At 71.0% G+C, this 111,865-nt stretch carries 101 protein-coding genes, 1 tRNA gene and 8 pseudogenes (2 of these 110 only partly in view); 68 read left to right on the forward strand and 42 right to left on the reverse strand.

Annotated features, from left to right (window positions below):
• Positions 1-343, forward strand: partial view of a GatB/YqeY domain-containing protein gene (locus ACFWZH_RS10605; RefSeq protein ID WP_384427844.1) — the 3' portion only. The gene continues 122 nt to the left of window position 1, outside the view; 343 of the gene's 465 nt are visible here — the last part of the coding sequence; its start codon lies beyond the left edge, outside the window; the stop codon is at positions 341-343.
• A gap of 194 nt (positions 344-537) precedes the next feature.
• Here the strand turns inward: ACFWZH_RS10605 and ACFWZH_RS10610 are convergent, their stop codons facing one another.
• On the reverse strand, positions 538-2,739 hold the full coding sequence (locus ACFWZH_RS10610) for a transglycosylase domain-containing protein (protein WP_384427846.1): 2,202 nt from the start codon (positions 2,737-2,739) through the stop codon (positions 538-540).
• Between the two features lie 382 nt (positions 2,740-3,121).
• Between ACFWZH_RS10610 and ACFWZH_RS10615 the strand changes: the two genes are divergently transcribed.
• Positions 3,122-3,463: a WhiB family transcriptional regulator gene (locus ACFWZH_RS10615; protein WP_384427848.1), complete on the forward strand. Its 342-nt coding sequence runs from the start codon at positions 3,122-3,124 to the stop codon at positions 3,461-3,463.
• 281 nt (positions 3,464-3,744) lie between these two features.
• On the opposite strand, the gene ACFWZH_RS10620 is transcribed toward ACFWZH_RS10615, so the two are convergent.
• Together ACFWZH_RS10620 and ACFWZH_RS10625 are read right to left on the reverse strand one after the other, a co-directional pair.
• Positions 3,745-5,088, reverse strand: a complete 1,344-nt coding sequence (locus ACFWZH_RS10620; RefSeq protein WP_384427850.1) for an ArsA family ATPase — start codon at positions 5,086-5,088, stop codon at positions 3,745-3,747.
• The gene (locus ACFWZH_RS10625; protein ID WP_384427852.1) at positions 5,085-6,143 is read right to left on the reverse strand and encodes an ArsA-related P-loop ATPase; all 1,059 of its coding nucleotides are present in this window, start codon (positions 6,141-6,143) and stop codon (positions 5,085-5,087) included. The genes ACFWZH_RS10620 and ACFWZH_RS10625 overlap by 4 nt, the downstream gene beginning before the upstream one ends.
• Before the next feature lie 209 nt (positions 6,144-6,352).
• Between ACFWZH_RS10625 and ACFWZH_RS10630 the strand changes: the two genes are divergently transcribed.
• The 4 genes from ACFWZH_RS10630 to ACFWZH_RS10645 all read left to right on the forward strand — a co-directional run bounded on the left by ACFWZH_RS10630 (position 6,353) and on the right by ACFWZH_RS10645 (position 9,016).
• A complete protein-coding gene (locus ACFWZH_RS10630) occupies positions 6,353-6,514 on the forward strand; it encodes a DUF4177 domain-containing protein (protein WP_003975360.1) in 162 nt (53 codons plus the stop codon).
• Positions 6,511-6,975 carry a RidA family protein gene (locus ACFWZH_RS10635; RefSeq protein ID WP_384427855.1) on the forward strand — a complete coding sequence of 155 codons (465 nt, stop codon included), beginning with the start codon at positions 6,511-6,513 and terminating at the stop codon, positions 6,973-6,975. The genes ACFWZH_RS10630 and ACFWZH_RS10635 overlap by 4 nt, the downstream gene beginning before the upstream one ends.
• 191 nt (positions 6,976-7,166) lie before the next feature.
• Positions 7,167-8,183 carry an NUDIX hydrolase gene (locus tag ACFWZH_RS10640; protein WP_384427857.1) on the forward strand — a complete coding sequence of 339 codons (1,017 nt, stop codon included), beginning with the start codon at positions 7,167-7,169 and terminating at the stop codon, positions 8,181-8,183.
• On the forward strand, positions 8,180-9,016 hold the full coding sequence (locus ACFWZH_RS10645; protein ID WP_384427859.1) for an MBL fold metallo-hydrolase: 837 nt from the start codon (positions 8,180-8,182) through the stop codon (positions 9,014-9,016). The genes ACFWZH_RS10640 and ACFWZH_RS10645 overlap by 4 nt, the downstream gene beginning before the upstream one ends.
• A gap of 50 nt (positions 9,017-9,066) precedes the next feature.
• On the opposite strand, the gene ACFWZH_RS10650 is transcribed toward ACFWZH_RS10645, so the two are convergent.
• Complete coding sequence (locus ACFWZH_RS10650; protein WP_384427861.1) at positions 9,067-9,876, reverse strand: nucleotidyltransferase domain-containing protein; 810 nt, start codon at positions 9,874-9,876, stop codon at positions 9,067-9,069.
• A gap of 94 nt (positions 9,877-9,970) precedes the next feature.
• Positions 9,971-10,645, reverse strand: a complete 675-nt coding sequence (locus ACFWZH_RS10655; protein WP_006604164.1) for a Crp/Fnr family transcriptional regulator — start codon at positions 10,643-10,645, stop codon at positions 9,971-9,973.
• 458 nt (positions 10,646-11,103) lie between these two features.
• Between ACFWZH_RS10655 and nth the strand changes: the two genes are divergently transcribed.
• From nth to ACFWZH_RS10670, 3 genes are all read left to right on the forward strand, one after another.
• Positions 11,104-12,210 carry an endonuclease III gene (gene nth / locus ACFWZH_RS10660; protein WP_384427863.1) on the forward strand — a complete coding sequence of 369 codons (1,107 nt, stop codon included), beginning with the start codon at positions 11,104-11,106 and terminating at the stop codon, positions 12,208-12,210.
• A 96-nt stretch (positions 12,211-12,306) separates the two neighbouring features.
• Positions 12,307-13,044: an NUDIX hydrolase gene (locus ACFWZH_RS10665; RefSeq protein WP_384427865.1), complete on the forward strand. Its 738-nt coding sequence runs from the start codon at positions 12,307-12,309 to the stop codon at positions 13,042-13,044.
• Between the two features lie 13 nt (positions 13,045-13,057).
• A complete protein-coding gene (locus ACFWZH_RS10670) occupies positions 13,058-14,257 on the forward strand; it encodes a MarP family serine protease (RefSeq protein ID WP_384427867.1) in 1,200 nt (399 codons plus the stop codon).
• A gap of 78 nt (positions 14,258-14,335) precedes the next feature.
• On the opposite strand, the gene ACFWZH_RS10675 is transcribed toward ACFWZH_RS10670, so the two are convergent.
• The 7 genes from ACFWZH_RS10675 to ACFWZH_RS10705 all read right to left on the reverse strand — a co-directional run bounded on the left by ACFWZH_RS10675 (position 14,336) and on the right by ACFWZH_RS10705 (position 23,719).
• Positions 14,336-14,530, reverse strand: coding sequence for a hypothetical protein (locus tag ACFWZH_RS10675; protein WP_384427869.1), 195 nt, complete (start codon positions 14,528-14,530; stop codon positions 14,336-14,338).
• Between the two features lie 186 nt (positions 14,531-14,716).
• On the reverse strand, positions 14,717-15,655 hold the full coding sequence (locus tag ACFWZH_RS10680) for an alpha/beta fold hydrolase (RefSeq protein WP_384427871.1): 939 nt from the start codon (positions 15,653-15,655) through the stop codon (positions 14,717-14,719).
• Positions 15,652-16,110 carry a phage holin family protein gene (locus tag ACFWZH_RS10685; protein WP_384427873.1) on the reverse strand — a complete coding sequence of 153 codons (459 nt, stop codon included), beginning with the start codon at positions 16,108-16,110 and terminating at the stop codon, positions 15,652-15,654. The genes ACFWZH_RS10680 and ACFWZH_RS10685 overlap by 4 nt, the downstream gene beginning before the upstream one ends.
• 44 nt (positions 16,111-16,154) lie before the next feature.
• Positions 16,155-17,507, reverse strand: coding sequence for a Na+/H+ antiporter NhaA (gene nhaA, locus ACFWZH_RS10690; protein ID WP_384428184.1), 1,353 nt, complete (start codon positions 17,505-17,507; stop codon positions 16,155-16,157).
• 312 nt (positions 17,508-17,819) lie between these two features.
• Entirely contained in the window at positions 17,820-19,784 is a 1,965-nt protein-coding gene (acs, locus tag ACFWZH_RS10695; RefSeq protein WP_384427875.1) for an acetate--CoA ligase, read from the reverse strand.
• A gap of 148 nt (positions 19,785-19,932) precedes the next feature.
• The gene (locus ACFWZH_RS10700) at positions 19,933-22,266 is read right to left on the reverse strand and encodes a SulP family inorganic anion transporter (protein WP_384427877.1); all 2,334 of its coding nucleotides are present in this window, start codon (positions 22,264-22,266) and stop codon (positions 19,933-19,935) included.
• Between the two features lie 466 nt (positions 22,267-22,732).
• On the reverse strand, positions 22,733-23,719 hold the full coding sequence (locus ACFWZH_RS10705; RefSeq protein WP_384427879.1) for an ATP-binding protein: 987 nt from the start codon (positions 23,717-23,719) through the stop codon (positions 22,733-22,735).
• A gap of 101 nt (positions 23,720-23,820) precedes the next feature.
• Between ACFWZH_RS10705 and ACFWZH_RS10710 the strand changes: the two genes are divergently transcribed.
• A complete protein-coding gene (locus tag ACFWZH_RS10710; protein WP_384427881.1) occupies positions 23,821-24,678 on the forward strand; it encodes an oxidoreductase in 858 nt (285 codons plus the stop codon).
• A gap of 376 nt (positions 24,679-25,054) precedes the next feature.
• Here ACFWZH_RS10710 and ACFWZH_RS10715 read toward each other — a convergent pair whose 3' ends face one another.
• A complete protein-coding gene (locus ACFWZH_RS10715) occupies positions 25,055-25,948 on the reverse strand; it encodes an HAD family hydrolase (protein WP_384427883.1) in 894 nt (297 codons plus the stop codon).
• A gap of 493 nt (positions 25,949-26,441) precedes the next feature.
• On the opposite strand from ACFWZH_RS10715, the pseudogene ssd reads away from it, so the two are divergent.
• The 7 genes and pseudogenes from ssd to ACFWZH_RS10750 form a co-directional block, all read left to right on the forward strand.
• Positions 26,442-27,542 (forward strand): annotated as a pseudogene (gene ssd, locus ACFWZH_RS10720) (septum site-determining protein Ssd); the annotation flags it as partial.
• A gap of 302 nt (positions 27,543-27,844) precedes the next feature.
• Entirely contained in the window at positions 27,845-29,017 is a 1,173-nt protein-coding gene (locus ACFWZH_RS10725) for a TadA family conjugal transfer-associated ATPase (protein WP_384427885.1), read from the forward strand.
• Positions 29,014-29,954: pseudogene (locus ACFWZH_RS10730) on the forward strand (type II secretion system F family protein). Before ACFWZH_RS10725 ends, ACFWZH_RS10730 begins: the two are co-directional and overlap by 4 nt.
• Before the next feature lie 311 nt (positions 29,955-30,265).
• Positions 30,266-30,778: a type II secretion system F family protein gene (locus ACFWZH_RS10735; protein WP_384427886.1), complete on the forward strand. Its 513-nt coding sequence runs from the start codon at positions 30,266-30,268 to the stop codon at positions 30,776-30,778.
• 127 nt (positions 30,779-30,905) lie between these two features.
• Entirely contained in the window at positions 30,906-31,097 is a 192-nt protein-coding gene (locus tag ACFWZH_RS10740) for a DUF4244 domain-containing protein (protein WP_384427888.1), read from the forward strand.
• Positions 31,084-31,479, forward strand: coding sequence for a TadE family type IV pilus minor pilin (locus tag ACFWZH_RS10745; protein WP_384427890.1), 396 nt, complete (start codon positions 31,084-31,086; stop codon positions 31,477-31,479). Before ACFWZH_RS10740 ends, ACFWZH_RS10745 begins: the two co-directional genes overlap by 14 nt.
• Positions 31,457-31,729, forward strand: a pseudogene (locus tag ACFWZH_RS10750) (Rv3654c family TadE-like protein); the annotation flags it as partial. The gene ACFWZH_RS10745 and the pseudogene ACFWZH_RS10750, both read left to right, overlap by 23 nt.
• 201 nt (positions 31,730-31,930) lie before the next feature.
• Here the strand turns inward: ACFWZH_RS10750 and ACFWZH_RS10755 are convergent.
• The gene (locus ACFWZH_RS10755) at positions 31,931-34,306 is read right to left on the reverse strand and encodes a DEAD/DEAH box helicase (protein ID WP_384427892.1); all 2,376 of its coding nucleotides are present in this window, start codon (positions 34,304-34,306) and stop codon (positions 31,931-31,933) included.
• A gap of 162 nt (positions 34,307-34,468) precedes the next feature.
• Here ACFWZH_RS10755 and bldG point away from each other — a divergent pair, with 162 nt between their 5' ends.
• The 7 genes from bldG to ACFWZH_RS10790 all read left to right on the forward strand — a co-directional run bounded on the left by bldG (position 34,469) and on the right by ACFWZH_RS10790 (position 42,068).
• Complete coding sequence (gene bldG / locus ACFWZH_RS10760; RefSeq protein WP_004571875.1) at positions 34,469-34,810, forward strand: anti-sigma factor antagonist BldG; 342 nt, start codon at positions 34,469-34,471, stop codon at positions 34,808-34,810.
• A 109-nt stretch (positions 34,811-34,919) separates the two neighbouring features.
• The gene (locus ACFWZH_RS10765; protein ID WP_384427894.1) at positions 34,920-35,363 is read left to right on the forward strand and encodes an ATP-binding protein; all 444 of its coding nucleotides are present in this window, start codon (positions 34,920-34,922) and stop codon (positions 35,361-35,363) included.
• Positions 35,364-36,138: 775 nt separating this feature from the next.
• Entirely contained in the window at positions 36,139-38,541 is a 2,403-nt protein-coding gene (locus ACFWZH_RS10770) for a sodium-translocating pyrophosphatase (protein WP_384427896.1), read from the forward strand.
• A gap of 219 nt (positions 38,542-38,760) precedes the next feature.
• Positions 38,761-39,336 carry a small secreted protein gene (locus ACFWZH_RS10775; protein WP_384427898.1) on the forward strand — a complete coding sequence of 192 codons (576 nt, stop codon included), beginning with the start codon at positions 38,761-38,763 and terminating at the stop codon, positions 39,334-39,336.
• Positions 39,337-39,468: 132 nt separating this feature from the next.
• Positions 39,469-41,028, forward strand: a complete 1,560-nt coding sequence (locus tag ACFWZH_RS10780; protein ID WP_384427899.1) for a methyltransferase — start codon at positions 39,469-39,471, stop codon at positions 41,026-41,028.
• A 142-nt stretch (positions 41,029-41,170) separates the two neighbouring features.
• Positions 41,171-41,368, forward strand: coding sequence for a hypothetical protein (locus ACFWZH_RS10785; protein ID WP_384427901.1), 198 nt, complete (start codon positions 41,171-41,173; stop codon positions 41,366-41,368).
• A 295-nt stretch (positions 41,369-41,663) separates the two neighbouring features.
• Complete coding sequence (locus tag ACFWZH_RS10790; protein ID WP_384427903.1) at positions 41,664-42,068, forward strand: hypothetical protein; 405 nt, start codon at positions 41,664-41,666, stop codon at positions 42,066-42,068.
• Between the two features lie 77 nt (positions 42,069-42,145).
• Here ACFWZH_RS10790 and ACFWZH_RS10795 read toward each other — a convergent pair whose 3' ends face one another.
• Both ACFWZH_RS10795 and ACFWZH_RS10800 read right to left on the reverse strand, forming a co-directional pair.
• Positions 42,146-42,571: a DUF2752 domain-containing protein gene (locus ACFWZH_RS10795; RefSeq protein WP_384427904.1), complete on the reverse strand. Its 426-nt coding sequence runs from the start codon at positions 42,569-42,571 to the stop codon at positions 42,146-42,148.
• Positions 42,568-43,149 (reverse strand): hypothetical protein, encoded by a 582-nt coding sequence (locus ACFWZH_RS10800; protein ID WP_384427906.1) that lies wholly within the window; start codon positions 43,147-43,149, stop codon positions 42,568-42,570. Before ACFWZH_RS10800 ends, ACFWZH_RS10795 begins: the two co-directional genes overlap by 4 nt.
• A gap of 522 nt (positions 43,150-43,671) precedes the next feature.
• On the opposite strand from ACFWZH_RS10800, the gene topA reads away from it, so the two are divergent.
• The 5 genes from topA (at position 43,672) to ACFWZH_RS10825 (ending at position 53,518) form a co-directional block, all read left to right on the forward strand.
• Entirely contained in the window at positions 43,672-46,515 is a 2,844-nt protein-coding gene (gene topA / locus ACFWZH_RS10805) for a type I DNA topoisomerase (RefSeq protein WP_384427908.1), read from the forward strand.
• 121 nt (positions 46,516-46,636) lie between these two features.
• Entirely contained in the window at positions 46,637-49,948 is a 3,312-nt protein-coding gene (tmk, locus tag ACFWZH_RS10810) for a dTMP kinase (protein WP_384427910.1), read from the forward strand.
• Between the two features lie 203 nt (positions 49,949-50,151).
• Positions 50,152-51,399: a DNA polymerase III subunit delta' gene (locus ACFWZH_RS10815; RefSeq protein WP_384427912.1), complete on the forward strand. Its 1,248-nt coding sequence runs from the start codon at positions 50,152-50,154 to the stop codon at positions 51,397-51,399.
• Positions 51,400-51,764: 365 nt separating this feature from the next.
• A complete protein-coding gene (locus tag ACFWZH_RS10820) occupies positions 51,765-53,351 on the forward strand; it encodes an alpha/beta hydrolase (protein ID WP_384427914.1) in 1,587 nt (528 codons plus the stop codon).
• A 93-nt stretch (positions 53,352-53,444) separates the two neighbouring features.
• A tRNA-Thr gene (locus ACFWZH_RS10825) sits at positions 53,445-53,518 on the forward strand.
• Here ACFWZH_RS10825 and ACFWZH_RS10830 read toward each other — a convergent pair.
• A complete protein-coding gene (locus tag ACFWZH_RS10830; protein WP_384427915.1) occupies positions 53,518-54,297 on the reverse strand; it encodes a hypothetical protein in 780 nt (259 codons plus the stop codon). The genes ACFWZH_RS10825 and ACFWZH_RS10830 overlap by 1 nt on opposite strands.
• A gap of 198 nt (positions 54,298-54,495) precedes the next feature.
• On the opposite strand from ACFWZH_RS10830, the gene ACFWZH_RS10835 reads away from it, so the two are divergent.
• A complete protein-coding gene (locus ACFWZH_RS10835; protein WP_384427917.1) occupies positions 54,496-55,467 on the forward strand; it encodes a GNAT family N-acetyltransferase in 972 nt (323 codons plus the stop codon).
• Positions 55,468-55,742: 275 nt separating this feature from the next.
• Here the strand turns inward: ACFWZH_RS10835 and ACFWZH_RS10840 are convergent, their stop codons facing one another.
• Positions 55,743-56,123: a response regulator transcription factor gene (locus tag ACFWZH_RS10840; protein ID WP_384427919.1), complete on the reverse strand. Its 381-nt coding sequence runs from the start codon at positions 56,121-56,123 to the stop codon at positions 55,743-55,745.
• A gap of 190 nt (positions 56,124-56,313) precedes the next feature.
• A pseudogene (locus tag ACFWZH_RS10845) lies at positions 56,314-56,730 on the reverse strand (transposase); the annotation flags it as partial.
• Positions 56,731-57,674: 944 nt separating this feature from the next.
• Between ACFWZH_RS10845 and ACFWZH_RS10850 the strand changes: the two are divergent.
• The 7 genes from ACFWZH_RS10850 (at position 57,675) to ACFWZH_RS10880 (ending at position 64,141) form a co-directional block, all read left to right on the forward strand.
• Positions 57,675-58,994 (forward strand): aromatic ring-hydroxylating dioxygenase subunit alpha, encoded by a 1,320-nt coding sequence (locus tag ACFWZH_RS10850; RefSeq protein WP_384427921.1) that lies wholly within the window; start codon positions 57,675-57,677, stop codon positions 58,992-58,994.
• The gene (locus tag ACFWZH_RS10855) at positions 58,991-59,503 is read left to right on the forward strand and encodes an aromatic-ring-hydroxylating dioxygenase subunit beta (protein WP_384427923.1); all 513 of its coding nucleotides are present in this window, start codon (positions 58,991-58,993) and stop codon (positions 59,501-59,503) included. Before ACFWZH_RS10850 ends, ACFWZH_RS10855 begins: the two co-directional genes overlap by 4 nt.
• Positions 59,504-59,669: 166 nt before the next feature.
• Positions 59,670-60,062, forward strand: a complete 393-nt coding sequence (locus ACFWZH_RS10860; protein WP_384427925.1) for a carboxymuconolactone decarboxylase family protein — start codon at positions 59,670-59,672, stop codon at positions 60,060-60,062.
• Complete coding sequence (locus tag ACFWZH_RS10865; protein WP_384427926.1) at positions 60,052-60,558, forward strand: hypothetical protein; 507 nt, start codon at positions 60,052-60,054, stop codon at positions 60,556-60,558. The genes ACFWZH_RS10860 and ACFWZH_RS10865 overlap by 11 nt, the downstream gene beginning before the upstream one ends.
• Before the next feature lie 197 nt (positions 60,559-60,755).
• A complete protein-coding gene (locus tag ACFWZH_RS10870) occupies positions 60,756-61,790 on the forward strand; it encodes a hypothetical protein (RefSeq protein ID WP_384427928.1) in 1,035 nt (344 codons plus the stop codon).
• A 587-nt stretch (positions 61,791-62,377) separates the two neighbouring features.
• Positions 62,378-62,707 (forward strand): hypothetical protein, encoded by a 330-nt coding sequence (locus ACFWZH_RS10875; protein WP_384427930.1) that lies wholly within the window; start codon positions 62,378-62,380, stop codon positions 62,705-62,707.
• A gap of 288 nt (positions 62,708-62,995) precedes the next feature.
• Entirely contained in the window at positions 62,996-64,141 is a 1,146-nt protein-coding gene (locus ACFWZH_RS10880) for a 3-deoxy-7-phosphoheptulonate synthase (protein WP_384428186.1), read from the forward strand.
• A 1,563-nt stretch (positions 64,142-65,704) separates the two neighbouring features.
• Here ACFWZH_RS10880 and ACFWZH_RS10885 read toward each other — a convergent pair.
• Positions 65,705-65,998, reverse strand: coding sequence for a DUF1330 domain-containing protein (locus ACFWZH_RS10885; RefSeq protein WP_384427932.1), 294 nt, complete (start codon positions 65,996-65,998; stop codon positions 65,705-65,707).
• Positions 65,999-66,301: 303 nt separating this feature from the next.
• On the opposite strand from ACFWZH_RS10885, the gene ACFWZH_RS10890 reads away from it, so the two are divergent.
• Positions 66,302-66,670: a winged helix-turn-helix transcriptional regulator gene (locus tag ACFWZH_RS10890; protein ID WP_384427934.1), complete on the forward strand. Its 369-nt coding sequence runs from the start codon at positions 66,302-66,304 to the stop codon at positions 66,668-66,670.
• 372 nt (positions 66,671-67,042) lie between these two features.
• Here ACFWZH_RS10890 and ACFWZH_RS10895 read toward each other — a convergent pair whose 3' ends face one another.
• Complete coding sequence (locus ACFWZH_RS10895; RefSeq protein WP_384427936.1) at positions 67,043-68,164, reverse strand: alkene reductase; 1,122 nt, start codon at positions 68,162-68,164, stop codon at positions 67,043-67,045.
• 32 nt (positions 68,165-68,196) lie between these two features.
• Between ACFWZH_RS10895 and ACFWZH_RS10900 the strand changes: the two genes are divergently transcribed.
• Complete coding sequence (locus tag ACFWZH_RS10900; RefSeq protein ID WP_384427938.1) at positions 68,197-68,478, forward strand: hypothetical protein; 282 nt, start codon at positions 68,197-68,199, stop codon at positions 68,476-68,478.
• Here the strand turns inward: ACFWZH_RS10900 and asnB are convergent.
• The 3 genes from asnB to ACFWZH_RS10915 form a co-directional block, all read right to left on the reverse strand.
• Positions 68,468-70,330 (reverse strand): asparagine synthase (glutamine-hydrolyzing), encoded by a 1,863-nt coding sequence (gene asnB / locus ACFWZH_RS10905; RefSeq protein WP_384427940.1) that lies wholly within the window; start codon positions 70,328-70,330, stop codon positions 68,468-68,470. The genes ACFWZH_RS10900 and asnB overlap by 11 nt on opposite strands.
• Before the next feature lie 878 nt (positions 70,331-71,208).
• The gene (locus ACFWZH_RS10910) at positions 71,209-71,649 is read right to left on the reverse strand and encodes a nuclear transport factor 2 family protein (protein ID WP_384427942.1); all 441 of its coding nucleotides are present in this window, start codon (positions 71,647-71,649) and stop codon (positions 71,209-71,211) included.
• Positions 71,650-71,952: 303 nt separating this feature from the next.
• Positions 71,953-73,416 carry an MFS transporter gene (locus tag ACFWZH_RS10915; protein ID WP_384427944.1) on the reverse strand — a complete coding sequence of 488 codons (1,464 nt, stop codon included), beginning with the start codon at positions 73,414-73,416 and terminating at the stop codon, positions 71,953-71,955.
• A 111-nt stretch (positions 73,417-73,527) separates the two neighbouring features.
• Between ACFWZH_RS10915 and ACFWZH_RS10920 the strand changes: the two genes are divergently transcribed.
• Positions 73,528-74,472 carry a helix-turn-helix transcriptional regulator gene (locus ACFWZH_RS10920; RefSeq protein ID WP_384427946.1) on the forward strand — a complete coding sequence of 315 codons (945 nt, stop codon included), beginning with the start codon at positions 73,528-73,530 and terminating at the stop codon, positions 74,470-74,472.
• A 127-nt stretch (positions 74,473-74,599) separates the two neighbouring features.
• Here the strand turns inward: ACFWZH_RS10920 and ACFWZH_RS10925 are convergent.
• Positions 74,600-74,740 (reverse strand): annotated as a pseudogene (locus ACFWZH_RS10925) (very short patch repair endonuclease); the annotation flags it as partial.
• Between the two features lie 102 nt (positions 74,741-74,842).
• Here ACFWZH_RS10925 and ACFWZH_RS10930 point away from each other — a divergent pair.
• The gene (locus ACFWZH_RS10930; RefSeq protein ID WP_384427947.1) at positions 74,843-75,655 is read left to right on the forward strand and encodes a hypothetical protein; all 813 of its coding nucleotides are present in this window, start codon (positions 74,843-74,845) and stop codon (positions 75,653-75,655) included.
• A 130-nt stretch (positions 75,656-75,785) separates the two neighbouring features.
• Positions 75,786-75,971, forward strand: a complete 186-nt coding sequence (locus ACFWZH_RS10935; RefSeq protein ID WP_384427949.1) for a hypothetical protein — start codon at positions 75,786-75,788, stop codon at positions 75,969-75,971.
• Between the two features lie 32 nt (positions 75,972-76,003).
• Here the strand turns inward: ACFWZH_RS10935 and ACFWZH_RS10940 are convergent, their stop codons facing one another.
• Positions 76,004-77,221 carry a Cmx/CmrA family chloramphenicol efflux MFS transporter gene (locus ACFWZH_RS10940; RefSeq protein WP_384427951.1) on the reverse strand — a complete coding sequence of 406 codons (1,218 nt, stop codon included), beginning with the start codon at positions 77,219-77,221 and terminating at the stop codon, positions 76,004-76,006.
• 767 nt (positions 77,222-77,988) lie between these two features.
• On the opposite strand from ACFWZH_RS10940, the gene ACFWZH_RS10945 reads away from it, so the two are divergent.
• The 5 genes from ACFWZH_RS10945 (at position 77,989) to ACFWZH_RS10965 (ending at position 83,803) form a co-directional block, all read left to right on the forward strand.
• Positions 77,989-78,624 carry a hypothetical protein gene (locus ACFWZH_RS10945; protein WP_384427953.1) on the forward strand — a complete coding sequence of 212 codons (636 nt, stop codon included), beginning with the start codon at positions 77,989-77,991 and terminating at the stop codon, positions 78,622-78,624.
• 130 nt (positions 78,625-78,754) lie between these two features.
• The gene (locus tag ACFWZH_RS10950; protein WP_384427955.1) at positions 78,755-79,102 is read left to right on the forward strand and encodes a hypothetical protein; all 348 of its coding nucleotides are present in this window, start codon (positions 78,755-78,757) and stop codon (positions 79,100-79,102) included.
• Between the two features lie 349 nt (positions 79,103-79,451).
• The gene (locus tag ACFWZH_RS10955) at positions 79,452-81,995 is read left to right on the forward strand and encodes a hypothetical protein (RefSeq protein ID WP_384427957.1); all 2,544 of its coding nucleotides are present in this window, start codon (positions 79,452-79,454) and stop codon (positions 81,993-81,995) included.
• On the forward strand, positions 81,995-82,720 hold the full coding sequence (locus ACFWZH_RS10960; protein ID WP_384427959.1) for a hypothetical protein: 726 nt from the start codon (positions 81,995-81,997) through the stop codon (positions 82,718-82,720). Before ACFWZH_RS10955 ends, ACFWZH_RS10960 begins: the two co-directional genes overlap by 1 nt.
• 96 nt (positions 82,721-82,816) lie before the next feature.
• Complete coding sequence (locus ACFWZH_RS10965; RefSeq protein WP_384427961.1) at positions 82,817-83,803, forward strand: urea transporter; 987 nt, start codon at positions 82,817-82,819, stop codon at positions 83,801-83,803.
• A gap of 79 nt (positions 83,804-83,882) precedes the next feature.
• On the opposite strand, the gene ACFWZH_RS10970 is transcribed toward ACFWZH_RS10965, so the two are convergent.
• Positions 83,883-84,167, reverse strand: a complete 285-nt coding sequence (locus ACFWZH_RS10970) for a hypothetical protein (RefSeq protein ID WP_384427963.1) — start codon at positions 84,165-84,167, stop codon at positions 83,883-83,885.
• 390 nt (positions 84,168-84,557) lie between these two features.
• Here ACFWZH_RS10970 and ACFWZH_RS10975 point away from each other — a divergent pair, with 390 nt between their 5' ends.
• The 6 genes and pseudogenes from ACFWZH_RS10975 (at position 84,558) to ACFWZH_RS11000 (ending at position 89,099) form a co-directional block, all read left to right on the forward strand.
• On the forward strand, positions 84,558-84,740 hold the full coding sequence (locus ACFWZH_RS10975; protein ID WP_384427965.1) for a hypothetical protein: 183 nt from the start codon (positions 84,558-84,560) through the stop codon (positions 84,738-84,740).
• Positions 84,741-85,080: 340 nt separating this feature from the next.
• Positions 85,081-85,308, forward strand: a pseudogene (locus ACFWZH_RS10980) (chaplin); the annotation flags it as partial.
• Positions 85,309-86,040: 732 nt separating this feature from the next.
• Positions 86,041-86,535: a hypothetical protein gene (locus tag ACFWZH_RS10985; protein WP_384427967.1), complete on the forward strand. Its 495-nt coding sequence runs from the start codon at positions 86,041-86,043 to the stop codon at positions 86,533-86,535.
• Positions 86,536-86,791: 256 nt separating this feature from the next.
• Positions 86,792-87,073, forward strand: a complete 282-nt coding sequence (locus tag ACFWZH_RS10990; protein WP_384427968.1) for a hypothetical protein — start codon at positions 86,792-86,794, stop codon at positions 87,071-87,073.
• A gap of 477 nt (positions 87,074-87,550) precedes the next feature.
• Positions 87,551-88,414, forward strand: coding sequence for a hypothetical protein (locus ACFWZH_RS10995; RefSeq protein ID WP_384427970.1), 864 nt, complete (start codon positions 87,551-87,553; stop codon positions 88,412-88,414).
• Positions 88,415-88,820: 406 nt separating this feature from the next.
• Positions 88,821-89,099, forward strand: coding sequence for a hypothetical protein (locus ACFWZH_RS11000; RefSeq protein ID WP_384427972.1), 279 nt, complete (start codon positions 88,821-88,823; stop codon positions 89,097-89,099).
• 104 nt (positions 89,100-89,203) lie between these two features.
• Here ACFWZH_RS11000 and ACFWZH_RS11005 read toward each other — a convergent pair whose 3' ends face one another.
• The 11 genes from ACFWZH_RS11005 to ACFWZH_RS11055 form a co-directional block, all read right to left on the reverse strand.
• Positions 89,204-89,533: a hypothetical protein gene (locus tag ACFWZH_RS11005; RefSeq protein WP_384427974.1), complete on the reverse strand. Its 330-nt coding sequence runs from the start codon at positions 89,531-89,533 to the stop codon at positions 89,204-89,206.
• A 131-nt stretch (positions 89,534-89,664) separates the two neighbouring features.
• On the reverse strand, positions 89,665-89,943 hold the full coding sequence (locus ACFWZH_RS11010; RefSeq protein WP_384427975.1) for a hypothetical protein: 279 nt from the start codon (positions 89,941-89,943) through the stop codon (positions 89,665-89,667).
• Between the two features lie 233 nt (positions 89,944-90,176).
• Complete coding sequence (locus ACFWZH_RS11015; RefSeq protein WP_384427977.1) at positions 90,177-90,425, reverse strand: hypothetical protein; 249 nt, start codon at positions 90,423-90,425, stop codon at positions 90,177-90,179.
• A 301-nt stretch (positions 90,426-90,726) separates the two neighbouring features.
• Positions 90,727-91,227: a hypothetical protein gene (locus ACFWZH_RS11020; RefSeq protein ID WP_384427979.1), complete on the reverse strand. Its 501-nt coding sequence runs from the start codon at positions 91,225-91,227 to the stop codon at positions 90,727-90,729.
• 188 nt (positions 91,228-91,415) lie between these two features.
• Positions 91,416-91,835 carry a hypothetical protein gene (locus tag ACFWZH_RS11025; protein WP_384427981.1) on the reverse strand — a complete coding sequence of 140 codons (420 nt, stop codon included), beginning with the start codon at positions 91,833-91,835 and terminating at the stop codon, positions 91,416-91,418.
• Positions 91,836-91,912: 77 nt separating this feature from the next.
• Complete coding sequence (locus ACFWZH_RS11030) at positions 91,913-93,139, reverse strand: sensor histidine kinase (protein WP_384427983.1); 1,227 nt, start codon at positions 93,137-93,139, stop codon at positions 91,913-91,915.
• Between the two features lie 45 nt (positions 93,140-93,184).
• Positions 93,185-93,850: a response regulator gene (locus ACFWZH_RS11035; RefSeq protein ID WP_384427985.1), complete on the reverse strand. Its 666-nt coding sequence runs from the start codon at positions 93,848-93,850 to the stop codon at positions 93,185-93,187.
• 72 nt (positions 93,851-93,922) lie between these two features.
• Positions 93,923-94,819 (reverse strand): carbohydrate ABC transporter permease, encoded by an 897-nt coding sequence (locus ACFWZH_RS11040; protein WP_384427987.1) that lies wholly within the window; start codon positions 94,817-94,819, stop codon positions 93,923-93,925.
• Positions 94,816-95,727 carry a carbohydrate ABC transporter permease gene (locus ACFWZH_RS11045; RefSeq protein ID WP_384427989.1) on the reverse strand — a complete coding sequence of 304 codons (912 nt, stop codon included), beginning with the start codon at positions 95,725-95,727 and terminating at the stop codon, positions 94,816-94,818. Before ACFWZH_RS11045 ends, ACFWZH_RS11040 begins: the two co-directional genes overlap by 4 nt.
• A gap of 23 nt (positions 95,728-95,750) precedes the next feature.
• Positions 95,751-97,121 (reverse strand): extracellular solute-binding protein, encoded by a 1,371-nt coding sequence (locus tag ACFWZH_RS11050; protein WP_384427991.1) that lies wholly within the window; start codon positions 97,119-97,121, stop codon positions 95,751-95,753.
• On the reverse strand, positions 97,118-98,098 hold the full coding sequence (locus tag ACFWZH_RS11055) for a GNAT family N-acetyltransferase (RefSeq protein ID WP_384427992.1): 981 nt from the start codon (positions 98,096-98,098) through the stop codon (positions 97,118-97,120). The genes ACFWZH_RS11050 and ACFWZH_RS11055 overlap by 4 nt, the downstream gene beginning before the upstream one ends.
• A gap of 142 nt (positions 98,099-98,240) precedes the next feature.
• Between ACFWZH_RS11055 and ACFWZH_RS11060 the strand changes: the two genes are divergently transcribed.
• Positions 98,241-99,125 (forward strand): glycerophosphodiester phosphodiesterase, encoded by an 885-nt coding sequence (locus ACFWZH_RS11060; protein ID WP_384427994.1) that lies wholly within the window; start codon positions 98,241-98,243, stop codon positions 99,123-99,125.
• A 360-nt stretch (positions 99,126-99,485) separates the two neighbouring features.
• Positions 99,486-100,676: an acyltransferase family protein gene (locus ACFWZH_RS11065; protein ID WP_384428188.1), complete on the forward strand. Its 1,191-nt coding sequence runs from the start codon at positions 99,486-99,488 to the stop codon at positions 100,674-100,676.
• A gap of 130 nt (positions 100,677-100,806) precedes the next feature.
• Here ACFWZH_RS11065 and ACFWZH_RS11070 read toward each other — a convergent pair whose 3' ends face one another.
• The gene (locus ACFWZH_RS11070) at positions 100,807-101,247 is read right to left on the reverse strand and encodes a RidA family protein (protein ID WP_384427996.1); all 441 of its coding nucleotides are present in this window, start codon (positions 101,245-101,247) and stop codon (positions 100,807-100,809) included.
• A 228-nt stretch (positions 101,248-101,475) separates the two neighbouring features.
• Positions 101,476-102,186 (reverse strand): spheroidene monooxygenase, encoded by a 711-nt coding sequence (locus ACFWZH_RS11075; RefSeq protein ID WP_384427998.1) that lies wholly within the window; start codon positions 102,184-102,186, stop codon positions 101,476-101,478.
• Between the two features lie 147 nt (positions 102,187-102,333).
• Between ACFWZH_RS11075 and ACFWZH_RS11080 the strand changes: the two genes are divergently transcribed.
• Positions 102,334-102,957, forward strand: coding sequence for a TetR/AcrR family transcriptional regulator (locus tag ACFWZH_RS11080; RefSeq protein ID WP_384427999.1), 624 nt, complete (start codon positions 102,334-102,336; stop codon positions 102,955-102,957).
• Positions 102,958-103,005: 48 nt separating this feature from the next.
• Here the strand turns inward: ACFWZH_RS11080 and ACFWZH_RS11085 are convergent, their stop codons facing one another.
• Positions 103,006-104,688 carry a bifunctional 3'-5' exonuclease/DNA polymerase gene (locus ACFWZH_RS11085; protein ID WP_384428001.1) on the reverse strand — a complete coding sequence of 561 codons (1,683 nt, stop codon included), beginning with the start codon at positions 104,686-104,688 and terminating at the stop codon, positions 103,006-103,008.
• A gap of 234 nt (positions 104,689-104,922) precedes the next feature.
• On the opposite strand from ACFWZH_RS11085, the gene ACFWZH_RS11090 reads away from it, so the two are divergent.
• The 7 genes from ACFWZH_RS11090 (at position 104,923) to ACFWZH_RS11120 (ending at position 110,010) form a co-directional block, all read left to right on the forward strand.
• Positions 104,923-105,345 carry a rodlin gene (locus tag ACFWZH_RS11090; RefSeq protein ID WP_384428003.1) on the forward strand — a complete coding sequence of 141 codons (423 nt, stop codon included), beginning with the start codon at positions 104,923-104,925 and terminating at the stop codon, positions 105,343-105,345.
• A gap of 361 nt (positions 105,346-105,706) precedes the next feature.
• Complete coding sequence (locus tag ACFWZH_RS11095; RefSeq protein WP_384428190.1) at positions 105,707-105,952, forward strand: chaplin; 246 nt, start codon at positions 105,707-105,709, stop codon at positions 105,950-105,952.
• A 293-nt stretch (positions 105,953-106,245) separates the two neighbouring features.
• Positions 106,246-106,554 (forward strand): hypothetical protein, encoded by a 309-nt coding sequence (locus ACFWZH_RS11100; protein ID WP_384428005.1) that lies wholly within the window; start codon positions 106,246-106,248, stop codon positions 106,552-106,554.
• Between the two features lie 264 nt (positions 106,555-106,818).
• Entirely contained in the window at positions 106,819-107,268 is a 450-nt protein-coding gene (locus tag ACFWZH_RS11105) for a rodlin (protein WP_384428007.1), read from the forward strand.
• Between the two features lie 372 nt (positions 107,269-107,640).
• Positions 107,641-108,060 carry a rodlin gene (locus ACFWZH_RS11110; protein WP_384428009.1) on the forward strand — a complete coding sequence of 140 codons (420 nt, stop codon included), beginning with the start codon at positions 107,641-107,643 and terminating at the stop codon, positions 108,058-108,060.
• Positions 108,061-108,202: 142 nt separating this feature from the next.
• Entirely contained in the window at positions 108,203-108,727 is a 525-nt protein-coding gene (locus tag ACFWZH_RS11115; protein WP_384428011.1) for a chaplin, read from the forward strand.
• Between the two features lie 437 nt (positions 108,728-109,164).
• The gene (locus tag ACFWZH_RS11120) at positions 109,165-110,010 is read left to right on the forward strand and encodes a nitrilase-related carbon-nitrogen hydrolase (RefSeq protein ID WP_384428013.1); all 846 of its coding nucleotides are present in this window, start codon (positions 109,165-109,167) and stop codon (positions 110,008-110,010) included.
• Between the two features lie 18 nt (positions 110,011-110,028).
• Here ACFWZH_RS11120 and tatA read toward each other — a convergent pair whose 3' ends face one another.
• Complete coding sequence (tatA, locus tag ACFWZH_RS11125; RefSeq protein ID WP_384428015.1) at positions 110,029-110,226, reverse strand: Sec-independent protein translocase subunit TatA; 198 nt, start codon at positions 110,224-110,226, stop codon at positions 110,029-110,031.
• On the opposite strand from tatA, the gene ACFWZH_RS11130 reads away from it, so the two are divergent.
• The 5 genes and pseudogenes from ACFWZH_RS11130 to ACFWZH_RS11150 all read left to right on the forward strand — a co-directional run.
• Complete coding sequence (locus tag ACFWZH_RS11130; protein ID WP_384428017.1) at positions 110,225-110,527, forward strand: type B 50S ribosomal protein L31; 303 nt, start codon at positions 110,225-110,227, stop codon at positions 110,525-110,527. The two genes, tatA and ACFWZH_RS11130, sit on opposite strands and share 2 nt — an antisense overlap.
• A gap of 91 nt (positions 110,528-110,618) precedes the next feature.
• Positions 110,619-111,057: pseudogene (locus ACFWZH_RS11135) on the forward strand (cobalamin biosynthesis protein CobW); the annotation flags it as partial.
• 59 nt (positions 111,058-111,116) lie between these two features.
• On the forward strand, positions 111,117-111,353 hold the full coding sequence (rpsR, locus tag ACFWZH_RS11140; RefSeq protein ID WP_384428019.1) for a 30S ribosomal protein S18: 237 nt from the start codon (positions 111,117-111,119) through the stop codon (positions 111,351-111,353).
• Positions 111,354-111,401: 48 nt separating this feature from the next.
• Positions 111,402-111,509: pseudogene (locus tag ACFWZH_RS11145) on the forward strand (SRPBCC domain-containing protein); the annotation flags it as partial.
• 154 nt (positions 111,510-111,663) lie between these two features.
• On the forward strand, positions 111,664-111,865 hold the 5' portion of the coding sequence (locus tag ACFWZH_RS11150; protein WP_384428021.1) for a DUF397 domain-containing protein. 38 nt of this gene lie beyond the right edge of the window; the window shows 202 of its 240 coding nt (coding positions 1-202); it begins with the start codon at positions 111,664-111,666; the stop codon falls past the right edge of the window.

Genomic DNA, 111,865 nt, shown 5'->3' on the forward strand with positions numbered 1-111,865 from the left:
CACGGAGGCACGTGAGCTGTCCGACGGCGAGGTCGAGAAGATCATCGCGCGGGAGGCGAAGAAGCGCCGGGAGGCCGCGGACGCCTTCGACAAGGGCGGCCGCGGCGAGTCGGCCGAGCGGGAGCGCGCCGAGGGCGAGGTGCTCGCGGAGTATCTGCCCAAGCAGCTGACCGACGACGAGCTGGAGCAGCTGGTCGCGGCGGCGGTGGCGGAGGCCAAGGGGGCCGGCGCCGAGGGGCCGAAGGCGATGGGCGCCGTCATGAAGATCGTCAACCCGCAGGTGGCGGGTCGTGCGGAGGGCGGCCGGGTGGCCGCGGTGGTGAAGAAGCTGCTGGCCGGCTGAGCGGCCCAGGGAAGTCTGGAGGGAGGACCGAAGGGCGTCCTGAGGACAGGACGGGCCGGAGGGAATCCTGAGGAAGGTGAGGGGGCGCCCCGTTGTGGGGGCGCCCCCTCATCGCGCTCGCCGTCCGGCTCCAGGGCCGGGCACTCGGCCCCATGGGCGGGCCCCCGTGGGGGCTGCCGCCGCCAACCGGCCCCCTACCAGCCGCCGTTGCCGCCGCCCAGGATGTCGGGCCAGTCGGGAAGGTCCCAGCCGCCGCCCGGCTTGTCGTCGCCGCCGTGGCCCGGGCGGGGCTTGTGCTTGCCGCGGCCCTTGTCGTCGTCGCCCCGGTCCTTGTCCCGGTCGGGGTTGCCGATCGGGACGGTGGGCAGGGCCGGCGCGGGCCGGCCGGCCAGGGCGCCGGCCATCGCGTCGCGCCAGATGGGGCCGGGGGTGTCGGCGCCGTAGACCTTCTCGTGCGGGACACCGCCGATGGTGATGTCGTACATCTTGCGCTTGTGCTGCGGGTCGCCGACCCAGACGGCGCCCGCCGCGTTCGGGGTGTAGCCGACGAACCATGCGGCGTACCGGCTGTCGCTGGTGCCGGTCTTGCCGGCGCTGTCGCGGCCCTGGAGGCCGGCCTCCTTGCCGGTGCCGTCCTCGACGACGCCCTTGAGGAGGGTGTTGATCGTGTCCGCGGTCCGCTTGGACATCGCGCTGCGGCAGCTGGTCCGCGGGACCTCCAGCGCCCGGCCCCGCGCGTCGGTGATCGATTCGATGGCGACCGGGGAGCAGTACTCCCCGCCGTTGGCGAAGGCGGCGTAGCCGGAGGCCATCGTCAGCGGCGACATCTCCTGGACGCCGAGCGTCATCGACGGCACCTGCTGCAGGGGCTTGCCGTCCGCCCGCTCGATGCCCATCTTCTGGGCCATCTTGACCGCCGGGCAGATGCCCATATCGCTGATCAGCTGCACGAAGTAGGTGTTGACCGACTTCGCGGTCGCCTCCTTCATGCCGTACGGGCCGACCTCGCGCTTGTTCTCGTTCTGGGTGGTGTCGGCGGGGCTGCCCTGCCACTGGCCCTCGCAGGTCTGCACCGGACTCGGATACGGCATCCGGTAGGGCGAGGAGTACTCCTGCTCGGGGCTGGTCCCCTGCTCCAGCGCGGCCGCCGCGATCACCGGCTTGAAGGTCGAGCCGGGCTGGTAGCCGGCGCCGCCGCCCATGGCGTCGTCCACCGAGAGGTTGAGCACGGTCTGGTTCTCACCGAAGCCGTACGGGCGCGACTGGCCCATGCCGAGGATCTTGCCGGTGCCCGGTTCGACGATGGTGGCGGCGGTGGCGACCGGGTCGTCCTCGTAGACGTGGTCGCTTATGGACGCCTGGATCGCCTTCTGGGTCTGCGGATCGAGGGTGGTGCGGATGGTCAGGCCGCCCCTGTCCCAGCGCTTCAGCCGGTCCTTGCGGGTCTTGCCGAAGGCCTTGTCGGTGAGGAAGACCTTGCGGATGTAGTCGCAGAAGAAGCCGGCGCCGTCCGTGGCGGTGATGCAGCCGTTCTTCGGGCGGCTGACCGCGAGCTTGATCGGCTTCTTGGCGGCCGCTTCGGCCTGCGCCCGGGTGATGTTCTTGAGGTCGGCCATCCGCTGCAGAACGGTGTTGCGCCGTCGGGTGGCCTCCTGCGGGGCGGTGACCGGGTCGTAGCGGCTCGGCGACTGGACGATGCCGGCCAGCAGCGCCGACTCCTCAAGGCTCAGGTCCTTGGCGTGCTTGCTGAAGTACCGCTGGGCGGCCGCCTCGATGCCGTACGCCTGCTGCCCGAAGAAGGTGATGTTGAGGTAGTTCTGCAGGATCTTGCGCTTGCCGAGTTCCTTCTCGACCTGGATCGCGTACTTGAGTTCCTTGACCTTGCGGCCGATCGTCTGCTGGGTGGCCTGCGCGACCTTGTCCGCGTCGTTCCCCGCCTCCTCGATGAAGACGTTCTTCACGTACTGCTGGGTCAGCGTCGAGGCGCCCTGGGAGACACCGCCCGACTGGGCGTTCTTGTTGACCGCGCGCAGGATGCCCTTCATGTCGATGGCGCCGTGCTGATAGAAGCGCGCGTCCTCGATCGCGACGATCGCCTGCCTGATGTACGGCGACATGTCCTTGAGGTCCACGACCGTGCGGTCACGGGAGTAGACCTTGGCGATCTCGCCGCCCTTGGCGTCCAGGATGGTGGTCCGCTGGCTGAGCGGCGGCGTCTTGAGGTTCGCCGGGATGTCGTCGAAGCCCTCGACGGATCCCTTGGCCGTGAGGCCCAGTGCTCCGGCCGCCGGAAGCGCGAGACCGGCGAGCACCGCTCCGGCCAGGACGCTCACACCGAGGAACTTGGCGGCTTGCTGCGTCGTGGACAGTCCTCCGCCATCGCGCTTCTTAGGCATGGGGGCAGCCTACGTTCTGAATCGCCGGACAGGGGCGCACCTGTTCGTTTAGCCTGTCCTCAGTTGCCGCAGCGGAATGGTTACGCCTCGGTTCGTCAACCCCTACTCTCCCGCGGACCGCACGCCACGAGTCCCCATGAGTCGCCAGAAATCCCGCGCCAGGACGACGGACTGTCCCGTCTTGTGAGCAAAGTTACGTATGCCGTTCGGTCACTCCGTTGGGTGATCTGCCGCGTACGCATAGTCCGTTCGGGCCATTCAAGATTGGGCCCGAAGGGGGTGTTGCACCCTGTCTGCCTTCCGTAACGTCCTCAACTGGCAACGGTGAATATGCCGATTGCCGCCGTGGGGGAGCCTCGATTCGGGAGAGGACGGCGCCAGCATGGGCTGGGTAACCGACTGGAGTACGCAGGCAGCTTGCCGCACTACCGATCCGGATGAATTGTTCGTTCAAGGGGCGGCGCAGAACCGCGCCAAGGCGGTGTGCACCGGATGTCCGGTACGCACGGAATGCCTGGCCGATGCCCTGGACAACCGGGTGGAGTTCGGCGTGTGGGGCGGGATGACCGAGCGCGAGCGGAGGGCGCTGCTGCGCCGCCGCCCGACCGTGACGTCATGGCGTCGCCTGCTGGAGACAGCACGTACGGAATACGAGCGCAGCACGGGCATTCTGCCGGTGGACTGCGAGGACGAGACCTTCGACGAGTACGCCGCGGTCGGATAGCGGCCGGCCGATCGGCCGGACGAGCGCGGGCTCGGTCGGTGGCACGCCCGGTGTCGCGGGCGCGCACCGTCAAGTGATCTTGGTGTGCCCGGAGATTGGGCACCGCCGGTGTGCGCGTCGAGCGCCTTGGTGCGCCCGCATGTGATGCGCACGACAGCGATACGTAGGGCAGTGGTGCGCACGACAGTGGTGTGCGCTTGTACCTGATGCGTGTGTGGGTGGTGCTGTGTGCGTACGGGCGGGGTGAATGCCGCCCGTAGGGGCCGCATCGCTGGTACGGCTCAGATGTCGGAGTCCGTATCCATGCCGCTCTGCGCGCCGTTGAGCGCCAGGCGGTCGCCGATCGCGCGCAGGCCCGCGAGGTCGTGGACGTCGCCGGGCAGCGCGGCGACCTCCGTCACCGGGACCTCGGGATGCAGCGCGGTGAAGCGGTCCCGCGTGCGCCGTTCGCGCGCGAGAACCTGCATGCGTTCCGCGTGCAGTCGCAGCAGCCCGGCGGCCAGTTGCGCCGCCGAGGCCGAAGGGGGTGCCACATGCTCCGCCGCGGCAGCGGGGGAGAGGCCGCCGGCGGTACGTGATCCAGCCTTCCCGTCGTCGAGATCCACAATGCCGGTTGCTTCAAGATTATTTTCGGCGCGGTCCGCTTCGGTGTCGTCCTCCGCGGCCGCGTCCGTCAGGGCTTCCGCGGCGGCGAGCGCGCGCTCGGCGCTCAGTTGGGCGGCGCCGCTGCCGTGTACCCGGTTCAGCACCAGGCCGGCCAGTGGCATCTGCTCGGCGGCCAGCCGCTCGACGAAGTACGCCGCCTCGCGCAGCGCGTCCCGCTCCGGCGCGGCCACCACGAGGAACGCCGTACCGGGCGCCTGCAGGAGGCGGTACGTGGCGTCCGCGCGGGTGCGGAAGCCGCCGAACATGGTGTCCATGGCGGCCACGAACGTCTGCACGTCGCACAGCAGTTGACCGCCCATGAGCTTGCTGAGCGTGCCGGTCATCATCGACATGCCGACATTGAGGAACTTCATGCCGGCCCGGCCGCCGACCTTCGCCGGCGCCATCAGCACCCGGATGAACTTGCCGTCCAGGAAGGAGCCGAGGCGCTTGGGCGCGTCCAGGAAGTCCAGGGCGGACCGGCTCGGTGGCGTGTCGACGACGATCAGGTCCCACTCGTCGCTCGCGCGGAGCTGGCCGAGCTTCTCCATGGCCATGTACTCCTGCGTGCCCGCGAAACCGGCCGACAGGGACTGGTAGAAGGGGTTCTCCAGGATGGCGCGGGCCCGGTCGGCGTCGGCATGGCCTTCGACGATCTCGTCGAAGGTGCGCTTCATGTCGAGCATCATCGCGTGCAGTTCGCCGCCCGCGGTCTCGTCGACGCCCTTGACCCGGCGCGGGACGTTGTCGAGCTCGGAGATGCCCATCGACTGCGCCAGCCGCCTGGCCGGGTCGATGGTCAGCACGACGACCTTGCGGCCGCGCTCGGCGGCGCGTACGCCCAGCGCCGCGGCGGTGGTGGTCTTGCCGACGCCGCCCGAACCGCAGCACACCACGATCCGGGTGCGGGGGTCGTCGATCAGGGCGTCGACCTCCAGGCACGGGGCCGAGGCGTCCAGCGTCGTGTCGTCCGAGGTCATATGGGCCCCTGTTTCCGCAGGTCTCTCGCCAGTTGGTAGAGCCCGGCGAGGTCCACTCCCTCGGGGAGCAGCTCCAACTCGTAGGTGGGCAGGCCGATCGCGGTGAGCTCGGCGTGCTCGGCGCGCTCCAGCTCGACCCGCTCGGCGTGTTCCCGCGCCTGTTCCAGCAAGGGGTCGATCAGCCGGTCCGCCAGGCCGCCGCGGCGGGCACCGCCCAGGCCCGCCTGGGAGAGCGCCTTGGCGACGCCCGTACGGGCTCCGCGGGCGGCGATGAGGTCGAGGTCGCCGTTGTCCAGCAGGGCCGGGCGGGTCATGTTGATGACGATGCCGCCGACGGGGATGCCCGCGGCGCGCAGCTCCGCGACACCGTCGGCGGTCTCCTGGACCGGCATCTCCTCCAGGAGCGTGACCAGATGCACCGCGGTCTCGGGCGACTTGAGGACCCGCATCACGGCCTGCGCCTGATTGTGGATCGGGCCGATCTTCGCAAGGCCGGCGACCTCGTCGTTGACGTTCAAAAACCGGGTGATGCGGCCGGTCGGCGGGGCGTCCATCACGACCGCGTCGTAGACGAACCTGCCGTTCTTGTCCTTGCGGCGCACCGCTTCGCACGCCTTGCCGGTCAGCAGGACGTCCCGCAGGCCGGGGGCGATGGTGGTGGCGAAGTCGATCGCGCCGAGCTTCTTCAGCGCCCGGCCCGCGCCGCCGAGCTTGTAGAACATCTGGAGGTAGTCCAGCAGGGCGCGTTCGGCGTCGATGGCCAGGGCGTGGACCTCGCCGGCCCGTCGTCCGCCACCGCCCCTGACGGCGTCTCCCCCCGACTCCCCCCGGGGGGACCCCCACCGCGGGGCGCCCTCGGATGCCGGACCTACCGCGATCTTGCGCTCCTCGTACGGAAGCGCCTCGGTCTCGAACAGCTGGGCAATGCCCTGCCGACCCTCGACCTCGACCAGGAGGGTACGGCGCCCCTCGGTGGCCAGGGCGAGGGCGAGGGCAGCGGCGACCGTGGTCTTGCCGGTGCCGCCCTTGCCGCTGACGACATGGAGCCTGCTCACGCCAAGGAGCCTAACCAGTCCGCGTCGCGACTACGCACGGGATACGCCTGGGAGGTCCCGGAGATCTTGCCCACGATCCCTCCGGGACAGTTCAGGGATGTGCCGTAGGGGTCGGGCGGGCGCCTGCTCGGCGGCCGTGGCGGGCGGACGCGGGCGGGCCGTGGCGGACGGCGTCCACCGCCGCCCTGGACAGGCATTACGCTCGGCCCATGACCAAGTGGGAATACGCGACCGTGCCGCTGCTCGTGCACGCGACGAAGCAGATTCTGGACACCTGGGGCGAGGACGGCTGGGAACTGGTCCAGGTCGTGCCGGGCCCGAACAACCCTGAGCAGTTGGTGGCCTACCTGAAGCGGGAGAAGCAGGCGTGAGTGCGGCCGAGGACAAGATCGCAGCGCTCGGCCTGAAGCTGCCGCAGGTCGTGCCGCCGCTGGCCACGTACCAGCCCGCGGTGCGCTCCGGCTCGTACGTCTTCACCTCCGGCCAGCTGCCGATGGTGGACGGCGCGCTGCCGGCCACCGGCAAGGTCGGCGCCGAGGTGAGCGCGGAGCAGGCCAAGGAGCTCGCCGCGACCTGCGCGCTCAACGCGCTGGCCGCCGTGAAGTCCGTCATCGGCGACCTGGACAAGATCCAGCGGGTCGTCAAGGTCGTCGGCTTCGTGGCCTCCGCGCCGGACTTCACCGGCCAGCCGGGCGTCCTCAACGGCGCCAGCGAGCTGCTGGGCGAGATCCTCGGCGACAAGGGCGTCCATGCCCGGTCGGCGGTGGGCGTGGCGGTGCTGCCGCTCGACGCGCCGGTCGAGGTGGAGATCCAGGTCGAGGTCGCGCAGTAGCCGAGACCGCGGAGTGGCCGAGGTCGCGGGGCGGGCCCCGCGGCCTCGCGTGCGCGGGGCCGGCGGCCTCGTGGGTTCGTGGTCGGCGCTTCCCCCGCTCCCGGAGCTGGGGGCGGCGCCCGCCCCTGCGGAGCACGCCCGGCGCGAAAGTGGCCCTCGAACATCCGCGCGCGAGCGCATAGCATCCGGCCATGTCGTCCACGACCAATGGCCAGTGGTACCCGCCGGAGTGGCCGGACCGCATCCGGGCGCTCACGAGCGGCGAGCTGACCCCTGCCGAGCCCCGGCGGGCCGCGACCGTCCTGCTGCTGCGGGACTCGGGATCCGGCGGCCCCACCGTCCACATGCTGCGCAGACGCGCCTCCATGGCCTTCGCCGGAGGCGCGTACGCCTATCCGGGCGGCTCCGTCGACCCCCGAGACGAGCGCCCGGTGGCCTGGGCCGGTCCCTCGCGCGCCCAGTGGGCGGTCCGTATGGGCGTCGACCCGGCCACCGCGCAGGCCATCGTCTGCGCGGCGGTGCGCGAGACCTTCGAGGAGGTGGGGGTGCTGCTCGCCGGCGCCTCGGCCGACACGGTCGTCGAGGACACCACGGGCGAGGACTGGGAGGCGGACCGCGCGGCCCTGATCGCCCATGAGCTGTCCTTCGCCGACTTCCTGGGGCGCCGCGGCCTGGTCCTGCGCTCCGACCTGCTGGGCGCGTGGGCACGCTGGATCACCCCGGAGTTCGAGCCGCGGCGCTACGACACCTGGTTCTTCGTCGCCGCGCTGCCCGAGGGCCAGCGCACCCTCGCCCAAGGGCCTTCCGAGACCCCCGCGTCCCAGAGTGGTGCGACCGGGTCGGCCGTCGTTCCAGGGGGGATGCCCAGTGCCTCCACAGAGGCGGATCTCGCGCTGTGGGTCCGGCCTGAGGAGGCGGCGGCCGGCTACGACCGGGGCGAGCTGCTGATGATGCCGCCGACGATCGCGACGCTGCGCGCTCTGCAGCCCTATGCCACCGCCGCGGACGTGCTGGCCGCCGCGGAGGCCCAGGACCTGACGCCGGTCCTGGCCCGCGCGCGCCTGGTGGGCGGCGAGATCGAGCTGAGCTGGCCGGGGCACGACGAATTCACCAAGCACATCGCGCCGACGGACGCCGAGGGCGCCGGAGCCGGCGGTTCCGACGGATCCTCAGGAGCCCCCGGCGCCAAGGGAGGGAACCCGACATGACCGATGCAGCCGCCCTCCCGGGGCAGCCCCGTGGCGGAGTGATCTCCGGGGCGGCCACCGCGCGCGCCCACTGCGTACTGGCCCCGAACCCGTCGGCCATGACGCTGGACGGCACCAACACCTGGATCGTCGCCGAGCCGGACTCCGACCTCGCCGTCGTCATCGACCCGGGACCGCTCGACGAGGGCCACCTCCAGGCCGTCGTCGACACCGCCGAGCGGGCCGGCAAGCGCATCGCGCTGACCCTGCTGACCCATGGTCACCCGGACCACGCCGACGGGGCCGCCCGGTTCGCCGAGCTGACCCGTTCGACCGTACGGGCGCTGGACCCTGCGCTGCGCCTCGGCGGCGAGGGGCTGGCGGCCGGCGACGTCATCACCACCGGTGGGCTCGAACTGCGCGTGGTGCCCACACCGGGGCACACCGCCGACTCGCTCTCCTTCCACCTCCCTGCCGACCGCGCGGTGCTCACCGGCGACACGATCCTGGGGCGCGGCACCACCGTGGTCGCGCACCCGGACGGGCGCCTGGGCGACTATCTGGACTCGCTGCGCCGACTGCGCTCCCTCACGGTGGACGACGGCGTCTCGACGGTCCTGCCGGGCCACGGGCCGGTTCTGAACGACGCCCAGGGGGCGGTGGAGTTCTATCTGGCGCACCGCGCCCACCGGCTCGCCCAGGTGGAGACCGCGGTCGAGGCCGGGCACCGCACCCCCGCCGAGGTCGTCGCCAACGTCTACGCCGACGTCGACCGGTCCCTGTGGCCGGCCGCCGAGCTGTCGGTGCGGGCGCAGCTGGACTACCTGGGCGAGCACGGGCTGATCGAGGGCTGAGCGGGGCCGGGAGCCGGCTCGGAGGCCGCTGCGAGGCTCCGTCAGCCGCTCTACGGGCGGGGAGCCTTCGCCCCGTGGACGGCGAGGTATTCGTCGGCCAGCCAGGGCGCGAGGCCGGCCAGCAGCTCGTCCAGCAGCTGCGGGTACGCGGCGGGCGTCCGGGCGGCGCGGGCCGCGGCGCGCATCTGCTCGGCGTGCGCCGGGTAGTAGCGGCCGAACACCTCGGCGGACTGGGCGAGATCGCTGGTCCAGCCGCCCCAGCGCGGCATGACCAGCGTGAACCCGGTGCGTACGAGCCGGCGGGCCACGCCCCGGGTCAGCCGGGTGCGCTCGGCCTCCGTAGTCGCCGCCGCGGCCTTCTCGCGCAGACCGGGCAGGCCGCGGAAGAGATCACCGTTGGTCTCGCGGGCGAGGAGCGAGGTGGGGCGGTAGCGGGGCAGTCGGGCGGCGAGGTCCGGGCCGCTGAGGGGCGTGCACAGACACGCCACGAACCACGCCAGGTCGTAGCGCTCCAGCTCGCTCAGCAGCCGGTCCACACCGAACAGCAGAAGGCCCGCGCCGTCGATCTGCCGGTAGGCGGCGTTCAACTCCTCCTCGATGGCCCGGGCGGCGGCGTGGTCAGCGTCGGTCGGCTCGTCCCGTAGGGCGACCAGCGCGTCGAGGTCGGAGACGCCCGGTACGGCGGTGCCCCGCGGGATGCTGCCGAAGAGGTAGCTGCTGTGGAGGCGGTCGGGGCCGAAGTGGTCGGTGAGGCGGGCGCTGAGCTGTGCCACCACGGGCGCGAACCGCGCGGATACGCGGTCCAGGGATCCTTCCCGTACGAAGCAGCCGTTTTGATCCAGTCCCGTGCCGTTGGCCATGGCGCAACTATGGCGAGGGTGCGGGCGGGGGCGCGAGGCAATGGCGAAGGGCCCCGCCGGAGCGGGGCCCTTCGATACCAGCGGTCCGCGGCGCTCAGCGCGAGCGCTTGGCCAGCCGCTCGACGTCCAGCAGGATCACGGCGCGCGCCTCCAGGCGCAGCCAGCCGCGGCCCGCGAAGTCGGCGAGCGCCTTGTTGACCGTCTCGCGGGAGGCGCCGACCAGCTGGGCCAGCTCTTCCTGCGTGAGGTCGTGGACGACGTGGATGCCTTCCTCGGACTGCACGCCGAAGCGGCGCGACAGGTCGAGCAGGGCGCGTGCCACACGGCCCGGAACGTCCGAGAAGACCAGGTCGGACATCTGGTCGTTGGTCTTGCGCAGCCGGCGGGCGACCGCCCGCAGCAGGGCCGTGGCCACCTCGGGGCGGGCGTTGAGCCAGGGCTGGAGGTCGCCGTGGCCCAGGCCGAGCAGCTTGACCTCGGTGAGGGCGGAGGCGGTGGCCGTACGCGGGCCGGGGTCGAAGAGCGAGAGCTCACCGATCAGCTCGCCGGGGCCGAGGACGGCGAGCATGTTCTCCCGGCCGTCGGGGGAGGTGCGGTGCAGCTTCACCTTGCCCTCGGTGACCACGTAGAGGCGGTCGCCGGGGTCCCCTTCGTGGAACAGGGCGTCGCCGCGGGCGAGCGTGACCTCTCCCATAGAGGCGCGCAGCTCGGCCGCCTGCTCGTCATCGAGCGCCGCGAAGAGCGGTGCGCGCCGCAGAACGTCGTCCACGAGATCTCTCCTTGTCGACATGCTCCGGGGGACTGTGGTCCCCATCATGCCGGAATGCAAAACAGTGCGATCAATCACAAGTTTGCCGGACCGGTGCCCCCAGCCATAAGGCAGGGGGCCGATTGGGGTCACGAATCACGGTGATCAAGCCGGATGTCAGTGGCTGGCTTTAGTCTGGCCGAGTGTCCAATACGCCGGTGAGAGCAGAGGACTGGGGGGCTGGACGAGTGAGTGCAGGGCGCGATTCCGCTGTGGGCGAACAGGCGTCCGGCGAAGCGTCCCATTCGGATAAAAGTAACAAATCGCCCTCCGGGGTGACGGCCGAGCGGAAGCCGACCGTCCAGGAGCCTGGCGCGTCGCGACCGGCGGCGCGGGACGCCGCCGAGCAGGACACAACCGACCAGACCTCCGCGACGAAGACCCCGGTAGGCACGACCTCGGCAGGGAAGAAGGCGGCCGTGAACGAAACCCCCGAGAAGCCGACGGCGGCGAAGAAGACCGCGGCGAAGAAGGCCGTGACCAAGAAGGCGGCCGCGAAGAAGGCCGTCGCCAAGAAGGCCACCGCGGCCGCCGAGCAGGCGCCGGCCAAGAAGCGGGCGGCCAATACGGCAGCGGCCAAGAAGACAGCCACCAAGAAGGCGGCCACCAAGACGGCCGTGACGAAGAAGACCGCCGCAGCCAAGACCGCAGCAGCCGAGAAGACCGCCGCCAAGAAGACCGCCGCCAAGACCACCACGGCGAAGGCACCCGCCAAGAAGGCCCCCGCCAAGAAGGCCGCCGCGCGCAAGCCGGAGTCGCGGGCCGCCATGGTGCGGCGGGCCCGCCGGATCAACCGCGAGCTGGCCGAGCTGTATCCGTACGCCCACCCCGAGCTGGACTTCACCAACCCCTTCGAGCTGCTGGTCGCGACGGTGCTGTCGGCGCAGACCACCGACCTGAGGGTCAACCAGACCACCCCGTGCCTCTTCGCGGTCTGCCCCACCCCCGAGGACATGGCGGCGATGGATCCGCAGGAGCTGGAGGAGCTGATCCGGCCGACCGGCTTCTTCCGGGCCAAGACGAGGTCGCTGCTGGGCCTGTCCGCGGCGCTGCGCGACCGCTTCGGCGGCGAGGTGCCCGGCCGCCTCGAGGATCTGGTCACGCTCCCCGGCGTCGGCCGCAAGACCGCCAATGTGGTGCTGGGCAACGCCTTCGGCGTACCGGGCATCACCGTCGACACCCACTTCGGCCGCTTGGCGCGCCGCTTCGGCTGGACGACCCACCAGGACGCGGACAAGGTCGAGGCGGATGTCGCCGAGATCTTCCCCAAGAGCGAGTGGACGATGCTCTCGCACCGCGTCGTCTTCCACGGCCGCCGGGTCTGCCACTCCCGCAAGCCGGCCTGCGGAGCCTGCGCCATCGCCCCGCTGTGCCCCGCGTACGGCGAGGGCGAGACCGACCCAGAGAAGGCCAGGAAGCTGCTCAAGTACGAGCTGGGCGGCCAGCCGGGACAGCGACTCAAGCCACCGGCCGACTATCCGGGGCAGCCCGCGCCCCCGATGGCGGCCCCGGTGGCCGCCTCATGACGGTGGCCGCGCCGTCCGTGGGGCCGGGGCCGCGCGCGATCACCGGCGAGGCCCGAGGAGGGATCCACCATCGAAGCCAGGCCTGAGGGGGCGCGTATGAGGAGTGCACGGGAGCAGCAGTACGGCGAGGAGGCGGGGTTCCCGGGGGCGGCCGGTGCGGCAGCCGGCCGGGAGGTCGCGGTGACGGCCGACGGCCTGCCCGAGTGGCTGGACCCGGTGGCCCGCGCGGCCGGCACGATCGAGCCGCGCCAGCTCAGCCGCTTCCTGCCGCCGGAGAGCGGCGGCCGGCAGTCCGCGGTGCTGATCCTCTTCGGCCACGGCCCGCGGGGCCCCGAGCTGCTTCTGATGGAGCGCGCCGGCACGCTGCGCTCCCATGCCGGCCAGCCGTCCTTCCCCGGTGGCGCCCTGGACCCCGAGGACGGCGACCCCGACGGCCCCGGACCGGTGCGGGCGGCGCTTCGGGAGGCCCAGGAGGAGACCGGCCTCGATCCGTCCGGTGTACAGGTCTTCGGCGTGCTGCCGCAGCTCTACATCCCCGTCAGCGGCTTCGTGGTGACACCGGTCCTGGGGTGGTGGCGCCGGCCGAGTCCGGTCGGCGCGGTCGACCAGGCGGAGACCGCCCGGGTGTTCACGGTTCCCGTGGCGGATCTCACGGATCCCGCCCATCGTGTGACAACGCGCCATCCCAGCGGCCACATCGGGCCGGCGTTCCTTGTCGAAAACGCCCTGGTCTGGGGCTTTACGGCCGGAGTGATCGACCGGATTCTGCACTACGCCGGGTGGGAGATTCCGTGGGACCGTGACAAGCAGGTCCCGCTCGACTGGCGCTCGTGAGACGGTGTCCGGCGTGAACGTCCTGGACATCCTGCTGCTGGTCGCGGCCGTGTGGTTCGCGATCGTCGGGTACCGGCAAGGCTTCGTCGTCGGCATCCTGTCCGTGATCGGCTTCCTCGGGGGAGGCCTGATCGCGGTCTATGTGCTGCCGGTGATCTGGAACGAGATCACCGGTGATGCCACACCCGGCACCTTCGCGGCCATCGCGGCGGTCGCCATCGTGATCGTGTGCGCATCCGTGGGTCAGGCGCTCACCACCCATCTGGGCAACAAACTGCGCCGCCACATCACCTGGTCACCGGCGAGAGCGCTCGACGCGACCGGCGGCGCGCTGGTCAACGTGATGGCGATGCTGCTGGTCGCCTGGCTGATCGGCTCCGCGCTGGCCGGCACGTCCCTGCCGACGCTCGGCAAGGAGGTCCGCAACTCCAAGGTGCTGCTCGGGGTCTCCCGGGTGCTGCCGTCGCAGGCCAACACCTGGTTCGCGGACTTCTCCTCGGTGCTCGCCCAGAACGGCTTCCCGCAGGTCTTCACGCCGTTCTCCAACGAACCGATCAACAACGTGCCGGCGCCCGATCCGCAGCTGGCCGCGAGTCCCGTCGCGGCACAGGCCAAGCGCAGCATCGTCAAGGTCGTCGGCACGGCCCCCGGCTGCGGCAAGGTGCTCGAAGGCAGCGGGTTCGTCTTCGGCCGGCACCGGGTGATGACCAACGCCCATGTCGTCGGAGGAGTGAGCGAGCCGACCGTCCAGGTGGGCGGTGAGGGTCGTCAGTACAACGCCAGGGTCGTGCTCTACGACTGGCGGCGTGACATCGCGGTCCTGGACGTGCCCTCGCTGGACGCTCCGGCGCTGCGGTTCGCCGGCGAGGACGCCGACAGCGGCAAGAGCGCCATCGTCGCCGGCTTCCCGGAGAACGGCGGGTACGACGTCCGCTCCGCCCGCATCCGCGCCCGTATCCAGGCCAACGGCCCGGACATCTACCACCGGGGCACGGTCGGCCGCGACGTCTACTCCCTCTACGCCACGGTCCGGCAGGGCAACTCCGGCGGCCCGCTGCTGACCCCCAGGGGCGAGGTCTACGGCGTCGTCTTCGCGAAGTCGCTGGACGACTCGCACACCGGCTATGCGCTGACCGCCGATGAGATCCGTCAGGACATCGTCAGGGGGCGTACGGCCCAGCAGCAGGTCGACAGCCAGGGCTGCGCGATCTGAGCGGTCCGAGCCGCCCGGAGGGTCTCAGGGCGCGGGGAGCGGTGCTTCCCGCGCCTCGTCGGCTCGGGGCGTGGCCGGTCAGGTGCGATGGCGCAGGCGCGCGCTCATCCAGCGCGCTCTGCGGCGCAGGATGCGCGGGATGCCCATCGGGTGCGCCGGGTCGGGGGACGCGCCGGACCCGAGATCCGGTGTGCCCCTGTCCTGAGTGCCCACTGCAGCGGCACTGCTGCGGCGGTTGCGTGCCACGTCACGGTAGTCGTGCGTCCAGCCCATACCCTCGACTCTGCCCGTGGCCCAAGGTCCGTAACCGCCATGGGGGCCGCCAATTGGCCTATGCGCCGGGCAAGTGGCCGTTCGCCATGCCTACGTTCGAGTGCTGTGGCGTGTCGGTTCCGCTGAGCGGTGCGACCCGCCCCGTTCAGCGGTACGCCGCTGCCCGAACGATCCGTCAGGGCGCGCTCAGCGGTCGGGTTCCGGGTCCTTCAGCCAGTTGATCAGCTCGGTCGAGAAGGCGGCCGGGTCCTCCTCGTGCGGGAAGTGCCCCAGGCCGTCGAACAGCCGCCAGCGGTAGGGGGCTTCGACGTACTCGCCGGAGCCGGCCGCGCTGCGGGTGCGCATCACCGGGTCCAGCGAACCGTGCAGATGCAGGGTCGGGACCCGTACGGGCATCTTCATCCGGCGGTTGAACTGGATGCCGTCGGGGCGGGCCATGGACCGCACCATCCAGCGGTACGGCTCGATCGAGCAGTGCGCCGTCGAGGGGATGCTCATCGCCCGCTGGTAGACCGCGATCGCCTCGTCGTCCGGCAGCCGGGGCCCGGACCAGTCCCGGATCATCCGGCCCACCAGCGCCGCGTCGTCCGCCGTCAGCCGGCGCTCCGGCAACCAGGGCCGCTGGAAGTTCCAGATGTGCGAACTGCGGGTGCTCTGCCGGACGTCGGCGAGCATCGCCGAGCGCCAGCGCCGCGGATGCGGCATCGAGGCGACCGCGAGCCGGCGCACCAGCTTGGGCCGCATCACCGCCGCCGTCCAGGCGAGGTAGCCGCCCAGGTCGTGTCCGACGAGCGCGGCGTCCGGCTCGCCCAGGGACCGTACGACGCCGGTGACGTCCAGTGCGAGGTTCGCCGGGTCGTAGCCGCGCGGGGTGCGGTCGCTGCCGCCGACGCCCCGCAGGTCCATCGCCACCGCGCGAAAGCCCGCCTCGGCGAGGGCCGGGAGCTGGTGCCGCCAGGTCCACCAGAACTGTGGAAAGCCGTGCAGCAGCAGCACCAGTGGGCCCTCGCCCATCTCGGCGATGTGGAAGCGCGCACCGTTGGCCGCGACGTCGCGGTGGGACACCTCGTGTCCGCCGGGGACGTCGAGCCGTACGACCGATGCGGTGCTGTCAGGGGCTGTCATACCGACGAGCGTGTCACAGACTCCAGGACCGGGTGGTCCTTGGTCTCCACGCGCGGGTGCGGCTTGGCCTTCTGCAGCACGGCCGCGGTCTCCCTGGCGGAGTTGATGGACTTCTCCGGCTTCTTGATCTTCTTGATCTTGGTGATGGCGACGAGGGCCAGCAGTCCGGCGAGGACCAGGAAGGCTCCGCCCACGATCAGGAAGGACCAGGCGAGCCCGAGGCCGAGGTTGTGGATGCCGTACGCCGCCGCGAAGCTCAGCACCGGCAGCGCGAACAGCGCCAGCGCGCCCGCCACGACGAAGGCGGCGCTGCCGATGCCCGCCCGCTTGGCGCCCTGCCGCAGCTCCGCCTTGGCCAGTGCGATCTCGTCGTGCACCAGTGCGGACATCTCGGCGGTGGCCGAGGCCACCAGTTGCCCGAGGCTGCGGTCCGCGCCGTGGTCGGCTGCGCTCATCGCCGTCTCCCTCATCTCGTCACCCGGATGCAAAGCCTCTCAGATCATGCCGGACCATCGTCTCCGGCGTGCGAGCCGGAGGCCACTTCGGCAAGCCGGCGGTGTTCGGCGGCCTTGGCTTCGTGGATCGCCGCCATCCGGAGGTGGTACTCCGGTTTGTCCACCTCGTAGATGTCGGGGATGCCGTCCTGGTCCTCGTCCCGCTCCTCGTCCTCGCACAGCTTCTTGTACTTGCGGTTGCGGAGCTTGAGCAGGACGGCGGCGCAGACGGCCGCGAGCAGCGAGCCGATCAGCACCGACGCCTTGATCTCGTCGGCCAGCGCCAGGTCCTCGGAGAAGGCGAGTTCGCCGATCAGCAGGGAGACGGTGAAGCCGATGCCGGCGAGGGAGGCCACCGCGAAGACGTCCGGCCATCTGAGGTCGGGGTTGAGTTCGGCCTTGGTGAAGCGGGCGGCGCACCACGTTCCGCCGAAGATGCCCAGCGCCTTGCCCACTATCAGGCCGAGGACCACCCCGAGCGTCTCCGGCCGGGTGAAGACCCCGTGGAGTGCGCCGCCGGAGAGGGAGACGCCCGCGGAGAAGAGGGCGAACAGCGGTACCGCGAGACCGGCCGAGAGCGGGCGGATCAGATGCTCGATGTGCTCGCCGGGCGACTGGGTCTCGCCGTCGCGGCGGTGGCAGCGCAGCATCAGGCCCATGGCCACGCCGGCGATGGTGGCGTGCACCCCGCTGTTCTCCATCAGGGCCCAGATCACCACGGCGAGCGGGACGTAGACGTACCAGCCGCGGACGCCCTTGCGCAGCAGCAGGTAGAAGACCACCAGGCCGACGACGGCGAATCCGAGGGCCGCGAAGTTGATCTTCGAGGTGAAGAAGATCGCGATGATCAGGATGGCGAAGAGGTCGTCGACGACGGCGAGCGTGAGCAGGAAGGCGCGCAGGGCGGCGGGCAGGGACGTCCCGATGACGGCGAGTACGGCGAGCGCGAAGGCGATGTCGGTGGCGGTGGGCACCGCCCAGCCTTGCAGCGAGCCGCCGCCGAGGGTGTTGACGACGACGTAGACGAGCGCCGGTGTCGCCATGCCGCAGACCGCGGCGATCACCGGGAGCGCGGCGGCCCGGCGGTCGCGCAGCTCGCCGGCGACCAGTTCGCGCTTGAGCTCGATGCCCGCGACGAAGAAGAAGATCGCCAGCAGGCCGTTGGCGGCCCAGTGCTGGATGGAGAGATCCAGGCCCAGCGAGGCCGGGCCGAGGTGGAAGCCGCGGACCGCCTCGTAGCTTGCGCCGAGGGTGTTCGCCCAGATCAGAGCCGCTACGGCGGCGACGAGGAGGAGGACGCCGCCGACGGTTTCGGCGCGCAGCGCATCGGCGATGAAGTTCCGCTCGGGCAGGGACATCCGTCCCAGGAATATGGAACGGCGGTGGGACGCACTCACGACGGGTGACCTCCGGCCTTCGGCAGCTGTGTACGGCTGTTGCAGTTGCCGACCAGACTTCCCGGCGCACCCTGAGTTTCTTAGCGCGTCATTGACGCGCCTCCTACTTTACCGGGCGGGTGCGAACGGCTATTCGGTGGCCCTACTTTACGGGCAAATCGGGCGCCGGGCCGCCGGAGGGGGGCCGGGCCGGTGGGCTCCCGAGGGGCCCGGGCAGGCCGGAGGGGGCGCCCGGCCGCTGCGGCCCGGCGCCCCCTCCATGGTCCGTACCGCTCAGTCCTCGCTGGCCGCGCTCGGCAGCTTGGCCTGGATCAGATCCATGACCGAGGAGTCGGTGAGCGTGGTGACGTCACCGAGGTCGCGGTTCTCGGCGACATCGCGCAGCAGCCGGCGCATGATCTTGCCCGAGCGGGTCTTGGGCAGCTCCGCGACCGGCATGATCCGCTTGGGCTTGGCGATCGGGCCGAGCTGCTGGGCGACATGCGCCCGCAGCTCCTCGACCAGGCCTTCGTTCTCGGCCGCGCCGCCGCGCAGGATGACGAAGGCGCAGATGGCCTGGGTGGTCTGCGGGTCGGTGGCGCCGACGACCGCGGCCTCGGCCACCTTCGGATGCGAGACCAGGGCCGACTCGACCTCGGTCGTGGAGATGTTGTGGCCGGACACCAGCATGACGTCGTCCACCCGGCCCAGCAGCCAGATGTCGCCGTCGTCGTCCTTCTTGGCGCCGTCGCCGGCGAAGTACTTGCCCTCGAAACGCGACCAGTACGTGTCGAGGTAGCGCTGGTCGTCGCCCCAGATCGTACGGAGCATGGCCGGCCAGGGCTCGGTGAGGACGAGGTAGCCGCCACCGCCGTTCGGCACCTCGCGTGCCTCGTCGTCCACCACCGTGGCGGAGATGCCGGGCAGCGGCTGCTGTGCCGAGCCGGGCTTGGTCTCCGTGATGCCGGGCAGCGGGCTGAGCATCATCCCGCCGGTCTCGGTCTGCCACCAGGTGTCGACGATCGGCGTGGCATCGGCGCCGATGTGCTTGCGGTACCACATCCACGCCTCGGGGTTGATCGGCTCGCCCACCGACCCCAGGACGCGCAGCGACGACAGGTCGAACTTCGCCGGGATGTCGTCGCCCCACTTCATGCAGGCGCGGATCGCGGTCGGCGCGGTGTACAGGACCGTCACGCCGTACTTCTGCACGATCTCCCACCAGCGGCCCTGGTGCGGGCTGTCGGGCGTGCCCTCGTAGAGCACCTCGGTCGCACCGTTGGAGAGCGGGCCGTAGGTGATGTACGAGTGGCCGGTCACCCAGCCGACGTCGGCGGTGCACCAGTAGACGTCGGTCTCGGGCTTCAGGTCGAAGACCGCGTGGTGGGTGTACGACACCTGGGTGAGGTAGCCGCCGGTGGTGTGCAGGATGCCCTTGGGCTTACCCGTCGTACCGGAGGTGTAGAGGATGAACAGCGGGTGCTCGGCGTCGAAGGCCTCGGGCGTGTGCGTCTCGCTCTGCCGCTCGACGATCTCGTGCCACCACACGTCCCGGCCCTCGTGCCAGGCGACGTCCTCCTGGCCGGTGCGGCGTACGACGAGCACGCTGCGGACGTTCTCCGTGCCGGGCTTGGTCAGTGCGTCGTCGACGGCCGGCTTGAGGGCGGAGGGCTTTCCCCGGCGGTAGCCGCCGTCGGCGGTGATCACCACGCGGGCGTCGGCGTCGATGATCCGCGTCGCCAGCGCGTCCGCGGAGAAGCCGCCGAAGACCACCGAGTGCGGAGCGCCCAGGCGGGCGCAGGCCAGCATGGCGATGACCGTCTCAGGGATCATCGGCATGTAGATGGCGACCCGGTCGCCGGCCCGCACGCCCAGCTCGATCAGCGCATGGGCGGCCTTGGAGACCTCGCACTGCAGCTCGGCGTAGGTGATCGCGCGGCTGTCGCCCGGCTCGCCCTCGAAGTGGATGGCGACCCGGTCGCCCAGGCCGTTCTCCACGTGCCGGTCCACGCAGTTGTAGGCGACATTGAGTTTGCCGTCGGCGAACCACTTAGCGAAGGGCGCGTTGGACCAGTCGAGGGTCTGAGTGGGCTCGGTCTCCCAGGACAGTCGCCGGGCCTGTTCTGCCCAGAAGCCCAGCCGGTCCGCCGCGGCCTGTTCGTACGCGGCGGCCGTGACGTTGGCATGCGCGGCCAGATCCGAGGGTGGCGCGAACCGCCGCTCCTCCTTGAGCAGATTGGCCAGGCTTTCGTTGCTCACGACATCTCCCATTCCCAGGGCGTCCGATGTGTCCCAGGCCATAGCTCATCAGCCCGCGGTGGACCCTGACAAGGGCTGTGGACAATTATTGGTGTAGACCTGTTGACTGATCGTCTGTTTCGCGGTCGCCGGGAGGCCGCGGCGCAGGTCAGACGCCGACCGGCGCCGCCTCGCCGCGGACCGCGCAGAACCGCCCGGTGGCCTCGTCGAGCACATACGCCTGGGCCGCGCCGACATCGAAGTACATGCCGTGCAGCGCGAGGGTGCCCTCGGCCACCCGGCGGGCCACACAGGCGTGCGCCCTGAGATGGTCGAGCTGCTGCATGACGTTGACGAGCGCCAGCCGCTCCTGGTCATCGGCCACCGGTCGTCCGGCCAGGGCGACTTCACCCCGTCCCAGCCGCCCGATGCGCTGCATCCGGGCCAGGCTCGGGCGGCCGTGGCGCAGCCAGCGGGCGAGGGGGGTCGGCTCGGTCCCGTCCGGTGCCGCGGTGCTCAGCAGCGCCCCCATGGCGCCGCACCCCGAATGCCCGCACACCGTGATCGAGCCGACCCGCAGCACCTCCACCGCGTACTCGATCGCCGCCCCTACGGAGTCGCAGGAGGCCTCCGAGCCGGGTGGCGGCATCAGGTTGCCGACGTTGCGCACGGTGAACAGGTCGCCCGGACCACTGGAGGTGATCATGCTCGTGACCAGCCGGGAGTCCGCGCAGGTCAGAAACAGCTGGGTGGGCCGCTGGCCGTCGCGGGCGAGCCGTGCCAGCTCCTCGCGCACGAGCGGCGCGGTGTGGCGCTGGAACGCGCTGACCCCGCCCAGCAGTTGGCTGCCGCTGCTCTCCGGGGCCGTCGCCTGGTGCGGGGCGGGCCGGGTGCAGTGGTGGTTGCGCCACGGCGTCCACGGCCGGCACGAGTGCCCGCCGGCCGGCTCGGCGAGCGGACGGCCCCCACGGCCGCCCAGCGTCACCCAGCCGCCGTGCGCCCGATGGGTGGCGCACCAGGACTGCAGGGCCTCATAGGCGGCGTGGTCCATGAACGAGCCGTACAGCTCGACGACGACCTCGGTGTGCGCCGGCACCAGCGCCAGTGCCCGGGTCAGCCGCGGCACCGCCAGGAACGTCAGCTGGCCGCTGATGCGCACCCGGTAGGCCTCGTCCTCCTCAGTGACGGTGACCCGGGTGTGGGTCAGCCGGCGCAGCGCCAGGAAGGCCGCGACCGCGATGCCGGCCGCCACGCCCTGGAGGACCCCGAAGAGGACGACCCCGCCCAAGGTGCCCGCGTACACCGGGAATTCGCGGTGCCGCTGCACATGCCGGATGTGCGCGAAGCTCACCATCCGTACGCCGACGGCCATCACCAGCGCGGCGAGCGCGGCCAGCGGGATCAGCTCCAGCACCCCGGCCAGCAGGCCCGCGCACAGCAGTACCCATACGCCGTGCAGCACGGTGGCCCAGCGGGTGGCGGCCCCGGCCCGTACGTTGGCCGAGCCGCGGATCGCACCGCCGGAGATCGGCAGGCCGCCCAGCAGCCCGGAGGCGACATTGGCCACGCCCTGGCCGGCCAGCTCGCGGTTGAGCCGCGCTCGGCCCGTGGGGGCGCCCGGCCGCTCGGCCGCGAGCCGGTCCACCGCCGCCGCCGACAGCAGCGACTCCATACTGGCGACGAGGGTGACGGTCAGCACCGCGGCCACGAGGGCCGGTACGGACGCCTCCGGGAGGGCGGGCGGCTCGGGCAGCCGCCAGGACGGCAGCTCCACGCGCGGTACCGCCATCCCGGCGCTGGCGGCCGTCGCGGCGAGCACGGCGGCCAGCGGGGCCGGCAGCACCCGTGCCCAGCGCCCGGCGCGGCCCGGCAACCGGCCCCAGCCGATCAGTACGGTGACGGTGATGGCGCCGATCAGCAGCGCGGCGGTGTGCGGATGCGCCAACTGGCCGGGCAGGGCGGCGGCGTTGTCGAGCGCCGAGCTGTCGGGACTGCCGCCGAGCACCACATGGAGCTGGCCGATGGCGATGGTGACCCCGATACCGGCCAGCATGCCGTGCACGATGGCCGGGCTGATGGCCAGCGTCGCACGGGCCACGCGCAGTGCGCCCAGGGCGAGTTGGGCGAGGCCGGCCAGGACCGTGATGGCGCAGGTGGCGCGCCAGCCGAAGCGTTGGACGAGGTCGGCGGTGACCACCAGGAGGCCGGTGGCCGCGCCGCTCACCTGGAGGGGAGTGCCGCCGAGCAGCCCGGCGACGATACCGCCGACGGCCGCCGCGACCAGTCCGGCCTGGAGCGGGGCGCCGGTGGCCAGCGCGATGCCCAGCGACAGCGGTACGGCGAGCAGGAAGACGACGATCGAGGCGGAGAGGTCCCGGCGGCAGGTGGCCCGGCCGACCCTTGGTGCAGGGGGTTCTTCCGGGCGCATACGGGGCTCGGGAGGGATCTCGGAGCGGTGCGGTGTGTGCGGCGGCTGCGGCGGCAACTTCTCCATCTGCGACATTCCCGTCTCCTCCGGGGCGACGCGGTCGCGCGGGCGCGATCGTGGGGCGGCGGTGTACTACGGCGGGACGTGGGCCGGCCGGCGGTCGTCGAGGTGGGGGACGGTCCGGCGACCCTCAAGCATCGGTAAATGGATCGTAATGACGGGTAAAGGTAGTGAGAAGCTTTTGCAGGCATTCGCCCCAATCTGTCCATCTATCGGGTGAATGCAAGTTCTTTCGGCTTGCCCGCGTCATTCCTGTTCCTGGCGCGCGAAAGCTCGTGGGGGTATTCCGATCGGCCACTTGGAAAAAGCGTTCGCGGTGCCAGGAATGAACGGCCGAGGGCGGTTGCATCAGCAGAGGCCGCCCGCGGCAATGAGATGGCGAGGCGGCGGCGCCAGAAGCGGCGGGGACCTGTCGCGGCGGCGAGGGGCGGCTCGGCCGGCGGGCGCGGACCGGGCCGCCCGGCCCGCGCGGCCTGGCAGGTCAGGCGGGCTGTGGGGTGGCCGCTCCTTCGTGGAGCACGAACGCCGGGTCGACCTGGGCAGCCAGGTCGACGCCGGTCTTCGCATTGCCCCAGCTCTCCGCGTTCTTCAGGTGGAAGTGCACCATCTGGCGCGTGTAGCGCTCCCAGTCGCGTCGCCCGTAGGCCGCGTCGGCCGTGTCGTGCAGCACCTCCAGGGCGCGGCGGTTGGCCTGCTCCAGGTAGGCGAAGCGGGCCGGCCGGCCCTTCTCCATGGCGCGCACCCACTCGGAGTGCCCGACCGTCACCAGCAGGTCGTCGCCCACCTCCTCGCGCAGGAACGCCAGGTCGTCGGGGCTCTGCACCTTGTTGCCGACGACCTTGAGGGGAACGCCGAAATCCTGCGCGTACTCCTTGTACTGGCGGTAGACGGCGACGCCCTTACGGGTCGGCTCGGCGACCAGGAAGGTCATGTCGAAGCGGGTGAACATCCCGGAGGCGAAGGAGTCGGAACCGGCCGTCATATCGACGACGACATACTCCGCCCGGCCGTCAACAAGGTGGTTCAGGCACAGTTCGACCGCGCCGACCTTCGAGTGGTAACAGGCCACGCCCAGATCGGACTCGGTGAACGGGCCCGTGGCCATCAGCCGCACCGCGGCGCCGTCGAGCTCCACCGTGCGCGCGCAGGCGTCGTAGACGGGGTTGTCCTCGACGACCCGCAGCAGTCGTGAGCCCTCTCCGGGCGGAGTGGTCTTGATCATGGAGGCGGCGGACGGGATCCGTGGGTTGCCGCCGCGCAAGTAGTCCTTGATCAGCGGTAGATGGGCGCCCATCGCGGGGAGCGCGGCGGCCCTTGCCTCATCGAGGCCGAGGGCGGCCCCCAGGTGCTGGTTGATATCGGCGTCCACCGCGATCACGGGGATCCGGGACGCGGCGAGATGCCGGATGAACAGGGAGGACAGGGTGGTCTTGCCGCTGCCGCCCTTGCCTACGAAAGCGATCTTCATGTTCACCAAGGGTAATCTCGCTCTACCTCTGAGTGAGGGGTTCGCGTGAAGAAGACCACTCCTTCGAGGGGTCCGGCCCGGTGGTGCGTAGGGTCGTACCCATGGCTGGAATCTCCCGGGGGACCTCCCCCGTACCCCCCAAGGCGAGCGACGATCCGCTCGTGACCCTGGCCTCGCTCCCGGGAGTCGCCGACTCCGTGGACTCCGTGCGCAAGGGCGTCGACCGGGTCTACGGCCACCGGATCATGCGGCGCCGGAGCAATGAGGTCACCTCTGAGGCGGCGCTGCGCGGAGCGCGCGGTTCCGCGGCGCTGTCGGGAGCCGACTGGGCGCTCGAAGAGGTCCGGCGCCGCACCGACTTCGGCGTCGCGGGCGAACCGCGGACCGTCGGCGCGGCGCTGCGGCTGACCGCGGAGGCGGGGCAGCTGCTGAGCGTATGGCGGCAGTCGCCGCTGCGCGTCCTGGCGCGGCTCCATCTGGTGGCGGCCGGCGGAGAGTCGCCGGACGAGACCGTGGGGCGGCCCCGGCTGGCCGGCGAGCCGGTGGACGAACCGCTCGTCGAGCTGGCGCTCCCGGATGCGGACGAGGTCGCCGGGCGGCTGGACGGGCTGTCGCGGCTGCTGCTCGCGGGCACCGAGGCGCCGGCCCTGGTGGTCGCGGCGGTGGTGCACGGCGAACTGCTCGCGCTGCGGCCCTTCGCGTCGCACAACGGGCTGGTCGCGCGGGCCGCGGAGCGGATCGTGCTGATCGGCAGCGGACTGGACCCCAAGTCCATCTGCCCTGCCGAGGTCGGACATGCCGAGCTGGGGCGGGCGGCGTATGTCGCGGCCCTGGAGGGCTATGTCTCGGGCACCCCGGAGGGCGTCGCGGCATGGATCGCGCACTGTGGGCGCGCGGTGGAACTCGGCGTTCGGGAGAGCACCGCGGTCTGCGAGGCGCTGCAGCGCGGCGCGGCATAAGAGTGGCATAAGTGGCGACGAGGTGAAGACTTCGAAACCACCCGGGGAATCCGGAACCATTGCTTCAATTCGGCCCTGAACAGGGTTGCGGCGGTACCAATCGGTGGTACCGCCGCTGGCATGTCTGCCGGGTTACCATGCGTGCACGAAATTTGCCCATCAGGTCGGAATCTTCGTCCGGTTACCTGGTGCGGCTGGCCCGTAATCGACGGGTCGGCGTCGCGTGGGTGCCCGACTTTCATGCATCGGTCCGTGGGCCACTTGCTGCGTTAAAGGTGTTCCTCTCGGATGTCCTTGGTCTCGCGGGCCGTTAAGTCCTTTGTACTACTCGTGCCGTGCGAGGGGAAGCCCAGACCGCAGAACTTTACGTTCACCTTCAAACACGGGCATTACGGGCGGCGCTGCTCCGGTCAAAACGACGGAAGCGCAACTTTGTGGTTTTCCGCCGGCTCGCGTACCAGACCAGTGTCGCGGTCGCCATGGCCGCGCCGGCCGCCGCCATGGCGGCGAGAACCGGCCGCGAGGGCATCGACAGCGCCGGCAGCCGCTGCTTGAGCGGCACCGGACGGCTGAAGGTGAGGACCGGCCAGCCGCGCGCTACCGCCTCCCGGCGCAGCGCCCGGTCCGGGTTGACCGCGCAGGGGTGCCCGACGGCGGAAAGCATCGGCACGTCGGTGGCCGAATCGCTGTAGGCGTAGCAGCGCTCCAAGTCGTAGCCCTCGGATGCGGCGAGTTCCCGGACGGCTTCGGCCTTGGTCGGACCGTAGGCGTAATACTCCACCTCGCCGGTGAAGCGGCCGTCCGCGCCGACGACCATACGGGTGGCCACGACCCGGTCGGCGCCCAGGAGTTCACCGATCGGTTCGACGACCTCGGCGCCGGAAGTCGAGACGATGACGACATCGCGTCCGGCGGCGTGATGCTCTTCGATCAGTGAGGCCGCCTCGTCGTAAATGATCGGGTCGATCAGATCATGCAGGGTCTCGGCGACGATCTCGCGGACCTGGGCCACATCCCAGCCGCGGCACAGCGAGGAGAGGTATTCACGCATCCGCTCCATCTGATCGTGGTCGGCGCCGCCCGCAAGGAACACGAACTGGGCGTACGCAGTGCGCAGTACGGCCCGCCGATTGATCAGGCCGCCTTGGTAGAACGACTTGCTGAAGGTCAGCGTGCTCGACTTTGCAATGACGGTCTTGTCCAAGTCGAAGAACGCAGCAGTACGGGGAGTCGAGTGAGGCACGGAGTGGTTTTCCACGGGGGTGAGCATAGGCTCCCACCATTCGGCGTAAGGTGTGGCGCGTGGGTTTGCCTGAGAAGGCTCTCGGGTACACCATGGAAGTCACGGATCGTTCGCGACCGTGCTAACCCGGTCCGGCTCCTCCCCCCCCCGAGTCGGCCGTGGGGACGACCCCCGCTCTCCCCCCCGGCGGGGGTCGTCGCATGTCCGGACGCTTTTTCCGCCGCCGGACGAGGATCCGCCGCTCACTCCGCCTCTGCGGCGTCGGCCGCCAGGCCACCTCACTCCCGTTACCCACCGTAGTCAACGCGCTGCTCTGAGGAACCCCCTCCCGAGTCCTTCGCGAGGCTCTCTTGGGCCCCAGAAGTCGCCCTTCGTCGCTGGAATAGGTGACGGGTATATCCACAGCCGCTGAGTTGTCCACAGATTTGGTTCAAGATCCACTCGGATTTCCTGATCGCCGCATCGTAAAAGTCCGCGAGTTCGCGGATGTGTGAGTTGCGTAGCGATAGGGGGACGGAACGTGGCCGGAACCACGCCATCGGAGCGACCGGACCGCACCGGCGAGGAGCGGGTCGGACCGCTGATCATCACTGAGGACGAACGGCTCCTGGACGATCTGCTGCGGCTGTGCGCCGCGGCGGGCGCGCTGCCCGAAGTGGCACATGGCCTGCCGGCTCGCAAAGAGGGCTGGGAGGCGGCGCCACTGGTGATCGTCGGCGAGGACTGCGCGAGCCGCCTGTACGGGGCCGGCCGCCGGGCGGGCGTCATCCTGACGAGCCGGGACACCGACGACCAGGAGACCTGGCGCCGTGCCGTCGCCATCGGGGCGGAGCGCGTCCTCGCCCTGCCTGACGGCGAGCGCTGGCTGGTCGACCGCATCGCCGACGCCGTCGAGGGCGTGGGCCCGCCTGCCCTGACGGTCGGCGTCATCGGCGGCCGCGGCGGCGCTGGTGCGAGCACCCTGGCCGGCGCGCTGGCCGTCACCGCCGCGCGGACGGGGCGGCGCACGATGCTCGTCGACGGCGACCCGCTGGGCGGCGGACTGGACGTCCTGCTGGGCGGCGAGAAGGAAAAGGGCCTGCGCTGGCCGGCGTTCGCCGAATCGCGCGGCCGGGTGGCCTGCGGCGCCCTCGCTGAATCGCTGCCGTACCTGCACTCACTGCGGGTCCTCAGCTGGGACCGGGGCCCCGACGTCGCCATTCCGCCGGCGGCGATGCGCGCGGTCATGGCGGCGGCACGCCGACGGGGCGGGGTCGTGGTCGTGGACCTGCCGCGCCGCGTCGACGAGGCGACGGCGGAGGCCCTGGCCCAGGTGGACATGGGGCTGCTGCTCGTCCCCATGGAGCTGCGCGCGGTCGCGGCGGCCCAGCGGGTGGCCTCCGGCGTCCGGCAGCAGCTGGGAGATCTCCGCGTGGTGGCCCGCGGCACCCCTGAACGCCACGGTCACGGCCTTTCGCCGAGCGAGATCGCCCGCCTCATGGACCTGCCCTTGGCCGGTGAACTGCCGTGGGAGCAGGGTCTGTTGGCGGACCTGGCGCGTGGCGTACCGCCGGGGGCGCGAGTGCGGGAGCCGTTGGCGCGGTTTTGCGCGGCGTTCTGGCGGCGGATGGGGGCGAGTGGGGACGACGGCGCAGGGGAGGAGCCTGGTCCGGGCGCGGCGCGAGGGCAAGCCCAACAGCCGGGGCAGCAGGCCGGTGCGGCTCGCGGTGCGGGACCGAGCGAGGGGCCGGAAGTGGCGCCGGGGGCCGGTTCGGGACCGGTGCCCGAGTCACGACTGGGGATGGGCCTGGGTTCGGAGCCCGCGGCGGGATGGGGGCTGGGGCGAGGACCGGGGCGCGGTCCGGTTGCATGGGCCGGTACGGGGCCGCCGGCGGCGATGGACGCCGGCGTGGTCCGGGCGGGCGGCCGGGGCGGAGGCCGGGCATGAGGGCGGGGCCGGGGCAGGACCTGCTGGATGTCGTGCGCCGGCGGCTCGCCGAGGCGGGGGCGGAGCCGACACCGGCTCGGGTGGCGGTGGCGCTGCGCGAGGAGGGGCGACTCCTGGGAGACGCCGAAGTGCTGGGCGTGGTGGCCGCGTTGCGGTCCGAGATGGTGGGCAGCGGGCCGCTGGAGCCGCTGCTGGCCGCGCCCGAGGTCACGGACGTCCTGGTTACCGCGCCGGACGAGGTCTGGGTGGACCGCGGCACCGGGCTGGAGCGTACGGATGTCCGCTTCCGGGACGAGGCAGAGGTACGCAGGCTCACCCAGCGGCTGGCGGCGGTGGCCGGCCGGCGCCTGGACGACGCCCGCCCCTGGGTGGACGCCCGGCTTCCGGACGGCACCCGGTTGCATGCCGTGTTGCCCCCGGTGGCGGTGGCGGGGACCTGTCTGTCGCTTCGGGTGCTGCGGCCGCGCGCCTTCGGGCTCGCGGAGCTGGTCGCGGCGGGGACGGTCCCGCCGGGCGGCGAACGGCTGCTGCGGGCGATGCTGACCGCCCGGCTGTCGTTCCTCATCAGCGGGGGCACCGGATCCGGCAAGACCACACTCCTCAGCACGCTGCTCGGCCTGGTCGGCCCGGCCGAGCGGATCGTCCTGGCCGAGGACTCCGCGGAGCTGCGGCCGGACCACCCCCATGTGGTGCGACTGGAGACCCGCCCGGCCAACCAGGAGGGCGTCGGCAGGGTGGCGCTGAGGGACCTCGTACGGCAGGCGCTGCGGATGCGCCCGGACCGGCTGGTGGTCGGCGAGGTGCGCGGCGCCGAAGTCACGGACCTGCTGGCCGCGCTCAACACGGGTCATGAGGGCGGCTGCGGCACGGTCCACGCCAACGCCGCATGCGACGTCCCCGCCCGGCTGGAGGCCCTCGGCTCGGTCGCAGGGCTCGACCGTGCCGCGTTGCACAGCCAGCTGGCGGCCGCGCTCTCGGTCGTGCTGCATCTGGTGCGCGATCGGACCGGCCGGCGCCGGATCGCCGAGCTCCATGTCCTGGAGCGGGACCGCGACGGCTTCGTGGTGACCGTACCGGCCGCGGTCTGGGGTCCGAGCGGCTTCCAGCAAGTGCGTGGCTGGGGGCGGTTGATGCGGCTGTGCGAGCGGGGCGGGGGCGAGGTCCGATGAGCGCGACCGGTGTGGCACTCGTGGTCGCGGTGCTCTTCGCGGGAGCCGTGCTCCGGACAGCCGTCGGGCGGCGGGATGACGTACGGCGGCGGGCCCGGGCCCTGTTCGGAGGCGGCGGGAAGGCCGGCCCGGCAGGGCGGTGGCCGGCCCGGCTTCGGGGCGAAGGGCTGCGGAAGTGGTGCGCGGGGCGGGCGACCGAGGGGGATGCCGGCAGACGGTGGAGCGTCGGTCGCCGGGGGGACGTCGGGCAGGAAGTCTGGTGCCTGCCTGCCGGGTTGGTGCTGGGCGTGCTGGGCGGTTCCCCGCTGCCGGTGCTCGTCTCGCCCGTGGCGATGTTCCTCGTCCGGCGCCGGCTGGCCGCCCGTGGCGCGGAGCGGGCGCGAGACCGGCGGGCCGCTCAGGTGATCGGGCTGTGCGCGGCGGTGGCGGGCGAGCTGCGGGCCGGACGGCAGCCGGCCCAGGCACTGCTCGCCGCGGGGCGCCGGGCCTCGGGGACTCGGGCTCGGCGGTGGTGGCGGCCGCCCGCTACGGCGGGGACGTGCCCCAGGCGCTCCGTGCCGCGGCGCGAGCATCCGGGGCCGAGGGGCTGACCGGCATGGCGGCATGCTGGCAGGTGGCGGTGGAGGGCGGTGCCGGACTGGCCTCCGGGCTGGAGCGGATCGCCGCCGGGCTGCGGGCCCAACGGGACCAACGCGAAGAGCTGCGTGCCCAGTTGGCGGGGCCGCGCACCACCGCGCTGATGCTCGCGCTGCTCCCGGCAGGCGGGCTCCTGATGGGCAGCGCACTGGGCGCCGACCCCCTGCGGGTGCTGCTGCACACCCCTGCGGGCTGGGGCTGCCTGGCGGCCGGCGGGCTTCTGGAGTGGGGCGGCGTGGCCTGGACCGCCCGGATCGTCGCGGACGCGGAAGGCACCGGAGTGAGGAGGGCGGTGTCGTGAGCGCGGAAGTTTTCCACAGGGTGGGGATGGCGGTCGCGGCCGTGATGGCGCTGCTGTGCGCCATGGCGCTGGTACGGGAAGCGCACCACGCACGTGCCGTACGCCGACGGGCCTCGGCGCTGTGGGGTGGCGGGCCGGACCGCGGCGGCGCTCGACGGACGGGAGGTCGGAACGGCCTTCGGAGTGGAGGACGAAAGGGCGGCGGTCGAGGGGCCGTGAGTGGACCGAGGGCGTGGGCCGGGCCTCTGGGGGCGGCCGGCTTCGTGGCCCTCGTCGTCGGCGGAGTCCCTGGTGCCGTGGCAGGACTCGCCGTGGGCATCGGAGCATATCGCTGGCTGGTACGCCAACGGGGCACGGAGGAGGCGAGGTTGGCGGCCGCGGCGGTACATGCGGAGCTGGCGCCGGCCGGCGATCTGCTGGCGGCCTGCCTCGCGGCGGGGGCCGGTCCGCGGGAGTCGGCCGAGGCGGTGGGCCGTTCGTTCCACGGGCCGGTAGCCGAGCGGCTGCGTCAGGTGGCGGCGGAACTGCGCCTGGGCGGCGAACCGGCCGTCGTCTGGCCGCGGCTGGCCGCCCTTCCCGGAGCCGAAGGGCTGGCGCGCTGTATGGAGCGCGCCGGGATATCGGGGGTGCCGGCCGTCGAGTCGGTGTCGCGGATCGCCACCGAGCTCCGTGCGGAGCAGGCCAGGGCGGCCACCGCGCGGGCGCGGCGGGCCGGGGTGCTCGTCACCCTTCCGCTGGCGGCGTGCTTTCTGCCGGCGTTCCTGGTGCTCGGGGTGGCGCCGGTACTGATCGGCCTGGCAGCCGGCCTCTTGGGAGGCGACTGATGTCGAGACCCGTCCGGCTGGTCTCGATACCCGACCGATCTCGGTACCTGACCGATCTCGATACCTGACTGGTCTCTGGATGAAGCAAGTTCGGCAACCGGCCAAGGGCCGGGGAGCGGGGGATGGAATGTTTCGACGGTGGTGGACGAGGCTGCGCTCGGTCGCGGCCGACGACCGGGGGATGGTCACGGCGGAGTACGCCGTGGGAACGCTCGCGGCGGCGGCCCTGGCGACGGCGTTCTACAAGATCGCGACGAGTGACACCGTCCAGGCGGCACTGCGGTCGCTGTTCGAGCGGTCGCTCCATGCCCAGTTCTGACGGCAGGGGCACGGGCCCTGGGGCCCGCGGCGCCCCGAGGGCCTCGCGCGACGCCGGATTCGTGACGGCGGAGACGGCCGTGGTCATGCCGGTTCTGGTGACGATCGTGGCGGCGCTGATCTGGGGGCTGACGGCGGTCTGCGCCCGTATCGAGTGTGTGGACGCGGCCCGGGCCGGGGCGCGGGCCGCGGCGCGGTCGGAACCCCGGGCGGCGGTGGTCGCGGCGGCGCGGGGCGCCGCACCGCGGGGTGCACGGGTCGCGCTGGCGAGGGAGGGCGACCTGGTGCGCGTACGGGTCGAGGCCGGGCTGCCCGGTGCCGGGCGGCTGACGGTCCGGGTCACTGGGGAGGCGGTGGCTCTTGCGGAGGAAACGGTGCGGTGATGAGGGCTCGGCGACGGTCTGGACGGTCTTCGCGGCCGCTGCGCTGTGCGCCGTCTTCCTGGCCCTGCTCGCCGTGGGGCAGGCCGTCACGGCACGACATCGCGCGGGGGGAGCCGCGGACCTGGCGGCGCTGGCCGCGGCGGATCGCGCCCTCCAGGGGCCGGCCAGGGCGTGTGCGGCGGCGGGCCGGGTGGCGGACGCCCAGCGCACTCGCCTGGTGCGGTGCTCGGTGGTGGAGACGATCGCGGATGTGTCGGTCGAGGCGGGCGGCCCTCCGTTCACTTCGCGGGTGCGGGCGCGCGCCGGTCCGGTGGGGGCTGGGCCGGCGCCCGTGGGGGCGGCGGGGCGGCGGAGGCGTGGAGATCCGGCGGCAGCCCGGACCGGGCCGGACAGGGCGCGGCCATCCGGCAGGGGCCACCACCGGCCCGCCACGGACGCCGCCGTGAGACCGCTACGCCCCAGGCCGGGGCCCCTGCGGCGCTCCCCGCAGCAGCTCTGCCAGCAGGCGGATCGCTCCCCGCTTGTGGAGCGGGTCGTTGCCGTTGCCGCACTTGGGGGACTGGATGCACGAGGGGCAGCCGGCCTCGCACTCGCAGGACGCGATGGCGGTGCGGGTGGCGGTGAGCCAGTCGGCGGCCGTGTGGAAGGCGCGTTCGGCGAAGCCGGCGCCGCCCGGGTGGCCGTCGTAGACGAAGACGGTCGGCAGCAGGGTGTCCGGGTGCAGGGGCACCGAGACGCCGCCGATGTCCCAGCGGTCGCAGGTGGCGAAGAGCGGCAGCAGGCCGATGGAGGCGTGCTCCGCGGCGTGCAGCGCGCCGCCCAGCTGCTCGGGATTGACGCGGGCGGCGTCGAGTTGGTCCTCGGTGACGGTCCACCACACCGCGCGGGTGCGCAGCGTACGGGGCGGCAGATCGAGCTTGGTCTCGCCCAGGACCTCACCGGTGATGAGTTTGCGGCGCAGGAAGGAGACGACCTGGTTGGTGACCTCGACGGAGCCGAAGCAGAGCCGGGCGTCCCCCCAGGGGATCTCGGTGTCGGTCTCCAGGATGGAGATGGCGGTGGTGTCGCGGGCGGTCGTCGAGTAGGGCGGACTGGCCTCTTCGACGAGGGCGACGTCGTCGTCCAGGTCGAGGTGCTGGACGACATAGGTGCGGCCCTGGTGGAGGTGGACCGCGCCGTCGTGGACGGTGGTGTGCGCGGCGGCGGCGTCGACGGTGCCCAGCAGCCGCCCGGTGCCGGCCTCCACGACCTGGACCGGCGAGCCGCCCTGGCCGCGGATGTCGGTGAGGTCGGCGGCCCGCTCGCGACGCGTCCAGTGCCAGGCCGTGGCGCGCCGGCGCAGCAGGCCCGCGGCCTCCAGCTGCGGCATCAGCCCGGCGGTCGCGGGCCCGAAGAGCGGGAAGTCGGCTTCGGTGAGGGGGCGTTCGGACGCGGCCGCGCACAGGTGCGGGGCGAGCACGTAGGGGTTGTCGGGATCGAGCACGGTCGACTCGACGGGCTGGTCGAAGAGGGCTTCGGGGTGGTGGACGAGATATGTGTCCAGCGGATCGTCGCGGGCCACGAGTACGGCCAGCGCGCCCTGCCCGGAGCGCCCGGCGCGCCCCGCCTGCTGCCACAAGGAGGCGCGGGTGCCCGGATAGCCGGCGATGACCACGGCGTCGAGGCCGGAGACGTCCACGCCCAGTTCGAGCGCGGTGGTGGCGGCCAGGCCGAGGAGATCCCCGCTGTGCAGGGCGCGTTCCAGTGCGCGGCGCTCCTCGGGCAGATAGCCGCCCCGATAGGCGGCGACACGCGCGGGCAGCGAGCGGTCGACCTCCGCGAGCCGTTCCTGGGCGATCAGAGCGATCAGCTCGGCGCCGCGACGGGAGCGTACGAAGGCGACGGTGCGGACGCCCTGGACGGCGAGGTCGGTGAGCAGGTCCGCGGTCTCGGCGGTGGCGGTACGGCGGACCGGGGCGCCCTGTTCGCCGTGCAGCTCGGTCAGCGGCGGCTCCCACAGCGCGAAGACCAACTCGCCGCGCGGCGAGGTGTCCTCAGTGATCTCCACCACGGGCAGACCGGTGAGCCGGGTCGCGGCCTGAGCCGGTTCGGCGGCCGTGGCGGAGGCGAGCAGGAAGACCGGCTCGGAGCCGTAGCGGGCGCAGACGCGGCGCAGCCGGCGGACGACCTGCGCGACATGGGAGCCGAAGACCCCCCGGTAGCTGTGGCATTCATCGATGACGACATAGCGCAGCGCCCGCAGGAAGGAGGACCAGCGGGGGTGGGCCGGCAGGATGCCGCGGTGCAGCATGTCGGGGTTGGTCAGGACGTAGTTGGCGTACTGGCGGACCCATTCGCGTTCCTCGACGGGGGTGTCACCGTCGTAGACCGCGGGCCGGACGGCGTTGCCCAGCGGGGCGGCCAGCTCGCGTACGGCGCGCCGCTGGTCGGCCGCCAGCGCCTTGGTGGGGGCCAGATACAGGGCGGTGGCTCCCCGCCCGTTCGGGGCCTCGGAGCCGTCCAGGAGCGCGGAGAGGACCGGTGCGAGATATGCCAGGGACTTGCCCGAGGCGGTGCCGGTGGCGACGACGACCGACTCGCCGCGCAGTGCGTGTTCGGATGTCCGTGCCTGGTGGGCCCAGGGTCGATCGATTCCGGCCGAACGGATGGCGTCGATCACTTCCGGTCGGATCTGTTCCGGCCAGTCGGCATGGCTGCCGATGCGCGGGGGCAAGTGCTCCGTATGAGTGATGCGCGCAGCGCGGGTCGCGCCCCGGGCGAGACGTTCGAGAATCATGCCTGGGGAAGGACGCGCGCCCGCATCCGGCGGGAGTCGATTGGAGGCCATCGGCACCGAGTGTGTCACCGGAGTGACGGACAATGCTCAAAGGGCGTCGTGCACGCCTACTGGTAAGTGATTGAATGCCATCGCGGCTGCCAGATCCGCCCCTACCTTCGGTGGGGAGGCCCCAGGGGGGCGACCGCTCGATAGCAAGGTGCTGGAGGATCCGTGGACCTGTCCCTGTCGACCCGGACCGTTGGCGACCGTACGGTCGTCGAGGTCGGTGGCGAGATTGATGTATACACCGCGCCCAAGCTGCGGGAGCAGCTGGTCGAGCTTGTGAACGACGGAAGCTACCACCTCGTGGTGGACATGGAACGTGTCGACTTCCTGGACTCCACTGGGCTCGGCGTGCTGGTCGGCGGGCTCAAGCGGGTGCGTGCCCATGAGGGCTCGCTGCGCCTGGTCTGCAACCAGGAGCGCATTCTCAAGATCTTCCGTATTACCGGCCTGACCAAGGTGTTCCCGATTCACACCTCGGTGGACGAAGCCGTCGCAGCCACTGACTGACGGCTTGCCGGTGCCCCCGCGCCAGCCGGCGCGGGGGAGGAAGTAGTGGGGGGTACCGGACCGGTGTCCGGCCCCCTGCGCCGCACGCCCGCATATCGAGGGGGATGGCATGGCCACCGTCGAACTTCGCTTCAGCGCCCTTCCCGAGCATGTCCGTACCGCGCGACTGGTCGCAGCTGCCGTGGCCCGGCGCGCAGGGGTGGACGAGGCCGTGCTGGACGAGGTGCGGCTCGCCGTCGGCGAGGCCTGCAGCCGGGCCGTGGGGCTGCATGAGAGCCATGACATCTCGGCCCCGGTGCGGGTGCTGCTGATCGAGGACGAGAAGAAGTTCTCGATCGAGGTGGGCGACGGGGTGTCCGGCGGCTCCGGGGTGGCCGGTGCGCGGGGCTCCGGCGAGGCCGAGAGCGTCCCGGAGAGCGACGCCGAGGGCGAGGACGAGATGGGCCTCGCCGTGATCAGCGGGCTGGTCGATGACGTCGAGGTGACCTCCGGCGAGGACGGCGGGATGATCCGCATGAGCTGGCCCACGACGACGGCTGCCGTCCTGCCTTAACGCGGGAGCGCCGGCCTGGGAGCGAGAGGGGCTCCGGCCTCCGGCCCCGGCTCCGAGCGCGCGAGCCGTATGCGCTCGTGAGCCGTATGCGCGCGTACCGGCCGCACACGTGCACGCCTGTGGACCCGTGCATCGAAGACGGCCCCCTCGCATCACCGCGGACGCGCCAGTACGCCCGTCCACGCCGCCATGACGGCCCCGGCCCCGGATCCGGCGGCCCTGGCCCCCGGCGGGTCCGCCCGGCCACCGCTGACGACCGCGTGAGGGCCCCACCCCGCCGGCGCACCCCCGCGTAGCACCCCGCCGGAGCGCTACCCGCCTCCCCCGGGGCAGACCACCGCCCACCCGTGCGTTGCGATCCGGACTCGATCTGACGGCCTATCACCGTCCGTCGGTGCGCGTCGGGTGGTGGCCCGCGCGCCCCGGGTCACCCGATCGGCCGCGGCCGAGCGGCTCAATTCTCCCCACCGTCACGCACGCCACAACCGGCCCGGGTGCCGGGACCGCCCCCTTTGAGCAGCGGCGATCAATCGGCGGGCAATTGGCGATCAGTGCGACATCGAGATCATCGGGCCGCGGTCAGCCAATTCGAGCCTTTCCTTCGTCCGGGCGAATTCCGTGTGCCGCCAGCCTTTTGATCTTCGCCGCTACCGGCGAATTCCCTTTGACGCGCCCTGTTTTGATCAACGGCGGCTCCCTACAATCCGTCCACATCTTGCTCAGGACGCCTGAGCGTGCTTCCGCGCGCCCATGTGCCAAACGTCAAGGAGGACGAATGGCGGGGCCTTACACCCCTCAGTTGCTTGACACCCCCTTTCTGGCCGGGCCCTCGCTGACGGCAGGCAATCGCGGCATCGTGCTGGTGATCGCCGTGGTCGCCCTGGCGGCGCTGGCTGTCGCGGCGGTGCTGGTTCGCCAAGTACTCGCGGCCGGCCAGGGAACCGACAGTATGAAGAAGATCGCGGCGGCCGTGCAGGAAGGCGCGAATGCCTACCTGGCACGGCAGTTGCGGACCCTCGGCGTATTCGCCGTCGTGGTGTTCTTCCTGCTCATGCTGCTGCCCGCGGACAACTGGACGCAGCGCGCCGGACGCAGCGCCTTCTTCTTGATCGGCGCCGGATTCTCGGCGGCCACCGGCTATATCGGCATGTGGCTCGCGGTCCGCGCCAATGTGCGGGTGGCGGCGGCCGCCCGGGAGGCCACTCCGGCCGAGGGCGATAAACGGGAAAAGGATCTTACGGCGGTCTCGCACAAGGCCATGAAGATCGCATTCCGCACCGGTGGCGTCGTCGGCATGTTCACCGTGGGGCTGGGCCTGCTCGGCGCGTCCTGTGTGGTGCTCGTGTACGCGGTCGACGCGCCCAAGGTGCTGGAGGGCTTCGGCCTCGGCGCCGCGCTGATCGCCATGTTCATGAGGGTCGGCGGCGGCATCTTCACCAAGGCCGCGGACGTCGGTGCCGACCTCGTCGGCAAGGTCGAGCAGGGCATCCCCGAGGACGACCCGCGCAACGCCGCGACCATCGCGGACAACGTGGGCGACAACGTCGGGGACTGCGCCGGTATGGCGGCCGACCTCTTCGAGTCGTACGCGGTGACCCTGGTCGCCGCCCTCATCCTGGGCATGGCGGCCTTCGGCAACGCCGGGCTCGCCTTCCCGCTGCTGGTCCCGGCCATCGGCGTGGTCACCGCGATGATCGGCATCTTCGTCGTCGCGCCCCGGCGCAGCGACCGCAGCGGCATGACGGCGATCAACCGCGGCTTCTTCATCTCCGCGGCCATCTCGCTGCTCCTGGTGGCCGCCGCGGTGTTCACCTACCTGCCGTCCACCTACCGGGACCTGAAGGGCGTCACCGACGCGGACATCCTCGGCCGCAGCGGCGACCCCCGGATGCTGGCGCTGGTGGCGGTCGCCATCGGCATCGTGCTCGCCGCGCTGATCCAGCAGTTGACCGGCTACTTCACCGAGACCAACCGGCGGCCCGTCAGGGACATCGGCAAGACCTCGCTGACCGGCCCGGCCACCGTCATCCTCTCCGGCATCTCGATCGGACTGGAGTCGGCCGTCTACTCGGCGGTGCTGATCGGCCTCGCGGTGTACGGGGCGTTCCTGTTGGGCGGCGCCTCGATCATGCTGGCGCTGTTCGCGGTGGCGCTGGCCGGCACCGGCCTGTTGACCACGGTCGGTGTGATCGTGGCGATGGACACCTTCGGACCGGTCTCCGACAACGCGCAGGGCATCGCGGAGATGTCCGGCGATGTCACCGGTGACGGCGCGCAGGTGCTGACCGACCTGGACGCGGTCGGCAACACCACCAAGGCCATCACCAAGGGCATCGCCATCGCGACGGCCGTACTGGCCGCCGCCGCGCTCTTCGGCTCGTACCGGGACGCGATCGCCACGGCCGTACGCGAAGTCGGCAGCGCCGCCAGCGGGATGGGGCTCAGCCTGGACATCTCGCAGCCCAACAACCTGGTCGGGCTGGTCCTCGGCGCCTCGGTCGTCTTCCTGTTCTCCGGGCTGGCGATCAACGCGGTGTCGCGGTCGGCGGGCGCGGTGGTCTTCGAGGTGCGCCGGCAGTTCCGGGAGAAGCCCGGGATCATGGATTACACCGAGAAGCCCGAGTACGGCCGGGTCGTCGACATCTGCACCAAGGACGCGCTGCGCGAACTGGCCACCCCCGGGCTGCTGGCGGTGCTCACCCCCATCGCGGTCGGCTTCTCGCTCGGCGTCGGCGCGCTCGGCTCGTTCCTGGCGGGCGCGATCGGCACCGGCACGCTGATGGCGGTCTTCCTCGCCAACTCCGGTGGCGCGTGGGACAACGCCAAGAAGCTGGTCGAGGACGGCCACCACGGCGGCAAGGGCAGCGAGGCGCACGAGGCGACGGTCATCGGCGACACCGTCGGCGACCCGTTCAAGGACACCGCGGGCCCGGCGATCAACCCGCTGCTGAAGGTCATGAACCTCGTGGCGCTGCTGATCGCGCCCGCTGTGGTGAAGTTCTCGTACGGCGAGGACAAGAGCCTGGGCGTACGGCTCGTGGTCGCGGTGCTGGCGATCGCCGTCATCGTCGGCGCGGTCTACGTCTCCAAGCGGCGCGGAATCGCCGTAGGTGACGAAGGCAACTCCGAAGACCCGGAGAGCATCGCCAAATCGGCCAAGACGGCCGTGGCGTCCTAACGGGTCGAGCACCTCCGAAAGGGCTCGCGGACCGCTCAACTGGGCGGGTGGACGGCGTTTTTCACATGCGCCGGCCACCCGCCTTCCGCATGCCCGGGTGGCCCTGCGGACCTTGGTGCAAATGGCTGCAATGACGGGCGGACCTGCTGCCCGACCGGTCGGCCAGGCCCTTTGGACGTGTATGTTCCGGGGCCGAGAGCCATGGAAGGGACCAATCCGGTGAACAAGAAGCTTGTGGCTGCACTGTCCGGCGGTGCGGCACTGGTGCTCGCGCTGACCGGCTGCAGCGAGGACAGCAGCAAGAAGCTCAACGACTGGGCGAAGACGTTCTGCGACCCCGCGCAGGCTCAGTTCAAGAAGATCCAGGACGCCAACGCCGCCATGCAGACGGCCGACAACGGCAGCACGGACTCCAAGAAGGTCCAGCAGACCGACTCGGCGGCCTTCCAGCAGATTTCCGACGCCTACGCCGCGCTGGCCAAGAACCTGGACAAGGCCGGGCCCCCACCGAGCGAGAACGGCGAGCAGGCGCAGAAGGACGCGGTCAAGGAGCTCAACTCGCTCTCCAAGGGATACGCGGACCTCAAGAAGCAGGTCGAGGGCCTGAACACCGCGGACAAGCTCAAGTTCGCGGACGGTCTGCGCGACCTGTCCAGCGGCATCAACAAGCTCAACAAGCAGAGCGAGCAGGCCTTCAAGAAGCTGGAGTCCGGCGAGGTCGGCACGGCGATGGCCAAGCAGAAGGGCTGTCAGAGCCAGGGCGCGTCCGGTTCCCCGGCGCCCAAGAAGTCGTAGGAGCCGGCCGGCGTACGACGCCTGGAACCGGTCCCGCGTACAGGGACCGGCAACGGATCCGTACGGCCCGGCGACGCGCCCGAGGCGGGCGTGGCGCCGGGCCGTCGCCGATTGTCAGTGACAGGGCCGACAATGGGGGACGTGAGTACGCACCTCCCCACCGCAGATGCCCAGGACCCCGAGAGCAGCGCCCGCACCGCCCGGCTGCGCGAGGCGCTGCTGGCCGCCGCCTTCACCGCCGACGGGTTGCTGGACCTGCTCGGCGCCCCGGCCTACGCCGCGCTGGCCCGCAGCGAGACCGTTCCCGCGCTGCGGGCGACCCGCGGCGACAGTCCGCTGGAGACGCTGGTGCGGCTCTTCCTGCTCCAGCGTCCGGTGGCGCTGCGGCAGGCGCGGGCGGCGCTGCCGGTCGAGGACTGCCTCGCCGACGGCTGGCTGGTGCAGGACGGCGACGAGCTGCGCGCCCAGGTGGACGTACGCCCGTACGGCGGCCCCGAGGGGCAGGACTGGTGGATCGTCTCCGACCTGGGCTGCGCGGTCGGCGGCGCCGGCGGCATCCGGGGCGCCGGGGAGGCCGAGCGCGCACAGCTGGTGCTCGGTGTCGGCGGCGCCTCCACGACCCTGGCCGGGATCACGGTCCGCCGGCCGGTCGCCAAGGCGCTCGATCTCGGTACCGGCTCCGGCATCCAGGCGCTGCACGCCGCCCAGCACGCCACCCGGGTCACGGGCACCGACCTCAACCCCAGGGCGCTGCGGATCGCCGCGCTGACGCTGGCGCTCTCCGGGGCGGGCGCGGCGGACCTGCGCGAGGGCTCGCTGTTCGAGCCGGTCGGCGACGAGACGTACGACCTGATCGTGTCCAACCCGCCGTTCGTGATCTCGCCCCCGGCGTCCGACGGGGCGCGGCTGACCTACCGGGACGGCGGCATGGGCGGCGACGACCTGTGCCGGACGCTGGTCCAGCAGTCCGCCGCGCACCTCAACGACGGCGGATACTGCCAGCTGCTGGCCAACTGGCAGCATGTGGCGGGCGAGGAGTGGCACGACCGGCTGCGCTCCTGGGTGCCGCGCGGCTGCGACGCCTGGATCGTGCAGCGCGAGGTGCAGGACATCACCCAGTACACCGAGCTGTGGCTGCGCGATGCCGGTGACCACCGTGCCGATGCCGGGGCGTACGCCGCGCGGTACGACGCCTGGCTCGACGAGTTCGAGGCGCGCAAGACCAAGGCCATCGGCTTCGGCTGGATCACGCTGCGCAAGTCCGGGTCCGACACCCCGTCCATCACGGTCGAGGAGTGGCCGCATCCGGTCGAACAGCCGCTGGGGGAGTCGGTCGTGGGGCACTTCGACCGCCAGGACTACCTGCGGTCCACCGACGACGCGGCGCTGCTGGCCGGTCACTTCCGGCTGGCCGACGAGGTGGTCCAGGAGCAGGTCGGGCTGCCCGGTGCGGAGGACCCCGAGCATGTGGTGCTCCGTCAGAACCGCGGAATGCGAAGGGCGACGAAGGTGGACACCGTAGGGGCGGGCTTCGCCGGGGTGTGCGACGGCTCGCTGCCCGCCGGGCGGATCCTCGACGCCATCGCCCAACTCGTCGGCGAGGACCCGGTCCTGCTGCGGGACCGCACACCGGCCTCCATCCGGATGCTGGTCGAGCAGGGGTTCCTGGAGCCGGTGACCGAGGCCGACTGACGGCCGCAGGAGAGGAGCGGAGGGCCGGAGGCCAGGGGAGGGGCCGAGGCAGGGGACCGGGGGAGCGGGTCCGTACGGGACAGGCGGAAGCCGTTCATCCGGCGTTCGCCCGGATGCCGTCCTGGGGTGTCAACCTGCCCGCATGGAGAGTGGACCCGAGGTGTTCGCCGGTGCGGCCTTCGCACTGTTCGGCGCCGGACTGCTGGTGTGGACGGGCGTCTGCGCACGGACCGGCCAGCCGGTCGCCGAGGGCGTCAGCCGGCCGGTCGCCGCCCTGGCGGCGCTGCTGGCAGGAGTGGTGTTCCTGGCCACGGGGGGCTGGCTGCTGGCCACGCTGTAGCCGTCCTCGCGGCCTGCCATGAGCCGTAGGCCTGCCAAGAGCCGCGTCGTCCCACGCCGCCCGTCGTGCCGTCGCGCCGATCAGCCGCTCCGATGCGCCACCGCGATGAGCCACCACGAGTGAGCCACCGCGACGAACCACCCCGATAGGTCGCTCCGTGTGCTTCCGGTCAGTTCTGTAACAGCCGGCCGACAGATGGCCGATATGTGCCGTTACGTGGAACGCCGGCAGGCCCCTGGCCATGTTCCTCGGTGAAGGTCACCCACGGCCCCTACACCGTCAGTGAGGAACTCCCATGAACCGCGCACTTCGCTACGCCACCGTCGGCGCCATCGCAGTCTCCCTGCTGGCCGGCGGCTCGGCCGCCGCCTTCGCCGCGCCGCAGGACCTCCACACCGCCAAGCCGGTCGTGGCCGCCGCTCCGGCCGCCGCCTCGCTGACCGCCAAGGCCAGCGTGAACTCGGTCAAGGCCTGGCAGGAGTTCCGGATCTCCGGCGTCGCCAAGGGCATCAAGGCCGGCAGCAACGTCACCGTCCAGCAGAAGCAGGGCAAGAAGTGGGTGTCGCTGCCCGCCAAGGCCCCGGTCAACAAGAGCGGTGCGTACTCGGTACGGGTCAAGCTCGGCATCAAGGGCGCCAACCAGCTCCGCATAGCCGCGGGCAGCACCGTCTCGCCGGTGGTCGCGGTCACCGTCCGCTGACGTCGAGACCGTCCCCTCACGTCCGGCGGACGGCCGGGGCGCGCTCCGCGTGGCGCGCCCCCAGGCCACCGGACGCCCTACCCCACCAGGTTGCGGGCGACCATCCACACCGCGCCGATGCCGAGCACCACGGCGTTGGTCCGGGCCGTCAGCCGCATTCGGTGGGCCCGCCCGCGGAGCCCCGCGACCAGCCAGCGCACGGCGACGAACGCCACGGCCGGCACGCCCAACGTCAGGAGCACGGCGTTGTCGTGGAAGGCCGCGACGACATCACCGTGCAGCAGGTCGTACGCCATCCGCGTGCCGCCGCACCCCGGACACAGCAACCCGGTGCACCACTTGAACGGGCAGGGCAGCAGCGCCTGCCCGGGCTGGTGCGGATTGGTGTGCCAGAGGTAGACGGCGGCCGCCCCGCCCACGCCCAGCGCGATCGACGCCCGGCGCAGGGTGCGGCTGCGGATCGACGCCCCGGTGGGCGGCCGAGCGGGTTCCAGGGGGGTCACACGCTCAGCGACCTGGCGTAGTTGACCTGGTTGAGCACGAACATCACCTGCTCGCGCGACTGCACCGGGACCATCGTGGAGTGGTGCCGGCCCCCGCTGTTCACCGTGACCTGCACGAACCCGGTCGTCACCCGCTCCTTCATCAGCAGGAACAGCAGGCCGAGCAGGCAGAAGAGGAAGAAGACGATGGCGAGGACGACCGCGTGCGCCGGGATCTTCTCCTCGGTCCGCGACATGTCCGTCGCCGTCCAGATGGCGCCCTTGAGAGGCATCGGCCCGGCCGGCGTCATGATCGTGTCGCCGCTCACCGCGATGTCCCCGAGCGACAGCGCCATCCCGCCGGCCTGGGGCGCGGCCTGGAACGCGCCGGGCGCCGGCGGCGGAGCGCTCGGCGCGAAAGCGGGCGGGGGCGGCGGCGAGCCGGCCTGCGGATAGCCGTATCCGGGCTCCCCGGGGCGGCCGCCCTGCGGGTATCCGTAGCCGGAGTCGGCGGGCTGGCCGCCGGCAGGTGTGGCGTACGGATTCTGGCCGGGCTGGCCGGGCTGCTCCGGTGGCGGTCCGGGGTACTGGTTCGCCATGGGTGATGTCCCCCCGAGTGTCTGTGTGACCACGGCGGTGATCGGCTCGAGCGGTGAGCCGTGCCGTGTGTTCGTCCTGCGCCCATCCTGCCAGCCCGCTCATATGCCGTATCGGGCGATGACGGGATCCGGCGCCGCCTTGTGACCGTCGCCGGTGCCCGTCGGCGCGGCGGCGGGGACGCCGGGCGCACCCGCGCCCCGCACGCGGCCCGTCACTCTGCGAGATCGTCGGCGGCCCGCCGGTAGCGGGTGCGGAGGTCGACCGGGGAGGGGGCCGGGAACCGCCGTGGACCCGTCATGATCCATCCGACCCGCTCCGGGGCCCGTAAAGAGCGGCTGATGCGGTCCGGGCGGCATGAAGCCATGTAGTCGGGTTACCGTTCGAGTGGCGTTGCGGGGTTTTTCCGTTTGACACGGGGGCGGGAGGTACCGTCACACTCCGCAGCGTCAAGCGTCACCGCAGTGCGCCCCGGCGTCCAGGCCGGGGAGCAATCCCAGCGTCGACCGGAGAGAAGAGCGAAGTTGTCCCCGACCAGCGAAGCCACAGAGGGCGGCGGCCGCCGACTTGTCATCGTCGAGTCGCCTGCCAAGGCGAAGACGATCAAGGGCTACCTCGGCCCTGGCTATGTGGTCGAGGCCAGCGTGGGGCACATCCGCGACCTGCCCAACGGTGCGGCGGAGGTCCCGGCGAAGTACAAGGGCGAGCCCTGGGCCCGCCTCGGCGTGAACGTCGATGCCGACTTCCAGCCGATCTACGTCGTCAACAGCGACAAGAAGGACCAGGTCAAGAAGCTCAAGGAGCTGCTGGCCGAGTCCGACGAGCTCTACCTCGCCACAGATGAGGACCGCGAGGGCGAGGCCATCGCCTGGCATCTGCAGGAGATCCTCAAGCCCAAGGTCCCGGTCCACCGGATGGTCTTCCACGAGATCACCAAGGACGCGATCCGTGAGGCCGTCGCCAACCCGCGCGACCTCAACCAGAAGCTGGTCGACGCCCAGGAGACCCGGCGGATCCTCGACCGCCTCTACGGCTACGAGGTCTCGCCGGTCCTGTGGAAGAAGGTCATGCCCCGGCTGTCGGCCGGCCGTGTGCAGTCCGTCGCGACCCGGCTGGTCGTCGAGCGGGAGCGCGAGCGCATCGCCTTCCGCTCCGCGGAGTACTGGGACCTGACCGGCACCTTCTCCACCGGCCGGGCCGGTGACGCGAGCGACCCGTCGACCCTGACCGCGCGGTTGAACACCGTCGACGGCCGCCGGGTCGCACAGGGCCGCGACTTCGGCCCCAACGGGCAGCTCAAGAACGACGTACTCCATCTGGACGAGGCGAACGCCCGCGCGCTCGCCGCCGCCCTGGAGAACGCCGACTTCGCGGTGCGCTCGGTGGAGTCCAAGCCCTACCGCCGCTCGCCGTACGCCCCGTTCCGTACGACGACCCTCCAGCAGGAGGCCAGCCGCAAGCTCGGCTTCGGCGCCAAGGCGACCATGCAGGTGGCGCAGAAGCTGTACGAGAACGGCTTCATCACCTATATGCGTACGGACTCCACCACGCTCTCGGACACCGCGGTCGCCGCGGCCCGGGCGCAGGTGACGCACCTGTACGGCGCGAACTACCTGCCGGACAAGCCGCGCACGTACGCCGGCAAGGTCAAGAACGCCCAGGAGGCGCACGAGGCGATCCGCCCCTCCGGCGACCGCTTCCGCACGCCGGCCGAGACCGGGCTGACCGGCGACCAGTTCCGGCTCTACGAGCTGATCTGGAAGCGGACCGTCGCCTCGCAGATGAAGGACGCCACCGGTAACTCCGTCACGGTCAAGATCGGTGGCCGGGCCGCCGACGGCCGCGACGCCGAGTTCACCGCGTCCGGCAAGACCATCACCTTCCACGGCTTCCTCAAGGCCTACGTGGAGGGCGCCGACGACCCCAACGCCGAGCTGGACGACCGCGAGCGCCGGCTGCCGCAGGTCGCCGAGGGCGACGCGCTGGCCGCGCGGGAGATCACCGCCGACGGGCACGCCACCAAGCCGCCGGCCCGCTACACCGAGGCCACCTTGGTCAAGGAGCTGGAAGAGCGCGAGATCGGCCGCCCGTCGACGTATGCGTCGATCATCGGCACGATCCTGGACCGCGGCTACGTCTTCAAGAAGGGCACCGCGCTCGTCCCGTCGTTCCTCTCCTTCGCGGTGGTCAACCTCCTGGAGAAGCACTTCGGCCGTCTGGTCGACTACGACTTCACCGCCAAGATGGAGGACGACCTCGACCGCATCGCCCGTGGTGAGGCGCAGGCCGTGCCGTGGCTGCGGCGCTTCTACTTCGGCGAGGGCGAGGCCGAAGGGGCCGCCTCGGACGCCGGCAACGGCGACGGCGACCACCTCGGCGGGCTCAAGGAGCTGGTCGAGGACCTGGGCGCGATCGACGCCCGGGAGATCTCCTCGTTCCCGGTCAGCGACGACATCAAGCTGCGGGTCGGCCGCTACGGCCCGTACATCGAGCGCGGCGAGAAGGACTCCGAGGGCCACCAGCGGGCCGACGTCCCCGACGACCTCGCGCCCGACGAGCTGACCGTGGAGTACGCCGAGGAGCTGCTCGCCAAGCCCAGCGGCGACTTCGCGCTGGGCACCGACCCGGTCAGCGGCCACGAGATCGTCGCCAAGGACGGCCGCTACGGCCCGTACGTCACCGAGATCCTGCCCGAGGGCACCCCGAAGACCGGGAAGAACGCGGTCAAGCCGCGTACCGCCTCGCTCTTCAAGTCGATGTCCCTGGACACGGTGACCCTTCAGGACGCGCTCAAGCTGATGTCGCTGCCGCGGGTCGTGGGCGCGGACGCCGAGGGCGTGGAGATCACCGCGCAGAACGGCCGCTACGGCCCGTACCTCAAGAAGGGCACCGACTCGCGCTCCCTGGAGAGCGAGGAGCAGCTCTTCACCATCACCCTCGACGAGGCGCTGGCGATCTACGCCCAGCCCAAGCAGCGCGGGCGGGCCGCCGCCAAGCCGCCGCTGAAGGAGCTGGGCACGGACCCGGTCAGCGGCAAGCCGGTGGTGGTCAAGGACGGCCGCTTCGGCGCGTACGTCACCGACGGCGAGACCAACGCGACGCTGCGGCGGGACGACGACGTCGAGACGATCACCGCCGAGCGCGGCTACGAGCTGCTGGCGGAGAAGCGCGCCAAGGGCCCGGCGAAGAAGACCGCCAAGAAGACGGCGGCGAAGAAGACCGCGGCCAAGAAGACGACGGCCAAGAAGACCGCGGCCAAGAAGACGACCACGGCGAAGAAGACGACCACGGCGAAGAAGACGACCGCCAAGAAGGCCACCGCGAAGACCGCGGCGGCCAAGAAGACGGCGGCGTCGGCCGACGACTGAGACCGTGCCGCACGGCTTCGGGCGCAGGACAAGGGCGGGCAAGACGGACACGTTCCGTCGAGCCCGCCCGTTTGTTCGGGCAGGCGCCCGACGGCGCGGACCGTCCCTATAGGCTGGCGAGATGACGCGTACCGAGCAGCCAACGGTCGTGACCCCCACTTCAGGCGCCCTGGCGGCGGATTCCCGCGAGCGCGCGGTGCGAGCCCTGCTGCGCTTCCCCCCTCTGAAGCGACTGTGGAGCGCCCAATTTGTCGGGGGCATCGGCGATGCCCTGTCCATGCTTGTCCTGATAGTGCTCTCCCTTCAGGCGGCGCTGTACGTACCGGTGGGGGGCGAGGCCGTCTTCGGCGGCGGCTATCGGGGCGTCGCCCTGGCGGTCACCACGGTCTTCGCGGCCCGGATGCTGGCGATGCTGCTCTTCGGGGCCGTCCTGCTGGGGCCGCTCTCGGCGCTCACGGCGCCCTCCGGGCCGCTGGACCGGCGCTGGACGATGATCGGCGCGGATGTGCTGCGGCTCGCGCTGCTGGTGATCGCCCCGCTGTGGATCGACTGGACGCCGGCCGACGCGCTGGCCTGGCTGCTGGTCACGGTCTTCGTCACCGGCGTCGCCGAACGCTTCTGGACCGTCTGCCGGGAGAGCGCGGCCCCCGGACTGCTGCCCACCCCGCCCCCGGAGGGCGCCGCGGTGCGGCCGCTGCCGGACAACATGGACGCCCTGCGCCGGCTCTCGCTGCGCACCACGTTCGTCTCGCTGCCGATCGCGGCCGCCGCCCTGGTGGTCGTCACGCTCGTCAGCAAGCTCCTGGGCACCGGCATCGACTGGTTCCAGCTCCACCAGGTCGCGCTCGGCTCCTATGTGGCCGCCGGGCTGTTCGCCGCCTCCGTATCGATCCTCTACTTCATCGAGCTTCCCGGTACGCAGACACCGCGCCCGCGGTCCCCCCTGGAAGGGCTGCGCCGCCCGAAGACCACCGCCGACAAGGCGGAGGGTGCCCGGCCGGGCGCCGACAAGGGCCGTACGGGAGCGATCCCGCTGCTGGTGCTGGCCTGCGCGGCGGTGGCCGCCGGGATCGCCGCGGCCGTCGCGCTCGCCGTGCTCCACGCCTACGACCTGGCGGGCGGACCGGCCACCTTCGCGCTCCTGGTGCTCGCGCTGACCGGCGGTACGGCCGTCGGCATCCGCGGCGCCCGCCGGGTGCTGCCCGCGCTCTCCCGGCGCCGGCTGCTCGCCCTGGCGGTTGCCGCCACGGGCCTGGCGCTGCTGGCCATGGGCCTGGTCCCGGACGTGACGACGGTCGTGGTGCTCGCGCTGCTGGCCGGTGTCGCCGCCGGCATCGCCGCCAATACGGGGCACACCCTGCTGGACCAGGAGTCCGAGGAGTTCCGCACCGCCCGTACGACCGAGCATCTGCACGCCGTCGTACGGCTCGCGATCGCGCTGGCCGCCATCGTCGCGCCCCTGCTCGCGGCCGTCATCGGCCCGCACCACCTCGGCAGCGGCACCTTCGACTTCTCCTACGGGGGCGCGGCCTACACGCTGATGCTGGTCGGCGCGCTGCTGCTGCCGGTGGCCGCCTGGGTCCTGAGCAAGCTCGACGACCGCGAGGGCGTGTCGCTGCGGCGCGATCTGCGCGAGGCGCTGCGCGGCGGCGACCCGGCGCAGACGCCCGCCGCCGCGGGCTTCTTCATCGCCCTGGAGGGCGGCGACGGCGCCGGCAAGTCCACCCAGGTCGAGGCGCTCGCCGAGTGGATCCGCGCCAAGGGCCACGAGGTCGTGGTGACCCGTGAACCGGGCGCCACCGCCATCGGCAAGCGACTGCGCTCGATCATCCTGGACGTCTCGACGTCCGGGCTCTCGGACCGTGCGGAGGCGCTGATGTTCGCCGCCGACCGGGCCGAGCACGTCGACAGCGTCATCCGGCCGGCCCTGGAGCGCGGCGCGGTCGTCATCACCGACCGGTACATCGACTCCTCGGTCGCCTACCAGGGCGCCGGGCGTAACCTCGCGCCCACGGAGATCGCCCGGATCTCCCGCTGGGCGACGGACGGCCTGGTCCCGCACCTGACGGTGCTGCTCGACATCTCCCCCGAGACCGCCCGCGAGCGCTTCACCGAGGCACCGGACCGGCTGGAGTCCGAGCCCGCCGCCTTCCACCAGCGGGTACGGGCCGGCTTCCTGGCCCTGGCCGCCGCCGACCCCGCGCGCTATCTGGTCGTCGACGCCGGGCAGGAGCCCGAGGCCGTCACCACCGTCGTACGGCACCGTCTCGACCAGGTCCTGCCGTTGTCCGAGGCCGAGGTCAAGGCACAGGCCGAGGCCCGTAAGGCGGCCGAGGAGGAGGCCCGCCGCAGGGCCGAGGAGGAGGCCGCGCGCAAGGCGGAGGAGGCGCGCCTGGAGCGTGAGCGCCAAGAGCAGCTCGCCAAGCTGCGCGCCGAGGAAGAGGAGCGCAAGCGCCAGGAGGCCGAGCAGGCCAAGGCGCTGGAGGCCGCCCGGCAGGCGGCCGAGGCCCGGCAGCGCGCCGAGGAGGCCCGCCAGGCGGCGGAGGAGGAGCGGCAGCGCCGCGAGGCCGAGGAGCGGGCCCGCCAGGCCGAGCAGGAGCGGCTGCGCAAGCAGCACGAGGAGCAGGCACGGCTGCGCCAGGAGGCCGAGGAGCGCCGCCTGGAGAAGCAGCGCAAGGCCGAGGAGGCACTGCTGCGCGCCGAGCAGGCGCGGGTGGAGGCGGCCGAGGCGGCGGCCGCGGCGGAGGCCAGGGCCCGCGCGGAGGCCGAGGCGCCCACCGCGGAGACGCCGGTGGCGGATCTGCGCAAGCGGCTCGGCGAGGGCGGCTCGGCGGATGCCTCCGCCGGTTCCGGATCGGACGAGGAGCGCACGGAGTCGCTGTCGTGGCCCGAGGCGCCCCGCGGCGGCGAGGCGTCCGGTACGGCGGACGAGACGGCCGTGCTGCCTTCGGTGCGCGAGGAGCCGGACGGGCGGGGGAGCCACGCTTCCGACGCGGAGCAGACCACCGTGCTGCCTCCGGTGCGCGAGGAGCGGGACGGGCGGGGGAGCCACGGCTCCGACGCCGAGCAGACCGCCGTCCTGCCACCCGTACGGCCGGACGCACACTCCGATGGCGTACGGGAGGGTGGCCCCGCGGACCGGGTGCCGCCGTGGATGTTCCGCAAGGAAGCCCCGAACGAGGAGGCCGGGGGCTCCTCCGCTGCCGAGTCGGGCGTGGAGCGCACCCGTGAACTCCCGCAGGTCGACCCGTCGACGGGCCGCCCGGCACAGTCCCCGCAGCGCAGCCGCCCCCGACCCGAATGGGCGGAGGAGACCCCGCTGGACGATCTGCCGACGCTCGCCGACGAGCTGCTCGGCCCGCACCCGGGTGACGACGCGGACGGCGGCGCGGGCGACGACGGGGACCGGGGCGGTCGGGGACGGCGCCGCTAGGCGTATCCGGCCGAACGGCGGGGCCCGAGACACCGGCCGTGGCCGCAGCGGACATGCTGCGGTCACGGCCGATTTCCGTCTCCGGGCGGGCGGCGCCGGCCGGCCCCCGGAAACGGCTTCCGGATTCGTTTGTCAGTGGGTTGCACCACAATGGGTCGAGCGAGTCACGAGCAGCACGGAACGCAAAGGAACGGCAGGCAGCGATGGCGGTATGGGACGACGTGGTCGGCCAGGACCGGGTGACGGCGCAGCTGGCCGCCGCCGCGCGCGATGCGGACGCCCTCGTCACGGCTGAGCACGCGGCGTCGCAGGACCGGTCCGGCGAGCAGTCGCAGCCGGCGACCGACCGCGGCGGCGCCTCCCAGATGACGCACGCCTGGCTGTTCACGGGCCCGCCCGGTTCCGGCCGTTCCACCGCGGCCCGCGCCTTCGCCGCCGCCCTGCAGTGCGTCAGCCCCGATCGCGCGCTCGGTGGCGCGCCGGGCTGCGGCTTCTGCGACGGCTGCCACACGACGCTGGTGGGCACCCATGCCGACGTCGAGATCGTCCGCACGGACCTGCTGTCCATCGGCGTCAAGGAGACCCGCGACCTGGTCCGCCGGTCCTCGCTCTCCCCGGCCGGTGGCCGCTGGCAGGTGATCGTCCTGGAGGACGCCGACCGCCTCACCGAGGGCGCCGGCAACGTCCTGCTCAAGGCCGTGGAGGAGCCGGCCCCCCGTACGGTCTGGCTCCTGTGCGCCCCCTCCATCGAGGACGTGCTCCCCACCATCCGCTCCCGCTGCCGCCACCTCAGCCTGCGCACGCCACCGGTCGGCGCGGTCGCCGACGTCCTCGTACGGCGCGACGGCATCGACCCGGAGGCCGCCGACCGGGCCGCCCGCGCCACCCAGGGCCACATCGGCCGGGCCCGTCGCCTCGCCACCGACGAGCGCGCCCGCGCCCGCCGCGCGGCGGTGCTCAAGCTCCCCCTTCGCGTCGATGACATCGGCGGCTGCCTCAAGGCCGCCCAGGAGCTGATCGACGCCGCGGGGGAGGACGCCAAGCAGGTCGCCGAAGAGGTCGACACGAAGGAGACCGAGGAGCTGCGCGCGGCGCTCGGCGCCGCCGCCGGGACCGGCGGCCGGCTGCCCCGTGGCACGGCCGGCGTCATGAAGGAGCTCCAGGACAAGCAGAAGCGCCGCGCGACCCGCACCCAGCGCGACAGCCTCGACCTGGCCCTGGTCGACCTCACCGGCTTCTACCGCGACGTCCTCGCCCTCCAGATGGGCGCCTCGGTCCCGCTCGCCAACGACGAGGTGCGCGACAGCGTCCAGCGCATCGCCGGCACCTCGACCCCCGAACGCACCCTCCGCCGCATAGAAGCCGTGATCGCCTGCCGCGACGCCCTCGACCGCAACGTGGCCCCTCTCCTGGCGGTCGAGGCGATGACCGCAGCCCTCCGCGCCGGCTGACACCGGTCCTATCCACCCACCCCGAACCACCAACAAAAAACCCGAACCCCACCCCCACACCCAACCCCCGCCCCCAACCTCACCACCCCCTTCGAGAAGCCGACCACACAAGGTCCCCACTCGAATACGCTCCGTCCAGATTCCGGCCCCCGCCACCCACCCCGACCCTTCACCCACCTGCCCCTCACCCCACCCATCCCTCACGCACGCACCCCCTCACCCCACCCACCCATCACTCCACCCACCCCGCACGCCACCTCCCAAGGACCGCACCGCATTCCACGCCCCACAGCGACACCCCCGCCCACACCCGCTCCCCGCACTCCAGGCTCCAGATCCAGGGGACCGAGACCAAGGGACCGCCCATGTCCACCAGCCGCCTGCTCCGCACCTCCGCCGCCTTCCTCGCGGCCTCTGCCCTGCTGATCTCCGGCTGCTCCTCGGAGCGTTCGTCCCCCGACGCCGACGCGTCCTCGGGCCGTACGACGGAGGCCGGCGCTCCGCGCCCCGCCGACAGCTCCCTCCAGCCCCTCCCGACCGCCATCCCGGCCAAACTCCGCCCGTACTACGACCAGAAACTGAACTGGCACGCCTGCGGAACCGCGGGCTTCGAGTGCGCCACGATGCGGGCGCCCCTGGACTACGCCAAGCCCAGCGCGGCCACGGACCTCAAGCTCGCGGTGGCCCGTAAGAAGGCCACCGGCCCCGGTAGCCGGCTGGGCTCCCTCATGGTCAATCCGGGCGGCCCCGGCGGTTCGGCGATCGACTACCTCCAGCAGTACGCGCCACAGCCCGCCCCGGTCCGCGCGCGGTACGACATGGTGGCGATGGACCCGCGGGGTGTGGCCCGTAGCGAGCCGGTCGAGTGCCTGTCCAACAAGGAGATGGACCGCTACACCCAGACCGACCCGACCCCGGACTCCCCGGCCGAGGTCGACAAGCTCACCGCCGCCTACCGCGGCTTCGCCAAGGGCTGCCAGTCCCGCTCCGGCAAGGTGCTCGCGCATGTCTCCACGATCGAGGCGGCCCGCGACATGGACGTGCTGCGCGCCGTCCTGGGCGACAAGAAGGTGACGTATGTGGGTGCCTCCTACGGCACCTTCCTCGGCGCGACCTACGCCGGCCTGTTCCCCACCCGCGCCGGCCGTATGGTCCTCGACGGAGCCATGAACCCGGACCTCGACGCCCGCACGATCAACATCGACCAGACCACCGGCTTCAACACGGCCTTCACCGCGTTCGCCGCGGACTGCATCAAGAAGCAGGGCTGCCCGCTGGGCGACAAGAGCACCGAGGACGCCGGCCGGCAGCTCACCGGCCTCTTCAAGAAGCTGGACGCCCATCCCGCGGAGACGGGCGAGGAGCGCAAGCTCACCGAGTCCCTCGCCACCACGGGCGTCATCGCCGCGATGTACGACCAGCGCGCCTGGCCGATGCTGCGCGACTACCTAGCCCAGGCCAAGGCCGGCAACGGCCGCGGGCTGCTGAGCCTCTCCGACAGCTACTACGAGCGCGAGCCCAACGGCAGCTACGCCAATCAGATGTACGCCAACCCCGCCGTCAACTGCCTCGACCTCGCACCCGCCTTCACCAGCCCCGACCAGGTGCGCGGCGCACTGCCTAGCTTCCGCAAGGCCTCCCCGGTCTTCGGCGACAACTTCGCCTGGGCAGCTCTGAACTGCGCGTACTGGCCGGTGAAGTCCTCCGGCAAGGCCCACCGCATCGAGGCCAAGGGCGCCAACCCGATCGTCGTCGTCGGCACCACCCGAGACCCGGCCACCCCCTACACCTGGGCCAAGGCCCTCGCCGGCCAGCTCTCCAGCGGCACCCTCCTCACCTACGAGGGCGACGGCCACACCGCCTACGGCCGCGGCAGCGACTGCATCGACGCCGCGATCAACACCTACCTCCTCGACGGCACCACCCCGGCCAAGAACAAGCGCTGCAAGTGACCCACCTCACACTCACCGCCGCCCTTCCCTGACCAGCCCGTAAACCGGTTACAGACCACCCCTCTGCGATGTGTAGACTGGGCCGCGCACCACGCCGCCTTAGCTCAGTTGGCCAGAGCAACGCACTCGTAATGCGTAGGTCTCGGGTTCGAATCCCGAAGGCGGCTCAGTGAAAGCCCAGGTTGGACATCGTCTGACCTGGGCTTTTCTTTGCTCTGGGCCCGGCGGCACGGAAACGTGATGATCTTCGCGCCTTCCTGCGAGCGCGATGCGAGCGCGCCGGCCTCGACAGGTGCCTCAGCCGCCTGCCGGGCAAGCCGTTCGAGGGCCTGCTGCGCGATGTCCTCAACTGCCCGCCCGTCGTGCGTGGCAGCCTCGACGATCTGCGCGACGAGGCGTTCGAGGGCGGTCTGTGTGCCCTGCTCGACTTGAGGCTCGGCAGTCGCCTCGTCCGGCGCTTGCTTGGGACTGCGTGCCGCGCCGCGCGGAACGACGGCGGCGGTTGCCTCGGCGGCCTCGCGTGCCGCTTTGGGCATGACCGACTGATAGATGTCCCGAGTGATCCGGGTGTCACTGTGCCCGAGAGTCTCAGAGACGGCCACGCCTCACCCCATTCGAGGCGCTCGGCGTCCTGCTTGATCCGGTGCTCTTCGAGTACCTCGTCGGTGTACGTGATCAGGTGGAACAGGCCGTAAAGCCGCTCTCCGGTATCGGCGAGGAAGTCGAGGAACTGCCCTGCCTGTTCCGGTGTCCACACCATGACCGGCGACGGCTTCTCACCGGTCCGCAGCCACTCCTCGACAATGTGCTCTTCCCGGACGATGGCCTTGGGACGCTTCGCCGGTCCGAGTTCGACGTAGGAAGCGGCGTTGCACGTGATCGCCCCGCGGCCGATGGCGGTTGATGTCGGGGCCCCGACGGCATCCAGGAACGTGCCGATCTTCATGGGGGGCACCCCCTGGCCGGCGGGACGATCCAGGCGGCCGTGGTGGTCACTGGCGTCGGCCCGGCTACCTGCTGCCGTTCGCGCGGAAAGGCAAGGTAGACCGGCTTGGTCCTCGATCCTCGGGGGGCACCGGACCGTTCACCTCGCCTGCGGCGCACCTCCGTGGTGCGATGGAACGTGGGGAGGAAGGAGAGAGCGATGGTCCCACCCGCAGCGGAGCGCAAGAGTGGCGCGGTCCCAGTATCAGTCCGCCCGCTGGGCGAGGCGGACCTGGATCAGGCCGATGAGATCTGCAGGGTCGCCTTCGGAACCTTCCTGGGTGCACCTGATCCTTTCGGGACCACCGACTACGTCCGCACCCGCTGGGCGGCCGATCCACAAGCGGCGTTCGCGGCGACGGTCGAGGGCGACGTAGTTGGATCGAACTTCGCCGCCAACTGGGGCAGTGTCGGGATTTTCGGACCGCTGACCGTACGTCCGGATCTGTGGGACCAGGGCATCGGCAGGCGTCTGATGGAGCCGGTCATCGACTGCTTCGACACCTGGGGGAACCGCCACCTCGGCCTGTTCACCTTCGCGCACAGTCCCAAGCATCTTGAGCTCTACCGCCGGTACGGCTTCTGGCCTCGATTCCTCACAGCCATCATGAAGAAGCAGGTCACAGACGGTGCCGCAGTCCCCGGCCGGGTGCTCTACGGCGAACTGCGCGCCGCCGAGCGGCCCGACGCACTGAGCCTCTGTCGCGCACTGACCGGAGCCGTGTACGAGGGCCTGAGCCTGGAACGCGAGATCGTGGCCGCGCACGCGCAGGGGCTCGGTGACACCATCCTCCTCCAAGGCGCCGGCTCCGAGCTCGACGGCCTGGCCGTCTGCCACTGCGGAGCCGGGTCGGAGGCTGGCGTGGACGTGTGCTTCGTCAAATTCGGCGCCGTACGACCTGGTCCGGAGGCCGCCGACCGGTTCGAGCGACTGCTCGACGCATGCGAGCAGCTGGCCGCCGAGCGCGGGCTGGGGCAACTGGACGCCGGCATGAACCTGGGTCGCCCGGATGCCTACCGGCGCATGATCGACCGCGGTTTCCGCACCTGGTTGCAGGGCGTGACCATGCACAGGCCCAACGAACCCGGGTACAGCCACCCCGACGCGTATGTGATCGACGACTGGCGTTGACCACCGCGGCGCTCGGCCCGCAGAAATGCCCGGTGCTGTCAGAACCTGTGGATATTCCGGGCCAGTTCCGACGGCAAGACACCTCCTGGACCACGATCGAAGCGCTGTCCGTTCGGACAAAGCCAGAGCGCCCTACCGTCCTACGTCTGATCACCGCGAGAGTGCAGGAATACGCCTGTACGGCCCATCTGGGCGCCATACAAGGGGCGTTGAGGGGGGACGATCGATGGTGCCACTGCTGCCCGGCCGCGGTGACGGCCGGACAGCAGCAGCCGTCATGCCGCTCGGTTGTGCCGCACCGCGTAGACCGCGGCCTGGGTCCGAGCGGACACGTTGAGCCGGGTGAAGATCGCTTGCATGTGGTTCTTGACGGTTTTCTCCGTGATACCGAGTGCCCGAGCGATGTGGCGGTTCGTCATGCCGTCGGCCAGCAGGGCGAGTACCTCAAGCTGGCGCGGTGTCAGGGCGCTGGAGGGAGACTTCTCGCCGGCCGGTTCACCGCCGCGATTGGTCGCCCCTCTCCCCTGAGGAGCGTGGGTGGTCCGAGCCTCTGCTCGTCGCGGACGCGGGCGCGTCGTCGTCGAGTCCTGAGCGACGGGGATATCTGTCTGCTGGTCGGTCAGAGGGTGTGTGCGGTCGCTATTTCGCGCAGCCATCCGTGTCGTCTTTCCCCCGTGGTCGAATGGATGGTCCCGCGCCCGGTCGGCTCCGATAGGAGGCCCCAGGCCCGGTAGTAACCACGCCGACTGTATCGAGATCGAACTCGGGAGGGGGCGGTAGTTGTCAAGAATTCGGAGGCAGGTAGCTGTCAAGATTTCGGAGGCAGGTTGGTCCGAGAATCTTTGATCAGTGTTCTTGCTGGTCGCGGCTGGGTGGGTTGATCCAGGCGGCGGTGGGCAGGGCGGCGGGTTCGGGATGGCGTTGGTAGGCGGCGGTCAGGACCTCGGCGCGGACGACGGCGTTGACGGCGTCGGTGTGTCCGTGGTGGACGTCGTGTGGAGTGTGCCAGGCGATCCCGGAGTGCCGGTGTGCGGTGTTGTACCAGGTGAAGAAGGTGCGACAGAAGGCGCGGGCCTGTTCGACGGTGTCGAAGCTGTCCGGGAAGTCGGGCCGGTACTTCAGCGTCTTGAAATGCGCTTCGCTGTAAGGGTTGTCGTTCGAGGTCCGCGGTCGTGAGTGGCTTTTCGTGACGCCGAGGTCGACGAGCAGGAACGCCACCGGTTTGGAGGCCGTCGAGGTGCCGTTGTCGGCGTGGATGGTCAGCGTGTTCTCGGCGGTAGACGGTCGCCGGGCCCTTGTCGACGTGGTCCGGATGGTTCAGCAGCGACCGCAGCGTGGCGCGTCCGGCCGGTGCCAACACCCCCGGCTGCGGCGCGGTGATCGCCCCGTCGATCACGGCGTCGACTCGCTCCCGCTGCTCGAGCTGCCGGTCGCGAGTTGCCCCAGCGGCGCGGAGAGTAAAGAGCGCCCCTACCTGCCCTGTTGAGTGACTCGTACTCCCGCAGGACCCGGGCTTTATGGGCGGCCGATTACGTTCGTGACCTGGCCTTCGCCGGCACCTCGGGATCGGGTGCCTTGCTGCTGGAACGCACCGGGCCGGGTCTCCTTGCCCGCCCTCAACTCAATATGTGAAGAGTAGGTCTTGCCTCATACGATCTTGGAAGAGAGGGTCTTCCTCAGTGTCGTGAAGCTTCGCAATTCCATGATCACTGATGTGGCCTCGCCCGTTGCCGCGGCCTCCACAGAGGGCGCCTACCCCGCGAAAAGCCAGGTCAACGACTCACCGTCCGAGAACGCAATGCCCCTGCGTCTTCTGCTGCCTACTGTCGCGCTCATCCCGGAGCCCGTCCCAGGGCTCGGCCGCCGGCCCGTCGACAGCAATAACCGTGCTTATGGGCCTGTCGGCGGGCGTCGGAGCATAGCGGGCGTCGAAGCATAGCGACAGCCAGTTGTGGGTCTTAAGTCCTATGTACGACCGACTTGACGGTCTGACAATCTGCCCGTGGTGGCAATCCAGCCACTCAGGAGGGCTGCGGAGTCGTGAGCGGCCCCCGGTGGTTGGGTTTTACGTCCCCGCACTGGTGCATTTGGTCAGACACACGTCGGGGCCGGGTGTGCGCCGTGCCGCCGGAGTGCGGCGATGCCGCCGCACGCACGGCCGAGGTGGTCGTCAGAACCGCCCAGAAATTTCAGCGAAAGAGGGAGCAGTGACGACCGAACTACAGCGGCCGGTGGACGACCCGATTGTCGTCGATGATCCCGAGGGCCTCTCGTTCCGGGTGGATCGCCGTGCCTACACCGACGACGACGTGGCCGCGCAGGAGATGGCCAAGATCTTCGATCGCTGCTGGTTGTACGTCGGGCACGAATCGGAGGTGCCCGAGCCGGGCTCCTACGTGTCACGCGACGTCGGCGGGCGCCCGGTGGTCATGGCGCACGGGTCCGACGGGGTGATCCGGGTGTTCGCCAACAGCTGCACTCACCGCGGGGCTCTGCTCTGCTCGCAGCCGGCCGGGCAGGTCAAATCGTTCCGGTGCCCGTATCACGACTGGACGTTCTCCAATAAGGGCGAACTGACCGGGGTTCCGATTCCGGACGGGTACGGGCCGGGCTTCCGGAAGGCGGACTTCGGCCTGGCGAACCACCGTAGTGACAGTTACCGCGGTTTCGTCTTCGTCACCTTCGATCCGAAGCAGCCGCGCACCCTGACCGAGTACCTGGCGGGAGCCACGGAGTACATCGATCTCGTCGCCGACCAGTCCGAGACCGGGATGGAGGTGATCCAAGGCGCGCAACTCCACGGGGCTCAGGCCAACTGGAAGCTCATGATGGAGAACAGCGTCGACATCTACCACTTCCGAGCACTGCACAAGCGCTACGTCAGCTACATGCAGTCGCTCGGGTCGGTGCCACCACGACGACGAGGTGGCTTCGGTCGCGCCCTCGGCCTGGGCCATGGAGCCAACGAGCTGCCGCCGGCCGCGGCCCGCCCGCTCGCCCACTGGACGCCGATGTTCGATCCCGAGCTCCGGCCGCGGATGGAAGCGACTGCCGCACGTTTCGTGGAGAAGTTCGGCGCCGAACGCGCCGAACGGATCACCGGCATGAATCGCGCGCTGATGATCTTCCCCAACTTGATGATCATCGACGCGATTGCGCTCACGATTCGCAAGATCGACCCGGTCGGCGCCGACCGGATGGCTATCACCTCGGTTGCGCTGGCCCCCAAGGACGAAGATCCGGAGATCCGGGAACTCCGCAAGAGTCACTACCTGACGTTCCTCGGTCCCGCCGGCTTCGCCACTCCCGACGACATCGAGATCGTCGAGTCGTGCCAGCGCGGTTATCTCAATCGCACGGTGCGCTACTCGGATCTGTCGCGCGGTATGAACAAGGAGATCCCCGAGACGACCGACGAGCTTCCTGCCCGCGAATTCTGGCGGCAGTGGGACCGGATGATGCACGGCGACGACGGTCACGTCGAGGTCGCTCACCAGGCCGAGTTGCAAGGGGCAGAAAAGAAATGACCAGCGAACTGATAGTCGACGATGCAGCCCAGGTGAGGCTGCACCACCGGGTGAGCCAGTTCCTTTTCCGTGAGGCTCGGCTGCTCGACGAGTGGCGTCTGCTCGAGTGGTACGACGAGATGCTGACCGACGACGTCCGCTACGTGGTGCCGGCCACCGACGTCCGCGGCGAGTCGGCCGGCGCGCTCGGGCTCATCGCCGACGATGCCGCCCGGCTTCGCCAGCGGATCGAGCAGATCCTCAATGGTGAGGTGTGGTGCGAGGACCCTCGGTCGCGAACGAATCGCGTGATCAGCAACGTGGAGATCCTGGCTGATCAGGGCAGCTACCTCGAGGTGGCGGCGAATGTCGTCGTATACCGCTTCGGGCACGGGCGCTCCGACGCCTACGTCGGAAAGTATCGGTTCGAACTCGTCCCCGAGGGCCAGTCGTTCCGGATCCGGAGGCGGGTCGTGGTGCTCGACCACGAGACGTTGTACGAGCACGGCAAGATCAGCATCGTCCTGTGATGGGCCGATGACAGCGGCCGGCCCTGACGGCTTCCCCACCGTCGCCGCCGCAGCCAAGCCGGGTCTCCCTCGCGAGGTCAGGGAGCCCGGGCTGGTCCTCGTCTTCGTGACGTCGTGACGTCGTGACGTTGACAACCGTTCGGCCCCAATATGGAGGAGTTGACCGATGAATGAGCCGTCTGCCCGGCGCGAGCGGGGTGAAGCCGTCTTCAAGGAGGTCTTCGGCCGCGAACCGCGCCCGGGTAACTACCCGGATTTCCTGCAGATCACAGTCGAACATTTGTTCGGTGAGATATGGGCCCGCCCGCACCTGAGCCTCGAGGAGCGCGAACTGGTCGCACTGACCGCGGTCGCGCTGGCTCGGACCGATTGGGAGTTGCGGGGCCACATCGGTGCCTCCCTGAACCTCGGGATGTCGCGGGAGAAGATCGTCGAAGTGATCATTCAGCTCGCCTACTACGGCGGCTGGCCGGTCGCCAACAACGGACTGCGCGTCGCCCAAGAGGTCTTCGCCGAGTTGGACAACGCCACCGGGAAGGGCGCGGATCATGACCAGTGAAGCGATTTCTCTCGAACCGGCGGAGAAGGTCGACCTGTGGCGCCAGCGGTACTTCGAGGCCCAGGCGGCCGCGGAAGAGTTCGTCCTGGGAGAGCACGGCGAAGAAGGCCTGGCCGGATGGATCGAGGCGAACTCCCGCATCACCGCGGACCTGCTGCGAGCGCAACGGCCCGACGGGGTATCGGCCACCGATCACTTCATGACCCGGATGCAACGTCAGCTCTTGCTGTACGACTCGGCAGTGTCCACCGAGCCTCAGCCCTCGGGCACCGTCCTGCGTAACGCCGACTGCGGGATCCTCCGGTACCGCAAAAAGGCTGCCCGCGCCGGCGTCGTCCTGACGTTCAAGTCACCGTGCGGGTACTGCCAGAAACTCCACACCGCCATCGCCTCCCGCTACGTGGAACCGGACGTTACGGTGTCGTGCGAACAGGCGGGCGACGGGTGCACCTGGCGCGCGGAATCTGCTCACGCTCCGGAGGACGCGGCCGAGTGACCGCACCGCGGACGAGCTGCTGATCGAACCGACAGCAGTACAGCTTCCCGCCGGTCGGCCGGGAACGGCGTTCAGCGGCGCCACCGACTCGGACATTTTTCGCGACGTCGCCGGACCCCCGGACCGAAACGTCTTCCAGCACTTCTCGCACCTGTCTATCGGAGTGATCAGGCATGCCTTTGTCGATGGTCGACAAAATGATCCGTCTCAACCTGATGGCCTTCCCGCGCCCCCTCAATGTGGCGCAGTTCTACCCGGCGCTTTCAACGTACAGCGTCGAGCAGCCTTTTTCGCTCGACGATTTTCGAGACGCGGTCGGTCACTTCTTCGACGAGAACCCGCTCTTTTCGAAGTGCCATTTGATCGAGCGAGAGTTCGAGAGTCCGGAAGAATTCCCGGTCGAATCCTTTCAGGGGATCGTGCTCGACGAGTACCCCAACTACTACGACGGCTTCCTGTTGATGTCCGTCACGTACAAGTCGGACCCCAACATCCAGGGGATTTTCACAGCCTTCCCCATGTCGATGCAGGACGGCTACAGGTGCTTCCGCTTCCACCAGGCGTTGATGAGCACCATGAAGGCGGGCGAGGACCGGTTCCACATCGCACAGGCGATAGCGGAGCTCCAACTGCAGACCGCTGACCTGGACCAGTACCTCCCCGCGAGGAAGCCGTCCGTTGATGAGAACGAAACCGTGCGCCTCATGCCCTGGACGCTTCGGGAGACCGTCGAGCCGGCTGGGAAGATCGGTTCATTTCTCGACGCGGTCAAGGCGGAGTTCCAGAAGAGGTCCAGCGAGAACCTTCTCGTGATGAAGAACGCCTCGTACGCCGCAAACCTTCCCTTCGGAAACCATCTCATGTTCCTGTTCGTTCCGCGCGAGGCGGTCGGTCGGAGCAGTGGTAATCAGATTCGCGACTACTACAAGGAGCTGGCGGCCGAAGCGGAGAAGGCCGTCGCGGAGTTGGAGAAGCCGGAGGACTTCGCACGAGCCGGCGCGGAGGTGTTTCCGTGGATAGGCACGCATCCCCGTCGATTCGGCGTCAACAACTACGGCGACGTCTCGCGGTACGACGGGTCGGACTTCCTTCCGGAAAAGGGAACCCTCGTGCAGTACCAGTGGCACATGCCCTACCTCGTCTCGCAGGGAGCGGCCACAGAAGGATCGGGAATGTACATGACCATTACCCTCAACGGTAAGGCGTTCCATTTCCTGACGCAGCGGCGGTAGGGAAAGACAAAGATCGTCACGTTGTCCTGCACGTGGAAGCGTCTCCCGTCGCTGACAGACGCGTTGCTCGAGGCGGGGGCGATCGTGCATGCGCGGACGATGCCGACTGAGCGTGCACCGGGATCGTTGTTCCCGTGGTACCTGCGCCTACGGAACAAGAACGTGGCTTCGGCGTGCGCCAGCCGGAACGATCACCAGGACCTGGCCCGCACCGCGGCCCTCGACCTCTGTATGGCCGTGGGCCGCCAACTCGGCATGACCCTAGACGGCAGCCGGTCGCCGGCCCACAACCGCGCGGCACTGCCGTTGGTTCAGTCACCGCCTCGTCAGCGGTGCGGTGACCGGGTCGGGTCCTTTCCTGGAGCGTGCGCGGATTCCGCGCGCCAGGGGAATCCGTCGCCCGTCTGTTCGCACGACAGCGTGACGTCCGGTTCGGTTCCACCCTGAATCGGTGCTCAGTCAGGACGGTGAAACACAACACCAGAAACAAGCAATAGCTTGAGTCGGGAGCAGCCATGAAGGTCGTCAAATCTTTTTACAGGATATACCTTCGAAAGACGGAACTCGAAGCGTGTAAAAAGTTCTACATGGCACTCCAGGGAGTGGACCGTCCGCACCACGAATTTTATTACGAGACGTTTAGGCTCGATATCGTAGGGATCGGAAGTGTTCTCCTGATCGCGGGAGACAAGGCTGACACTGAGCGGTTCGAGGCTACCAAGTTGACTTGTTTGGTGGATGACCTGGACGCCGTGCGCGCATATTTCATCGAGACCGGGGTCAAGATCATCGACGAGATCAAGGTGGTTCCTTCAGGGCGCAACTTGCGCGCCATGAGTCCGGACGGAACGATCGCCGAGTACGTCCAACATAGCGATGACTTCAAGCGCAAGATGGCTGGAAACGCCTACGATTGAAAATGCCGGATCGATCACGCTGATCCCCTCGAAGCGGGTGATCGGCGCGCGGTGCGACCGTTCCCATCGATCTCGTGCGCGACCTCCTGTTCACCTGAGTAGTTGTCCGCCTTCGCCTTCCGGAACAGGCTAGGTGCCGGTTGGTCATCGGCAGAATGTCCGCAACTTTGGAGCGACGAGCTCCCAATTCGGGGGATCAAATTCGTGACTACGCCTCTCACCCTCACACCGTCAGTTGAAACCGATTTCACCTCGGATCCGGAGCGCGAGGGTCAATGGCTTCGCACTCTGCCGGCCCAGCAGCAACCGCGCTGGAAGGACCACAGTCTGGCTGAACGGCTCAGCAGCGAACTCAGTGACGTACCCGGCCTGGTGACCTGGGACGAGGTACGCCATCTGCGGCTGCTCCTCGCCGAGGTCGCGGCCGGCGGACTGCAGATCCTGCAGGCGGGCGACTGCGCCGAGGACCCCGCGGATTGCGTTCCCGAGGTGCTCAGCCGCAAGGCCGGCATGATCAACGCGCTGGCCGGTGCGATGCAAGCCCGAACCGGCCTGTCCGTGGTGCGGGTGGGTCGGATCGCGGGTCAGTTCGCCAAGCCCCGCTCCGCCGACCTGGAGCGGCACGGAGAGCTCGAAATACCGGTGTTCCGCGGCCACTTGGTCAACGATCCGCAGCCCGATCCGCAGCTGCGCCAGCCGGATCCGGCGCGCCTGCTCACCGGCTACCGGGCCGCTCATGCCGGAACGGAATTCCTGCGCCGACTCGGCGGCGCCTGGGGTCTGCCGGCCGCGGCACCCGTGTGGACGAGTCACGAGGCCCTTGTGCTGGACTATGAGCTGCCGTTGCTGCGTCGTGGCCGGCAAGGCTTGCTGCTGTCCTCGACGCACTGGCCGTGGATCGGGGACCGCACCCGCCAGCTGGACGGTGCACACGTGCAGCTGCTGGCCCGGGTCCAGAATCCGGTGGCCTGCAAGGTCGGTCCGACGATGACGCCCGCCGAGCTGACTCAACTCTGTTCGGTCCTGGACCCGGCTCGTACGCCCGGCCGACTGACGCTCATCTCCCGGATGGGCGCGGATCGGGTCGCGGAGTGGCTGCCACCGTTGATGGCCGCTGTCCGCGAGGCGGGGCATCCGGTCATCTGGCTGTGCGATCCGATGCACGGCAACACTCAGCGCGGCCCCTTAGGCCGCAAGACCCGCCTGCTGACCAGCATCAAGCACGAAGTGGAGATCTTCCAAGAGGCGGCCGCCGCAGAGCACGTGGTCGCAGGGGGGCTGCACCTGGAAGCCACGCCGGAGACCGTCGTTGAATGTGTGGCGGACGAGTCACATCTCGACGACCTCCTCGACCCACTGTGCTACACCACCCTCTGCGACCCGCGCCTCAACATCGACCAGGCCGTGGCAGTCGTGTCGGCCTGGCGTCGTTGAGCGACGCGACCACCGTCCAAAGAACGACGACCGGCCGCTGGACACCTTTTGCGATCAAGGTCTGGTCGGTAGCGGTGGAGACGGACCTGCTCCGGTGAGGTAGCCGTCGACCAGACGGGTGCGGTAGCGCATGCGTCTGAGGCGGTTCTTCACCGCGGCGGCGAGTTCGCCGGCGGTGCGGGCGGCGATCGTAGATCAGCCGGGAGCGGTCGCCGGGCCGACAGCAGCACAGCCCGGCGACCGACACCCGTACCGTGCCCTTGGCGGTCACCTTCACCACCGGTGTTTCGCCTTTCGGTGCCCAGGTGGTGGTCTAGCGCGCCTTTGTCCCGCGTCATCCAGGTCGGTACGACCGTGGGCACCCCGCTTGCCCTACATATCCCCTGAGCAGAGCCTGGCCAACGCTGTCGGCCCTGCCGCCGACGTCTACGCCCTCGCCTGCGCTCTCCACGAGCCGACGTCTACGCCTTTGCCTGCGTGCTCCACGAACTGCTCACCGGCAAGTCGTCGTTCACCCCCGACGGCATCCGCTCCCACATGTGGCACCACGTCCACACCCCGGCCCCCCTCCGTACCCCGCGCCCGGACGTGCCGGCCGACTACGACGCCCTCCTGCCCTTCGTCCACGCCTCCGCCGGCACCCCGACAGCGGTCGACGAGGGGCGTCCTGGACCCACGACAGCCGTTCCTACGACCCTTCGGGGCCGGGAGCACAGCCCTGGTGGCACCGCGTCGTACACACCCGCAGTCGTGGTTCCCACGCCGTTCGCGCCCCCACCGGCAGCCGTATCGCAGGGCCGGCGACCGGCCCGCCGCACTGACCGACGCAGAGGCCGACGCGGTATCCGACCGGGCAGCGAGGCTGGCCAAGGCTCTTCCCTGATCGGCAGTTGCGCCGAAGCCCGTACGGGCTCCAGACCGCCGTGGGGTCCACGGGTTTCTGGGAGTACGGCTCGCGAAGGAGGTCGGCGTGGACCTCCGTGTGTACCTCGTTGCGCGCCTGGCTCAGGGCGGGGCCGCCGACGTAGCGCTGGGTGCGGGCGTGTCCGACGGGTCCGATGAGGCTGAGTCGGCGCAGAGTCCGGGGGCCGGCGAGGGCCTGGTCGCGGGTCAGGGACTCTTCGGCCTGACAGGCGGTGCGGCGGAGGTGGCCGTGGGCGGCGGCGTAGAGGGCGGAGAGGGTGCGCACAGGCCGTCACCGGAGATCAGGCCGGAGCGGTGGTCGGCTTCGCTGACGGCTGCCAGGTGTGGGAAGCGGTACTCGGTGCGGCTGCGGTGGACCTGCCTGGGCCGCAGGCCCGTGTCGGGGTAGGTGGGCCGCGACCCCTGACCCGTACGCCGCCCTGATGGCCCACATCGGCCGCTGGAACCACGTGGAACGCACCCCCGCCGACATCGAGGCCGACGTCCGAACCGCCGCGCCGCCGGGAAGGAACCGTCGCCGGACCGGACATCACCGCCGATGCCACCGGCCTGACGCTTTTCGCGACGGTGCGGCGCGCTGACGAGCCAGGGTGATCCCCGCAGCCGGCATCGCGGGCCTCCCTGACGCGGCATCGGTCGTCAGTCGAGGCCTTCGATGATGCGGAAGTCGCGCACGACGGCGTCAGCAAGTACGACCAGCGCCTCCTGGTAGGCCGCACTCTCGCGTGCGGCGACCGCCTGTTCGAAGCTGTCGAACTCGATCAGGACGGTGCGCTCGGCGATTCCGGCGTCGTGCGCGACGACCCGGCTGCCGAGGGAGAGCGTCCGCCCGCCCGCGGCGTCGATGGCTGGACCGGTCAGCTTGTCGTAGGCAGCCACCTTCTCGGGGTCTGCGATGGAGCGGTAGACGCTGACCCAGTAGCCCTTGGCCACGGTGCCTCCTGTGTTCGGAATTGATGATCAGAAACATGCTCAGATCCATGGCCGGCGCGCTGTGGGTCGGCGAGCCGACGGAGCCGGCATCGAAGTCGGACGGCCTCGATCAACCGGCTGGGGCTGCGATCGGACTGGTCTCGGGTGGGCGTCGGCGGGCGAGGACGAGCCGGATTTCCGAAGCGCTCGGCGATGCTAGCGTGTCGGAAATCGAAGCGTCAATCATGGAGAGCTGGACATCGCGACATGCCAACACCCAGACCTGGCAAGCCTGTTCGCGGCTCGACCACCGGCCGCCCCCTCATGGCCGCACTCGATCTGTTCGGGCGGCGGTGGAGTCTGCGCATCCTGTGGGAGCTTCGCGCGGGTCCGCTTGGATTCCGCCCCTTGCAGAAGCGGTGCGACGACATGTCCTCCAGCGTGATGCGGCAGCGCCTGACCGAACTGCTGGACGCCCAGGTGATTCACCAACTACCGGACAGCCGCTACGAGCTCACCCCGCTGGGACAGGAGGCGCGCCACACCCTGAACCCCCTCGCCCGCTGGGCGGAACGCTGGGCGGCCACGATCGACCCGCAAGGGGCGGACCACACCGACGACCAGTCCGCCGGCCGCGTCCCACATCCGGACACCGTGGGCGACGGGACGCCGAAGAGGGACTCCGCGGACTGACGCCCCGCCCCGCCCCGCCTCGGATCGGAGGCGGGGCGGCCCGGCCGTTCCCGTGGACCCGCGACCGCTCGTGCACGCCGAGCTCGGCCGCCGCCACCTGCTTGTTCGTCCCGCCCTCCGCGCACCGCAGCACGCATCTTCGCGCGCAGGGCCGGGAACTGCGCGGTCTTCGCCCGCCTCGACCAGCGCGTCAGCTCGGCCCGCTCAGCCTCGCTGAGTACCAGCTCAGCCTGGCGCAGCCCTGGCCGCGGCAGGTCCATCAGCCCTTCGAGCCGATGGACAGCGAACCGCGCACGCCCCTTCCTCACCGTCTCTGCGGTCACCTTCAGGCCACAGACTCAAGCCCGCGATCTCTGGCGCGTCACACTGGCCTCAAGCCGTCTGGAGGAAGGGGTAGTCGGTGTAGCCCTCGGCACCCTGTGTGTAGAACAGTTCCGACCGCAGCTCGTTCTCGGGATGCCCGCCCTGCCAGCGCTCGACCAGGTCCGGGTTGGCTATCAGGGCCCGGCCCACGACCACGGCGTCGGCGTGGTCGGCCTCGATCCGCTCCATCGCCTCCTCGCGGGTGGTCTGCCAGAGGAAGGCGCTGTTGACGATCAGCTTGCCGCCGAAGCGCTGTCGCAGCTCCTGCACCAGCTTGCCGCCCGGCTCTTTGTGCAGGACGGACAGGTAGGCCAGGCCCAGCGGGCACAGCTGGTCCATCAGGGTGCCGTAGGTGGCCAGGACGTCGTCCCGGTCGGTCTCGAAGACACCCTGGCGGAGGATCTCGGAGGTCATCTCCGGCGAGATCCGCAGCCCGACCCGCTCGGCACCCACGGCCTCGGCGACCGCCGTGACGACCTCGACGACGAAGCGAGCCCGGTTCTCGGGGGAGCCACCGTACTCATCGGTGCGCTGGTTGGCCCCGGGGTAGAGGAACTGGTGCAGCAGGTAGCCGTTGGCGCCGTGGAGTTCCACGCCGTCCGCTCCCGCTTCGACGGCCCGGCGGGCCGCTGCGACGAAGTCCTCCTGGGCCTGACGTATCTCGGCGGTGGTCATCGCTTCCGGCACGGCGAAGGGCTGCTCGCCCTTCTCCGTGAACACCTCGGCGTCGATGGCGATCGCGCTGGGGGCGAGGATGCGGCGGCCGCCGTTGATGTCGGGGTGTGTGCCACGGCCGGCGTGCTGGATCTGCATGACGATGCAGCCGCCCTCGGCGTGCACCGCCTCGAACACCTTCTGCCAGCCGGCCGCCTGCTCGTCGGTGGCGATGCCCGGCCCGCCGACCCATCCCTGCGACGCGTGGTCGGGGTAGGTGCCCTCGGTGATGATCATTCCGACGCTCGCCCGCTGCCGGTAGTACTCGACCATCAGGTCCCCGGGGACGCCGGAGGAACCAGCCCGCACCCGGGTCAGCGGTGCCATGACGATGCGGTTGGCGAGCGTCATCTTCCCGAGGGAGACCGGAGAGAAAAGCGACGGATCAGGCGATGGTTCCGATGTGTTGACAGACATGGGTCTCCTGGCAAATTTCAGTGAATAACGGGATGAAGGCCATCCGTTCCGCCATTGGAGCGGGTCGCGCGCACGTCGCGCAGCAGGATCGGTGCGAAGACCAGGAACAGGGCGAGGACGGGCAGGTTGATCAGGAAGACCGAGCCCCGCCAGAACCGTTCGAGCAGGAATCCCCGGTCGAGGGACTGGTCTCGCGCGGCTCACCGGGGCGGCCCGGGCTCACCGATGCCCAATTCGCCGTTCCGGAATGCGAGGTGGCCAAGGGTTTCGCGTGCGCGGTCGGGTGCGCGTGCGTGGTCGGGTTCAGAGGCTGATTGCGGGTGCGGTCCTTCGCAGCCACAGGTCGAGCGAGAGGACGAGCTCGATGGCTGAGCGTCCGGTGTTCGCGTGCTCGCCCTCGGGTGGGGAAACGGCGCGGCGGACGGCGTCCCGGTCGAGGAGCTGATGCACCGGGGCCGTGGAGTCGGCGACGATGTCCGCAAGGGTCCGGCGGAGTTCCGACATGTAGGCGGGGCTCTGCGTGACGGCGTAACTGGCCTTCTTGCGCTGGATGATGGCGTCGGGCACCAAGTCCCGCGCGGCCAGGCGGAGCAGGCTCTTCTCGCGCCCGTCGAAGGACTTCATCGACCAGGGGATGTTGAACGCGTACTGCACGAGCCGGTGGTCGCAGAACGGCACGCGCACTTCGAGGCCGACGGCCATGCTCATCCTGTCCTTCCGGTCGAGCATCTCCGGAAGCCAGCGGGTGATGTGCATATAGCCGATCTCCCGCATTCTGCGTTCCAGGCGGCTTTCGCCCGGCAGCCTGGGCACCTCGGCCAGCGCTTCCTGGTAGGCGTTCTTGGCGTGCGCTTCCATGTCGAGCTCGGCCCGCAGCTCCGGCGAGAGCAGGGTGAGGCGACTGGTGGCGGGGTCCGCCAGGCTGAAGGTTTCGAGGCCCGCCCACGGGAACTGCTCGGCGTTCACGGCCTCGGGCCGGTGGAACCACGGGTAACCGCCGAAGAATTCGTCGGCGCCCTCGCCGGAGAGGGCGACGGTCGACTTGCCCCGGATGGCTTGGAACAGCAGGTACAGGGAGGTGTCGAGATCGCCCCAGCCGGTCGGGACGTCGCGCGCGGCCGCGACGGCCGCACGGGTGCCCGGATCCATCAACTCGGCCTCTTTCAGGACGAGGTCTGCATGGTCCGTGCCGACCTGGGCGGCGAGCAGCCGGGCGTACGGAGGGTCGGGCTCTCCGCGCAGTTCCGAGGCCTCGAACTCCACCTCGCTTTCGAAGTCCACAGCGAAGGACGGGATACGGGCGCCCTGCGCCTGCATGGCGCGGGCCGCGATGGACGTGATGAGACTGGAGTCCAGGCCGCCGGAGAGCAGGACGCACTGCGGTACGTCGGCGACGAGCTGCCTGCGGGTGGCGTCCTCCAGAAGGTCGCGGACCGTTGCGACCGTGGCGTCCAGGCTGTCGGTGTGTTCCTGTGCGGTGACCGACCAGTACCGGTGGACCCGGCTCCCGGTGTCACGAATGCGTACGAACGTGCCCGGTTCGACCTCGTGCAGATGTGTGTAAGGGGTCTTTCCTGGCGTCCTGGTCAGCGAGAAGATCTCGCGCAGGCCGTCGATGCCGACGTCGCCACGGACGTCAGGGTGCGCGAGGATGGCTTTGGGCTCGGAGCCGAACAGCGCGCCCGCCGGGGTCGGTTGCCAGTAGAGGGGCTTGACGCCGAGCCGGTCGCGCACCAGCAGCAGTTCTTCCGTCCGCCCGTCCCACAGGGCGAAGGCGAACATGCCGTTGAGGCGATCGACGAATGCGTCGCCCCACTGTAAATACGCGCACAGGACGACTTCGGTGTCGCTCCTCGTCTCGAAACGATGTCCCTGCTGTATGAGCTCGGTGCGCAGTTCCTGAAAGTTGTAGATCTCGCCGCTGTACGAGAGCGCGACCGTGGCCGCGGCGCCGTGGCCGGCGACATCGCGCACCATGGGCTGACGGCCGCCGGGCAGATCGATGATCGCCAGGCGCCGGTGCCCCAGGAGGGCGTGCCGGCCCTGCCAGATGTCACCGGCGTCCGGCCCCCGGCAGCTCATCGTCTCGGTCATCGCGGCCACGGCCGTCCGGTCCGCCGCGCCGAGGTCCCGGTCGAATCGAACTAACCCGGCAACACCGCACATGAGTTGTCCTTCTGTAGGGCGAGTACTAGATCGTGAAGAGGATGTGTCCTGCACCGGCTCCCGGTCAACCGCTAGTCAGCTTCCGGTCAACCGCTAGTCAGCGGCCGGGGCAGACGACTTCGATCCGGCCGCCTGGGCCCACCGTGACCTCGGCCCGCTCGGTCGCCGGCTCGTCACGCCGCAGGGCATGCGGGGAGCCGCACAGCGGGCACCGGCAGGGATCGTCCTCGCAGGGGCCGCCGGCGCCAGACACCGTGCACGGTCGCAGAGTTCGGGAGCGTCCGGTGCTCGCCGGTAGTCCTCTTCGAGTCGCTCGGCGGACGGCCGGGCGCCGGGTTTGTGTCCTGCGGGCCCCGAAGATCTCTGCCACAGCGCCACGACCTGGACGGGGCCCTCACCGGGCGGATCTGCAGGCGCATGAACGCCGGGCAGGTCCCTGCTCGCGCATGGCCGCGATGTCGTCGGTCTCGAGTCATCCACGGCGGCTGCCTCGCGTGGTCTCGTCGTCTTCGCCCTCTGTGGGGCATCCGGGTGGCGGCCCTCCCGTGCAGGGAACCGCCGCCACCCCGGCTCTCCCCGACCCGTCCCGGAGCAGGAGGTCCCTCATCCTGCCGGTCAGGTGAGCGGCCGGTGCAGCTGCGGGCGGTTTCTCCCAGGACCTGGCACCCGCACCTGCGCAGGCGTCCCGCCCGACGGTCCGGGCGCCGGTTTCACGGCCCGGCGTCTTCTTGCGGGGCGGGGGCGAGTTCCCAGCGGGCCCACCTCTTGCGGGCCGCGTCCGCCGAGAGGCCGAACGGTTCGCCGATGGCCGCCCAGGAGGCGCCGGCTGCGCGTTCCTGGCGCGCCCGGCGCCGCACCGGCCTGCGGCCGATCCCGCGCTACTGGGCGGCCGGCGCCGGCACGAGCCCCGCCTCCGCCAGCCTGGCGAGCACCGCCTCGCTCAGCGCCTGCGCGGCGGACAGCGGCCGGACGAAGACGCTGAACTCCTTGATCCGGCCGTCGTCCCCGAAGTGCAGCTGATCGATCCCGTGGATCTCCGTGCCGCCCACGGTGCCGCGGAAGACCAGCACCTCCGAGGGAGCCTCGGTGCCGTCGGCGCTCGTCGCAGCGGCGCCGGTGTACTGGGCGACGTAACGGAAGTCCTCGAAGGTGTGAAACAGGACGTCGAAGAGGGCGAGGATCATCTGCTTGTCCTCGAGGGGCTTGAGCTTCGCGAGGCTGTAGAGGAGGCAGTCGTCGGCGAACAGGTCGTCCAGAGCCGCGAGTTCACCCTGCTCGATGGCGGCTCGGAAACGCTCGGCGGTGGTCTTGGCGGTCACGGCTCATCCTCCACGTACGGACGCGTACCACTTCATGACGGACGCGTACTACCCATGAATATGACTACTGCTCACGAGTATTGATCACCGCGGAGTCCGGCAACAGAGGAGCGCAGGGTTCCGCAACGGTGGACGAGTGGAGCAGGGCGGCCGATGGCGCTACGGCGTGTGGTGCCGGCGACGTTGCTCGAAGGGGAGCCGAGCGGCTACGAGTTGGCGAAGTCCGGTAGATGTCGAAGGCCCGCAACTCCTCGGGGAGTTGCGGGCCTTCACCCTGTCCGCCCGTCTGCGGGCCCGGCGCCCTCAGACCGCCTTGCGCGGCAGTCGCAGGCTCAGCAGCACCGTCAGCGCGATCGTGCCCAGCTGGACGAGCAGCGTGATCAGCAGGGCGTCCCGCATCCCCGAGCCGGGCAGCAGCGCGAGGAAGAGCGAGCCGAGCGTCGCCACCCCGAGCGCCAGGGCCGACTGCTGGGTGGTGATCATGACGCCGCTGCCCACACCGGCCCGGTGCGCGGGCACGTCCGAGAGCACGATGCGGAAGAGCACCGGCTGTTGCAGTGACGTGCCGAGTCCGGCGAGCGCGACCCCGGGGGCCAGGTCCGCGATGCCGAGCCCCGGCCAGTTCCGCCAGACCGCCCCCGCGACCAGCGCGACTCCCACCGCCTGGAGCAGCCCGCCGGCCGTCACGACCCGGCTGCCGAACCGTGCGGTCAGCCGCGGTCCCGCGAGGGAGCCGAAGAAGAAGAGCACCGCCATCGGCATCAGGGCGAGCCCCGCCTCGACGGGCCCCATCCGCAGCCCCTGCTGCAGCACCACGGCGAACATGAACATAAAGCCGCTGAAGCCGAGCATGAGCGGCAGGATCAGTGCAAGGCCCCTGCGCAGCGGTACCGATTGGAACAGGCTCGGCGGTACCAGCGGAGTCCGGCCCGCCCGGTCGGCGCGCAGCTCGACCCGGCAGAAGGCGGCCACGGAGACCGGGAACAGCGCCAGCATGACCCAGGTCCACACCGGCCAGCCCGCCGCCCGGCCCTCGGTCAGCGGCAGCAGCAGGGTGACCAGGGAGGCGGCGAGCAGCAGCGTGCCCGGTACGTCCACCGACGCGGGCTGTGCGCTGCGGGTCTCCGGGACGGAGCGCGCCGCGAGGATCAGACCGAGCAGGGCGACCGGCACGTTCACCAGGAACACTGAACGCCAGCTCATGCCCGCGATGTCGGCCGCGACGAGTACACCGCCGAGGATCTGCCCGGCCACCATGGAGAGCCCGGTCGTGGCACCGTAAAGACCCATCGCCCGTGCCTTGCGCGCACCTTGGGTGGTGGACTGGATGGTGGCGAGCACCTGCGGCAGCATCAGCGCGGCCGCGGCGCCCTGGGCGACCCGGGCCACGACCAGCGTCCAGGCGTCGGGGGCCAGACCGCAAGCGAGCGAGGTGAGGCCGAAGGCGGCCATGCCGGTCAGGAAGAGCCGGCGGCGTCCGACCGTGTCGCCGAGGCGGCCGCCCAGGACGAGGAGTACGGCGTACGCGACGCCATAGCCCGCGACGACGAGTTCGAGCAGGGCGGGGCCCGCCTGGAGATCCTGGTCGATGGCGGGCAGGGCGACGTTGACGATGAAGAAGTCGATGAGCGGCAGCGCGGCGCCGAGCAGCACGGTGAACAGCCCGAGCGGGCTTAACTCGCGTGCTGCGGTGGTCTGTTCACCCGGACGGACAGGGGTGGTGGGAAGGAAGACGGGAGGACGGGGCGACGCAGTCGATTCACTCACGACTCTACGATCCTCGCCTCGTTAGCCTGGTACCAGAGTGTCTCCAGAGCGTCTCTATCCTGGTATGAGAAGTACCTGGCAACCGGCTGAGGCATACGGCACCCTGAGGGTATGACGACGGTGACGCCCAGTCCGGTGAGCGTGTCCCAGGCCGCTGCGCGCAGCCCTCGGGCCAGCGGGAACGGGGCGGGTGTCGAGGTCGAGGCGCCCGAACTCGCCGCCCGCAGGGCCGAGTTGGCGTCCTTCCTGCGAAGCCGTCGCGAGCGCATCACCCCCGCGCAGGTGGGCCTGCCGCCGGGCCGCAGGCGCCGCACACCGGGGCTGCGCCGCGAGGAGGTCGCCCAGCTCGCCGTGGTCGGGGTCACCTGGTACACCTGGCTCGAGCAGGCCCGGGACATCCAGGTCTCCGGACAGGTCGCCGACTCGATCGCCAGGGCGCTGCTCCTCGACTCGGCCGAGCGCACCCATCTGTTCGCGCTCGCCGGTGTGGCCGATCCGCGTGCCGACCCGCAGTGTCCGGCGCTTTCGCCCGCGATCGAGACGATGCTGCGCCAGCTCGAGCCCTATCCGGCCGCGGTGATCAACAGCCGCTTCGACGTGCTGGCGTACAACCGCACGTACGGCAGACTCATCATCGACCTCGACCGCGTCCCGCTGGAGGACCGTAACTTACTGGTGCTCAGCTTCCTCTACCCTGCCTGGCGCAAGGGCTTCGTCGACCAGGAGACGGTGACCAAGACGGTGACCAAGGTGGTGGCGAAGTACCGCGCGGCGATGGTCGAGCACATGACCGACCCGCTGTGGAAGGGCCTGGTGGCGCGGCTGCAGCGGGAGTCGCCGGAGTTCTGCGAGGTGTGGGACCGGCACGAGGTGCTGCAGCCGGACCAGCCCACCACCAAGTTCCTCACCACCGACCTGGGCCTGATGACCTTCGACTACACCCGGCTGTGGCTGGGCCCGCGTATCGGACCGCAGCTGGTGACGTACACACCGTCGGACGAGGCCACCCGGGAGCGGATGATCACGCTGTACGAGCGAGTGCGCGGCGCGGACTGAGGCCGCGCCACCGGTCGCGGGCGCCGGCTACTGGCCGGGCTGGGGTGGCTGTTGGGGCGGCCGTTGGGGCTGCTGCGGGGGCTGGGGGGTACTGGCCGGGAGCCTGCGGGTACTGGTCATGATCCCCGCCGTCGATCAGGACAGCTACGTTGGCCGAGGTGAACGCCACGTCGATCCGGCGTCGCGCCATGCCCGGTACCGGGTACTCCACGCGGTAGCGCAGGCCGGCCGCACACAGGAGGCGTCGGACCAGCAGTTCGGCAGCCATGGGGCCGAGCGCTGCCGCACCGATTCCGCCTGCCGAGCCGTACCACCGATGCAGGCAGCACGTTCAGTCGCTTGGTTCAGGCGGCGGTCGTAGGAGGAGACGATGAATCCGTCACCGCCGCGCGGACGCCTGCGCCAGGCACTGCTGCATGTCGGTGAGAGGAAGGACGTACCCGAGGCTTACCTCGGTGCGGCAGTTGCGGCCGCGCTGCGCGAACTGGCTTCGGAGGTGCTGGGTGAGCGCTCGCGCGTCGAGCTGGTCACCGTTGGTGCAGAGGGCCACCCTTGGGGGCGAAGTCTGGGTCTTCGGTTGGCGGACTATGACGTAGGGCTGTCGGACCTGCTCTTGTGCGCGGACCAGTGCGATCTTCCGCCCCAGGTGCAGGAGAGCTGCCCGACTCTGAGCCAGGAAGAGTGGGAGGCCGTACTGCTGGTCTCCAAGATCGTCTTCATGTCCTTGGAGTCGGAGCCCGAGCCTCTCCCTGACTCTGTGCCCGATGGTGCCGGACGGCCTCCGGAGCGCACCGCGAGACCGGCCCGGTCGGGAGCGAGAGAGTGGTTCTGCCAGGCGCTGGCTGCCCTTTCCGAACGCGCGGACCTGCACCAGGACCAACTCACCGCCCGCTTGCGGACCTCGCTCCTGGAATTCGCGTCGGAGACTCCCGACAACAAGGACGCCGCTCAACGCATCGCGGTACTGCGCACGGGGAAGCGGCAGCAAGAGTCGCGGTTGTGCGTCAGCCGCTCGGGGGTCGCCTTCGCTCAGGTAGTGCTGAGCGCCATTGGCTGTCCGGTCCCCAGCTGTGTGCTGGAGGAGTTCCCGGACCTGACCCAGGACGAGTGGGATGCCGTCCTCCAAGTCACCGGGCTGACCCTCTTGGCATTTGAGGGCGAGTCGGCGAGCGAGGAGGGGTAGGGAGGGCGTGCACACGCCTCGACCGGTGCCTCACGGTGCCGCCCTTGCGGAGTGCCCTTCCTGCCGCTGACGTGGCCCCGTTGATGATGGTGTAGATCTGCAGTGCGATCGACACCAGAGGGATGGGGATATGGCCGGGGACCAGGGGCACAACGCCGACGCCGAGAACGCCGACGCCGAGAGCGCCGACGCCGAGAGCGCCGACGCCGAGAACGGCAACGCCGAGAAGAAGAGCCAGTTCACGTGGTCGGACTGGATCGAGGGGGCGTTGCTGCTGGTGACAGGTGTCTCGTTCGTGCTGTGGTTGATGAAGTAGGCGGCTGCTTGAGCGGTTGTCGGCGACGTGGGTCAGGCATCCGCGGCGGCCGGTCGGGGGCGCGGGCTCTGGGCGTCGGAGGCCGCGCGCTGGTTGTGGCGGGTGCGGTTCTCCAGACGGCCTGCCCACAGGGTGCCCAGGAGACCGGCTGTGCCCAGGGCCGCGCCGATCCATGCCACCGAGGCGAAGCCGAAGCCGGCGTTGATGGCCATGCCGCCCAGCAGGGGGGCGAGGGTGTTGCCGACGTTGAAGGCCGAGGTGTTGGTGGCTCCGGTCAGGGTGGGGGCGCCCGGTGCCAGGACGAACACGCGTGACTGCAGCGCGGGGTTGGTCAGGTAGCCGGTCAGGCCGAGGAAGAAGACCAGGACGACGGTGACGGTCGCGTTCCGTGCGAAGACCGCGAGCAGGGCGGAGGCGAGGACCAGGCCGCCAAGTCCCAGGCAGAGCGTGCGGATCGGCCGGGTGCCGGCGGTGCGGCCGCCGACCGTCATGCCGATCAGACCGCCGACGCCGAAGAGCGCGAGGACCGCGGGGACCCGGCTCGCGGGCAGTCCACTCTCCTCGGTCAGGACGGCGGCGAGGTAGCTGAAGGTCACGATGACGGCGCCGAAGCCGAACGCGGTGATGGCGTACGACAGCCACAGCTGCGGCCGGGCCATGGCGCGCAGCTCCGACCGGACCGTACGGGGCGCCTGGGCCGTCTCCTTGCCGCCGGGGGTGGCGAGCAGTGCGGCCACCGCGCTGATCAGCGTGAGTACGGCGACGCCCCAGAACGCCGCGCGCCAGCCCGCGAACTGGCTCAGCACGGTGCCGGCGGGGACGCCCACGATGGTGGCCAGGGTCAGACCGCCGGCGACGACGGCGACGGCCTTGCTCTTTGCGGCGTCCGGGACCATGCCCACGGCGGCCGCCACGGCGACGCCCCAGAATCCGGCGTAGGCCAGGGCGCTGACGATGCGGGTGGCGAACACCATGCCGTAATCGGGCGCTGTCGCGCCGGCCACGTGCGCCGCGATGAAGACGGCCTGGAGCGCCACCAGGGCCGTGCGGCGCGGCCACTTCAGGGTGGCGACGGCCAGCAGTGGTGCGCCGACGACCATGCCGATCGCGAAAGCGGAGATCAGCAGCCCGGCGTCGGGTATGGAGACGCCCAGGTCGCGAGCCATGTCCGGCAGCAGGCCGGAGAGCATGAACTCCGAGGTGCCCTGGGTGAAGATGCCCAAGCCGAGGACGTAGACGGCGATTGGCACGGGGCCGGGTCCTTTCCTGCGGTGGTGCGTGAGCCTGTGTGTGCTGCGTGAGTCTTCGGTGGTGCGTGAGCCGCTGTGTGGTGCGTGAGCCTGTGGTGGCGGTAGCCCTGTGGTGGCGGCGGTGGCCCTGCGGCCCTTGCTGGTGTCGCCGTCCGGGACGCTAGCAGGTATTGGACCGATCGATCCAATACTGCTGAAGGTGAGTGCGGTCCGCGCGCGGCGAGGGTGCGGACGGGAAGGCATGGATTTGCGGAGGCAATGGCATGACGTCGGGTCGATGGCGGCGTTCCTCCGCCGGCGCCGCCGTGGTCGTGCCGCCTCAACACACCTTTCGCCCTCGCGCCACTGGGCAAACGGGTGACCGTGTGCCGGCTCCCGTGACCCGGGCGGGGGGAGGTCTCGTTGCCCTCCCCGAGAGGGCGGCGAACGGAGCCGCGGCGGGTGCGCCGCCATCGACGTCCAAGGGAGTGCCATACGGGTTCGCAAGGGGATTTGCCGAGGTCAGGCGGCCTGCTCAGGAATGTTCGTGGGGCGCCTTCCGGTGTACGCCGAAGGGGCGGCGAAGGGCTTCGCCGTCGACCTCGAAGAGTGCTGGAGGGTCGCGTCGAAAACGTCGGCGCGGGCCTGCGGGAGGCTTCCTCCGTGGTCCGACACGGGGTGCGTAGTGGGGTGAAATACCAGAATGACTACTCTCGGTGTGCGCATACTCTCGATAAGTAGTCAAGTCAGGTCTCCCATCTACATGTAATAGAAGGATCAAGGGTTCCATGCGCAAACTTCAGCAAGTCGCGATCGTCGTCGCCGCGGTCGGCGCTCTGTCCACCTTCGGCGCGGGCGTCAGCCTCGCCGACGGTGGCCCGCAGGTCACCGCCTGGGCCGTTTCGCAGTCCGCGGCAGGTGCCAGTGCGCAGGGTGGGCACGGCGGCTACGGCCACCAGGCCGCTCCGCAGGCCGCCACTCCCCAGGCGCCCGCTCCGCAGGCCGCTCCGCAGCCGGCCCCCCAGGCCCCTGCGCCGCAGGCCGCCCCGCAGCCGGCTCCCGCGCCCGCCCCGCAGGCCGCCCCGCAGCCGGCCCCGCAGCCGGCCCCGCAGGCTGTTGCTCCGCAGGCCCCCGCCCCGCAGGCGGCCCCGCAGCCGGCTCCCCAGGCCCCTGCGCCGCAGGCCGCCCCGCAGCCGGAGCCGCAGTGGGAGAAGGACAAGGACAAGGACAAGGGCGACAAGCACATCGACCTCAAGCAGATGACCTCGTGCCGGTCGCATGACCTGAACGTCGACGTCCTCGGCCAGGTCGGCCTGCTGAACGGCGCGCTGGGCAACGCCCTCAACGGCGAGGGCGACCCGGGTGCGCAGCGCACCAAGCAGGGTTCGAGCATGGGCTGCAACAACAACGCCTTCGGCAAGTAATGGGAAGGGGCCCCGGTGCCCGAGCCACGCGCTCGGCGCCGGGGCCTTTTTTCCGACCTCCTCCAAGGTCCGGGCGCGGCCGGTTCACGGCGCAGGGCGCCCGGGCATCGATCACAAAGGAACGCGGTACATGTTCAGTGGGAAGAAGATCGCAGTCGTCTCGGCGCTCCTGGGCGGCCTCGCCATCACCGGCGCCGGTGGCACCCAGGCGTACGCCGAGGTCGCCACGGGCGGCTGCGAGCACACCGCCCTGGGCCACGGCACCTGCGTCGACAAGCGCCAGGACATCTACACCACCAAGGACGGCAGGCGCGTCATCCAGCAGCGCAAGAGCTGCGCGTCGACCGTCCGCCAGCACGTGGTGTGGCCCGAGAACGGCCTGCTGAACAACGAGAGCACGAGGGTCGGTCCGGTCGTGGACTGCTCCAACCGGGTGCCGGCGCCCAGGAACTTCAAGCTGCCCCACCTCGGCTTCTGAGTCCTGGGCGGTGGGGTGGACGAGCGGGTCCGGTCGATCCCGGGCCTGATGGATCCCGGGCCCGGTTCCGCGGTTGCCCGGCGACCTGCCCGCGTACCGGCAAGCGGGTGACCACCCTTCCGCGCTCTCCGTACCACCGGCCAGGCCGCCCTCGCTCCCTCGCGGAGCGAGGGCGGCCTGCTGTCATGCCGAACACCGGGCGGAGTGAGGGCAATTCACCCCGTCGGCCGGGCCGGAGCCGCAGCGCCGGTCCCGATCCGCCGTCGCGACCGCGACGGCCGGCGGGGGCCTCTCACCCTCGCGGCCGTCACCGGGTGCGGCCGCACAGACCTCTGCCGATGATGTCGGCATGGGGCTTCAAGAAGACAAACACGAGTCAGCGGGCGCCAGCAGCGGTGCCACCAATCCCGGGGCATCGCCGGGGGCCGCCACGTGCTCGGATGTCGTGGACGGCCCCCACGGTCCCGCGACGAAGGTGGGCACCGTCTTCGTCAGCGGTATGCACAGCGGCCCGAACCCCTCGCCGGGGCTGAGCGTGGCCCGGTCGCTGCGCCTGGCCCGGCCCGACCTCCGGATCGTCGGTCTGGACTATTCGCGGGAGAGTTCGGGACTGCACTCGGGGCTCCTCGACGACCTGGTCTGCCTCCCCGCGTGGCGCGAGGCGCACCTGGCCACCTGGGTCGAGCAGATGGACCGCCTCCTGGAGCCCGAGGACGCGGTCCTGATCCCCTGTCTGGATCTCGAAGTCCGGCTGCTGGCACGGGAACTTGGCTCTCACGACCGGATCCTGGGGCCACCGAAGAGCGCGCTGGAGCTGGTGGGCAAGCCCCCCGTCGAAGCGGCGCGGCGGCTCGGGCTGCGCGCCCCGGAGTACGAGACCGACACCAGCTGGCAGGCCGTCGACCGGTTCATCCGCCGGTCCCCGTACGGGGTGTGGGTCAAGGGCCAGCACTACGACGCGTACCGGGCCCACGCCGCCGGGGCCGCGCTGGCCCTGGGCGACGTCGTCCAGCGGACCTGGGGCGGCAACTGGCACCTGGAGGCGCATGTCGCCGGCCAGGAGTGCAGCATCGCGTTCTCCGCGCTGGACGGCCGGCTGCTGGACGCGGTCTTCATCACGAAGGCGATGGTCACGACCGAGGGCAAGACCTGGGCCGGCGAGGTCGCCGAGCTGGACGCGGCCATGCACGCCCGGCTGGCGGAACTGCTCGCCGACGCGAGGTGGAACGGCGGCGGTGAGCTGGAGCTGATCCGCAGCTGGAGCGGCGAGCTCACGCTCATGGAGATCAACCCGCGGCTGCCCGCCTGGATCCACGGTGCCTCCGTATGCGGCGCGAACCTGCCCGCCGCCCTGGTCACCGGAGAGGCCGCCGACCGCCGCAGACGGCTCACGCCGGGCTTCACCCGCGTGGTGGAGGAGATCCCGGTGCACCCGGACCTGGGCATCACCCCCATCGCCTGGGTCGCGGGCGGGATCTCCCGGCCGGGCGACAAGCGGCATTCCGGTATGCCCTCGCTGGGCCAGCGGTGCCTGGTCCCGCCCGCCAGCGACGAGGAGCCGATCGACGGCCATCCGAACCTGAACCCGACGCCCGCCGCAGGAGCGGCCGAGTGCGTGGGAACGGGGGGGACGGCGGAGACGGCGGAACGCACGGGTGTGGTGGGGGCGGCCCTCGCCACCGAGTCGCCGGCCCGGGCCGCGCGCGGTGCGGGAGCGGCCGGGCTCACGGAAGAGCCGGCCGCGCGGGCCGAAGGACCGGCCGTGCGCACGGACGGCTTCGAGGAGCTGCTCGATCCACCCAGGAGCGCGGCCACTCCGTACCGGCAGATGCTCCTTCCCCTGTTCACCGAGCGGGTCCGGGCCCTGCGGCAGGAGGTCGAGGGAGTCGGCCGGGTGCTCCTCGCGCACAGCGTGAAGACCTGTCCCCAGCCCGCGGTGCTGCGTGAGGCCGCGCGGCTGGGGCTGGCCGCCGAGGCGATCAGCCTGGACGAGCTCCAGGCGGCCGAGCGGCACGGCATGGCGGCGGAGCGGGCGATCCTCAACGGGCCCGCGAAGTGGTGGCCCGCCACCGACCGCGTCCGCTGCTACGCCTTCTTCGCCGACTCCGTGGCCGAACTGAGCAGCCTCCACTCCCTGTTGGACAACGGCTTCCAGCTGGAAGCCGAGGTCGTCGGGGTCCGTGTCGCGCCCGCCGGCCTCGTCAGCCGCTTCGGCGTCCCGTTGCACGAGCGCGACACCATGGCGGAGACGTCCCGGCTGCTCGGCTCGCTCGCCGAGCGGCTCGGGGCCGGGTGGGGCATGCACTTCCACTTCGCCCAGAGCGTCCTGGGCGCGCCGCGCTGGCAGCGCGAGTGCGTGGCGGCGCTCAGTGCGGCCGATCCGCTGGCGGACCAGCTGGGCGGGCCCCCGGCCGTACTGGACTTCGGCGGCGGGTGGCACGTCGACGACCTGTCGTATCTGCGCCCCTCGCTGGAGTACGTGCTCGCGCACGGGCCCGCCGCCGCACGCGAGGGGGACCCCCTGCTGGTGCTGGAGCCGGGCAAGCTCCTCACCCAGCCGTCGGCCGCGGTCGTGACACAGGTCCTGGCACGCCGGGCGTCGCACCGCGGCTACGACATCGTCGTCGACGCGGCCGAAGGCGACATGCCCGAGGCGCCCTTCCACCCGCACCCCGTGGCCCGGTTCGACGGCTCCCGCTGGGTGCCGCTGCGGCCCGGGTGGAGCTGGATTCTCGGCCGGTCCTGTATGGAGCACGACGTGCTGTCGGTCCGGCTGGACCTCACCGACGTGCAGGAGGGCGACTACCTCGCGTTCGGCATGTGCGGCGGCTACGACACCTCGATGGCCTACGACTTCGGGCGCGGGAGAGCGCCGCGGGAACTGGGGCAGTGATGAGCGGATTGATCGCAGACCTGAAGCGGTTCGACCGGATCGGCCTGTCCCGGGTGGCCGGTCACGCCAAGGCGTGCTGCCAGATGGTCAGACACAGCGTGTTCGCCCAGCTCACGCACTTCGGGGATACGGGGACCGCGCTCGCCGCGGTCCCCGGGCTCTTCCGGTGGGGGCCGGTGCCGTGGCCGACGCACTGGTGCGACCTGGTGGACCACGGCGACCTCATCGGCGACTGCGGGGTGCACGCCGATGTGGCGGCGGCGCTGCTGACCCGGAAGTCCGTACCGCACACCCGCGCCCGCGCCGCGGTGCTGACCCCGCCGATGGCCCCCGAACACTGGCGGGCCGTCTGGAACGAGGCGCAGGTCAGCGACGCGTGGATCGGCCGGACCGTGGTCTACCACGAGGTGCTCCGGGTCGGCGACCGCTGGTGGGACCCGAGCGACGCCCGCTGGTTCTCGGGACCGGGGGCGCACACGGGGAGCGGGCACGTCCTCGCCCTGCGCGAAGAGGGCGGGCCGTGGCAGATCGCGCCGACTCCGGTGCACAAGCTCCTTGCCGACGCCCGATCCGTCTGCGCCGACGACCCCGACGTCTCGCCGGCGCCGTACGCCCCGCAACCCGCGCACGCCACCGCGTCGGCATCCGCCACCGCGTCGGCCCAGGCCACCGAGCCGACCCCCGCCCCGCCCTCGACACATGCCCTGCAAGGTGTCCTGCCCTAGAGCAGGACGCGGTGGCGTGCCGTGGTCCGTGCGGCCGCGGCCCCACTTTTCGCAGCGGACACGGCAGCAGCGCACCCGGACCGCCCAGGAGGCACCGTGACCACCCCCGACACATGGAAGCCGGCCGCACCCGAGACATCCGTGGAGGCTCCCGCCCTCCCCGGCCCGATGCGCCTCATGGCACAGCTGGTCCGCAGCTTCGGCCAGCTCAGCCTGCTGACGAACGTCTGGACCGGCGTCCTGTTCATGCTCGCGGTCTTCGTGGGCAGTTGGCAGGCGGGCGTCTTCGGGCTGCTGGGCGCCGCGGTCTCCACCGCGGCCGCGTACGCGATGGGCGTGGAGCGACGCACCATCGACCTGGGAACGCAGGGCTTCAGCGGCTGCCTGACGGGCATCGCCCTGTACGTCTTCCTGGGCCCCCACCCCTCGACGTACGCGCTGACCATCGGCGGCGCCGTCGTGTGCGTACTGGCCCACTCGGCACTGACCGCCATGGTGGCGCCCTGGCGACTGCCGGTGCTGACCGCGCCGTTCTGCGTGGTCGTCGGGGTGGTACTGGCGGCGGCTCCGGCCTTCACCAGGGTCTGGCCCGGCGGCAGTTCCGCGGCGCTGCCGCTCGCCGCGGTCCCCGGCGTCAAGTACACCTGGACCGATCTGTGGCACGGATTCTTCGCCAACATCTCCCAGGTCGGCCTCTCGGCGCACTGGTACGTCGGCGCGATCATGCTGGTGGGGCTGTTCGTCGGCGGGATCCGCCACGGACTTGCCGCCGTCGCCGGCAGCGCCCTGGCGGTGGCCCTGTCCTGGGCCCTGGGCGCTCCGCCGGCCGGGGTCGCCGCGGGGGTCTACGGCTACAACGCGGTCCTCGTGGCCGTCGCCATGGGCGGCATGTTCCTGGCCAGGACGGTGCCGAACGCGCTCTACACGATGGTGGCGGTGGCCGTCACGACGGTGCTGACGGCCGCTTTGAACGCCTACTTCGCGCCGTTCGGCGGACGCACCCTGAGCTGGCCCTTCATCGTCACCACCTGGTTGTTCCTCGCCGCGGCCGCCTCTCTCACGCAGATCCGGCGCAGCGACTGACCGGGTTCCCGGCAGGCACGAGCCGGTCCCGGTGCCCGAGCCGTTGCTCGGACACCGGGACCGGTGTTGCCGTTAGGGCTTACTTGCCGACGCTGTTGTTGCAGCCCATGGACGAACCCATCGTGGTGGACTGCGCACCCGCGTCGCCCTCGCCACCGAGCAGGTTGCCTCCCAGGCCGTTCGCGATGCCGACCTCGCCGAGGACGTCGACGTTCGTGTCGTGCGACCGGCACGAGCTGCCCTGCTTGATCTCGATCTTGCCGCCACCTCCCTTGCCGCCATCGGCATAGGCGGTGCCGGCGCCGAGGATGCCGATGGTGCCGAGGGCGGCGGCCACAACCGCGGCCGTGCGAAGCATGCGCATTTCTACTCCGGTTAGGTTGAGCGGATTCATCTGTGATGTACCGATTTCGTACGGTTGTGGAGGCTAATACGAAATAACCTGAAGTCGCGGGACGACGCGCCGGATTGTATGATCGAGGGTTCGTAATTTGCCCTGCCCATGCGGCTGACCAGGCCGTGGGCCGGTCGCAACCGGTGCGAGCGCTCCCGGGTTTCGGGGCGGCCGGCGGGGCGAACCACCCGGCCGGCCCAGTCGGCTCCCTTTGTTTGCGAGCCGTGCCTCGTGGGTGCTCCTCGCGGGCGTGCGATCAGGTGACCGCTTGGCGTGGATGTCGCCGGGCCGCCCCGCGCGGGTGGAAGGGTGCCCCGTGCAAGCAGCACGCCAACCACTCGAAGTGAAGCAGGAGCCGCTATGCGCCGTGTACTCGTCACCCTTGTGGGAGCCTTCGCTCTCACCGGGGTCCTCTCCCTCCCTGCCCACGCCGAGCCCGGTCCGGGAGTCATCGGCATCCTCGGCGACCCCGTGAGGGCGAACTCCAACATCGGTGGACTGCAGGTCGGTCAGCTGCCGCTGGGACTGCTCAACCCGCGTTGAGCGACTGATCGCAGCCGGCGGATCCGCCGGCGCTCCGGAGTTCCCGGTGGGCCGCTTCGGCCGCCTGGGTCAGCAGCGGTCAGCGCGGCGGTCCGGCTGTCATGTGGAGGTGCTGCCGGCCGGACCGCCGGGGCGGCGCCCGCTCCCGGCCGGCCCGAAAGTGGCCGCGGAGAGAAGAACACCTCTCCATAAAATCGAATTGGTGTCACTCGTCAGCCGCGTGAGCGCATGCACCAAGCTGAATGAGTGATCGAAATGCCGGATTCGTAGCCTTCCTCCTTCTGTCTCGTTGAGTGTTGTGCGGTCCGCGGCTGTGACCGCACTGTCAAGGAGGAGTCACGTGATCAAGAAGGTCATTGCCGCTTCGGCTGCCACTGGTGGCCTGCTGCTCGCCAGCGCGGGCACGACCGTCGCCGACACGGGTGCCCAGGGCGCCGCCGTCGGCTCTCCCGGCATCCTGTCCGGCAACCTGCTTCAGCTGCCGATCCATATCCCGACCAACGTGTGCGGCAACACGATCGACATCGTCGGCCTGCTCAACCCCGCCTTCGGGAACAAGTGCGCCAACATCGAGGCGTCGTCCCACGGGCGGCACCACCACAAGGCGCCGAAGCAGCACATGCAGCAGGGGGGCCAGGACAAGCCGTCGCACAGTCACCGTTCGTCCGGCCACCGTTCGTCCGGCCACCACTCCTCGTCGGCGCACCAGATCGCCACGCAGGAGGCCGGGCACCGTTCGCTCCACCAAGTCGCCTCGCCCGCCCGCCCCGAGCTGGCACACACCGGTTCGGAAAAGGTCAGCCTGGCGGTTCCGGCCGCTGCCAGCGCCGGGCTGCTCCTCGGCGGCGTCCTGCTCTACCGCCGGGGTCGCCGCGCCGCCGCCCGGGGCTGAGCGCAGGCGGTGACAGGCCTTTTCGGCGGTCGCCGCGCTATGCGTGAACATGGGGCCCGGAGGAGTCAACGGGCCCCATATTCATATGACTTGCCGGCCCGTTCCGGTACGTGCCGCCCCGAAGCGGACGCATGTGGAGACCACTGCCCACTGTGAAGACGTCGCGACCGCGAGTCCAATATCCGCACGGTGGCAAACGGGTGACCGCGCATCGTTTCCCGTGACCGGGCCAGGGGAATTCCCGTTGCCCCTTGGGAGAACAGCGAATAGGTCCGTGGGTTGCAGCCGGGAATCGCTTCTGTGTGATACCGGGGTGGCCGGCGGCGACCACGCCGGCAGTGTTGTCCGACGCGCATTCATACGACATCAGATTTTCCGTGTAACAGGTAATGAAGGGCCGAGGGTTCCATGCGCAAGCTTCACCAGGTCGCGCTCGTCGTCGCAGCGGCCGGCGGTCTGTCCGCCGTCGGTGCCGGCGGCAGCTTCGCCGACGCTCCTGTCGGGTACGGCGGTGCCACCCCACCCGTCGCCCCGCAGCAGGACACCCCCCAGGCCGCCGCCTGGACCGCTTCGCAGGCCACTTCGCACGCTTCCGGCTCGCACGCCGGTCCGCAGCAGGCCGCTGCCCCGCAAAGTGCCCCGCAGCAGGCCCCGGAGGTCTCCCCGCAGGTCAACCCGCAGCTCAACCCGCAGCTCTCGCCGCAGGTCTCGCAGGTCCTGCCGCAGGCCCCGAGGGATCAGAACAACCTCTTCCGCCCGTACCAGGAGTGCAGTCCGCAGACGCTGCTCGACGCGGACCTCCCGATCGGTGTGCTCGCCAACCCGCAGACCCGGGGCATCACCTGCACCCAGAACAACACCCAGGCCAACGCCTTCGCCTCGTCCTCCGCATCGGCGCACTGAGGCCGCCCGGCCGCCACGAGCGCTGCCCGGACACGGGCCCTTCGGGATCCCCCGGAGGGCCCTTTGGCATGCGTGCGTGTGCCCGGGCCGACGGCCGAGGCCCTGAACTGCTGGGTCAGCGGGGGGACTTCCGGGCCCTCAATCCTACAATCCGGCGCGTCGCTAACCAATATCAGGTTATTTCGTATTAGCCTCCGTAACTGTAAGAAGTCGATCCCTTACCGATCGCTTCCGCTCAATCTTCCGGAGAGAAAAAATGCGCAAGCTTCAGAAGGCCGCCGTCCTGGTCGCCGCCCTCGGCAGCATCGGCCTCCTCGGCGCCGGCACCGCCCACGCCGACGGCGGACACGGCAAGGGTGGCAAGTTCGACATCAAGCAGGGCAGCTCCTGCCGCTCGCACGACCTGAACGTCGACGTCCTCGGCGAGGTCGGCATCCTCAACGGCGTGCTGGGCAACGCCCTCAACGGCGAGGGCAGCCCGGGCGCGCAGTCCACCACCATGGGCTCGTCGATGGGTTGCAACAACAGCGCCTTCTGAGCACGGGCAGTCGCGTAGCCACACGAACTGGGTCCCGGTATCCGGCCGCAAGGTCGGTACCGGGGCCCATTTCTGCGTTCGGCCATATTTCCGTGGAGTGGCAAATGGGTGACCGCGTACGGGTTCCCGTGACCGGGCCCGGGGAAATGCCGTTGCCCCTGGGAGAGAACAGCGAATGGGCCTGTGGGTCGCCGCCGGGAAACGCTCCTCCCTGGTACCGGGTTGGCCGGTGGCGACCACGCCGAAAGTGTTGTCCGACGCGCGTTGAGAAGGAGAGGCGATGGGATGAGCCGTCGGCTTCGAGGAGCGTGGGAGGGCAGCGCAGCGAGTGCCGTCGCGGGCCTGCGGGAGGTTTCCGACGTGGTCCGGACCGGGGTGCGCAGGGCGTGAACCCGAGATCACCACTGTTGGTGCCCGCAGGACAGAAATAAGTAATTCAGATTTCCATGTATAGGTTAATGAAGGGCCGAGGGTTCCATGCGCAAGCTTCACCAGGCATTGCTCGTCGTCGCAGCGGCCGGCGGTCTATCTGCCATCGGTGCCGGCGTCAGCCATGCCGACGCTCCTGTCGGATACAACGGCGCCGCCCCGCCCCCCGCTCCGCAGGCGGCTCCGGCTCCGCAGCAGTACGCGCCGCCGGCCCCCGCTCCCGCCCCTGCCCCTCAGCAGTACGCGCCGCCGGCCCCGGCCCCGGCTCCCGCCCCGGCTCCGCAGTACGCCCCGCCGCCGGCTCCGGCTCCGCAGCAGTACGCCCCGCCGGCCCCCGCCCCGGCTCCGGCTCCCGCGCCCCAGCCGGCGGCCGCCCCGGCGCCGGCTCCCGCTCCGCAGCAGGCCGCGCCTCCGGCTCCGGCCCCGGCGCCCGCGCCGCAGCCGGCCGCTCCGGCCCCCGCGCCCCAGCCGGCGGCCGCCCCGGCTCCCGCCCCGCAGCACGCCGCCCCCGAGGCCGCCCCGCACCACGACACCCACGCCACCGCGACGGCCACGTCGCACGGCGCCTCGCAGGCCGCCGTCACGCAGGACGCCCCGCAGCACTCCGCTCCGCAGGCGTCCTCCCCGGCGCCTGCCGCGCAGCAGTCGGTGCCGCAGATCGTCCCGCAGGTGGTCCCCCAGGCGGCGCCGCAGGTCACCCCGCAGGTCGCCCCGCAGGTCGACGTTCCGCAGGTCGTGCACCCGCAGTCCGTCCCGCATGCCGCCCCGCAGGTCAACCCCCAGGTCAACCCGCAGGTCAACCCGCTGATCAACCCGCTGATCTCCCCGGACGTCCCGCAGATCTCCCCGTTCGGGCTCGGGCGGCTCGCGGCGGCTCCGGTGGGACAGGTCGATCTGCCCCGCATGTCCTGACCGTTCGCGGACGGTCAGGCGTGGTCCCGCCCCCCGAGCACAGCGACGCGGGGGTGGGGCCGCCTCCGGCCGCCATGGAACGTCTGGCGGGGCCGGCGCGAGCCGCTGCCGTGGGTCCGTCGTCACCGCCAGCCCGCTTCCCGTAGGGCGTCCCTCGGGAGCGGAACCACCTCCTCGGCCCGTACCAGAAGTGCAGTCCGCAGACGGTGGTTGAGGCCAGCGTCCCGATCGGGACCGCTCGCCGTCCCCGCGGCCCAGGGCGTCCACCTGCGCCCGGTCGCGGGGCGACTGTGCTGTTACGGCCTGTCCATGCCGCATCGAGCGGTGCGGGCGTTTCCGGTCGGGCTCTCGTTTCTGTCAGTAGTCGTTCTTCGCGGATCGCATCCGCTCAATCTCCGGAGAAGAAATGCGCAAGCTTCAGAAGGTCGCCGTCCTGGGTGCCGTCCTCGGCAGCGTCGGCGCCCTCAGCGCCGGTACCGCCTTCGCCCACGGCGAGGCGGGTGCCCACGACATCGACGCCAAGCAGGGCGCCTCGTGCCGTTCGCACGATATGAACATCGACGTCCTCGGGTCGGTCGGGGCGCTCAACGGCACGCTGGGCAACGCGCTCAACGGCGAGGGCAGCCCGGGTGCGCAGTCGTCCCACCTGGGCGCGAAGATGCGCTGCAGCAACGGCGCGTTCTGAGCGCAGGGCGGTCGCATACGTCACCGGAAGGGGTTCCGGCGCCGGGCCACGGGCTCGGCGCCGGAACCCCAGTTTTGCCACCCTCTTCAGGGCCCGCCGGGGACTCAGACCCCGATCTGGGGCATCGATTCGCCGTCCTCCGGCGCGGTGTTGGAGCAGGTCATGGCGGGGCCGATCCGGGTCGACCCGGTGTTCAGCAGGCCGTTCGCGGGCAACGTAGCGGGTGCGGACGACAGGCAGTTCTGCGCCTGCTTGACGGTCAACTTGCCGTCCTGGCTGGTGTAGTCGGCGTTCTTCTGGATGCAGGAGACATTGCCCGTGAGGTCGCGGGTGCAGCTGAGCGGGGCTCCTTCGGCGTACGCCAGGGAGGCGCCGGTGACGGCGAGGCCGCCCAGGAGTACCGAGACGGCTGCGATCTTCTTCCGACTGAACATTGCTGCGTTCCTTTGTGGTTGTTGCCCGGGTGCCGTGCACCGCGGATCCGCACTTTCCCGGGTCCTGAAGAAGGCCGGGCAAAGGGTCCCGGCTCCGGGCCGGTGGCGCCGGATGCCGGGACCCGCTCCCGTTACTTGCCGACGCTGTCGTTGCAGCCCAGGGACGAGCCGATCGGAGTGGACTGCGCGCCCGAGGAGCCCTCGCCGTTGAGAGCGCTGCCCAGCACGCCGTTGAGGACGCCGACCTCGCCGAGGACGTCGACGTTCAGGTCGTGCGACCGGCAGGAGCTGCCCTGCTTGATGTCGATCCCGCCGCCCTTGCCGCCGTCGGCGTGGGCGGTGCCGGCGCCGAGGAGGCCGATGCTGCCGAGGGCGGCGACCAGGACGGCGGCCTTGTGAAGCTTGCGCATTTCTTCTCCGGAAGATCGAACGGATGCGATCAGTAATTGATCGGCTTCGTACAGTTACGGGAAACTAATACGAAATGTCCCATCCTTGCGCAGCGACGCGCCGGGTGTGAAAGGCGGAATATCGGGCGCCGTTCCGGGAGTTGCTTCGGCGCTGCCGCATGCAAAACGGGCCCTTCGAGGGGGTCCCCCCGAAGAGCCCGTGACGGCGTCGCGTGCGGCTGCCCCCGGCGAAGTCAGCCGGTGAAGGCGTGGTTGAACTGGCCGCAGCTGGTGTCGAAGTTCTGCGGGACGGCGAGCACGCCGATCGGGAGGTTGTTGTCGAGCACCGTCTGCGGACTGCACTCCTGGTACGGACGGAAGATGTCGTTCACCCGCGGCCCGTTACTGCCGTGGGCGTAGGCGGTGCCGGCGCCGGCACCGATGGCGGAGAGGCCGCCGGCTGCTGCTGCGGCGACGACCACGACCTGCTGAAGCTTGCGCATGGAACCTTCGGCCCTTCGTTACCTGTGCATAGAGGCCTGATTGCCTACTGTGACCGTGCGAACACTAGCAGTAGTCGTCTGGAGGGTTCCACTTCGCTGTACGCCATGTGTCGAGCCGGAGAGGCGGAAAGCGGGGGTCTGGAGGAGGAGTTCGCGGCGCGGCGGAGGGGGAGCGGCGCGGGTGGCCGTCCGGCCGCGGGGGAGCGGGGGCCGCCAACTGCGGTGCGGCCAGGGCGACGGGGCTCGACGTCAGCCCCCGCCGGCGGCGCCGGACGGGGGCTGGGAGAGGGGACCGGGGGCGTCAGCTCGTGGCGAGCGGACGCTTGCCGTGCAGGTCCTCGGAGTCGTACGCACCGGGGTTGCCGGACAGCTTCAGGGTGAAGGCGGTGAAGACCTTGCGGCCGTCGACGGTCTTGGGGTCCGAGAGCGTGACGGTGACCTTCAGCGGCTTGTCCAGGCAGGTGTCCAGGCACCAGGTGCCGGTGACCTTCCCGGTGCCGACGGCCTTCTTCGCGCCCCACTGCTGCCAGTTGAGCTTGCCGATCGAGGTGAACTCGGAGAGCACCAGGTGCGCGGGGCTGCGCTCGGCGCGGCCCCGGTCCGCGTTCTCCTCCCCGTAGTGGTTGATGACGTAGGGCGTGCCGGCGGTACGGGCGATGCCCACGGTGTGCGCACCGCTCCGGTCGCCGGTCGCCGCCTGCGCCCCGTGGGCGGTGGCGAACATGCCGAGGACGGCGACTCCGGCCAGGGCGGCACCCATGGCCGCCTTCTTGCGCCGGTTCGTGCGCAGCGTGCTGTTCATGACTCTCGTTCCGTTCTCTGGGAATCGGTCGGCGGGTCAGAAACTACGAGCGGCGCTTCTCGGGGATCTGTCGATCATGTAACAGCGGCTCATCGACCGCTGTTACATGATCAACACACGTTCGAGGCCGGCCCGGTCGAGGCGCCGGGCCACCCCGGTCCGGGAGGCGGTGCCCAGCGGATTCCCCGTCAGCTCCGCCCGTCCAACCGGGTCTTGTGGCCGTCCTTGGTCACCGCGACGCCCTTGGGCACCTCGACCCGGAACCTGGCGTCGCACAGGGCGAGGCCGGTGCATCCGGCGTCGATGTCGAGGGTGTCGCCCTTGAGGGTCCACTTCAGGTGCACGGTGCCCGCGGCCGTGTCGAACCAGCGGGTGACCTTGATGTCCTTGCGGTCGGCGGCGACCAGATCGGTGGCGACCTCGTGGGTCTTCACCTTCAGCGAGGTGCCGCGGTAGGGGAAGCTCTTCGATTCGGGCTTCGCCTGGGAGGCCTCCACGGAGCAGCCGGTGAGCCCGAGGGCGACGACCGCCGCGGCGACGGCGAGCGCGGCGGGGCGCTTCGGCAGGGCGGATGACGACATCGCTTCCTCCAGGGGAGCCAGGGGCACGGGGTGCTGAACTCCCCCGAGGATCGCGGGCCCCGGGGAGCCGCACATCTGCCGTTCGGCAGATATCCGCCCCCCGCTCACGGCCGCCGAACGGCTTCGCGGTCAGCGGACCGCGGCGCGGGCAGCACGCATCGGATCCGCCACCCGAGCCCGTACGGGCCGGCGTCCAGCGTGCCGCCCAGCGCACCGGCCCGCTCGGCCAGTCCCGCCAGTCCGGTGCCGCCGCGTGCCGGTGCGCCCGTCTCCAGGTCGTGCGCCGGCCCCCCGGCACCCCCGCTGTCGACGACCGAGACCGCCACGGACCGGTCGGCGGTCAGGCCGGCGGACACCTCGACACGGTCGGCCCGCGGGGCATGGCGCCGTACGTTGGTCAGCGCCTCCAGCACCACGCGGTACGCGGTGTCCCCGGCCTCCGGCGACAGGACACCGGTCACCTCGTCCTCCAGGGACAGCGCCACCGCCGCGGCGGTCATCGAAGCGAAACGGGCGACGAGTTCGGGCAGGTCGGCCAGGCCGTGCGGGCGGGTGGGCGGCGGCTCGCCCGTATCGGCGCCGTCCGCCCCGCGCAGCGCCGCCACCGTCCGGTCCATGGAGGCGAGCGCCCGCAGCCCCGCCTGCTCGATGCGGTGCAGCAGCGCGCGCTGCTCCTCGGCGCCGACCGCCGAGGGACCCTCGCCGAGCTGGGCCGCCTGCGCCTCCAGGACGATGCCGGTGACCTCATGGGCGACGAAGTCATGCAGATCGCGGGCGACTTCGAGGCGCTGCTCGCGCCGGGCCGACGCCACCGCACGCGCCCGGCGGCCGTCCAGCGACCGCAGATAGAGCCCGACGCCCGTCGCACAGGCGACCGGGAAGAAGGCCAGCGACGCCGCGAAGACCGACTCCGCCAGGCCGGTCCGCGGCGCGTGCAGCGTGAAGCGCAGCGGCAGCAGGACCGCCGCGGTGCCGACGAGGGCGCCGACGACGCCCACCCGGGGGCCGGGCACATGGCGTACCACCCGTTCCAGGACGACCAGCAGCGCGGCCGCCTCGAAGGGCAGCCAGAGCAGGGCCAGTCCGGGCTTGCCGACGGCGACGCAGTCCGCGGCGAGGGAGAGCAGCGCGAGGCCGCCCGCCGCCCGCGACAGGGAGACCCGGCCGGCCGGCCAGGCCCGGATGGCCACGGTCAGCGCCAGCGCGGCCAGGATCGCCGACAGCCAGGCCCCGGTTCCCGGCGGTGGGACGACGGCCGGTGCGAGCATGCCGACCGCGGCCACCGCCGACCACCACCGGCGCCGTCGCCCGCCCCGCACCTGGTCCGTCATGACCGCGAGGCTACGCACCCGGGGCCGCCCGTGAGGCGCCGGCGGTCAGGGCGTCCGCCCCGTCGCATAGCCCAGCTCCCAGGCCCGGACCGCGACCCCGACCCGGTTACGCACCTGCAGCTTCCGCTGGATGCTGGCCACATGGGTCTTGACCGTGCCCGCGGAGATGAACAGTTCACCGGCGATATCGGCATTGGTCTTCCCCTCGGCGACCTTGCCGGCGATCTCCCGCTCCCGCTCGGTCAGCACCGTGTCGCGGTGGCGCGGCCGCCGCCCGTCCGTGGCCCCGGTGACGTGCCGCAGCAGCCGTACCGTGATCGACGGGCTGATCAGGCTGTCACCGGCCACCGCCGCCCGCACCGCCTCGACCAGCAGCGCCGGACCCGAGCGCTTGAGCACGAACCCCGACGCGCCGAAACGCAGGGCGGGGTAGACGTACTCGTCGAGGTCGAAGGTGGTCACGACGACGATCCGCACGGGGTGGGCCGCGGCGGGGTCGGCCAGCCTGCGGGTGACCTCCAGCCCGTCCATCCCCGGCATCCGCACGTCCACCAGCGCCACATCGGGGGCGAGCGCACGCCCCAGCTCCACCGCGTCCACGCCGTTCGCCGCCTCGCCCACCACTTCCATGTCGGGCTGGCTCTCCACGATGCGGCGCATGCCCCGGCGGACCATCTCCTGGTCGTCGGCGATCAGCAGTCGAATCGTCACGAGCCGGAATTCTGCCGCACCGCGGGGCGGAACCGCCCACCGCGGTCCGGGAGACGCCCGGAAGGCCCGCCCTCACTTCAGGCCGCTGAGCATCACTCCGCGGATGTAGTGCTTCTGCAGCAGCACGAAGAGCAGCAGGACCGGCAGGATGCTCAGGACGAGCCCGGCCATCATGACGGGGACCATCCGGTCGGGGTCGAGGTGGCTCTGCAGCATCTGGATGCCCACGGGCAGCGTCATCAGCCGCGGGTTGGCGGTGGAGATCAGCAGGGCCCAGATGTACTCGTTCCAGGCGTGGACGAAGGTGAGCAGCGTCAGGGTGACGGCCACCGGTTTCGTCTGCGGCAGGACGATGCGCCACCAGATCGCGCATTCGCCGGCGCCGTCGATACGGGCCGCCTCCAGCATCTCGTCCGGGACGGCCAGCATGAACTGCCGCATCAGGAAGATCCCGAAGCCCGACACCAGGAACGGGACGACCAGCGCGGCGAGGCTGACGGTCAGGCCCGCGCCGCCGCGGCCGAGCAGGTCGTTGCCGCCGGCGCCCGGCCAGTGCACCAGGATCAGAAAGTGCGGGATGAAGAAGACGAACGACGGAAACATCATCGTCGACAGCACCAGCCGGAAGATCAGATCGCGGCCGGGGAAGCGGAGTTTGGCGAGGGCGTAGCCGGCCAGCGCGGAGGTCAAGAGGGTGGAGCCGGTGATGAGCGTGGTGGCGAGCACGCTGTTGCGAAAGAGCAGTGGCAGATCCAACTGGGCGATCGCGGCACGGTAGTTGGAGAGGTCGAAGGCCTCGGGAAGGAACCGGTAGGGGAGCTTTCCGTACGTGCCCGGGCCCTTGAACGAGGTCAGCAGCATGTCGAGGAACGGCACGACGGTCAGGACCGCCCCGACGGCCACCACGGCGTAGCAGGCCCAGGGGCGGCGGTGGCGACGGCGGCCGGCCGGGGGTCCGGATGCGTTCACGATTCCCCGCCCTTCCGGCGGAACAGCCACAGCTGCACCACCGTCACCACGGAAATGACCAGGAACAGCACGAACGAGGCCGCGGCGGCGATGCCCCAGTCGCCGTAGCGGAACGCCTGCTGGTACATCTCCAGCGCCGCGACATTGGTGGCGTCGCCCGGCCCGCCCTCGCCCGTCATCACGTTGATCAGCGCGAACGACTGCAGCCCGGTGATGAACTGGGTGAGGCAGACGAAGAGCAGGGACGGCCGGAGCAGTGGCAGGGTGATGCGCCAGAAGAGGGTCCGGCGGCCGGCGCCGTCCAGCTCCGCGGCCTCGTAGTAGACCTCCGGAATCGACTTCAGGCCCGCGGTGAGGATCAGGATCGCGGTGCCGACGGACGCCCACGCCTGCACCACGATGACGGACGGCAGGGCCGTGCCGGGGTTCTGGAGGAAGGCCACGGAATCCAGGCCGAGGCCGTTGAGCAGCCCGTTGACCAGGCCGCCCGGCTCGTACATGTACTTCCACACGTTGCCGACGGCGACCACGGTCGTCACCAGGGGCAGGAAGTACAGGGTGCGCCAAAAGCCCTGGAAGCGCAGCCGGTTGATGCAGTGCGAGACCAGCAGCGCACCGCCGAGCGCGATCGCCACGGTGCCCAGGGCGTACAGCAGCGTGTTGGTCAGGACGGGGGTCAGGAACGTCGAGCCGCAGGCGAAGAGGTCGGTGAAGTTGGCCATGCCGACCGGGTCGATCGCGTCGAGGTCGAAGCCGGCCCAGCGCGACTGCGCGAGCAGTACGGCGAACAGCAGCGGCAGGGCGAGGAAGACCGCGAAGAACAGCAGGGCCGGGGCCAGGAACAGATAGGCGAGGGCGGTCTGCCGCCGCCGGGCCGCCCGGACGGGACCGCCGTCGGACAAGGCCATGAGGCACCACCTCTCGTAGGGGCTCAGTAGGGCCGGGAGAGTTCCTGGTCGATCTGCCGGGTGAGGGTGGTGAGCGCCGCGTCGACCGGGGCGCGGCCCGTCCAGATCTCCTCGATGTTCTTGCGCAGCAGCGCGGTGGCGCGCTGGGCGCGCGGACCGTTCGGCTGCGGCACGGCGTAGTGCAGCGCGTCCAGGAAGGGGCCCAGGTTCGCGTCGCCGCCACCGGGTCCGCGGTCGCCGCCCAGCAGCGCCCGCATATCGTCCGCGCGGCCGGTCATCGAACCGACCGACACCTGCAGCGCGCTCATCCGCGACACCGCGGTCCGCCACCGTCCGGTGCCGGCCGGCCGTGCGTCCGGCACCGGCGCCGCGTTCAGCCAGTGCAGGAACTCCCAGGCCTGGCGCGGATGTCTGCTCCTGGCGTTCACGCCCAGCAGGAAGCCGGTCGCCAGCGTGCCGCGGTCCCCCGGCGCCCGGCCCGGTACCGGCGCCACCCCGACCTCGCGGTAGTCCGCGCCCATCGCCGCCCGCAGAGCCGCCGTCCACCAGCCGGCGTTGACCGTCATCGCCACCTGACCGGACGGGAAGGCCCGAAAGAGCGGGACGCCGGGGTCCGCGGCGCCGTGGCCGATGAGCCGGCGCTCCAGGTCGAGCAGCTCCCGACCGGCCGACGAGCCGAGGGCGGTGCGCCGGCCGTCGGGGGTCAGGAAGGCGCCGCCGCCCGCGGTCAGCAGCGCGAGGGTCTGCCCCACGACGGTCGAGTCGTCGGCCCGGGACAGCCCGAACCCCTGCACCAGGGTGTTGCCGTGCCGGTCCCGCCGGGCGGTGCGGTACGCCGCGTCCTCCAGCTCCCGCCAGGTGCGCGGCGGCCCGCCGACGCCGGACGCCCGCAGCAGCCGCCGGTTGTAGTAGAGGGCGTAGGTCTGCACCTCCGTGGGGTAGCCGTAGACCGTCCCGCCCGCCGACGCCGCGGCCACGGCCGCGGGGGAGAAGTCCCGGCGGATCAGCCGAGCGGTGTGCCGCGGCGCCGGCCGCAGCACACCGGCCCGCACCAGCTGGCCGGTCCACAGCCCGGACGGATGCAGGATGTCGGGGCCCTGGCCGGCGGCCTGCCGGACCATGTACGTCGTCAGCAGATCGGCGAACCTGACCGCGGTCGTGCGCACCTTGACCCGCCGATGGGTCGCGTTCCATGCGTCGACCGCGGACTGCAGCGCCGATCTGAGCGGTTCGCTCGCATAGTGCGTCAGGACCGTCAGGGTCACCGGGGCGCCGGGGAGCCCGGCCCGGTCACCCCCGTACGGCGCGTCCCCGGGCGCCTCGCAGCCCGCGGCGGCCAGCAGGGCGGCCCCGGCCCCGCCGGCGGCACCCGCCGTGAACGTACGCCGTCTCACCCGGCCTCCCACTCCAGCACCGCGAACGTCCGGGTCGTGGTGAACCCGCTCCTGCGGTACAGATGCCCCGCCGGGCTCGCCTCGCCCGTCCACAGGAACCACGCCCCGTGGACGCCGAGCGCCCGCATCCGCTCCAGCGTGAGATGCAGCAGGACCTTGCCGAGCCCGGTCCCGCGCAGCTCCGGCCGTACACCGAACGGGCCGAACCGCTCGGCCGTACCGTCGTAGGCGCCGTGCATGGCCCAGCCCGCCAGCCGTCCGTCCGGTGCGCGGGCGATGACGATGCGGTCCAAAGGGGCGCCGCCGGTCAAACACCGCCGGATCGCCCGTGCCCAGTCGGGGGTGAACTCCTCGGCGGCCAGGGAGACCAGGTCCACCAGATCGTCGTCGGACGGGGTGCCGAAGCCGAACCCCCGGGCCGCCAGCGCCTGCTGGTGCCGCCGCACCTCGTCCGGCACGCGGTAGCCGATCAGGCTGCGGTCCATGGCGGCGGCCTCGTAGCGGACCCGGAAGCCGAGGGCGGTCAGCAGCCGGTCGGCCTCCGGGTAGGCGGCCCGGTCCAGGCCGGGGAGCACGTAGTTGGGGGTGTACGGGGCGAAGCCGATCCGGGTGCGGCCCTGTCCGCGCAGCCAGTCGAGGGCGTCGGTGAGCAGCCGGCGGCCGAGGCCCGCGCGGCGGTGCGGTGGATCGACGAAGAAGAAGAGGATCCAGCCGTCGGCCGGTTCCAGATCGCCTCCGGCCGGCGGGGTGCGGCGGCGCACCGCATAGGCGGCACCCACCACCTGGCCGCCGAGATCGGCCACCCGCAGCCCCTCGGCGTCGAAGTTGGGATCGAGCAGGATCAGCGTGCGGAAACGGGCGGCGCTGATCGGATCGTCCGGGGTGCTGCGGGCCCAGGCCGCCAGCAGGGAGGGGCCGTCCCCGGGGCGGAAGGGGCGAAGGACGGGGCGCGGGCCGGTGGCGGCGGTGGCGGACATCGCACACTACTTACCGCAAATCCGGCACCTTGGCGACGGTGCACGCCCGTATGGCCCGCTCGCGTGGCGGGCCCCGGGGGCGGCAGGCATGTTGGGGGGAGCGCCCGGCCGGCCCGTGGACGGGCAACCAGGAGGCTGCCGGATGCTGCGCAGAGCGCTGCGGATCCCTGCCGCCGGCGTCGCCTATCTGCTGACGGCGGCGGTGTCGTCGTCCGCGATGGCGTCGGGGCCGGAGGAGTACGCGGATGTCGCGCTGGCCCGCGCGGCACGGGCCGGGCCCGGTACCGCGGCGGCGCTGGTGATCGCGCACCGCGGCGCCTCCCGTTACGCACCGGAGAACACGCTGGCCGCCGTGGACGCCGCTCACCGGCGCGGGCTGATATGGGTCGAGAACGATGTGCAGCGCACCAAGGACGGCCGGCTGGTCGTCCTGCACGACACCACGCTGCGGCGCACGACCGACGCCGAGAAGGTGTTTCCGGGGCGGGCGCCGTGGCGGGTGGGGGACTTCACCGCCGCCGAGATCGCGCGGCTGGACGCCGGGAGCTGGTTCGGCAAACGCTTCGCGGGGGAGCGGGTGCCCACGCTCGCCGGGTTCCTGCGCCGTCTGGACCACAACGACCAGCGCCTTCTGCTGGAGATCAAGGCCCCGGAGAGATATCCGGGAATCGAGGCGCAGATCGTCCGGGAACTGCGGGCGGGCGGCTGGCTCGACCGCGGCCATGTCCGCAGCCGGCTGGTGGTCCAGAGTTTCTCCGTGGCGTGCGTGAAGGCCGTGCACGAACTTGTGCCGCAGGTGCGCACGGGAATTCTGGGGGCGCCGGATATGGCCAAACTGGCGCGCTATGCGCGGTTCGCCGATCAGATCAACCCCCGTATGTCCGCGCTCAGTTCGCGCTGGCTGGCGGCCGTGCACCGGTTGCGCGGGCCGCACGGCCGTCCGTTGGAGGTCTACGCGTGGGACGTGGCGAAGAACACGAACGCGCGATCGCTCCGGGCGCGGGGTATCGAAGGAATCATCGAATAGGGTCCAAGGGTCGGGAATCAGGCGGGATTGCCCGGCTCGTGCGGGCGTCGGACGAGCGCGGAGAGTGCGCCGTGACCCGCGCTGCGTGAAGGAGCTGTGGAGAGCGGACGCCCGGCGTGTGGCCGCGGCAGGTCGGGATTTACGGGATTCCCGCCGCGCGGCTATGGTGCCTGAGATGTTCGACGCCGCCACCCTCCCCGTAAATGAACTAAGACGCAGGATTTGGCTTTTGGGTTCCGAAATGCGGCCCGACGCGGGCCAGCGTCCAGCACCTCCCCTGGGATGCTTCCGGGAGGCTCCTTGAACCACGAATATCCGGCGTACGGCGAACGGCGGGTGCCGCTCCCCCCGCCGCGGCAGATGCCGCACGACACGCTGAGCCGGGCCGGCGCACCCGCGTCCGCGCAGACTCCCGGTGCGACGACGACGCTGGCACCGGCGCCGGCCGCCCCGTCGCACGCCAAGCCCAGAAGCCACGCCAAAGGCCGTGGCCGGGCCAGGGCCAAGAACGCCACGCCCGCCGGCGCCAAACCGCGCGACGCGTTCTTCGACAACGCCAAGTACCTGGCCATCGTGCTGGTGGCGATGGGGCACTCCTGGGAACCGCTGCGTGACAGCAGCCGCACGGCAGCGGCGCTCTACATCACCGTCTACGCGTTCCATATGCCGGCGTTCATCATCATCTCCGGCTATTTCTCGCGCAGTTTCGATATGCGCAAGGACCGGCTGCAGCGGCTGATCACCGGAGTCGCGGTCCCGTACATCCTCTTCGAAGTGGCTTATACGCTCTTCAAGAGGTGGGCGGACGACGATCCGCATTACCCGATCAGCCTGACGGACCCCTGGTATCTGACGTGGTTCCTGGCGGCGCTCTTCATCTGGCGCCTGACCACTCCGCTGTGGAAAATCGTGCGCTGGCCGGTCCCGCTCGCGCTGACCATCGCCGTACTCGCGTCCGTCTCACCGGACATCGGCGACGATCTGGACCTCCAGCGCACGCTGCAGTTCCTGCCCTTCTTCGTGATCGGGCTGGCGCTGCGGCCGGAGCACTTCAAGCTCGTACGCCGCAAGAAGGCGCGCATCGCGGCCGTACCGGTCTTCGCGGCCGCCCTGGTCTTCGCGTACTGGGCGGCGCCGCGGATGAACGCCGCGTGGTTCTACCACCGCGACGCCGCGCAGGAACTCGCCGCGCCCTGGTGGAGCGGCGCGGTGATGACGCTGGCGATGTTCGGCTGCTCGCTGGTGCTGGTGGCCTGCTTCTTCGCCTGGATCCCGGGCCGCACGATGTGGTGCACGGCGCTGGGCGCGGGCACCCTCTACGGCTATCTGCTGCACGGCTTCCTCGCCAAGGGCTCGCGCTTTTGGAACTGGTACGACCACCCGTGGGTGCACACGCCCTGGGGCGCGGTGCTGCTCACCCTGATCGCGGGCACGGTCGTCACGGTGCTGTGCACACCGCCGGTGCAGCGGATCTTCCGCTTCGCGATGGAGCCCAAGATGACCTGGGCGTTCCAGAAGGACCCGGTGGGGGTGGCCCGCAGCCGGAACTGAGCCGCTGCGCAGGGGACGTCGGCGCCGGGGCGCCCACCCCGCCGGGAGACCGGTGGGGCGGGCGCCCTTCGGCATAACGGCGCCAGGTTCGCCGCAACACGGGCGTCGGCTACCGCACCACGGGCGTCGGCTACCGCACCACCGCGATGCCTTCGATCTCGACCAGCGCGGCCTCGTCCCACAGGCGGGTGGCGCCGATCACGGCCATCGCCGGGAAGTCGCCGCCGACCAGGCGCTTCCACACCCGGCCGAGCTCCCTGGCATGCCGCCGGTAGTCGGCGACGTCGACCGCGAAGACGGTGAGCTTGGCGAGGTCGGACGGGCCGGCCCCGGAGGCCGCGGCGACGTCCAGGAGGTTCGCCAGCGCGCGCTCGAACTGCTCGACGATGCCGTCGCCCACGATCCGGCCCGAGCCGTCGAGGGCGGTCTGCCCGGCGAGGAAGACCAAGGTGCCCGGGGCGGCGCGTACGGCATGGCTGAAGCCGGTCGGCGGCGCCAGGTGAGAGGGGTTGATGCGCTCCAGTCCGCCGCCGTTCCCGGTGCCGTCCGTGCCCGCCGTCTCAGCGCTCATCCGCGCCGGCTCCCCTCCGTCGCCAACTCGTCCCGCACGCCCGGGGATTGCGAGGCGCGGCGCGCGGTGCACCGGGAGGTCCGCAGCCCCTTCGGCGTCGCTCACCGCCGGCCCCTTCCCGGCTCGTGCCGCGGCCGTTCACCGTGATCGGCCCGCTCCCCGGCGAGTTTAGGGCCTGCCGGCGGATCGAGGCCGGTATCTCGCCCGCCGGATCAGGGGCCCGCCGGATCAGGGCCCGGTCCGCGGTGCGTGCCGTGGCGGGGCCGGGACCGCCAGGGGGTCCCTGCCCTCCAGCAAGCCCCGGGAGCCGTAGGGGCGGCAGCGTATGAACGCCGCCTCGTGGTGGAACGGCTGCTCCTGGTGCTCCCTGACCACCTCCGTGTGCTCGGGCCGGGCGGAGCCGTAGGCGTAGTGGCGCATGGCCGACACGCTGCGCCAGATCGAGAACGTGCCGACGAAGCGGGGCGGGCGGGCCAGGGCGACGGAGGCGACCAGCGCGGGATCGGCCGCGGCCCGCCCGGCGGCCCGGGAGTTGGCGCGCAGGAACGGCAGCGCGCGGCGCAGCCGCAGCTGCCCGAGGGTGAGGACGGCGACCGGCTCGTCCTCCTCGTCCAGCGCGGCGCCGGGCTCGGCCTCGATCGGCATCGAACGCCACGAGCCGGAGACCCGCACCGGCTGCAGCCGCACCTGCCAGCCCCCGGCCAGCCGCCGAGCCAGCGGGCTCTCGGCGAGGAAGCGGTCGAGCGCGGCGTCGTCCTCCCATGCGGCGAGCAGCGCGGCCCGGCCGGGGCGGAGCTTGGGCGGGCCGGCGGCGACGGCGCCGGTGAGCAGGGTCTGGGCATGGCGGAGGCCGGGGACGTCCCCCGGCTGCGGGCGCTCGCGGAGGATACCGCGCACGGAGCGGGCGCCCAGGTCGGCGAAGTGTACGGAAACGATCACGACGACCCCCGTATCCCGGCCCACGGGAGGAGCCGAGTCGGTTACTGATGCGTATACCAAGCGGTACACCACCTAGTATCCTTGAACGCGACGACAATTGCGAGCCGGAATCACCAGCCGGAACAAGCCAGATCGCGAGGGGACCGCATGAGCGGGATCGACCGGAGCCGCGCCGCGCGCGCCGAGACCAGGACCCGCATCGAGGACACGGCCGCCCGGCTCTTCGCCGAGCGCGGCTACGCGGGCACGACCATCGGGGAGATCGCCGCCGAAGCCGGACTGAGCAAGCCGATGCTCTACCGCCACTTCGACTCCAAGCAGGAGCTGCACCTCGCGCTCCTGGAGCGGCACCGCGACGAGCTGGCCGCCGCCCCGATCCGTGAACTCCTCGACGGCGAGGGTGACATGGAGACACGGATCACGGCGATGTACGACGCCTGGTTCGGGTATGTGCAGAGCCATCCGTACACCTGGCGCATGATGTTCCGCGACACCACCGGGGACGCGGAGGTGCGGGCCTTCCACCGCGAGCTCCAGCGCCGGCAGCGCGAGACCGACGTCGCGCTGCTCCGCGAGTTCGCGCCCGGCATCCCCGAGGCCGAGCTGGAGCCCCTCGGCGAGGCGATCCGCAGCTCGCTCTACGGCCTCGCCCTGTGGTGGCTGGACCGCCCCGACCACCCCCGAGAGCTGCTGGTCGCGGCGATGGTACGGATCACCCGTGGCCTGATCTCCGGCTCCGGGGACCCGGCGGCCGCGGACACCGGCCGGTGAGGTGACGGCCCGGGCTCCACGGACCCGCGCGCCTGCCGGCCGCGCTCCTCACTTCGCCTGCGCGTAGCACTCCACCACCGCGGTGGTGAACGGGAAACGGACCGGCGTCTCGCCGAACGCGATCCGCCCCGCCGTCGCGGCCGCCGCCGTGATCGCCTCGGACACCGCCGGCGCCTCGTGCGCGGGACAGTGCACGATCACCTCGTCGTGCTGGAAGAAGACCAGCTCGGCGCGGAGCCCGCCCTCGCGCAGCGAGCGGCGCAGCGCGGCCAGCATCAGCAACGCCCAGTCCGCGGCGCTGCCCTGGACGACGAAGTTACGGGTGAACCGGCCGCGGGCGCGGGCGGCCGCGGAACCACCGCCGTACCCCGCCGGCTGCTCCTCCTCCTGGGGCAGGCCCGCCTCGTCGGGCGGCGCCACGGACGCCGGCGGGCAGGTGCGGCCCAGCCAGGTGCGCACCAGGCGGCCCTCCTCGCCGGCGCGCGCCGCGTCGTCCACATACGCCACCGCCACCGGATAGCGGCGGCGCAGATCGGCCATGTGCCTGAGGGCGTCGCCGGACGTCTGGCCGTAAACGGCCCCCAGCAGGCCGAGCTTGGCCTGGTCGCGGTCGCCGCCGAACGCGCGGGCGGCCAGATCCGCGTACAGGTCCTCGCCGCTGCCGGCCACCTCCATCAGACCGCGGTCACGGGAGACGGCGGCCAGCACCCGCGGCTCCATCTGGGCGGCGTCGGCGACGACCAGGCGCCACCCCGGGTCGGCGAGCACGGCCCGGCGGATCACCTTGGGGATCTGCAGCGCGCCGCCGCCGTTGGTGGTCCAGCGGCCGGAGACCGTGCCACCGGGAAGGTACTCGGGGCGGAAGCGGCCGTCGTGCACCCACTGCTGCAGCCATGACCACCCGTGGGCGGTGTGCAGCCGGTAGAGCTTCTTGTACTCCAGCAGCGGTGCCACCGCCGGGTGATCGATCTGCGCCAGCTCCCACTTGCGGGTCGAGGTCAGCGAGATCCCGGCGCGGGCAAAGGCCTTGACGATGTCCTGCGGCAGATCGGGGCGCACCCGTACGCCGTCGCCGAAGGCCCGGGACACCGCATCCGCCAGCTCCGCCATCCGCCGGGTCTCCAGCCCGCCCGGATAGCGTTCGCCCAGCAGCCCGTCGAGCAGCTCGCGGTGCACATCCGCCCGCCAGGGCACCCCGGCCCGGCCCATCTCCGTCGCGACCAGCATGCCCGCGGACTCGGCGGCCAGCAGCAGCCGCATCCGCTCCGGATGCTCGGTCTTCTCCGTGCGCGCCACCTGGCCCGCATAGACCTCCAACAGCGCCGCCAGCTCGTCCGTGCCGGACGGCAGGGGCACCGGGCCCGGCTCGAAGAGGGACGGCTGGGTCTCGGCCGTACGCGCGGGAGTGTCCGGAGGGACGGGCAGGCCGTGCAGCCGCGCCCAGGCGGCGGCCAGCGAACGCGGCTGTCCCGACTGGCCCTCCTCATGGCCGATCAGCAGCGCCTCGGCGGCCTCCACGTCATAGCAGCGCTCGACCCGCACACCCGCCGCCAGCAGCCGACGGTAGATCTCCGCCGTGGACCGCCACACCCACCGCTCGACCTCGGGCCGCGCGCGCACCGCCTCGGCGAGCGAGCGCTCGCGCACCACCGGCCCCGCGGGCCGGCCGTCCTGGGCGAGCGGGCAGAGACGAACACCCCCGTCGCCCGTCTCCACCACCGCCCATCTCATGCTCCCGAGTCTTGCACCCCCCTCTGACAACCGAAGCCGGACGGCAGCCGGACCTGGGGCACCTCCCCTGCCGGTAATCCGGCTCGTCCGCCGCGGGGACGACAGGCCGCACGGATAAAGCGATGTGTGTTTATGGTTTCGCGGCATCCGGGTGAATCGGCGAAACCGCACCCTCGGAAGCGAGTTGATCCAGTGCGCTCCCATTCGGGCACCCCGCTTCGAGAAGGGTAAAAAGTGATCAAGAAGGTCCTGGCCACGACTGCCGTCGCCGCGTCCGTCGTCGGAATTTCGGCGACGACGGCCCTCCAGGCAACGGCGGTCGGCAAGCACGACGGTGGTACCGCGACGGTCAACGGCAACGGCGCCAAGTCCGCTTTCGGCAACTCCACCACCCGGGGCAGGATGAGCCCGCAGCTGGAGCTCGTGCAGGGGTCGCTGAACAGCCTCTGTGCGGCGCTGGTCGGCCAGAAGGTCAATGTCGGTTCGCTGGTCGGGAAGGACGCGACCACGGTCCAGGACATCAATGTGCTGTCCAACCCGCAGACGCAGCAGTGTGTGCGGAACTCGACGCAGGCCAAGGGGGATGAGGCGGTGTCGCACATCCTGAACGACATCCCGATCCTGTCCGGCAACGGAGCGCGCCACCACAAGCACTGAGGCCGAAGGCCGCAGGACCCGGACCGTGGGCTCTCCCTTCTGAGCGGTCCGGGAACGGCGGTGCCCGGTGGCGAACCGGTGGGAACGGAATTTCTCGATCCGCCTCCCGGTGGGAATTACTATTCGGCGGCTACCTCGTCTGTTCGAAATCCGGTGTTTTTTCCGCGTCGTATGCGCGGCGGCAATCTCCCGAAACGATATTGCATCCTTCGGGCGATTCCTCCGAAACTCCCCGGTGAGAGTTTCGTCCACGAGGAGAAATTGTTACCAATATCAGCAGCGGCGTTACGGGCGAGCAGATCAGCGCCCGTGCGACACGATGGTCGTGTTCGCTACGGACCCGCTGCAGAAAGGGCTGAAAGTGAAGTACGGAAAGGTTGCGGCAGCCACTGCCGGCATGCTCATGGCAGTGGGCGCTGCTGCGCCGGCGTTCGCTGACGCGGGTGCGGTGGGCAAGGCGAAGCACTCTCCCGGCGTCATCTCCGGAAACGTCGTACAGATTCCGATCAACATCCCGATCAACCTGTGCGGCAACACCGCGCAATTCGTCGGGGCGCTCAACCCGGCGTTCGGCAACAAGTGCGCCAACCTCAGCCACCACAAGTAAGCGGGTGCGCTGACCCCAGCCGCTGACTCGAAGGAATTCGAGCCGCGTCCGTGATCCGGTCCCGGTGTGCGATTCACTGCACGCCGGGACCGGATCATTTTCCGGCCCATCCGGACAAACGCGTGGGTCGCACCTTTCGGGTGGAGTTGCCGTGAGGGCAGAACTTCGGAGTTTCTCCGCGCGGCAGTACTCGTTAGTGAAGGGGAAAGCGGTGATCCGAGCAGCGAAATGTTGCTCACGCGGCGCTGGTGCCGCGGTCCCGTCAAGCACCGCCCGAGAAGGGACAGTTGAAAGTGAAGTACGCGAAGTCTGCGGTGGTTGTCGCCGGTTCCGTCGTTGCGCTGGGCGCCGCCGCGCCCGCCATTGCCGCCCAGCACGGAATTCCGGCCGGCATTCAGCCCGGACCGAAGATGAGCCTCAACGGCGGGCTGAACGACGCGCTGCGGAGCAAGCAGCTGGACGGCCACCAGGTGCGGCCGCTGGTCAAGAAGATCAAGACCACCGGTGAGAAGGTCAAGTCGGCCAACGCGAACAAGCTGCTCGGCGGCGTTGCGGCGGCGGCGAAGGGCACCCCGCTGCTCGGCGGCCTTCCGATCAAGTAATTCCGCTGTCCCCGTGGGCCGCTCCAGGCGCGTTCGGAACGGAAGCCGAATGCGCGCCGGGCGGCCCCGGTCGCGTATATCGCCGTCCCGCGGCCCGTCGCATCCGGGTGCTTCTCGCTCGGTGTGCCCGGTCCACCGCCGGACCGATCGGAAAAGCGGATCGCGGCGCCAGGGCGTTCGAGTGAATGAGCACAACCAAATTCGCTCTTGTGAGTTGGGCAGATTGTCTGGCTCAAGGGCATCCCGAAACACAAAGGATCAACAATGATCAAGAAGGCTCTGGCGACCGCAGCCGCAGCCGCGTCCATTGTCGGTGTCGCCGCAGCTTCCGCCTCCCCGGCGATGGCCACCGGTAAGCACCACGACGGCGGTAAGCACCACGGCGGCAAGCACCACGGGACTACTTCCGTCAACGGAAACGGGACGACGCAGCTCTACGGGAACTCGACCACCAAGGGCTACATGAGCCCGCAGATCGGTCTGATCCAGGGCTCGCTGAACAAGCCCTGCGTCGCTCTGCCGTACAAGGCGAACTTCGGCTCACTGTTCGGGGCCTTCCCGACCACGATCCAGGACATCAACGTGCTGGCCAACCCCCAGTCGCAGCAGTGCGCCGAGAACTCCACCCAGGCCAAGGGCGACGAGGCGCTGTCGCACATCCTCAACGACATCCCGATCCTGTCGGGCAACGGCGGCGGCAAGAAGCACCACTGACCGGCCGATGAATACCCGGGCCGCCCGGCCCTCCTTCTTCCGGGCGGCCCGCATTTTTCTGCTCCGCGACGCAGGCGGGTGAGGCGGGGCGGTTGTGCTGAGGGACGGCTCCGGTCAAGGAAATGGCCGGCACCGTTCCGCTGAATTGTTATTCGCTTGTGACCGGTGTTCGGCGGGCCGGCTCGTTGGGGATGGTGTGTGGAGGGAAGCGTGCCAATGCCCTTGCGAGATTGATGGGGTTGCCGGGGCATTGGCATGCGGGCCGGAGATCGAGCGCGATCTATTCGGGTGATGTAGGAGAACCCCGGGCTGCGGGCCGGGTTGTTCCAATAGGGCTCCTGTGCCGGGAGTTCCGTCTCCTGAAGGGGTTGCGTGATGAAGAAGATTCTTGCCGGCGTGGCTGTCGCGGCGTCACTGATCGGTATTTCCGCTGCGGCCGCTCCGCAGGCAATGGCGAGCGACGGGCACAAGGGAACCAGGACGGTCAACGGGAACGGGGGGAAGTCGGTCTACGGCAACTCCACCACGCGCGGAAAGCTCAGCACCCAGCTCGGGCTCGTGCAGGGCTCCCTGAACGACCTCTGCTTCGCCCTGATCGGCGAAAAGGTCAACTTCGGTTCGGTGTTCGGGGCCTTCCCGACCACGATCCAGGACATCAACGTCCTGTCCAACCCGCAGACGCAGCAGTGCGTGCGGAACTCGACGCAGGCCAAGGGCGACGAGGCGGTGTCGCACATCCTGAACGACATCCCGATCGCGTCCGGCAACGGAGCCCACAAGCGCGGGCACTGAAGCCCGAGGCCTCGGACGTACCACCGCTCGCGTCTCCGGGCGGTCGGCGCCGCGTATGCGCTGCCGGCCGCCCGGCCGTGTGAGCGCCACGGGGCCCGCGGACGGTGGCCCGTACGCGATGACCCCAGACGAGGGATGAGAGATGCGACAGAGTCTGAAGGTGTGCGTGCTCGTTGCGGCGGCGTCGGGTGCGCTCGGCGCCAGCGGCGCAGTGGTGCACGGGGACGCCGGCACGGGCGCCATGACGTCTCCCGGGGTGCTGTCCGGGAACAGCATCCGGGTGAGCGTGTTCAACCCCGTCAACGTGTGCGGCAACTCCGCGGACGGTGCCGGGGCGCTCGACCGGACCGAGCACCACGCGTGCGGGCACTACGGTGCGCCCGCGCCGGCGGCCCAGCGGCCCCCGCTGGCGCCACGGTCCGCCGCGGCGCACCGCAGAGCCGGGGAGCCGGTGCGCCACCGCGCCCCGGGGAAGACCGCCGAGACCGCCCCGCGGCCCGGGCACGAGCCCCGGCTGGGCGCGGTGGCACGGGCCGGGGCGTCCGCGGGCTCCGCGCTGCTCGCGTCCTCCGGTGCGGACGAGCCGGCCATGGTGGCCGGGGTCGGCGGGGTGCTGCTCCTGGGAGGGGCGCTCCTGCTGCGCAGGGCCCGCTCGCGGCGTAAGTGAGCGGGGTAGGGGTATGGCGCGTGCAAGGGGCGTCCGGCCGGTTTCCGGCGGCCGCGGGGCGCGGCGGCCGGCCGAGCGGATCCGGCGGGCCGCTCGGCCTGGGCCACCCGGTCGAGCCGGCCGTCGGCATCGCCGGACGGTTCGACCACGGGCCGTCGTACCGCTGGCGACGGGCGACGCTGCGGCTGGAAGCCGCCCTGCGGGCCGTACGACGGATCGTGCGGATCAACGCGCCAGTGCCTGGTCCGGCACGGGAAGGATCGTTCTTTCGCTCATTGGTGGTACCCGCCTCCCAGGGGGTTTGAAGTGCGCGGATGCGGGTGCGCCGCGGGGCCGTGCCGGTCGGTGCGGGCTCTGGCAAAATGGCGATGAAATGCGATGAACTGCGATGAAATACGATGAAAGCTGCAAAGGTAATGAGTGGATGAGGTGGGGTCATGCTCATTGCGCTGGCGCAGACGGATTGTGTGCTGGGCGAGGTGGCGGAGAACCTCGTGATCGCCCGCGAGCAGATCGAGCAGGCCGCGGCCCAGGGCGCCGACCTCGTCATTTTTCCCGAACTGAGCCTGCACGGCTATCACTTGGGCGCCCTGAAGCGGGACGAGTCCATCGAGGCGAGTGATCCCCGGCTGCTGGAGCTGAGCACGCTGGGCCCGGATGTGCTGGTCGGCTTCCATGAGCACACCAGCCTGCGGGCGTACAACGCCGCGGTCTACTACGCGGCCGGGTCGCTGCTGCACGCCCACCGCAAGCTCTACCTCCCCAACTACCTCGCCTGGGAGGAACGCAAGCACGTCAGTCCCGGGCAGTCGCTGCGCGCCTACGAGCTGAAGCGGTCCAGGACCGGGGGGCGGGGGGCGACGCTGGTGTGCAACGACGCCTGGCAGCCGGTACTGCCGTGGCTGGCGGTGCAGGACGGCGCGGAGGTGCTGTTCGTGCCGACCAACAGCGCGGCGAGCCTGGATCCGGAGGCCATGGACACCGGCCTGTACTGGGACACCCTGCTGTCCTATACGGCGCGGATGCTGCAGTGCTGGGTGGTCTTCGTCAACCGGGTCGGCAACGAGCACGGCGCGACGTTCTGGGGCGGCTCGCGGGTGGTGGACCCGCGGGGGGCGGTGGTGGCGCAGGCGCCCAAATGGGAGCCCTCGCTGGTCACCGTCGAGATCGATCTCACCGAGGCCCGGCGGCAGCGCCGCGCGGTGCCGCTGGTCGCCGAGGCCCGGCTGGGCCTGATCGACCGCGAGGTGCGGCGGCTGATCGACGAGGGCGGCGACAGCTGAGGGATCGGCGGCCGGGCGTCAGTGGCCGGGGGCCGACTCCGGGCGGGGCGCCTCGGCGGTCCGGTCGTCCTTGAGGGCCTTGGCCTCGGACTTCAGGATGCGCATCGAGCGGCCGAGGCCGCGGGCCATGTCGGGCAGCTTCTTCGAACCGAAGAGCAGCACCAGTACCGCGATGATCAGGATCAGGTGCCAGGGCTCGAAGGCGTTGCGGAGCATGGGGGTGCTCGCTTTCGTCGGGGGCCGGCGGACGTTCTGTCCAGTATTACCCGAACGGTCCGGCCGCCCGGTCCAGGGGGTCTCCCACGGGCGACGGCCGGCCGCCGACTACGCCTTCCTGACCCGCTCGACCGCGACCAGCGACAAGACCGTCGAGTGGGAGGACGGCAACACCTATCCCGTCATCGACGTCGAGATCTCCTCGGCGAGCCACCCCTTCTACACGGGCACCGCCCGGGTGATGGACACCGCGGGCCGCGTCGAGCGGTTCGAGCGCCGGTACGGCCGGCGGGCCCGCTGATGGAGCGGCTCGCGGTCGTGCTGGTGGGCGGCCTGCACGCGGACGCGCGGCGGGCCACCGTGGAGCGGCTGGCCGCGGGCCGGACTGCCGGCTGGCGACCGCGACGGGGGAGGCGGCGGCCGAGCCCGCCGACCTCGCGCTGCTGGAGCGGTTGCACCCCACGGCCCGGCGGATTCCGGTCGGATCCGCCGAGCTGGCGGCCGCCGCGGTGGCCGGTTGCGATGTGGCGGCGGCCGCGGCCCGCCAGCATCCCGCCTGTGCGCTGCTCCGGGCCGTGGCTGGTCTCGCTGTCGGACGCCGCCTGGGAGATGGTGCCGCGGCTGCGCCGGGCCGCCGCCGCGCTGGACTGGCACCCCGAGCACGGTGACCGCGCCCAGCACCTGGTCTGCACCTCACCGGGCCTGGATCGCGAGGGCCTGTCCGCGCTGCTGGCGCCCTGCCTGCTCACCGATGCCGAGTACGAGGGCGGCCGGTCGGCCTGGAAGAGCCTGCCGCCGGCCTTCGACGAACTCCTCGACCCCGTTTCGTAGCCGCGGCCGGTCCGTCCCTACGGAACGCTCCCGCCCCTTCGCACCCCCAAGGAACCACCATGCCCCGACGGCACGACCCGCGGCGGAAGTCCGCGCCCCGCCGCAACCCGCTGGATGCGGCGGGCATCACCTTCATCGACTACAAGGACACCGATCTGCTGCGGAAGTTCCTCTCGGACCGCGGCAAGATCCGCAGCCGCCGGGTCACCCGGGTCACCGCGCAGCAGCAGCGGCAGCTGGCCGGGGCGATCAAGAACGCACGGGAGATGGCCCTGCTCCCGTACGCGTCACGGTGACGGCCGCCGCTTCGACGGGGGGCCGCCCCGCCGATCACCTGATCTCCGGAACCCGAAGGGCGCGGCACACGTCTCTTCCTCGTCCCTGAGGGATTCGACCCGGACGATCCGTACCAGGTGGAGGCGCACCGCATCACGGCGGGCGGCCGGCGGTCGCCGGCCGATTGCGGGGGAGCGGCCGGGGAAGGCGCTCGACGAGCTGTGACCGGCCCGGCACCGGCTGTCGTGCACGTGCATCTGCGCATGCATTCGCATGTGAACGCAGCTATGATCCGGGGCAGTTGACACCGTTTATCACCGGGAGATCCCTGTGCCCCACGCATACAACGGCATGGCCGCAACGGATCTTCGCGATGTGTCGTGGCAGAAGAGCCGGCACAGCAACTCCCAGGGCTCCTGTGTGGAGTTCGCCAAGCTGCCCGGGGGAGAGATCGCGGTGCGCAACTCCCGCTTCCCGGACGGTCCCGCGCTCGTCTACACCCCGGCGGAGGTCCGGGCGATGCTGCTCGGGG

This window comes from Streptomyces sp. NPDC059008, from assembly GCF_042749045.1.
Lineage (GTDB): Bacteria > Actinomycetota > Actinomycetes > Streptomycetales > Streptomycetaceae > Streptomyces.

Excerpts from the sequence above, each read along its gene's own strand:
- ACFWZH_RS10815 (WP_384427912.1), top strand. The coding sequence starts at position 50,152 with ATGGCGGTATGGGACGACGTGGTCGGCCAGGACCGGGTGACGGCGCAG.
- ACFWZH_RS11030 (WP_384427983.1), bottom strand. The coding sequence starts at position 93,139 with ATGACGGACCAGGTGCGGGGCGGGCGACGGCGCCGGTGGTGGTCGGCG.
- ACFWZH_RS10685 (WP_384427873.1), bottom strand. The coding sequence starts at position 16,110 with ATGAGCGCAGCCGACCACGGCGCGGACCGCAGCCTCGGGCAACTGGTG.
- ACFWZH_RS10630 (WP_003975360.1), top strand. The coding sequence starts at position 6,353 with ATGACCAAGTGGGAATACGCGACCGTGCCGCTGCTCGTGCACGCGACG.
- ACFWZH_RS10895 (WP_384427936.1), bottom strand. The coding sequence starts at position 68,164 with ATGTCTGTCAACACATCGGAACCATCGCCTGATCCGTCGCTTTTCTCT.
- ACFWZH_RS10960 (WP_384427959.1), top strand. The coding sequence starts at position 81,995 with ATGAGCGGATTGATCGCAGACCTGAAGCGGTTCGACCGGATCGGCCTG.
- ACFWZH_RS10705 (WP_384427879.1), bottom strand. The coding sequence starts at position 23,719 with ATGAAGATCGCTTTCGTAGGCAAGGGCGGCAGCGGCAAGACCACCCTG.
- ACFWZH_RS11020 (WP_384427979.1), bottom strand. The coding sequence starts at position 91,227 with ATGAACAGCACGCTGCGCACGAACCGGCGCAAGAAGGCGGCCATGGGT.
- ACFWZH_RS10640 (WP_384427857.1), top strand. The coding sequence starts at position 7,167 with ATGTCGTCCACGACCAATGGCCAGTGGTACCCGCCGGAGTGGCCGGAC.
- ACFWZH_RS10700 (WP_384427877.1), bottom strand. The coding sequence starts at position 22,266 with ATGTCGCAGATGGAGAAGTTGCCGCCGCAGCCGCCGCACACACCGCAC.
- ACFWZH_RS10650 (WP_384427861.1), bottom strand. The coding sequence starts at position 9,876 with ATGGCCAACGGCACGGGACTGGATCAAAACGGCTGCTTCGTACGGGAA.
- ACFWZH_RS11080 (WP_384427999.1), top strand. The coding sequence starts at position 102,334 with ATGAGCGGGATCGACCGGAGCCGCGCCGCGCGCGCCGAGACCAGGACC.
- ACFWZH_RS10755 (WP_384427892.1), bottom strand. The coding sequence starts at position 34,306 with ATGGCCTCCAATCGACTCCCGCCGGATGCGGGCGCGCGTCCTTCCCCA.
- ACFWZH_RS10790 (WP_384427903.1), top strand. The coding sequence starts at position 41,664 with ATGAACCGCGCACTTCGCTACGCCACCGTCGGCGCCATCGCAGTCTCC.
- ACFWZH_RS10785 (WP_384427901.1), top strand. The coding sequence starts at position 41,171 with ATGGAGAGTGGACCCGAGGTGTTCGCCGGTGCGGCCTTCGCACTGTTC.
- ACFWZH_RS10610 (WP_384427846.1), bottom strand. The coding sequence starts at position 2,739 with ATGCCTAAGAAGCGCGATGGCGGAGGACTGTCCACGACGCAGCAAGCC.
- tatA (WP_384428015.1), bottom strand. The coding sequence starts at position 110,226 with ATGCTCCGCAACGCCTTCGAGCCCTGGCACCTGATCCTGATCATCGCG.
- ACFWZH_RS10820 (WP_384427914.1), top strand. The coding sequence starts at position 51,765 with ATGTCCACCAGCCGCCTGCTCCGCACCTCCGCCGCCTTCCTCGCGGCC.
- ACFWZH_RS10770 (WP_384427896.1), top strand. The coding sequence starts at position 36,139 with ATGGCGGGGCCTTACACCCCTCAGTTGCTTGACACCCCCTTTCTGGCC.
- ACFWZH_RS10955 (WP_384427957.1), top strand. The coding sequence starts at position 79,452 with ATGGGGCTTCAAGAAGACAAACACGAGTCAGCGGGCGCCAGCAGCGGT.
- ACFWZH_RS10935 (WP_384427949.1), top strand. The coding sequence starts at position 75,786 with ATGGCCGGGGACCAGGGGCACAACGCCGACGCCGAGAACGCCGACGCC.
- ACFWZH_RS10950 (WP_384427955.1), top strand. The coding sequence starts at position 78,755 with ATGTTCAGTGGGAAGAAGATCGCAGTCGTCTCGGCGCTCCTGGGCGGC.
- ACFWZH_RS11060 (WP_384427994.1), top strand. The coding sequence starts at position 98,241 with ATGCTGCGCAGAGCGCTGCGGATCCCTGCCGCCGGCGTCGCCTATCTG.
- ACFWZH_RS10945 (WP_384427953.1), top strand. The coding sequence starts at position 77,989 with ATGCGCAAACTTCAGCAAGTCGCGATCGTCGTCGCCGCGGTCGGCGCT.
- ACFWZH_RS10615 (WP_384427848.1), top strand. The coding sequence starts at position 3,122 with ATGGGCTGGGTAACCGACTGGAGTACGCAGGCAGCTTGCCGCACTACC.
- ACFWZH_RS10985 (WP_384427967.1), top strand. The coding sequence starts at position 86,041 with ATGCGCAAGCTTCACCAGGTCGCGCTCGTCGTCGCAGCGGCCGGCGGT.
- ACFWZH_RS11045 (WP_384427989.1), bottom strand. The coding sequence starts at position 95,727 with ATGGCCTTGTCCGACGGCGGTCCCGTCCGGGCGGCCCGGCGGCGGCAG.
- ACFWZH_RS11000 (WP_384427972.1), top strand. The coding sequence starts at position 88,821 with ATGCGCAAGCTTCAGAAGGTCGCCGTCCTGGGTGCCGTCCTCGGCAGC.
- ACFWZH_RS10715 (WP_384427883.1), bottom strand. The coding sequence starts at position 25,948 with ATGCTCACCCCCGTGGAAAACCACTCCGTGCCTCACTCGACTCCCCGT.
- ACFWZH_RS11085 (WP_384428001.1), bottom strand. The coding sequence starts at position 104,688 with ATGAGATGGGCGGTGGTGGAGACGGGCGACGGGGGTGTTCGTCTCTGC.
- ACFWZH_RS11010 (WP_384427975.1), bottom strand. The coding sequence starts at position 89,943 with ATGCGCAAGCTTCACAAGGCCGCCGTCCTGGTCGCCGCCCTCGGCAGC.
- ACFWZH_RS10745 (WP_384427890.1), top strand. The coding sequence starts at position 31,084 with ATGCCCAGTTCTGACGGCAGGGGCACGGGCCCTGGGGCCCGCGGCGCC.
- ACFWZH_RS10765 (WP_384427894.1), top strand. The coding sequence starts at position 34,920 with ATGGCCACCGTCGAACTTCGCTTCAGCGCCCTTCCCGAGCATGTCCGT.
- ACFWZH_RS10680 (WP_384427871.1), bottom strand. The coding sequence starts at position 15,655 with ATGACAGCCCCTGACAGCACCGCATCGGTCGTACGGCTCGACGTCCCC.
- ACFWZH_RS11065 (WP_384428188.1), top strand. The coding sequence starts at position 99,486 with ATGCCGCACGACACGCTGAGCCGGGCCGGCGCACCCGCGTCCGCGCAG.
- ACFWZH_RS10780 (WP_384427899.1), top strand. The coding sequence starts at position 39,469 with ATGGGGGACGTGAGTACGCACCTCCCCACCGCAGATGCCCAGGACCCC.
- ACFWZH_RS10970 (WP_384427963.1), bottom strand. The coding sequence starts at position 84,167 with ATGCGCATGCTTCGCACGGCCGCGGTTGTGGCCGCCGCCCTCGGCACC.
- asnB (WP_384427940.1), bottom strand. The coding sequence starts at position 70,330 with ATGTGCGGTGTTGCCGGGTTAGTTCGATTCGACCGGGACCTCGGCGCG.
- ACFWZH_RS10995 (WP_384427970.1), top strand. The coding sequence starts at position 87,551 with ATGCGCAAGCTTCACCAGGCATTGCTCGTCGTCGCAGCGGCCGGCGGT.
- ACFWZH_RS11120 (WP_384428013.1), top strand. The coding sequence starts at position 109,165 with ATGCTCATTGCGCTGGCGCAGACGGATTGTGTGCTGGGCGAGGTGGCG.
- ACFWZH_RS10920 (WP_384427946.1), top strand. The coding sequence starts at position 73,528 with ATGACGACGGTGACGCCCAGTCCGGTGAGCGTGTCCCAGGCCGCTGCG.
- ACFWZH_RS10645 (WP_384427859.1), top strand. The coding sequence starts at position 8,180 with ATGACCGATGCAGCCGCCCTCCCGGGGCAGCCCCGTGGCGGAGTGATC.
- ACFWZH_RS10865 (WP_384427926.1), top strand. The coding sequence starts at position 60,052 with ATGACCAGTGAAGCGATTTCTCTCGAACCGGCGGAGAAGGTCGACCTG.
- ACFWZH_RS10675 (WP_384427869.1), bottom strand. The coding sequence starts at position 14,530 with ATGGGCTGGACGCACGACTACCGTGACGTGGCACGCAACCGCCGCAGC.
- ACFWZH_RS10990 (WP_384427968.1), top strand. The coding sequence starts at position 86,792 with ATGCGCAAGCTTCAGAAGGCCGCCGTCCTGGTCGCCGCCCTCGGCAGC.
- ACFWZH_RS11005 (WP_384427974.1), bottom strand. The coding sequence starts at position 89,533 with ATGTTCAGTCGGAAGAAGATCGCAGCCGTCTCGGTACTCCTGGGCGGC.
- ACFWZH_RS11130 (WP_384428017.1), top strand. The coding sequence starts at position 110,225 with ATGGGGGTGCTCGCTTTCGTCGGGGGCCGGCGGACGTTCTGTCCAGTA.
- ACFWZH_RS11070 (WP_384427996.1), bottom strand. The coding sequence starts at position 101,247 with ATGAGCGCTGAGACGGCGGGCACGGACGGCACCGGGAACGGCGGCGGA.
- ACFWZH_RS10740 (WP_384427888.1), top strand. The coding sequence starts at position 30,906 with ATGTTTCGACGGTGGTGGACGAGGCTGCGCTCGGTCGCGGCCGACGAC.
- ACFWZH_RS10870 (WP_384427928.1), top strand. The coding sequence starts at position 60,756 with ATGATCCGTCTCAACCTGATGGCCTTCCCGCGCCCCCTCAATGTGGCG.
- ACFWZH_RS10855 (WP_384427923.1), top strand. The coding sequence starts at position 58,991 with ATGACCAGCGAACTGATAGTCGACGATGCAGCCCAGGTGAGGCTGCAC.
- ACFWZH_RS10840 (WP_384427919.1), bottom strand. The coding sequence starts at position 56,123 with ATGGCTGCGCGAAATAGCGACCGCACACACCCTCTGACCGACCAGCAG.
- ACFWZH_RS10620 (WP_384427850.1), bottom strand. The coding sequence starts at position 5,088 with ATGACCTCGGACGACACGACGCTGGACGCCTCGGCCCCGTGCCTGGAG.
- ACFWZH_RS10875 (WP_384427930.1), top strand. The coding sequence starts at position 62,378 with ATGGCACTCCAGGGAGTGGACCGTCCGCACCACGAATTTTATTACGAG.
- tmk (WP_384427910.1), top strand. The coding sequence starts at position 46,637 with ATGACGCGTACCGAGCAGCCAACGGTCGTGACCCCCACTTCAGGCGCC.
- ACFWZH_RS10725 (WP_384427885.1), top strand. The coding sequence starts at position 27,845 with ATGAGGGCGGGGCCGGGGCAGGACCTGCTGGATGTCGTGCGCCGGCGG.
- rpsR (WP_384428019.1), top strand. The coding sequence starts at position 111,117 with ATGCCCCGACGGCACGACCCGCGGCGGAAGTCCGCGCCCCGCCGCAAC.
- ACFWZH_RS11055 (WP_384427992.1), bottom strand. The coding sequence starts at position 98,098 with ATGTCCGCCACCGCCGCCACCGGCCCGCGCCCCGTCCTTCGCCCCTTC.
- nhaA (WP_384428184.1), bottom strand. The coding sequence starts at position 17,507 with ATGTCCCTGCCCGAGCGGAACTTCATCGCCGATGCGCTGCGCGCCGAA.
- ACFWZH_RS11115 (WP_384428011.1), top strand. The coding sequence starts at position 108,203 with ATGCGACAGAGTCTGAAGGTGTGCGTGCTCGTTGCGGCGGCGTCGGGT.
- ACFWZH_RS10710 (WP_384427881.1), top strand. The coding sequence starts at position 23,821 with ATGGCTGGAATCTCCCGGGGGACCTCCCCCGTACCCCCCAAGGCGAGC.
- ACFWZH_RS10835 (WP_384427917.1), top strand. The coding sequence starts at position 54,496 with ATGGTCCCACCCGCAGCGGAGCGCAAGAGTGGCGCGGTCCCAGTATCA.
- ACFWZH_RS10860 (WP_384427925.1), top strand. The coding sequence starts at position 59,670 with ATGAATGAGCCGTCTGCCCGGCGCGAGCGGGGTGAAGCCGTCTTCAAG.
- ACFWZH_RS10830 (WP_384427915.1), bottom strand. The coding sequence starts at position 54,297 with ATGAAGATCGGCACGTTCCTGGATGCCGTCGGGGCCCCGACATCAACC.
- ACFWZH_RS10975 (WP_384427965.1), top strand. The coding sequence starts at position 84,558 with ATGCGCCGTGTACTCGTCACCCTTGTGGGAGCCTTCGCTCTCACCGGG.
- ACFWZH_RS11105 (WP_384428007.1), top strand. The coding sequence starts at position 106,819 with ATGATCAAGAAGGCTCTGGCGACCGCAGCCGCAGCCGCGTCCATTGTC.
- ACFWZH_RS11015 (WP_384427977.1), bottom strand. The coding sequence starts at position 90,425 with ATGCGCAAGCTTCAGCAGGTCGTGGTCGTCGCCGCAGCAGCAGCCGGC.
- ACFWZH_RS10665 (WP_384427865.1), top strand. The coding sequence starts at position 12,307 with ATGAGGAGTGCACGGGAGCAGCAGTACGGCGAGGAGGCGGGGTTCCCG.
- ACFWZH_RS10900 (WP_384427938.1), top strand. The coding sequence starts at position 68,197 with ATGAAGGCCATCCGTTCCGCCATTGGAGCGGGTCGCGCGCACGTCGCG.
- ACFWZH_RS10800 (WP_384427906.1), bottom strand. The coding sequence starts at position 43,149 with ATGGCGAACCAGTACCCCGGACCGCCACCGGAGCAGCCCGGCCAGCCC.
- ACFWZH_RS10890 (WP_384427934.1), top strand. The coding sequence starts at position 66,302 with ATGGCCGCACTCGATCTGTTCGGGCGGCGGTGGAGTCTGCGCATCCTG.
- ACFWZH_RS10930 (WP_384427947.1), top strand. The coding sequence starts at position 74,843 with ATGAATCCGTCACCGCCGCGCGGACGCCTGCGCCAGGCACTGCTGCAT.